Origin of the sequence: Mycobacterium sp. 852002-51613_SCH5001154, assembly GCF_001667425.1 — a bacterium.
Taxonomy (GTDB): Bacteria; Actinomycetota; Actinomycetes; order Mycobacteriales; family Mycobacteriaceae; genus Mycobacterium.
The window spans coordinates 1-114,280 of record NZ_LZII01000083.1 but is presented as its reverse complement, the minus strand read 5'-3'; the positions used below and the strand labels follow the sequence as shown (position 1 = coordinate 114,280).

Sequence of the window (114,280 nt, the reverse complement as noted above, 5' to 3'; positions counted from 1 at the left end):
TCGTGGTGCGCGTCCGCGACTGACGCGATGGGCCGTTGATCGGCGACACATAAACGTCGGCGAAGACACGCCGAATCGGGTCGCAACGGATTATGTCTCGCGGACGGCGCCGGCCCTTGTGCGGCACGGAAACAAAAAGTAATGTCACTTTCAGTTTTATCCGTCGTCCGAGCCGGAGGTCAGCCATGGAATCCTTCGTCCACTTGCGAAAAGGGAAGACACCGCGCCGCCTGCACGCAGACCTCGACGGGCTCAAGGACGACGAGCTGGGCCGGGGCGGATTCACCGGACGCACGGCGAACCTCTACCGCCGCCACGACCCCACCGCCTACCGGTCGGTCGGCCCGCTGCGCCCCGTCGACGTGCTGGCCGGCCAGCTCAAGCCCAGCGACGCCACCGACGCCGGCGGCGGTCCCCTGCTGATGTTCAGCAACGCCGACTGCCGAATCCTGTTGAGCCGCCGCCACGAGCCGATGCCGTTCTACACCCGCCATGTCGACGGCGACCTGCTGTGCTTCGTCCACCAGGGCGCCGGCCTGATCGAAACGGAGTTCGGGCCACTGCGCTACTCCGACGGCGACTGGGTCTACATCCCGAAGGCGTGCACCAGGCGCCAGGTGCCCGACAGCGAAACCACCCTGCTGATGGTCGAGGCCACCGACGAGTTCCGGGTGCCGCCGGCCGGGCCGCTGGGCCGCCACTTCCCGTTCGACCCGTCGCAGATGACCATCCCCGACCCTGCACCCATCGAGGACGACGGCAGGGACGAGTACGAGGTCCGGCTCATCCATGAAGGTGGCCCCACAACGCTGTTCTACCAACACAATCCGCTCGACATCGAAGGCTGGCGCGGCGACAACTTCCCGTTCACGTTCAACATCGCCGACTACAACGTGGTCACCTCCGACAGCGTCCACCTGCCGCCGACGGTCCATCTGTTCATGCAGGCCACCGGCGTCTACGTGATGAATTTCCTGCCGAAACCCGCCGAAGGCGTCGCCGGCACCGAGCGCACCCCGTGGTATCACCGCAATGTCGACTATGACGAGATCGCCTTCTTCCACGGCGGCTCGCTCTACGGCATCCCGATGCCCCCCGGCCTGATTTCCCATGCGCCGCAAGGCGTCCACCACGGCGCACCGGAGAAGGCGCGGGAACGGGCGCGCCGCAAGTTCGATGATTACTCCCGCGTCGATTGGCAAGTGATCGCCGTCGATACCCGCCGACGCCTGACCCCCTCGCCCGAGGTGCTGGCCCACGACCTAGGACAACACTGACCATGACGACCCGCCACGAATACGAGCGAATCCCCTATCTCGTTGCTTTCCAGAACAATTCCGCTGTCCGCGACGTCTACGGCGGCCTGGCCGAGATCACGGTGCTGGAGAGCTACCTGCTCAGGCCGGTGGACAAGCCGTCGGACACCGTGCTGGTGTTCATGCACCCGATCGGCGGCGGGGCCTACCTGCCGATGATCAACGCACTGGCCCGGGCAGGCCATCACGTCATCTACTGCAACAGCCGGTTCCGCGGCACCGATTCCGCGCTGCTGATGGAGAAGGTGGTCGAGGATCTCGGCGAGTGCATCAAGGACGCCAAGAAGCGGCTGGGTTACGAGAAGGTGGTGCTGGCCGGCTGGAGCGGCGGCGGCTCGCTGTCGATGTTCTACCAGCAGCAGGCCCAGCACCCGACCATCACCTCGAGCCCGTCGGGCGACGGCCCCGACCTGACCGCCCTGGACCTGATCCCCGCCGACGGCATCATGCTGCTGGCGGCGCACATCAGCCGGCACGGCACGCTGACCGAATGGCTCGACGCCTCGATCCTCGACGAATCCGACCCCACCAAACGCGATCCCGAGCTCGACCTGTACAACCCGGATAACCCGAACCAGCCGCCATACAGCCAAGAATTCCTGGCCCGCTACCGCAATGCACAGATCGAACGCAACCGCCGCATCACCGCGTGGGTCAAGGGCAAGCTCGCCGAACTGAAGGCCGCCGGACGTCCCGACGAGGAGTTCTGTTTCGTAGTGCACGGCACCATGGCCGACCCGCGCTGGCTGGACCCGACCGTCGATCCCAACGAACGCACCCCGGGAACCTGTTACCTGGGGGATCCTCAGGTGGTGAACATGAGCCCGGTCGGGCTGGCCCGCTTCTCGACGTTGCGCGGCTGGCTCTCGCAATGGAGTTACGACGACGCCCGCGGCGACGGGGTGGCCTGCGGCGCCGACATCGCCGTCCCTGCGTTGGTGATCGGCAACCTGGCCGACGACGCCTGCACGCCCAGCCACACGCGGCGGCTCTTCAACGCGATCGGGCATCATGACAAAGAGATGCACGAAATCCCCGGCGCCACCCACTATTACGCGGGCCTCGATCAGCGCGACAAGCTGCGCGCGGCCGTCGACATCGCGACCGACTGGCTGGTCCGCCACGACTTCGCGGGGGCGCAGTGACACCCACCGGACCGCTGGAGGGGGTCCGGGTGCTCGAGCTGGGCACGCTGATCGCGGGCCCCTTCGCCGGACGGCTGCTGGGCGACATGGGCGCCGACGTCATCAAGGTGGAACCCCCCGGCGCCCCGGACCCGTTGCGCACCTGGGGCCAGGCCGAGCTCGACGGGCAGCACGTCTTCTGGACGGTGCACGCGCGCAACAAGAGAGCGATCACCCTCGACCTGCGCCGGCCACGTGGCCGTGAACTGTTCTGCGACCTCGTCGAGAAGTCCGACATCATCGTGGAGAACTTCCGCCCGGGGACGCTCGAAAAATGGGAGCTGGGTTACGACGTGCTGAGCGCCCGCAACCCGGGAATCATCCTGGTTCGGGTGTCGGGCTACGGCCAGACCGGCCCCGACGCCCACAAGGCCGGGTATGCCTCGGTGGCCGAGGCGGCCAGCGGGCTGCGCCATCTCAACGGCTTCCCCGGCGGGCCGCCGCCCAGGCTGGCGCTATCGCTGGGCGACACCCTGGCCGGCATGTTCGGCGCCCAGGGAGCGATGGCGGCGCTGTACCGTCGCAGCATTACCGGGCGCGGCCAGGTGGTGGACGTCGCACTGACCGAATCCTGTTTGGCCGTACAGGAATCCACCATCCCCGACTACGACGTCGGCGGCGTGGTGCGCGGGCCGTCGGGCACCCGGCTCGAGGGCATCGCGCCGTCCAACATCTACCGCAGCGCCGACGGCTCGTGGGTGGTGATCGCCGCCAACCAGGACACCGTCTTCGCCCGGCTGTGCAAGGCGATGGGGCGCCCGGAGCTGGCCATCGACGACCGGTTCGCTACGCACCGCGCGCGCGGCCGCAATCAGGATGAACTCGACGAGATCATCGGCGCGTGGGCCACGGACCGCCAGCCGGGCGACATCATCGAAACCCTCAGCGCCGCAGGGGTGATAGCCGGGCCGATCAACACGGTCGCGGAGGTGGTCGACGACCCGCAACTGCGGGCCCGCGGCATGCTGGTCGAACACTTCGATGAAAGGCTCGGGCGGGACGTTCTGGGGCCGGGCATCGTGCCGGTGCTGTCGGAATCGCCGGGCCGCGTGCGCAACGCCGGGCCCGCCCGTCCGGGCCAGCACAACGACGACGTCTACATCGGGCTGCTGGGCAAGACTGCGGCGGAACTCGAAGAGTTACGGGCCGAGGAGGTGCTGTGAACGCACACGTGGTCATCCGCGAGGTCGCGCTGCGCGACGGCCTGCAGATCGAAACGCCGATTCCGTTGTCGGCCAAGCTCGAACTGCTGGCCGCGGTCGCCGCGACCGGGGTCCGCGAGGTGGAGGCCACGGCGTTCGTCTCGCCGTCGAAAGTGCCGTCGATGGCCGACGCCGCCGAGCTCGCCGCCCACCTGCACGACTACCCCGACATCGAGTTCTCCGCCCTGGTGGCCAGCCCGAACGGCGCCAAGCGCGCCGTCGCGGCGGGGCTGCGCTCGATCGAGTACGTGGTCGCCGCCGACGACACGTTCAGTCAGGCCAACGTCGGGCGGACCAGCGCCGAGGCCACCAAGACGATCGACGAGATCGTCGCCATCGCGCACGGCGCTGACGTCACCGTCGAGGTTGTCATCGCCACCGCGTGGGACTCGCCATTCGAGGGACCTACCCCGCCCGAGCGCGTGCTCGACATCGCCGCGGCCGCGCGCGACCGGGGCGCCGACCGCCTTTCCATCGCCGACACGATCGGCACCACCACCCCGGGGCGCGTGAGTTCGCTTATCGCGCAACTGCGTCCGGTGATCGGCGACCTGCCGCTGGGCGGGCATTTCCACAACACCCGCGGCTCGGGGCTGGCCAGCGCCTACGCCGCGGTCAGCTCCGGGGTGACCCGGCTCGACTCCTCCGTCGGCGGGCTGGGCGGCTGCCCGTTCGCCCCGGGTGCCACCGGCAACATCGCCACCGAGGATCTGGTGTACCTGCTGCGCGACAGCGGCATCGACGTCGACGTCGACCTGCAGGCCGCCATCGCCGCGGCGGACGTCGCCAAATCCGTTGTCGGCCACGATCTGCCGAGCGCCCTGCTGCGCGCCGGCGACCGGATGCGGACCTGATGCCCGCACCGGAAGCGCGCACCGCCAAGGGCCGCCAGACCAGGCAGGCCATCGAGCTGGCCGCCCGAAAGCTGTTCGCCGAGCGCGGCTTTCACGGGACCACGCTGGCCGACATCACGTCGGCTGCCGGCAAGTCGCCCGCGGTGTTCTACCGGTACTTCGCCGACAAGGAAGACCTGCTCGCCGCCCTCGCGGAGTCCTTCCTGCACGATGTCGTGACGCCGTCGGGTTTGAGTCTCGAGTTACCGGACTCTCCGGAGGACGACGCCTTCTTCACCTCCGTGGTCACCGGGTACTGGAACATGTTCAAACAAAACATCGGCATCATGATCGCCGTGGCCCAGCTGGCCGCCACCCAGCGGCGCTTCGCGGCCGTCCAGAACGAATTCCGCCGCTTCGGCATGGACATCGTCGCCGCCTCCGTTCGCCGCGCCCAGGAGCAGGGCTACGGAACCGAGCTCGACCCGCAACACACCGCGGCGGCCATCGCGCTGCTGTTCGAGAACTTCACCACCGTCTTCGTCGGTCCCTCCAACCTGGGCATCAAAATCAGCGACGAGGACGCCATCGCCACCCTGTCGACGATCTGGAAGAAAACCCTCTACGGCGCTTGAGCCTTTTCGAAGGAGAAAACTGTGGATTTCACACTCCCCGAACACCTTCCGGGTCTGCTCGCGCAGATGGACGAATTCATCGAGGCGGAGATCAAACCGCTGGAGCGTGACCACATCCAGTACTTCGACAAGCGCCGCGAACATGCCCGCACCGACTGGGACAACGACGGCATCCCGACGCGCGAATGGGAGGATCTGCTCGCGGAGATGCGCAGGCGGGCCGACCAGGCGGGCTGGCTGCGGTACGGGCTGCCGGCGTCGCTGGGCGGCCGGGACGGCACCAACGTCGACATGGCGGTCATCCGGGAGCACCTGGCGCACAAGGGCCTCGGCCTGCACAACGACCTGCAGAACGAATCCTCGATCGTCGGCAACTTCCCGCAGGTGATCATGATGGAGCGCTTCGGCACCGACGAGCAGCGACGGCTCTGGTCCGAAGCGCTGATCACCGGGGAACGCTCGATGGCGTTCGGGCTGACCGAGCCCCAGCACGGCTCGGACGCGACGTGGCTGGAGACGCGCGCGCAGCCCGACGGCTCGGAACCTGGAGGGTGGGTGATCAACGGCGCCAAGCGATTCAACACCGGGGTCCACCGCGCGACCCACGACCTGGTGTTCGCGCGCACCTCCGGAGAGCCCGGGCAGGCGCGGGGCATCACGGCGTTCCTGGTGCCGACGGATGCGCCCGGGTTCACCGTCCCCTACTACTGGTGGACGTTCAACATGCCGACCGACCACGGCGAAGTTCAGTTGACCGACGTCCGCGTCCCCGCCGACGCGGTGCTCGGTGAGGTGGACCGCGGCCTGGAGGTCGCGCAGACGTTCCTGCACGAGAACAGGATTCGGCAGGCGGCCAGCAGCCTGGGCGCGGCCCAGTACTGCATCGACCGCGCCGCCGAATACGCCGGCAAACGGACCGTCTTCGGCAAGCCGCTGTCGGTCAACCAGGCGGTGCAATGGCCGCTGGCCGAATTGCAAACCGAAGCGCAGATGGTGCGGCTGCTGGTGGCCTATGCCGCCTGGCATCTGGACCGGGACCACCACATGGAGGTCTCGGACAAGGTGTCGATGGCCAACTACCGCGCCAACCGACTCGTCTGCGACGCCGCCGACCGGGCCATGCAGATCTTCGGTGGCCTCGGCTACAGCCGGCACGAGCCGTTCGAGCACATCTACCGCCACCACCGTCGCTACCGGATCACCGAGGGAGCCGAGGAGATCCAGATTCGCCGGGTGGCGCAGCGGCTGTTTAAGTTTGGCAAGTGACATCGACCGAGGAGTTGGCCCCCCAGATCGCCGCGGCGCTGGCGCCGGTCCTCGGTGCCGATGTCGCGATTGAGAACCTGCGCGTGCTGACCGGGGGCGCCAGCCGCTCCACGTGGGCGTTCAACGCGGTCGCCGGGGAGCGACGCCACGCGCTGATCCTGCGCACCGGCGCGCCCGACGACGTCCACGCCGGCATGGAGCTGGAGGCACGCGCCCAGGCCGCCGCCGCGGCGGCGGGCGCACCGGTCCCCCACGTCCTCATCGCCGACGATTCGGTTGCCGCACTGGGCAATCCGTTTCTGATCTGCGACGAGATCGCGGGCGAGACCATCGTCCGGCGCATTCAGCGTCAGCTCGACGCCGCGGGCGGGCAGGCGGCCCGCGGGCAGCTGCTGCGGCAATGCGCGCAGGCCCTGGCCGCCATCCACCGCGCCGACCCGAACATTCCCGGCCTAACCCGCGAGGACCCGCTCACGCAGTGGCGTGAGCGGCTCGACGCCATGGGTGACACCACGGCCACCTTCGAATGGGCGTTTCGCTGGCTGGGCGCCAACCGGCCCGAGCCGTCGGCGGACGTCCTCGTGCACGGGGATTACCGCATGGGCAACCTCATCGTCGACGGGTCCCGCCTCGCCGCCGTCCTCGACTGGGAGCTGGTACACCGCGGCGACCCGTACGACGACCTGGCCTGGTTCTGCATCCGCGCCTGGCGCTTCGGCGCCCCGGCCAACCTCGGCGCCGGCGGGCTCGGCAGCATCGAAAGCTTCCTGCACGCCTACGAGCAGGCCGGCGGGACTAGCGTCGACCGGGTGGCGTTTCACTGGTGGCTGGTGCTGGCCACGCTGCGCTGGGGCGTCATCTGCCGCTACCAGGCGGAGCGGCATTTGAGCGGGCAGTTCCGCTCGGTGGAGCTGGCCACGATCGGCCGCCGCGTGTGCGAGACCGAGTGGGACCTGCTCGACCTGCTCGAAGGGGCGGCCTGATGATCGGCGCATACGGGCGCCCGCTCGCCGCCGAGCTGGTGGCCGCGGTGGCCGAATTCCTGGAGAACGACGTGCGGGCGGCGACCAGCGGGCAGGTCAACTTCCATGCGAGGGTGGCCGCCAACGCGCTGCGCATCGTGGAGCGCGAGCTGCTCGACGAGAGCGAGGCCGAATCCCGCGAAGCGCTGGCCGACCTCGGGTTCGCCGACGAGGAGGAGCTGGCCGCCGCGATTCGGGCCGGCGAGATGGACGGGCGGGCCCTGGAAGTCACCGCCTGCCTGCGCACGTTGGTGCGGCGCCGGGTGGCCGCCGCCCACCCCGGATATGCCAGCGAATAGGAGCGAGATCATGGCCGGTGCGAGCGCGGAAATCGTTGCCGACGCGGCAGACCGCCTGTTCACGGCGATCGAAAAGGGTGACTTCGCGGCGGTTGACCGGATGTGGAGCGACGACATCGCGGTGTGGCGAGTCGGCGCGCGCCGCGATGACGGCAAGGCCCGCGCGCTGCGGGTCATCAACTGGTTCATCACCGCGACCACCGAGCGCCATTACGAAATCCTGGACCGGCGATTCTTCGAGGGCGGCTTCGTTCAGCAGCACATCCTGCACGCCACCGGCCATGCCGGCCAATCGATCTCGATGCGGGTCTGCATCGTGATCAGGGTGGCCAGCGACGGCCGGCTGGACCGGATCGACGAGTACTTCGACCCCGCCGAGATCGCGCCGTTGATGGATTAGGCGTTAGATTCGCCACGAGAGATGGGGGTGACGATGACGACTTTGGAATCGCTGCTGAACGATCCCGACCTGGCCGGCGTGTGGAACCTCGTCCCGGACCGCTCGGAGATCACCTTCAAGGTCGCAAACCTGTGGGGCCTGCTGAACGTCAAGGGCCGCTTCACCGAGTTCAGCGGCGACGGCCAACTGACGGCGAAGGGGGCGGTTTTCGGCCGCCTCGACATCCGCACCGCCTCCCTGGACACGGGGATAGGCCGGCGCGACAAGCACCTGCGCTCGCCCGACTTCTTCGACGTCGAGCGCTTCGGTGAGATCAGCGTCGTCGTCACCGCGGTGCACCCGACCAAAGGCAAGGCCGCAGACCTCCGCGCGGCCTTCACCATCAAGGGCATCACCGCTCCGCTGCCCCTGTCCGCCACGATCACCGAGCTCGACGACGGCTCGATCCGGATCGCCGGGGAAACCAAGGTGGATCGCACCCAGTTCGACCTGGGCTGGAACCGGCTCGGCATGATCGGCTCGAAGGCGAAGGCGGCGGCCGAAGCCGTCTTCGTGCGGGCTGCCCAGTGAAGCCGGTGCGACACCAGTAGCATCTGCACCGTGTCCGATTCCAGCCCCGAATCCAGCGTTGCCCTGCGGATCCTGGTCTACAGCGATAACGCCAAAACCCGCGAACAAGTCATCCGGGCACTGGGCAAGCATCTGCATCCGGACCTGCCCGAGCTGACCTACCTCGAGGTGGCGACCGCCCCGATGGTGGTGCGCCAGATGGACGAGGGCGGCATCGACTTGGCCATTCTCGACGGGGAAGCCACGCCCACCGGCGGCATGGGAATCGCCAAACAACTCAAAGACGAACTTTCCACGTGCCCACCGATCCTGGTGCTCACCGGCCGCCCGGACGACGCCTGGCTGGCGAACTGGTCGCGGGCCGAAGCCGCAGTGCCGCATCCCCTCGATCCCATCGTGCTGGGCCGCACGGTGCTCGGACTGCTCCGCACACCCACGCGCTAGCCCTTTCACCTGCGTCGATACGCGCCGGCGTGACCCCGGCCGCGACCGGCGGCGGGCCGCCCGGTTGCGGCGACACAAAAACGAGGCGAATACCCCCACCCCGACAAAACACACCCGTCTTCGCGACGCTATGTTGTGAAGGTCACTGTGACGTGCCGCAGCCCGCGTACGTCACAGCAGCCCGGCCCCCGCCCGGCCGCCGCACCGGCGGCCCGTACGAGGAGATCTTGGAGCGAGTTGAACGTCTACATACCCATCTTGGTGCTCGGAGCGATAGCGGCGGCCTTCGCCGTGGGATCGGTGGCGATCGCGAGCCTGGCCGGCCCGACGCGTTACAACAAGTCGAAGATGGCCCCCTACGAGTGCGGGATCGAACCCACCGACAGTCCGGTCAGCGGCCCGCACGCGGCGAGCGGCCAGCGGTTCCCGGTGAAGTATTACCTGACCGCAATGCTTTTTATCGTCTTCGACATCGAAATCGTGTTCTTGTATCCATGGGCGGTCAGTTACGACGCGCTGGGAACGTTCGCGTTGGTCGAGATGGTGGTGTTCATGCTCACGGTCTTAGTGGCGTACGCCTATGTGTGGCGCCGCGGCGGCCTGACGTGGGATTGAGGTAGACGTGGGTCTCGAAGAACAGCTGCCCGGCGGGATTCTGCTGTCAACGGTCGAGAAGGTGGCCGGCTACGTTCGCAAGAATTCCCTGTGGCCGGCGACGTTCGGGTTGGCGTGCTGTGCCATCGAGATGATGGCAACCGCCGGGCCAAGATTCGACATAGCGCGGTTCGGCATGGAGCGATTCTCGGCGACGCCGCGGCAGGCCGACCTGATGATCGTCGCGGGCCGCGTGAGCCAGAAGATGGCGCCGGTGCTCCGCCAGATCTATGACCAGATGGGCGAGCCGAAGTGGGTGCTGGCCATGGGCGTGTGCGCGTCGTCCGGCGGGATGTTCAATAACTACGCGATCGTGCAGGGCGTGGACCACGTGGTTCCGGTGGACATCTACCTGCCCGGCTGCCCGCCGCGGCCGGAGATGCTGTTGCACGCAATCCTGAAGCTGCACGAGAAGATTCAGGAGATGCCTCTGGGCGTCAACCGCGAAGAAGCCATCGCCGAGGCCGAGCAGGCGGCGCTGGCGGCCCGGCCCACGATCGAGATGCGCGGACTGCTGCGATGAGCTCGCCCGACCAAGGTCCCCAAGAGGCGATCAGCCAGGCCGACGAAGAAGTGATCGACGTGCGCCGCGGCATGTTCGGCGCCAAGGGTTCGGGTGACACGTCCGGCTACGGGCGCCTGGTGCGCGAGGTCATGCTTCCCGGCAGCAGCCCCCGACCCTACGGCCGCTACTTCGACGACGTGGTCGACACACTGGCCCAGGCGCTGAAAAGCGCGGACGTCGAATTCTCCGACGCGATAGAGAAAGTCGTGGTGTACCGCGACGAGCTGACCCTGCACGTGCGCCGCGAAGCGCTGCCCCGGGTCGCCCAGCACCTACGCGATGAGCCGGGGCTGCGTTTCGAGATGTGTCTGGGTGTCAGCGGGGTGCACTACCCCCACGAGACCGGTCGCGAACTGCACGCGGTGTACCCGTTGCAGTCGATCACGCACAATCGCCGCGTCCGCCTGGAAGTGGCTGCGCCGGACAGCGATCCGCACATCCCCTCGCTGTTCGGGGTCTATCCGACCAGCGACTGGCACGAGCGCGAAACCTACGACTTCTTCGGCATCATCTTCGACGGACACCCGTCGCTGACCCGCATCGAGATGCCCGACGACTGGCATGGCCACCCGCAGCGCAAGGACTATCCCCTCGGCGGCATTCCGGTGGAATACAAGGGAGCCCAGATTCCCCCGCCCGACGAGCGGAGAGCGTACAACTGATGAGCACAATCACCGACGCGACGCACGATGGCGGTGCCCCGGAGACCGTCTTGGTCGCCGGCGGACAGGACTGGGACCAGATCGTCGAAGCCGCCCGCAAGGCAGACCCCGGCGAACGGATCGTCGTCAACATGGGTCCGCAGCACCCGTCCACCCACGGGGTGTTGCGGCTGATCTTGGAGATCGAGGGCGAAACGGTCACCGACGTTCGCTGCGGAATCGGCTACCTGCACACCGGTATCGAGAAGAACCTCGAATATCGCTACTGGGCGCAGGGGGTCACCTTCGTAACCCGAATGGATTACCTGTCACCGTTTTTCAACGAGGTCGCGTACTGCCTGGGCGTGGAGAAGCTGCTCGGCATCACCGATCAGATACCCGAGCGGGTCAACGTCATCCGGGTGATGATGATGGAGCTCAACCGGATCTCCTCGCATCTGGTCGCACTCGCCACCGGCGGCATGGAATTGGGCGCCATGACCCCGATGTTCGTCGGTTTCCGCGGCCGCGAGATCGTGCTGACCCTGTTCGAGAAGATCTCCGGGTTGCGGATGAACAGCGCCTACATCCGGCCGGGCGGCGTGGCGCAGGATCTACCGCCGGGCGCGGAGTCCGACATCGCCGAAGCCCTCAAGCCGCTGCGCCAGGTACTGCGCGAAATGGGCGGTCTGCTCAACGAGAACGCCATCTGGAAGGCCCGCACCCAGGACGTCGGCTACCTGGATCTGACCGGCTGCATGGCGCTCGGCATCACCGGACCGATCCTGCGCGCCACCGGGTTGCCGCACGACCTGCGCAAGAGCGAACCGTACTGCGGATATGAAAACTACGAATTCGACGTGATGACCGCCGACACGTGTGATGCTTACGGGCGCTACATGATTCGCGTCAACGAGATGTGGGAGTCGATCAAGATCGTCGAGCAGTGTCTGGACAAGTTGAAGCCGGGCCCGACCATGATCTCCGACCGCAAGATCGCCTGGCCGGCCGACCTCAAGGTGGGCCCGGACGGGATGGGTAACTCACAGGAGCACATCGCCAAGATCATGGGCGGCTCGATGGAGGCCTTGATCCACCACTTCAAGCTGGTCACCGAGGGCATCCGTGTTCCGGCGGGCCAGGTCTACACCGCGGTGGAATCACCGCGCGGGGAGCTCGGCGTGCACATGGTGAGCGACGGCGGCACCCGCCCCTATCGGGTGCACTACCGCGACCCGTCGTTCACCAACCTGCAGTCGGTCGCCGCGATGTGCGAGGGCGGCATGGTGGCCGACCTGATCACCGCGGTCGCCAGCATCGACCCGGTCATGGGCGGGGTGGATCGGTGACCGGCCCGCAAGGACAGCCGGTGTTCATCCGGCTCGGACCACCGCCCGAGGAACCCAACGCGTTCGTGGTTGAGGGTGCGCCGCAATCGTATTCGGCGGAGGTGCGGGCGCGGCTGGAGGTCGACGCCAAGGAGATCATGGGCCGCTACCCCGATAAGCGCTCGTCGCTGCTGCCGTTGCTGCACCTGGTACAGGCCGAGGACTCCTACCTGACCCCCGCCGGTTTGGAGTTCTGCGGTGAGCAGCTGGGCCTGACCGGCGCCGAGGTGTCGGCGGTGGCGAGCTTCTACACGATGTATCGCCGCGGACCCACCGGCGACTATCTGGTCGGTGTCTGCACCAACACGCTGTGCGCCATCATGGGCGGCGACGCCGTATTCGAGGCCCTGCAGGAGCATTTGGGCATCGGCAACGACGAGACCACCCCCGACGGCTCCGTCACCCTGCAACACATCGAATGCAACGCCGCCTGCGACTACGCGCCGGTGGTGATGGTCAACTGGGAGTTCTTCGACAACCAGACACCGGAGTCGGCCCGCGAGCTCGTCGACTCGTTGCGCTCGGGTGAGCCCAAACCGCCCACCCGCGGCGCCCCGCTGTGCGCCTTCCGCGAGACGTCACGCATCCTGGCCGGCCTGCCCGACGAACGGCCCGACCAGGGCCAGGGCGGTGCGGGCGAGGCCACGCTGGCGGGTCTGAGGGTGGCGAAGGAAAACGGCATGCAGGCGCCCAACCCGCCCGGAGGCCAGTCATGACCAGCTCTCAGGCCACGCCGCTCACCCCGGTCATCAGCCGGTTCTGGGACGACCCCGAGTCGTGGACCCTGGAGACCTACCGCCGTCACGACGGCTATGAGGGGATGAAGAGGGCGCTGGCCATGGCGCCCGACGACGTGATCGCCATGGTCAAGGACTCCGGGTTGCGCGGGCGCGGTGGCGCCGGCTTCTCGACCGGAACGAAGTGGTCGTTCATCCCGCAGGGCGACACCGGCGCGGCCGCCAAGCCGCACTACCTGGTGGTCAACGCCGACGAATCGGAACCCGGTACGTGCAAAGACATTCCGTTGATGCTGGCGACGCCGCACGTGCTCGTCGAGGGCGTCATCATCGCCGCCTACGCAATCCGGGCCAGCCACGCGTTCATCTACGTGCGCGGCGAAGTGCTGCCGGTGTTGCGCCGCCTGCAGAACGCGGTGGCCGAGGCGTACGCCGCCGGGTACCTGGGCCGCGACATCAACGGCTCGGGTTTCGACCTGGAGCTCGTGGTGCACGCCGGCGCCGGCGCCTACATCTGCGGCGAGGAAACCGCGCTGCTGGATTCGCTGGAAGGCCGCCGCGGCCAGCCGCGGCTCCGGCCGCCGTTCCCCGCGGTGGCGGGGCTCTACGGCTGCCCCACGGTGATCAACAACGTCGAGACGATCGCCAGCGTGCCGCCCATCGTCCTGAACGGCGTCGACTGGTTCCGGTCGATGGGCAGCGAGAAATCGCCTGGCTTCACGCTGTATTCGCTGTCCGGTCATGTCGCCCGGCCCGGCCAGTACGAGGCGCCGCTGGGTATCACGTTGCGCGAGTTGCTCGCCTACGCCGGCGGGGTGCGGGCCGGCCACCGGCTCAAGTTCTGGACGCCCGGCGGGTCGTCCACCCCGCTGCTCACCGACGAGCACCTCGACGTGCCGCTGGACTACGAGGGCGTGGGCGCGGTCGGCTCCATGCTGGGCACCAAGGCGCTGGAGATCTTCGACGAGACCACCTGCGTGGTGCGAGCCGTGCGCCGCTGGACGTACTTCTACAAGCACGAATCGTGCGGGAAGTGCACCCCCTGCCGGGAGGGCACCTTCTGGCTGGACCAGATCTACGAGCGGCTGGAAACCGGCAAGGGCACTCCCGAGGACATCGACAAGCTGTTGGACATCTCCGACACCATCTTGGGAAAGTCCTTCTGCGCGTTGGGCGATGGCGCCGCCAGCCCGGTGATGTCGTCGATCAAGTACTTCCGCGACGAATACGTGGCGCACGTCGAAGACGGTGGCTGCCCGTTCGACCCCCGAGACTCCATGCTGAACGGAAAGGCTTGACGCTTGACTAGTGCCGCCAAAACCGAAACCGGTGACGAGGTGCGCCCGCCGGACATGGTGACGCTGACCATCGACGGCAACGAAATCAGCGTGCCCAAGGGCACATTGGTGATCCGCGCGGCCGAGTTGATGGGCATCCAGATCCCGCGGTTCTGCGACCACCCGCTGCTCGAGCCGGTCGGCGCGTGCCGGCAGTGTCTGGTTGAGGTTGAGGGGCAACGCAAGCCGATGGCCTCGTGCACCACCGTCGCCACCGATGACATGGTCGTGCGCACGCAGCTCACGTCGGAGGCCGCGGACAAAGCCCAGCACGGTGTGATGGAGCTGCTGCTCATCAACCACCCGCTGGACTGCCCGATGTGCGACAAGGGCGGCGAGTGCCCGTTGCAGAACCAGGCGATGTCCAACGGCCGCGCCGATTCTCGCTTCACCGACGTCAAGCGCACCTTCGCCAAACCGATCAACATCTCCGCCCAGGTGCTGCTGGATCGTGAGCGCTGCATCCTGTGCGCCCGCTGCACGCGGTTCTCCGAGCAGATCGCCGGGGACATTTTCATCGACATGCAGGAGCGCGGCGCCCTGCAGCAGGTCGGCATCTACGCCAATGAGCCGTTCGACTCGTACTTCTCGGGCAACACGGTGCAGATCTGCCCGGTCGGCGCGCTGACCGGAACGGCCTACCGTTTCCGGGCCCGCCCCTTCGACCTGGTGTCCAGTCCCAGCGTCTGCGAACACTGCGCGTCCGGGTGCGCCCAGCGCACCGACCATCGCCGCGGCAAGGTATTGCGCCGGCTGGCCGGCGACGACCCGGAAGTCAACGAGGAGTGGAACTGCGACAAGGGGCGGTGGGCGTTCTCCTACGCGACCCAGCCGGACGTGATCGGCACTCCCCTGATTCGCGACGCCGACGGCACGCTGGTGCCCGCGTCGTGGTCGCACGCGATGGCGACAGCGATTCGGGGCCTGGACGCGGCCCGCGGGCGCACGGGCGTGCTGGTTGGCGGCCGGGCCACCCTGGAAGACGCCTACGCGTACTCCAAGTTCGCCCGAATCGTGTTGGACAGCAACGATATTGACTTTCGATCACGCCTGAACTCCACCGAGGAGGCCGACTTCCTGGCGTCGCGCATCGCCGGCCGGCGCGACGTCAGCTATTCCGATCTGGAATCGGCGCCGGTGGTGGTGCTGGTCGGGTTCGAGCCCGAAGACGAGTCGCCCATCGTGTTCCTGCGGCTGCGCAAGGCCGCCCGCAAGCACCGGCTACCGGTGTACGCGGTGGCGCCGTTCGCCACCCGGGCGCTGGTGAAGATGTCCGGGCGGCTCGTCAAAACCGTTCCGGGGGCCGAAGCGGCGGCGCTGGACGGGCTGGCCAGCGGCGAGGTGGGCGAACTGCTGTCCACCGCCGGCGCGGTCATCATGGTCGGCGAACGCCTGGCCACGGTGCCCGGCGGATTGTCCGCCGCCGCCCGGCTCGCCGACGCCACCGGGGCCCGGCTGGCGTGGGTGCCGCGCCGAGCCGGCGAGCGGGGCGCGCTGGAGGCCGGCGCGCTGCCCGCCCTGCTGCCGGGCGGCCGCCCCCTCGACGACGAGACCGCCCGCGCGCAGATCGCCGCGGCGTGGCACGTCTCCGAATTGCCTTCCGCCCCAGGACGTGACGTCGACGGCATCCTGGCCGCCGCCGCCGACGGGACGCTGGGCGCCCTGCTTGTCGGCGGTGTCGAGCCCGACGACTTCGCCGACCCCGAAGCGGTGCTCGCCGCGCTGGACTCCGCCGGATTCGTGGTCAGCCTGGAGCTGCGGCGCAGCGCCGTTACCGACCGCGCCGACGTGGTATTCCCCGTCGCGCCGACCACGCAGAAGGCCGGGGCCTTCGTCAACTGGGAGGGCCGCTACCGCCCGTTCGAACCGGCGCTGCGCTGGAGTAGCGAGCAAGCCAGCCAGTCCGACCACCAAGTGCTCGACGCCCTGGCCGACGAGATGGGCGTCTACCTGGGGCTGTCGACCGCCGCGGCGGCCCGCGCCGAACTCGCCGCGCTGGGCACCTGGGACGGCAATTGGGCCGCCGGCCCGGCGGTCGCGGCCCCGGAGCCGACCGAGCCCGGGCCCGGCGAGGCGTTGCTGACCGGCTGGCGGATGTTGCTAGACAACGGCCGAATGCAAGACGGCGAACCGCATCTGGCCGGGACCGCGCGCAAGCCCGCTGTGCGGCTGTCGGCCGACACGGCCGCCGAGATCGGCGCCGCCGACGGTGACGCGGTCACCGTCAGCACGCCGCGCGGATCGATCAGCCTGCCGCTGATCATCACCGACATGCCCGACCGGGTGGTGTGGCTTCCGCTGAACTCCCCGGGCTGCGCCGTCCACCGGCAGCTGGGCGTAACCCTGGGCAGCACAGTGAAAATCGGAGTGGGCTCATGACGACGACCTCCCTGACCGCGTTCGGACACGACACCTGGTGGCTGGTGCTGGGCAAGGCGCTGGCCATCTTCGTGTTCCTCATGCTCAACGTGCTGGTCGCGATCCTGCTCGAGCGCAAGATTCTCGGCTGGATGCAGCTGCGGCCCGGACCGAACCGCGCGGGACCGTGGGGTGTCCTGCAGAGCCTGGCCGACGGAATCAAGTTGGCGCTCAAGGAAACCATCACGCCGGGCGGCGTCGACAAGTTCGTCTACTTCGCGGCGCCGGTCATCTCCACCATCCCCGCGTTCACCGCCTTCGCGTTCATCCCGTTCGGGCCGGTGGTGTCGGTGTTCGGGCACAGCACACCGCTCCAGCTGACCGACCTCCCGGTGGCGGTGCTGTTCATCCTGGGGCTTTCGGCGATCGGCGTGTACGGGATCGTGCTGGGCGGCTGGGCGTCCGGCTCCACCTACCCGCTGCTGGGCGGGGTGCGCTCGACCGCGCAGGTCATCTCCTACGAGGTGGCGATGGGGCTGTCGTTCGCGGCGGTGTTCCTTTACGCCGGCTCCATGTCGACGTCACAGATCGTGGCGGCGCAGGACCGGGTCTGGTACGTGTTCCTGCTGCTGCCGTCGTTCGTCATCTACCTGATCTCCATGGTGGGCGAAACCAACCGGGCGCCATTCGATTTGCCCGAGGCCGAGGGTGAGCTGGTCGCCGGATTCCACACCGAGTACTCGTCGCTGAAGTTCGCGATGTTCATGCTGGCCGAATACGTCAACATGATGACGGTTTCGTCGCTGGCCACCGTCCTGTTCTTCGGTGGCTGGCACGCACCATGGCCCATCAACATGTGGGCCGGCGCCAACACCGGGTGGTGGCCGCTGCTCTGGTTCACCGCCAAGATGTGGACGTTCCTGTTCGTCTACTTCTGGCTGCGGGCCTCCCTGCCCCGGCTGCGCTACGACCAGTTCATGGGACTGGGCTGGAAGCTGCTGATCCCGGCCTCGCTGGTCTGGGTGCTGATTGCGGCGGTGATTCGCACCCTGCAGAACCAGGGGTACGCGCACTGGACCCCGGTGCTGGTCGCCTGCAGCATCGTTTTCGCGACGGCGCTGGTGCTGTTGCTGCGAAAACCGTTCGCCACGCCCGGTATTCGCGCACTGGAGCGACAGCTCCGCCGCGAGGCCAAGCAACTCCCGGCCGGCCAGACCCCCACGCCGGTATTCCCGACACCGCCGCTGCCGATGAAGTCCCTGGCGGCCGCGAGCAAGGAGAAAGCACGTGGCTAAAGTTTTTCGGCGGCCGTTAGCCGCCATTGCCGGATTCGGCGTGACGTTCGGCTCGATGTTCAAAAGGCACGTCACCGAGGAGTATCCGGAGAAGCCGGGTCCCGTCGCGCCGCGCTATCACGGCCGTCACCAGCTCAACCGTTACCCCGACGGTCTGGAGAAATGCATCGGGTGCGAGCTGTGCGCCTGGGCGTGCCCGGCCGACGCGATCTACGTGGAGGGTGCGGACAACACCGAGGAGCTCCGGTATTCGCCCGGGGAACGCTACGGCCGGGTCTATCAGATCAACTACCTGCGTTGCATCGGCTGCGGGCTGTGCATCGAGGCCTGCCCCACCCGGGCACTGACGATGACCAACGACTACGAGATGGCCGACGACAACCGCGCCGACCTCATCTACGAAAAGGACCGGCTGCTGGCGCCGCTGCTGCAGGACATGCTCGCGCCGCCGCACCCCCGGGCCCCCGGCGCCACCGACAAGGATTACTACCAGGGCAACGTCACCGCGAACGGCCTGCGCGAAACCGAGAACGCCGGGGAATCCCGGTGACTGGGGTAACGGGCCAGCTCCTGGCTTCCAATTTGGCTTCTGAGACGATCGTCCGCACCTCCACCGGTGAGGCGGTGGCGTTCTGGGTGCTGGGAGCGCTGGCGCTGATCGGGGCGATCGGGGTGGTGCTGGCGGTCAACGCCGTGTACTCGGCGATGTTCCTGGCGATGACGATGATCATCCTGGCGGTGTTCTACATGATCCAGGACGCGCTGTTTCTGGGCGTCGTCCAAGTCGTGGTCTACACCGGCGCGGTGATGATGCTGTTCTTGTTCGTGCTGATGCTGATCGGCGTGGACTCCGCGGAATCCCTGAAGGAGACGCTGCACGGCCAGCGCATCGCCGCCGTCCTGGCCGGCGTGGGGTTCGGCGTTCTGCTGATCGCCGCCATCGGCGCCGGCGCGACCGGCGGCTTCGCCGGGCTGACCACCGCCAACGCGAACGGCAATGTGGAAGGGCTTGCCGCGCTGATCTTCTCCCGGTACGTCTGGGCGTTCGAACTCACCAGCGCGCTGCTGATCACCGCGGCCCTAGGGGCGATGGTACTGGCACACCGCGAACGTTTCGAGCGGCGTAAGACGCAGCGGGAGCTCTCGCAGGAGAGATTCCAGGCCGGTCGGCACCCCACCCCGATGCCCAGCCCCGGCGTCTACGCGCGCCACAACGCCGTCGACGTGGCCGCGCTGCTGCCGGACGGTTCGTACTCGGAGCTGTCGGTGTCGCCGATCCTGCGCAGCCGCGGCGCCGACGGTAAGGAAACGCCCTCCCGTCAGGCGAGCCCCTCCCTATCACAAGGCGGCACCTCATGAATCCGGCCAATTACCTCTATCTTTCGGCCCTGCTGTTCACCATCGGCGCGTCGGGTGTGCTGTTGCGACGCAACGCCATCGTGATGTTCATGTGCGTCGAGCTGATGCTGAACGCGGTGAACCTGGCGTTCGTCACGTTCGCGCGGATGCACGGCCACCTGGACGGGCAGATGATCGCGTTCTTCACGATGGTGGTGGCCGCGTGCGAGGTCGTCGTCGGCCTGGCGATCATCATGACGATTTTCCGTGCCCGCAAGTCGGCGTCGGTCGACGACGCGAACCTACTCAAAGGCTAACGACGCCAACATGACTCACTACACCTGGCTGCTGGTGGCGCTTCCGCTGGCGGGTGCCGCGATCCTGTTGTTCGGCGGGCGACGCACCGACGCCTGGGGCCACTGGCTGGGCTGCGCCACCGCCCTCGCGGCGTTCGGCGTCGGCCTGAGCCTACTCAACGAGCTGCTCGGCCGCGGCGCGGACGACCGCGTTATCCACCAGACGGTGTTCACCTGGATCCCGGTCGGCCAACTGCAGGTGGACCTCGGCATGCAGATCGACCAGCTCTCGGTGTGTTTCGTGCTGCTGATCTCGGGGGTCGGGTCGCTGATCCACATCTATTCGGTCGCCTACATGGCCGAAGACCCGGACCGCCGAAGGTTTTTCGGCTACCTCAACCTGTTCCTCGCCTCGATGCTGCTGCTGGTGGTCGCCGACAACTACGTGGTCCTCTACGTCGGGTGGGAAGGCGTGGGCCTGGCCTCCTACCTGCTCATCGGGTTCTGGTACCACAAGCCCACGGCGGCTACCGCCGCCAAGAAGGCGTTCGTGATGAACCGCGTCGGGGACGCCGGGCTCGCTTTGGGAATGTTCTTGATGTTCAGCACCTTCGGCACGCTGTCCTACGCCGGGGTGTTCGGCGGTGCGCCCGCCGCAGGCCGCGGCGCGCTGACGGCAATGGGGTTGCTGCTGCTGCTGGGTGCCTGCGCCAAGTCCGCGCAGGTCCCGCTGCAGGCCTGGTTGGGTGACGCCATGGAGGGCCCCACCCCGGTGTCCGCGCTGATCCACGCCGCCACCATGGTGACCGCCGGCGTCTACCTCATCGTGCGCTCCAACCCGCTCTACAACCTGGCGCCCGATGCTCAGACCGCCGTCGTCGTCGTCGGCGCCGTCACGCTGTTGCTCGGGGCGTTCATCGGCTGCGCCAAGGACGACATCAAGCGCGCGCTGGCGGCATCCACGATGAGCCAGATCGGCTACATGGTGCTGGCCGCCGGATTGGGCCCGGCCGGTTACGCGTTCGCGATCATGCATCTGCTCACCCACGGCTTCTTCAAGGCGGGCTTGTTCCTCGGCTCCGGCGCGGTGATCCACGCGATGCACGAGGAACAGGACATGCGCCGCTACGGTGGCCTGCGCGCGGCGCTGCCGATCACCTTCGCCACCTTCGGCCTCGGGTATCTGGCGATCATCGGCGTGCCGCCATTCGCGGGCTTCTTCTCCAAGGACGCCATCATCGAGGCGGCGCTGGGCGCCGGCGGCGTCCGCGGTTATGTGCTGGGCGGGGCGGCGCTGCTGGGCGCGGGCGTCACCGCGTTCTACATGACCCGCGTCATGCTGATGACGTTCTTCGGCAGAAAGCGTTGGGCGCCAAACACTCATCCGCACGAGGCGCCCGGCCTGATGACGTGGCCGATGATCCTGCTCGCCGTCGGCTCGGTGTTCTCCGGGGGGCTGCTGGCGTGGCGGGGCACCCTGCAACGCTGGCTCGAGCCGGTCGTCGGTAAGCACGAAGAGGTGACCCACGCCTTCCCCGCCTGGGCGAACACCGCGCTGGCGCTGGGCGTGGTTATCGTCGGGATCGCGGTGGCCTACCGGTTGTACGCGAACGCCGAAATCCCCAGGGTGGCGCCGCTTGCGGTGTCACCGCTCACGACGGCCGCACGCAGAGACTTCTATGGCGACGCCTTCAACGAGGAGGTGTTCATGCGCCCCGGCGCGGAACTGACCCAAGCGCTCGTCGACGTCGACAACGCGGGGGTGGACGGTTCCGTCAACGCGCTCGCCGCGCTGGTAAGCCGAACTTCGAATCGCCTGCGGGGGCTGCAAACCGGCTTCGCCCGCAACTACGCATTGTCGATGCTGACGGGCGCGGTCCTGGTGATCGCGCTGATCCTGGCGGTGAAACTGTGGTGAAAAATCTGCCCTGGCTGAGCATCCTGTGGCTGCTGCCGCTGGCCGGTTCGGTGCTCGTCATCCTGCTGCCGCCGGGACTGCGCCGGCTCGCCAAGTGGACCGGCCTGGTCTTCGGCGTCCTCACGCTGGCGGTCGCGATCGTCGTCACCCTCGGCTTCAAGTCGGGTGGCACCACTTACCAGTTCGTCGAAAGCCATTCCTGGATACCGGCGTTCGGCGCCACCTACTCGCTCGGAGTGGACGGCATCGCGGTGGTGCTGGTGCTGCTCACCGCGGTGCTGATCCCGGTGCTGCAGGTGGCCGGCTGGAACGATGGCGGAGAACGCAGCCCTCGCGGCGTGCACGCCTATGTAGCCCTGACGCTGGCCATCGAGTCGATGGTGCTGATCCCGGTGGTCGCGCTGGACGTGTTGCTCTTCTACGTCTTCTTCGAGGCCATGCTCATCCCGATGTACTTCCTGATCGGGGGCTTCGGCGGCGGGGCCGGCAGGTCACGCGCGGCGGTGAAGTTCTTGCTGTACAACCTGTTCGGTGGGCTGATCATGCTGGCCGCCGTGATCGGGCTGTACGTGGTGACCGCGCAGCACGGTTCGGGCACCTTCGACTTCCGCGAGATCGTCGCCGGCGTGGCCTCCGGCCGCTACGGGGCCGACTCCGCGGTGTTCAAGGCGCTGTTCCTGGGCTTCATGTTCGCGTTCGCCATCAAGGCGCCGCTATGGCCGTTCCACCGCTGGCTGCCCGACGCCGCGGTGGAGGCCACCCCGGCCACCGCGGTGCTGATGATGGCGGTGATGGACAAGGTCGGCACCTTCGGCATGCTGCGCTACTGCCTGCAGCTGTTCCCCGGCGCCTCAACCTATTTCCGGCCCCTGATCGTCGTGCTGGCCGTCATCGGTGTCATCTACGGCGCGGTCGTGGCCATCGGGCAGACCGACATCATGCGCCTGATCGCCTACACCTCCATCTCGCACTTCGGGTTCATCATTCTCGGCATCTTCGTGATGACGAGCCAGGGGCAAAGCGGGTCGACGCTGTACATGCTCAACCACGGCCTGTCCACGGCGGCGGTGTTCCTGATCGCGGGGTTCCTGATATCCCGGCACGGCAGCCGGAAGATCGCCGATTACGGCGGGGTGCAGAAGGTGGCGCCCATCCTGGCGGGGACGTTCCTCGTCTCGGCGATGGCCACCCTGTCGCTTCCCGGTCTGGCGCCCTTCATCAGCGAATTCCTGGTCCTGCTGGGCACTTTCAACCGGTACTGGCTGGCCGCCGCCTTCGGTGTCACCGCGCTGGTGTTGTCCGCCATCTACACGCTGTGGCTCTACCAGCGCATGATGACCGGGCCGGTGGCCTCCGGCAACGAGAAGATCGGCGACCTGCGGGCACGCGAATTGCTCGTCGTCGCACCGTTGATCGCGTTGTTGTTCGTCCTCGGAGTTTACCCGAAGCCGGTACTGGACATCATCAACCCCGCCGTCGAGAACACGATGACCACCATCGGTCAGCATGATCCCGCGCCGAGCGTGCCGGCGGTCAACCGCGCACCCCGGACAGCCGAAGGACCGCGATAATGACCCTCCCCACGCCCAGCATCGAGTACTTCCTGCTCTGCCCGACGCTCATCGTGTTCGGTGTCGCCGTGGTGGGCGTCCTCGCGGAAGCCTTCCTGCCGAGGCGGATTCGCTATGGCGCCCAGGTGACGCTGGCCTTGGCCGGTTTGGTCGCAGCCTTCGTCGCGGTGATCGCGGTGAGCCGCTCCGTCCCGGCCTCCGGCCGCGCGACGGTGCTGGGCGCGATGGCCGTCGACCGGCCGACCCTCTACCTACAGGGCACGGTGCTGCTGGTCGCGGTGCTGGCGGTCATCTTCATCGCCGAACGCACGCAAGCCAAGGCGGACAGCAAGGTCGCCGCGGGGGTGGGCGCCGCCGGGCCGGTCGGCCTGGATTCCTTCACCCCGCAGGCGTCCGCGGTCCCGGGCAGCGACGCCGAGCGCGACGCGGAGCGGGCCGGGGCCGCACAGACGGAACTGTTCCCACTGGCGATGCTGTCCGTCGGCGGCATGATGGTCTTCCCCGCTTCCAACGACCTGTTGACGATGTTCGTTGCGCTGGAAGTTCTTTCGCTGCCGCTGTACCTGATGTGCGGCCTGGCCCGTCATCGGCGCCTGCTGTCGCAGGAGGCGGCGATGAAGTACTTCCTGTTGGGCGCCTTCTCGTCGGCGTTCTTCCTGTACGGCGTGGCGCTGCTGTACGGCGCGACCGGCACGCTGTTGCTGACCGGCATCCGGGATGCGCTGGCGGCGCACGGGGACACCTCGATGGCGTTGGTGGGCGTCGCGCTGCTGTCCGTCGGCCTGCTGTTCAAAGTGGGTGCGGTTCCGTTCCATTCGTGGATTCCGGACGTCTACCAGGGCGCGCCCACGCCCATCACCGGGTTCATGGCGGCCGCCACCAAGGTCGCGGCCTTCGGCGCGCTGCTGCGGGTGGTCTACGTCGCGCTGCCGCCTCTGCACGATCAATGGCGCCCGGTGCTGTGGACCATCTCGATCCTCACCATGGCGGTGGGCACCATCACCGCGGTTAACCAAACCGACGTCAAGCGGATGCTCGCCTACTCCTCGGTCGCCCACGTCGGGTTCATCCTGACCGGCGTGATCGCCGACAACCAGGCGGGGCTCTCGTCCACGCTGTTCTACCTGCTCGCCTACAGCTTCAGCACCGTCGGCGCGTTCGCGATCGTGAGCCTGATCCGCGATGCCGACGGCGTCGAGGACGCCACCCTGTCGCACTGGGCGGGACTCGGGCAGCGCTCACCGATTGTGGGCGTGATGTTTTCGATGTTCCTGCTGGCCTTCGCCGGCATCCCGCTGACGAGCGGATTCGTCAGCAAGCTCGCCGTGTTCAAGGCCGCGGCGCAGGGCGGCGCGGCGCCGCTGGTGATCATCGGTGTGGTGGCCAGTGGGATTGCGGCCTACTTCTACGTGCGGGTGATCGTGTCGATGTTCTTCACCGAGGCAACCGACGACACCCCCCACGTGGTGGCGCCGGGGATTTTGAGCAAGGCCGCGATCGCCGTCTGCGCCGTGATCACCGTGGCGCTGGGCGTCTTCCCGCAGCCGGTGCTCGACCTCGCCGACCAGGCCGCCCAGCTGCTGCACTGAGATCAGCCGAGGAACGGGCGCACGGCCAGCACGTAGACGGCCAGGGCGGCCAGCGGCGCGGCCAGCGGCAACCACGGCAGTTGCAGCGGGAACGACGTCGCGACCAATCCGGCGAACGTGAACCCAACTGCGCCAACGGCTGTCGGCCAGCTGCCCAGCACCACACCGGCTGACCCGCCGACCGCGTGGCGGCATACCAGGTAGGCGGCGGCGCTCAGCCCCGACAGCGCGACGAACACGGGCGGCGGGTCGGACAGCACGACGGTGACCACCGATAGCAGCACCGCAAGCGTTGCGGCCGGACGAAAGGCCGTCCCCGCCAACACCGCGCCCAGGGCCGTGGCCCAAGCGGCCACGGCACGTCCGTGCGTGCCGTCAGCGGCCAATCCGACCATCAGCAGGCCGAACGCGATTGAGAACACCGGGGCCCACAGCCGCGGCAGTGCCGCCTTCTCGCCGCTAACCACCGAGCCGCCCCCGAATCCTGCGGCGGCGGTCCGGCAGCACACCCATGGACTGCTCCAGCCCGCTATCCCCTTGCCAAGACACGATGTCGACGCCCACGGTGGCCATGTCGCGATACATGGCGGAGCGCTGCAGCGTCCACATCCGGTCCACCAGGGGATCCTGCTCGCCCTCGAACGGGGAGCTGTCGAGGATGTCCACGGCGATGACGACATGGCCCCGCTTGCGGAGGTCGATCAACGCGAGCGCGAATTCGGTATCGAGCAGCGTGGAGAACGCGATGACGATCGCGCCGGCGGGAACAGCCGCGCGCGGCGCCAACGTGCCCGTTGTCTTCTCGAATCGGTCGCCCGCACCGAGCACCGTGTCGAGGACCCGATAGAACTGGCGCTGCCCGATGTCGGCGCCCAGCCAGCGCGGGCGGTTGCCGCCCAGGGCGACGATTCCGGCGCGGTCCCCGTGGCGCAGCGCGGTCTGTACGACCTGCGCGGCGCCCCGAACCACGCGCTCGGTGGCGCGGGTCGCGGGGCCCAACGGCTGGCGGTAGGTGTCGATCAGCACCACCACGTCGGCGGCGCGGTCGGTGAGCCGCTGAGTCACGTGTAGCTGGCCGCGACGCGCGCTCACCGGCCAATTCACCGCGCGCAGTTGGTCTCCCGGCACGTAGGCGCGGATGTCGGCGTATTCGACGCCGGGGCCGACATGCCGGGTGAGGTGGGCGCCCAGGCGGTCGAGCAGCTCGGTCTGCGGGATGGGCGTCGACTGCGGGGGCGTCAGGGGAAAGACAATGACTTCGGCGGCGTCGACCGTCGCCGTCCCGTACAGCAGCCCGCCGCGCGCGACCGCGTCGACCCGGGCCCGGATGAAGTACCGGCCCCAGCGTTGCGCCGTTGCCGCAACCCGTTTGCTCCGGCGGGAGTCCGAGTCGAGAACTTCGAGCTGCAACCCCTCCACGGGCGGAACCGTGACCTCGACCGCCGAAAACCCCGTTGCCTCGCCCTCTTCCGTCGCCCAGATGCGCAGCTGGGCGCGGTCGTCTTCAAAGCACCGCTGCGCATCGGGATCGCCGTGCACGCGGATCGTCGGCACGGGTCGTTGCCAGCTGATCGAGCACAGCACGCCCAGCAGCGGCGCCGCGAACGCGATCAGCTGCCACCGCGCGCCGATCACCGCGACCGCGAGCGCCAGCCCCGCGCAGCTGGCCATCGCCCGCGTCAAGTGCGATGCGCGCCAGCGGAACTCAACCGGAGACTGGGTCACGTGTCGCCGTGGCCCGTGCGGGGCACCGGTAAGCGGCGCAACAACTCCCCGACCACGTCGGCACCCTGGATCTTGCGCACCCACATCTCCGGGCGCAGGGTGATCCGGTGCGCGACCGCCGGGACGGCGAGCGCCTTGACGTCCTCGGGGATCACATAGTCCCGGCCGAGCAAGAGGGCGCGGGCGCGGGCGAGTTGAACCAGGTCGAGCTCGGCGCGCGGGCTGGCGCCGACCGCCACCTGCGGATGGTGGCGCGTGGCGTTCGCCAGCGACACCACGTAGTGCAACACGTCCTCGTGCACGGTCACCTGCTCGACCGATTCGCGCATCGCGAGCAGGTCGTGCGCATCCACCACCTGATTGACGGTCGGTTCCACCGACCCGCGTTCGAGGCGCCGGCGCAACATCGCGGCCTCGTCACGCTCGGACAGGTAGCGCAGTTCCAGGCGGATCGCGAACCGGTCGAGCTGCGCTTCCGGCAGCGGATAGGTGCCCTCGTACTCGATTGGATTGTCGGTCGCGAGCACGACGAAAGGCTTTGGCAGCTGGTGTGTTTCACCGTCAATGCTGACCTGGCCTTCGGCCATCGCCTCAAGAAGCGCCGCCTGGGTCTTGGGCGGCGTACGGTTGATCTCGTCGGCGAGCAACAGGTTGGTGAAGATCGGCCCCGCCCGGAACGCGAAACGGCCTGACTGCATGTCGTAGATCGTCGAGCCGAGCAGGTCCGCGGGCAGCAGGTCCGGGGTGAATTGCACGCGGGTGAATTGCAGCCCCAGCGCCGCGGCGAACGACCTGGCGATCAGCGTCTTCCCCAGGCCAGGCAGGTCTTCGATCAGAACGTGACCGCGGGCGAGCACCGCGATGAGGATGAGGGTGAGCGCGGAACGCTTGCCCACCACCACCCGCTCGATCTCGTCGAGCACCGCCTCGCAGTGCGCTGTGGTTCTTGCCGCCGGCAGCGTCATACCTGTTCCAACTTTCGCAGAATCTCTTCCAGCGTTGCACGGCCGGGACCGGGTCGCCGGTCGCCGGTCCGCGCGACGTTGTTCGGATTAACCCATTCCCACAGTTCGTCCCCGAACAGCATTTGACCGCCCGTCTGATACGCGACGGGATCTTTGGATCGTCGCTCGCCGGTGGTCATCTCGTATCTGCGCGCGAGCATCGGGCGCAGGTGCCGGTCCCAGTCCACCCGGGTCGACTCCGACCACCGGATCGTCGTCTCGGTGTTGGAAAGCCAACGGCGCAGCGAATCCCCGAGATCGTCGGGATCCGCTTCCGGTTCGGGCCGCATTCCGCGTCCCAGGACGCGACGGACGGTGAGCAGCACCAGAGCCAGGGCGCCACCCGCCGCAACTAGCACCAATTGGCGGTCGTGCTGCATCAGTGCCAGCAGCTCGATTCCGACGATGAGGCAGATGCCCAGGGACAGTGTCTTTTTCATACGGGACTCCGGGAGCTCAGCTCGTCGAGAACCATCTCGAGCACGCGCACCGCCACGTCCCGGTGGCCCTCGTTCATCACGTGCGGGCTGAATCGCGCCTCGGCGAACAGATTCACCAATTGCACGGCGTTATCGGCCTGCAGCGCATGGTGTTCGACCGCCCGGGCCAACACCTCGGTCGGGGTGTCGAAGTCCTGCGGGGCGGCACCGGGCACATTGGCGAGTTCGCGTTCCATCGCCGCATAACAGGCGATGATCGCCTCGCGGGGTTCCCGGCTGAGGTCGGTCATCTCGGCCAGCCCCCGCTCGGCCGCCCGCACCAGAGATTCCGAACGTGTCGGCGGCGCCGGGGATTCGGTGTGATCGTCGATGACGGCGCCCGGCGTCACCGCGCGCCACCGCCGGCGCGACAGGACGACGCTTCCCGTGATGATGATCAGCATCATCGGGACGGTGGCGGCGAGCAGGATGCCGAACATGTCCCCGTTCGCAGAATGCGGCCGCTGCGGCGCCGGGGCGTTGCCATGTTCGGCCGGCGCAGCGTCGGTCGTCTGTGGCGGCTGCGCCTGACCGATACCGTGCGGCGCGAACAGGCGGGACGCCAGCAGCACGATCAGCAGCCAGGCCACGATGACCGCCAGCGCGATCAGCACCACGCGCCAGCTCGGCCGGCCCCTGCCGGTGCCGAGCATCTCGGACAGCTGGCCCGCCTGCGGCGCCGCCGCGCGCGGGTCACGCAACCGCGCGATCACCGCGATCGCCACCAGCGCGAGCGTCACGCCGAGGGCGGCCACCACGAATATCAGCGCCGCACGGCTACCGGCGGCATCGCCGCGCTCCTCGTGGTGGGCGGCGGGCAGGTAACCCCGCAGCGCGGCGGAGACGACGAGCAGCAGCACGATCAGGGCGACGACCCGCCCCGTGGGCTTGTCCATACCGGGCATTGGCACACCACTCGACCGTTGTTGCGGCACTGGCCTTGCCTCATCCTGGCACGTCAGGCAGGGGTTATCCACAGTCGGAGATCCATCCACAAAACCGCGCTCGGGTCCTGGTTTCCAAACACATGTCCGATCGCGTTGGGTTGTGGGGTTCCGGATGAGCGCCGAACAGGCACGAGGGCGGATAGGCGCCGCTCTCGACGTGATCGACGCCGCCCACGAAGTGCTGCGGACGGCCTCATCGGATGGGGTCGGCATCGACTTGCGGGTCGAGGTCGCCGAGCGGCCGGAAACTCAGGAACGCAACAACCGGCGGCTGATGTACCGGTTTTTCGCGGAGATCGCCCACCCGCCTCACCCGCCGCTTCCGGCTCGCGGCCCGGATCCGGCCTCGGCGGTCGCCGACCGGCGATCCGGATCCGCCCGATGCGGACGAGGGCTGACGCGCCGCGCGCGTCTCGCCAAGCGGCCCAGCCCGGTGGGACACTACGATTCGTGCCGCCATACCGCGATGTCGCAGCGTTCGACGATCGTGCCGCCGGCTACGACCGCGGGTGGCGCGGGCGGCTGCATCACGAGATCGCCGACCGCACCGCGCAGCTGGCCGTGGCGACGGTAACCGCTCCCGAGTACGTGCTCGACGTGGGGTGCGGCACGGGTTACCTGTTGCAACGGCTGGCTCGCCGCTACCCGAACGCCAAGCACCTGGCCGGGATCGATCCCGCCCCGCAAATGGTCGCGGCCGCAAGGGCCCTCGCGCGCGACCCGCGACTGAGCTTCACTCGCGGAGTGGCTGAGGAGCTCAACTATGCCGACCGCGCCTTCGACCTGGTGGTCAGCACCACGTCATTCGATCACTGGTCCAACCAACTGGCGGGCCTGTTGGAGTGCGCCCGGGTGCTGCGGCCCGGCGGAAGCCTGGTGCTCGTCGACCAGTTTTCGCTGTGGCTGGTGCCGACCCTGGCCGTCGGCCGTCGCGGCAAGGCCCGCACCCGCCACCGCGCCGAGAAGCTGCTGCTGCAGGCCGGATTCCAGTCCCCCAAATGGCAGCGGCTGCAAGCCGTGATCATCAACGCGGTCACGGCGAAGACGCGGGCCTAGTCCGGCTCGAAGGGCCGGAGGCTGCCGTCGAGCACCTGCAGATGGCCGATCGTGCGTCCCGTGACCTTGGCGGGATCGACCAGCGTCAATTCGACTGCCGCTCGGGCGAATTCGTCGGCCGCGGCGGTTTCGTCGAACTCGCGGGCATAGTAGGCCAGCCCCGGCGTGAGGATCGGTTTCGACGGTGACAGGGCATTGACCGCGATGTGGTGATCGGCGAGATCGTATGCCGCGCACTGGGTCAGATGCTCCAGCGCCGCCTTGGATCCGCCATAGCCGGGCAGCACGCCGCCGCTGCGGTCGGGGTACGGCCCGTCGCCGGGGATCCTCGATGCGACCGAGGTGACGTTGATGATCGACCCACCGCCCGCTTCGATCATGTCCGGGCTCACCAGCTGCATCAGCTCGTACGCGGCGAAGACCGCGATCTCGAAATGCCTGCGATACGCGGCGAGCGGAATGCTGACGAATCCCGGCCAGCCGGGTTTGGCGGCGCCGCCCGCCGGCTGGGCGGCCTTGGCGCGTGGTTCGGAGCCGGGCGCCGGGGGGCGTCCGGGCGCGGTAAAGGCCGCGTTGTTCACCAGGATCGTGATGGGCCCCAGGGCTTCTCGCGCCTCAGCCACCAGCCGGGCGATGTCCTCACGGTCGGTCAGGTCGGCCCGGATCGCGACCGCCCGTCCGCCGGCCGCGTCGATGTCGGCGACCGTTTCTCCGATGGTGCCGGGCAACCGCTCGTCCCATACCTGTTCGGTGCGGCCCGCCACCGCGACGGCGGCGCCCTCCGCCGCGAGGGCCAGCGCGATCGCCCGGCCCAGTCCGCGGCTGCCGCCGGTGACGATGGCGGCCCGCCCCGCCAGCCGCCCCGTCATCGCTTCACCCCGTGCACGACGATGGCGGTGGTCTGCTCCACCCACGCATCGTCGAGTTCGTCCTCCGGACGCAGCAGCATGCGCAGCATCGTGGCACCCCCGATCAACTCGATCAACCGGTCCGGGTCCACGTCCGGATGCGCTTCGCCCCGGTCGACGGCGTCACTCAGCCGCACCCGCACCGTCGCGAACAGGTCCGCGAACCGCGACATCACCCGGGCGTTCAAGGCAGGGTCGGCCGTCATGTCGGCCACCAGGCCCGGCAGGGCGGCGCGAACGACCGGGGTGGTGAAGACGTCGCGCGTGGCCTCGATCATCATGCGGATGTCGGCGGCGATGTTCCCGGCCGGCGACTCCAGCGCGGTGGGCGCCACCGGGAAGGCCGCCTCGTGCACCAATTCGGCCTTGCTCGACCACCGGCGGTACAACGCCGACTTCGTCGTTCCCGCGCGCTCGGCGACCGCCGCCAGGCTCAGATTTGAATAGCCCATTTGGACAAGCAGTTCCGCGGTGGCCGATAGGATGGCCGAGTCGATGCGCGGGTCCCGCGGGCGGCCGGCACCGGGGGCCTTGTCAAGGGCGGACGGGTCTGCTTTCATATCGCTACCTACCGTATCGTAATTGCCGCGCCGAAGTCTCAAAGAGAATCAAGTCTCAAAGAATGGGAGGCACCCGTGGCCAACGAACCCGTGCTGGACAAGGTCGACCGGCTGCAGCGCTCCAGCCGAGACGTCACGACGCTGCCCGCCGTGATGTCCAAATGGCTGTCGACCGTCCTGCCCGCCGGAGCGATGCCGGAGGTGACGGTCGAGAGCGGCGTCGACTCGACGGGCATGTCGTCGGAAACCATCATCCTCTCTACTCGTTGGCAAGAGGGCGGGAAGCCCGTCGAGCAGAAACTCGTGACCAGGGTTGCGCCCGCCGCCGAAGACGTGCAGGTTTTCCCAACCTACCGGCTTGACCACCAATTCGAGGTCATCCGAAAGGTCGGTGAACTCACCGACGTACCCGTCCCGCCGGTGCGCTGGCTCGAGCCGACCGGCGAAGTGCTGGGCACCCCCTTCTTCGTGATGGATTACGTCGAGGGCGTGGTCCCGCCCGACGTCATGCCCTACACGTTCGGCAACAACTGGTTCGCCGACGCCCCCGCCGAACGTCAGCGCGAGCTACAGGACGCGACCGTCGGGGTGCTGGCCAAGTTGCATTCAATCCCCAACGCGGAGAACACCTTCGGCTTTCTCTCCGATAGCCGAGACGGTGACACCGCGCTGCGCCGGCACTTCAACTGGGTGCGGTCCTGGTACGACTTCTCAGTCCCCGACATCGGCCGCTCGCCGCTGCTGGAACGAACCTTCACCTGGCTGGAGGACAACTGGCCGGCCGAATCGGCCGCGCGCGAACCCGTGCTGCTCTGGGGCGACGCCCGGGTGGGCAACGTGCTGTACCGCGACTTCGAGCCGGTCGCGGTGCTGGACTGGGAAATGGTCACGCTCGGGCCGCGCGAGCTCGACGTGGCGTGGATGATCTACGCGCACATGGTGTTTCAAGAACTGACCGGCCTGGCCGGCCTGCCTGGCCTGCCGGAGGTGATGCGTGAGGACGACGTCCGCGCCACCTATCAGCGACTGACCGGCGTGGAAGTGGGTGACCTGCGCTGGTTCTACGTGTATTCGGGCGTCATGTGGGCCTGCGTGTTCATGCGCACCGGGGCGCGCCGGGTGCATTTCGGCGAAACCGAGAAACCCGACGATGTCGAGTCGCTGTTCTACCACGCCGGGTTGATGCGGCGTTTAATCGGAGAGGATCAGTAATGCTCGGACCGCTGGACGAGTTCCCGGTACATCAGATCCCGCAGCCGATCGCGTGGCCGGGTTCCTCGGACCGCAACTTCTACGATCGCTCCTACTTCAACGCCCACGACCGCACCGGAAACATCTTTGTCATCAGCGGCATCGGCTACTACCCCAACCTGGGTGTCAAGGACGCGTTCTTCCTCGTCCGGCGCGGGGACACGCAGACGGCGGTGCACCTGTCTGACGCCATCGACCAGGATCGCCTCAATCAGAGGGTCAACGGCTACCGGATCGAGGTCATCGAGCCGCTGCACAAGCTGCGTCTGGTCCTCGACGAAACCGAGGGCATCGCAGCCGATCTCACCTGGGAGGGACTGTTCGACGTCGTGCAGGAACAGCCGCACCTGATGCGGTCCGGCAACCGGGTGACGCTGGACGCTCAGCGGTTCGCCCAGCTCGGCAGCTGGAGCGGCCGCATCGCCGTCGACGGTGAGGAGATTGCCGTCGACCCCGCGACCTGGCTCGGCAGCCGCGACCGGTCGTGGGGCATCCGGCCGATCGGCGAGCCCGAGCCGGCGGGCCGGCCGGCCGACCCGCCGTTCGAGGGCATGTGGTGGCTGTACGTGCCGATGGCGTTCGACGACTTCGCCATCGTGCTGATCATCCAGGAGGAGCCCAACGGCTTCCGCTCGCTCAACGACTGCACCCGGATCTGGCGCGACGGCCGCGTGGAGCAGCTGGGCTGGCCGCGGGTCAAGATCCACTACCGCTCCGGCACCCGCATTCCCACCGGAGCGACCATCGACGCCACCGCCCCCGACGGCACCGAAGTCCACTTCGACGTCGAGTCCAAGCTGCCGGTGCCCATCCACGTCGGCGGCGGCTACGGTGGCGACTCGGACTGGCTGCACGGCATGTGGAAGGGCGAGAAGTTCGTCGAGCGCCTGACGTATGACATGACCGACCCGGCGATCGTCGCGCGGTCCGGTTTCGGCGTGATCGACCACGTCGGCCGGGCGGTATGCCGCGACGGCGATCGCGAGCCGATGGAGGGCTGGGGCCTTTACGAACACGGCGCGCTGGGCCGCCACGACCCCTCCGGGTTCTCCGACTGGCTCACCGTCGCCCCCTAGTCAGCCCGCGAACGTCGAGGAGTTCCGGGATTCTCGGGCCATCTCGCGCAACAAATCGACGTTCGCGGGTGTCGGGCAATTGCCCGACGAAATCGCGGAAATTGGGGTTGACTGGTGCGCGTGCCAAATCCGCCGTGGATTGTCGACGTTGTCGTGGTCGGCGCAGGCTTTGCTGGAATCGCCGCGGCGCGCGAGCTAGCCCGCCAGGGCCATGACGTAGTCGTCTTCGAGGGCCGCGACCGCGTCGGCGGCCGGTCGTTCACCGGCAGCGTGGCGGGATTGCCCGCCGACCTGGGGGGCACGTTCGTCGGCCCGACCCAGGACGCGGTCCTGGCCCTGGCGGCCGAACTCGACGTCCCCACCATCCCGACCCACCACGACGGCAAGAACGTGATCCACTGGCGCGGCTGGACGCATTCCTATCGCGGCACCATCCCCAAGCTTTCGTTGACCGGGCTGCTCGACATCGGCCGGTTGCGTTGGCAATTCGACCGGATCGCCCGCAGCATCCCGCTGTCGGCCCCGTGGGACGCGCGCCGGGCGCACGAGCTCGACGGCGTGTCGCTCGGCGGCTGGCTGCGCTCGGTACACGCCACCGCGTCGTCGCACGACCTGCTGGCGATCGTGTCCCGGGTGACCTGGGGATGCGAACCAGACGACGTGTCGATGCTGCACGCGGCGCGCTACACGCACGCCGCCGGCGGGCTGGATCGGCTGCTCGACGTCGAAAACGGTGCCCAACAGGACCGTTTTCCGGGCGGCACCCAGCAGATCGCCGAGGCCGCGGCCGCCGAGTTGGGCGCCCGGGTCGTGCTCAACGCGCCGGTCCGCCGCATCGACCGGCACGGCGCAGGTGTAACGGTCACCACCGACATCGGCCAGGCGGAAGCCGGATTCGTCGTCGTCGCGGTCCCGCCCGCCCATCGCGCATCGATCGAATTCGCCCCTCCGCTGCCCGCCGAGTACCAACAACTCGCCCGGCACTGGCCACAGGGCCAGCTCAGCAAGGCCTACGCGGCTTATTCCACACCGTTTTGGCGGACCAACGGCTTCTCCGGCCAGGCGTTGTCCGACACGGGGCCGGTTTTCATCACCTTCGACGTCAGTCCGCACGCCGACGGGCCGGGCGTCCTGATGGGCTTCGTCGACGCGCGCACCTTCGACTCCCTTTCCCCCGAGCAGCGTCGCCATGACACGTTGCGCTGCTTTGCGACGCTGTTCGGTGACGACGCCCTGAAGCCGCTCGACTATGTCGATCACCGTTGGGGCGCAGAACAATTCGCGCCCGGCGGTCCCACCGCCGCGGTCCCTCCGGGCTCGTGGACACGGTTCGGGCCGTGGCTGCGCGAGCCGGTCGGCCCCATTCACTGGGCCGGGACCGAGACCGCGGACGAATGGACCGGGTTCCTCGATGGCGCCGTCAGGTCCGGCCAGCGGGCGGCCGCCGAGATCACCGCCTTGCTATGAACTGATCCGCACGTCCTGGCTCACCGACTCGGCGAGTAACCGCAGGTGGCGGTTCACCTCGCGCGGGTGCTCCAGCATCGAGCAGTGACCGCCGGGCAGCTCGACCAGGCCGACGACGTTGGGCGCGGTCCCCGCGATCCTGCGGGCCTGGCTGATCGGGGTCAGCCGGTCGCGTTCGCTGCCGATGACCAGCGTCGGCACCGTCAAACCGTCCAGCTCCAGGTATCGCGACCCCAACGCGGCGACCAGCATCCTGGCGCAACCGGCGCGCCCCGCCGGCGATGTCTGTTCGAAGAACTGGTGGACGATCCTGGCGACGCTGGGGTCGGCTTCCCTGCCCACCGCCAGCATCCCGACCAGGTAGCGGCTCGGGATGCGGGCAGCGGTAGGGATCGGGAACCCGCCGAACGCGTTGATCAGCGCGCGGCCGGCGACCACTCGGGCCGGTGACAGCCCGCGCGGCACCGACAGCAGCTGCACCTTGCGGACCAGATCCCCTGTTGTGGTGTTGATCAGCGCGACGGCGTCGGCGCGACGGCGGACCATGTGGCGGTAGCGCGCCGACCATGCGGCGATGGTGATGCCGCCCATGGAGTGGCCGGCCAGCACGGCGCGCTCGTGCGGCGCCAGCGTCGCATCCAGCACCGAATTCAGGTCGGATGCAAGGTGTTTCAGGCTGTACCCATTACGCCGGGGCATACCGCTGCGCCCATGGCCGCGGTGGTCGTAGGCGATCACCCGGTAGTCGTTGGCCAGGTCCGCGATCTGGTAGGCCCAGGCGCGGATGGTGCAGGTGATGCCGTGCGTCAGGACAATCGGATAGCCGTCGGGCGGCCCGAACACCTCGGCGTGCAACCGTGTGCCATCGGTCGCGTGGACGGCCACCGTCTGGCTCGGGGGCAGCACGTGGGGGTAGGGATCGACTGCGCGACCCGATCGTCGAGCACTCATCGTCGCCTCCCCCTCCAACGCGGCCTCGTCGCCGCAGTTAAGGACTGGCGCAAGTTTATCCCTAAGGTCCGTTCGGATTCGGTAAATCCGGCAAACCGTTGCGATGTGAGACGCTAACACCCGTGTACCCGATGTCCCGTCGGGAATTCATCGCGGCTACCGCGGGCGTGGTCGGCGGTGGGCTGATGGCCGCCTGCGCGCCGCACCATCCGCCATCCGCGCGGCCGCCCCGGCCGGATACCCGGTCGGTGCTCGTCATCGGCGCCGGGATGGCCGGCCTGTCGGCCGCCCGCGGCCTCGCCGATGCGGGGTGGCCGGTTCGCGTGATCGAAGCCCGCGACCGCATCGGCGGCCGGGTGCACACCGACCGCGACTGGGGCGTACCGCTCGAGATGGGCGCGTCGTGGATCCACGGCACCGCGGACAACCCGCTGGTGCAACTGGCGCGCCGCGCGGGGGCTCAGTTGGTCACGACCGACTATTACAGCTGGGCCAAGCTCGTGATCGATCCCAAACTTCCACCGCTCGACTACGACCCGACACTATGGCGCGTGTTCGTGGAGCGGGCGCGTTACCAAGTCGACGCCGGCAGCCTGGCGGCCGCCGTCAATGCCGCGGCAGGCGGCGAAGCGCTGTCCACCGCGGACCGCGCCCAGTTGGCCTTCTATCTCACCACCGAGATCGAGGACGAGTTCGCTGCCGACGCGGATCAGCTGTCCGCCATCACCTTTGACGAGGGCGACTACAGCGGCGGCGATCAGGTTGTCATCACGAACGGCTACGACGCCCTGCCGAAGCTGCTCGCCGACGGGTTGCGGGTCGAGTTGAACGCGCCGGTGACGGCGATCGCGCAACGCGACGACTCCGTCGTGGTCCGGACCAAAGATCGGACTTACCAGGGACCCGCCGCAATCGTCACCGTTCCGCTCGGCGTGCTGAAAGCCGGTGCTATCGCTTTCGATCCGCCCCTGCCCGACCCGTACCGCCGCGCGGCCGACGCCCTGGGCTTCGGCGTGCTGTCGAAGAGTTTCTTCCGGTTCAACCGGCGCGGCTGGACGGTGGACAACGCCTTCTATCAATACCTCGCCGCCGACGGCGGCCCGTGGGCCCAGTGGTTCAGCCTCCCGGCGACCGCGGGCCCAATCATATTGGCATTCAACGCCGGTGGCCGCGGCCGCGCCGTGGAGGCCTCCTCGCCCAGGGATCTGATGGCAACCGCGCTGCCGATCGCTCATCGGCTGTTCGGCGATGACATCTCCCCGGTCGAGGTCAAGACATCGGACTGGAGCGCCGACCCGTATGCGCGCGGCGCCTACTCTTTTCACGCCCCCGGCTCCGGCCTGGATGACCGGCGCCGGCTGCAGGAACCGATCAGCGACCGGCTTTACCTGGCGGGCGAGGCGGTCGGCGTCAACAATCCGGCCACGGTGCACGGCGCCATGGCCAGTGGCCGGTATGCCGCCGAGCAGTTGATGCGCCGGCTGGGCCGTTAGGAAGCCAGCCCGCGGAGCCCAGTCGACGCGTCCCGCTGCGGTTCCTGCTGCCGGGACGGGCCCGACACCAACCGACGGCGAGCCGTTGCGACGCCTTCGATATGCGCGAGGGCCGCAGGGACCGAGTCGGCGATGGGCAGGCCCAGTTCCGGCAGGACCCGGGTCAGCCGGCGCAGCGCCACGCCGCTGACGATGCTGCACCGCAGCCCGGCCCGCCGATGCTCCTCGCTGAGCACCAGCAGCGCTCGCAGGCCCGAGGCGGCAAGGAAGTCCAGACCGGCGAGGTCTAGGACCAACGGGGCCCTGAGCCGCGTAAAGCGGCGAATGGCCTCGGCGATGAGGGCGGTGTTGGATGCGTCGACCTCGCCTTCGAGGCGCAAGATGGTGGCCACACTACGGGCGTGAACCTGGATTTGCGCTCCGGCGCAGTCGATTTGGTAGCGGCTGCGAGGTTCTCCGAGCAGCCCGGGTGTATGTCGGTCGGGTGTACGAAGTTCGGTTGAAGCAGTCATGTTGAGTGCGCCCTTCAAGGGGATTGGAGTAGCAGGGCGAGCGACGACGGTGTCCGAATGGCGCCCGTTGGTAACGGCAGCTGGGGACTCAACCTGGCTACAGCCTACCGGGTGTAGCGGCCGCCCGTACGCACAAGCGACGCCGCGCGCCCACCAGGCGATCCGGAATCGGCGCTCAACCAGGCGGTTTCGCTTCGACTCTGGGTGCGGAAAACACCTTTCGGCGTGTTGGTCACAGTGACATGACGCGAAGGCAAAGTCGGGTGAACGCAGCGGGCCTGACCTGGGGTTTAGCGGCCTATCGGCGTCACGGCCCTGCGGTCAGGTGCCGGAGCGTGGTGTGCGGGCTATGGCCGTACGTCTGCCGGTACAGCACCGCGAACCGGCCGGTGTGCGCGAACCCCCAGCGCTGGGCGATTTCCGTGACGGTGGTGTCGGAGTGCGCCGCGGCCAACAGCTCTTGATGGGCGCCATTGAGGCGCACGCGGCGAATGTATTCCGTTGGGGTGCTGGCGAGTTGGCGGCGGAACAGGTACTGCACAGCCCTGGGGGTCAAATGCACGGCGGCGGCGACGTCGTTGATGCTGACGTCCTCAGCGGCGTGACGATGGATGAAAGACACTGCGTCCTTCAGCGTTTCGGGGATTGCGGGCTCGTCGGCCAGGTCCTGCTCGGTGAGGTTGGACGGGTAGCACTCGAGCAGCGCACCGGCCAACAGCGGACCAAGCCCCGCCACGATGAGTGGCTGGTGGGCGGTGTCCGGGCCGGCGAGCGTCGACGCGACGTGGTCCAGCGTCCGATGCCACGCCCGCACGGCCGCGCGCGAGCGCGGGCGCCAGTCCAGGAAGTGGAGCCGTTGCGGTAAGGGCGCGCGGCCACCCGCGGCGACCTTGTGCAGCAGGTCCGCAGCGACGCTCACCACGTCGAACCGCGCACCATTGCACTGCAACACGCACGACATGTCATGGGCGACCAGTATCGGGAAGTCCGCTGTGGCGGGGGGACCGCCCGCAACGTTCATCGACCCCGCGCGAGGCTGGATAACGGCGACCGCGTCGGAGGCCGGAATCTCCACCGCGACGCGACCCTGAATCGTCACGTCGTCGACCGTCAACGAACCCGCTTCGCAGCGCCGATGGGAAACGGCCGAGCGTCCCGTGAGCCCGGTGATGCGCCAGCCGGGATGGTAGGCCCTGGCAAAGAATTGGCGCGCGGTATGCGCATCGATGGTGCGGAACTGGTCGTGCCGAATCGCTGCCGCCGACCCGCCCGCATCGCCCGCGAGTTCAGCGCCGACTCCGGCTTGGCCCGCTCCGGACGGTGGTCCGACTGCACCGGCGAGCACGCCGGTGCCGGCGTTGTCGGTGGCGCTCGTCATGGTCGTCATAGTTGGCGTCCCCAAAGGGCTACGGTGTCATCATTGCATCACCGGACACCGGATGACTGCAAGCGTTGCGGTGCCGAACACGGGGCCCCCACCTGTTGGTAGATGTTCTGCGAGTCAAGGGCAATCCTGTCCCAGGCGTAACGGGACAACGCGCGGCTGCGGCCCGCCGCGCCCATGCTCTCGCACTGGAAGCTCTGTGCCAGAAGGCTCCTCAAGGCAGCTGACAAGCTGCCGGGAGTTTCCGACGGGAGCACCAGCCCGGTGACATCGTCGACCACGGCGTCCTTGAGCACCCCGACTCCGAAGGCCACCACCACCACGCCACTGGCCATCGCTTGCAGCACCGATGTCGCGCGCGGTGGCTGGCACGGCGTGCACGCGACCACGTCCGCGGACCGCAGCAGCATCGGGAGTTCGTCACCGGCGACGGTGTGCGCGAACCGGACTCGCTCGGCCACCCCCAACTTGGCGGCCTGCTGTTGCAGCCTGGCCCGCGCCCCGTCGTGGTCGGGGTTGGTGGGCTCGGTCTCAGCAATCACCAACTCGGTGGCCGGGATCCTGGGCAGCGCCTCGACGGCGATGTCGAAGCCGTTGCACGGCATGGGGTTTGGCGCGAGGCAGAGGACGCGATGCAGGTCGGTCCGGGCCAGTGCCGGGCCGCGGGAGTTGTATCGCTCCACGTCGACCCCGCTCGTCAGAGCGGAAACCCGGGCCCGGCTGCGACGCATCCGGCTCAGGGCATCGACGTCGTCGGCGCTCTCCCCCGTCACCCACGTCGCGCTGTGCGCCAGTAGCCGTTCGAATCGAATCCGTTCGCTGTTCGGCCCCGGTCCGGCGGCGCCGCCGCGCCCAGACGTGGCGGCCAGACCCAGAAAGCTCTGGACGGTCGGCACCTTTAGCCGCCGCGCGGCCAGCTGGGCGGCCAGGCCGCCGAGCCACCCGTACGCGTGCACCACGTCGGGGGCCTCGGCCGACCACTGGCGGGTGAGCGCGGACGCCCAGTCGCCGATGTAGGGCAGCACCTCCGAGGAGGAAGTTGGTTCGCGGGGGCCGACGGTCACCACTACGGTGCGGTTTCCCGTCGCTCGGCGGGCTTTGCGCCGGGCGAAGCCGGTGACGTCGTGGCCGCGGGCCGAAAGGGCGGCGGACAGTTGCTGTGGGTCGTCGCCGACGATGTCGTCGCCGCTGACCATCGCAATTCTCACGTCAAGCCCCCTTTCGCCGCCTTTGGCGTGGTGGCGTACCCGGCCCAAATATCGGCAAAACGGCGTCGCTTCACCTAGCGCGTTCCCATTTCGCATGGCGGATAACCACGGCGCGGCCTGGATAAAAGGGGAGCGCTGGCCGGCTGTGCCGCGGCGGTGGTCTGTTTTCGACGGTGCTGAGTGATCTGCCGACCGATTCGTCGTCCATCCGAGGCCCGTCGCATCGAGCGTGGCCGAAGGACTTGGACGTTACTCGCGGTCGTCAGAAGCGATTCTCGCGACCGACCAGCGCCCAGACCGTCTTGCCCGTCGACGTTGGGGCGCTGCCCCACGTCCGGCACAGGGCGGAGACGATCGCCAGGCCGGACACGACCTCGGCTCCGCGCTCGGCGTCTTCGTGCCGGCCGGGCAGGCGGTCGCTGCAATCCTCCACCGCGACGGTCACGGCGTCGGAGAAACTTTCGACGATCAGCACCGGCGCACTGTCGGTGTGGTCGAGGACGTTTTCGACGAAGACGGTGGCCACGGTGGACGCGACCGGAGTCGCCCCGCGGCATCCCCATTCGGTGAGCCAATCAGTGATGACGGCGCGGGCAAGGCCGAGGCTGCCGGGCGAGCGCGGGAGTTCGGTGCGCGCCCGGCGCCGACGCTGCAACGAGCGACTGCTCACGGCACCCAGCGCCGACTCCCGGGTGGGATGCACCGGCACATAGCGGCACACGCCGGCCGCGATGACCGCCCGCCGCGCCTTCGGTTGTGCGCAGACGAGCGAAATCGGGACGTCGGGCCAGATGCTGACGTGCCATCGGGCGCTGGTGAAAACCGTCCAGGCCGAGGCCGTCGGCACGGACAGCCGGTCGACATCGACGATCACCGCGCGCGGCTGGTCCAGGGCGGCCTTGATGACGGCGTCGCGGACGGTTCGATACGTGGAGCTGTCCAGCACGCCCTCTACTGCCAGGATCGGCACCTCCTGCCGCGCCTCGGCGTCAATGCGGATGCGCGGCTCAATCACCGTCGTCACCGCCGTGTTGCGCGTTCGCCGACAACCTCTCGCTGAGCACTTTCAGCGCCCGTTCGGTTTCTTCGGCGCGACAATCGCGCCTTTTCCTGCAGGCTGCGCAGCGCCACCCACAGGCGCCGATAGCTACCACACCGCGCAGGTCGCCCCTGTCGCTCGTCGCTGTAATCATTGCCCCTCGACTACCCGTATCAATGCCAGGTAACCCACCTCAGCGAGGGACGGCGCGCAGACGACCCGGGTTTTCACTGCCGCCCGGGCGGGCATCCTGACCAGGACGCCAAGGATGTCTCATCGTGAACAGGAGGATGGACAATGCCGAACTCGTCGATCAAGAACGAGAAGTTGTACAAGGACCTGCGCAAGCAGGGCGATTCCAAGGAAAAGGCGGCCCGGATCTCCAATGCGGCTGCCGCGCGGGGCAAGTCCTCGGTCGGGCGCAAGGGCGGCAAGTCTGGGTCGTATCAGGACTGGACCGTCCCGCAGCTGAAGAAGCGAGCGAAAGAGCTTGGTATGTCCGGCTATTCAAGCCTGACGAAGGACAAGCTGGTAGCAAAGCTGCGGAATCACTGATCCGTGAGGCCGAGCCGGTCGACCAACACGAGGAAGGCGACCGCGTAATCGTTGTCGGCGGTGCGCGCCCTGATTCGTTCCCAGTCCAGCCGTTCGCGGACCGCGCGCACGGCCGGCAATAGCCTGGCGAAGTCGCAATGATGCTCACCCAGGGAACGTAGTTGCTGGGTCAGCACCATCGTGGGCGGCAGCACAGGCATCCTGATGGCCAGCACATCGTGCTGCTCAGCGCAGTCCAGGACTGAGGCTTCCACCCGCACGCCGTTGACCCGGTGCAGCACGTCGACGACCGTATCGCCGGTGCGCGCCTTGAAGAGCCAATCCTCCGGGGGCCGCTCTACGGCGAACCCGGCATCGCTGAGGGTGGCCACGGCGTCGTCGACGTCGGCCTCGGCCACCACCAGATCCACATCGTGTGTGGGTTCGGGCGCGCCGTAGGCCCACAACGCGTAGCTGCCGGCCAACGCGAATCGAGGGCCGTTCTCCTTGAGCGCCGATGCTGCACAACGCAGCGCATCCCGCAGCTGTGTGCTGGACGCGGGGACGTCCAAGTGGGTCTCGGTAGGTGCCATGGTGCATAGGTCATACCCCGCCGGGGGCCGGTGCAACCTGCGCGGACACGGCGCCAGAGTTGGTAAGCCCGTTTAACTTGCGGTCATTTGGGAAAACCTGTCTGTTGTGTCAACCGCCTGGCCCCGCGCCTATGATGCCGCCGCCGTGGTCCCCGCTCACACTGAGCGGGGCGACACCGAACTCCGCCTCCGCACACCGGCGCGAACCCAGGAACAGGCGCCACACGGGTTCGATCACCGCCCCAGGCAACTGGGGAGATCGGCGGCGGGTGATTGCGTGTGACTGCGGGTCTTGTCAGGCACTGGCTCGAGTCGGGACGGCTCGAGCTGCCACAACCCGCCTCCGGGCGCACCGGCGAACGCTGGCAGCGCCTGGCGTCGCTGGCCGAGGAGAACATCGTCGCGGCCCGGGTCGCCGAAGCCCACGTCGACGCCGTCGCGATTCTTCACGAACTGGGCGGTAAACCCCCGGAATCCGGTCAGCTGTGGGGTGTTTGGGCTGCCGAAGCGCCAGACGCGGTGCTGACGGCCACCGACGTCAAGGGGGCGTTCACCCTGACGGGCACGAAGGTGTGGTGCTCGGGTGCGGGGTTTTGCACGCACGCGCTGGTGACCGCCCGCCTCGAAGACGGAACACCGGGCCTGTTCGCCGTGCAGGTGACCGACGCAAGCGTCAAGCCGCTGCCCAGCACCTGGTGGAACGCCGGAATGGCGGGTAGCGACACCAGACCGGTGCAGTTCACCAACACCCACGCCGTCGCCGTCGGCGATCCCGGCGACTATCTGAACAGGCCCGGCTTCTGGCACGGCGCCATCGGTGTGGCGGCCTGTTGGCTGGGCGGCGCACGCAGGGTCGCCGATCCCCTATACCGTTGCGCCCGAAGCAAATCCGCCGACGCATACTCGTTGGCACACCTCGGTGCCGTCGACGCCGCACTGGCAGCCAGCGACGCGATGCTGGCCGTGGCGGCCACACATGTCGACACCGACCCGTTCGACCGGACGGGCACCGCGCAACTGCTGGCCCGCCGGGTCCGCACGGTCGTGGAACACGCCGTCGACGAAGCCATCACCCGCACCGGCCGCGCGCTGGGACCGGGTCCGCTCTGCCAGGACGGACGGCACGCCCAGCGGGTCGCTGACTTGAGCATCTACATCCGGCAAAGCCACGCGGAGCGCGATCTCGCCGAGCTCGGGCAGCTCGCCGGCCGCCAACGCTGAGGGCGCCATGAGAACCGCGCCGATCAGCAATAGTGCCCGGTTCGTGGCCAAGCCGCTGACCCATGGCGGCACCCCGGCGCCGTTGTGGCTGGCCGCTTTTGAGCGCGGCCCCCTGCCGGCACTGGACCTGGCCGAGTGCCGGCGCCTGATCGTCGTGGCACCCCACCCGCACGACGAGACCCTGGGCCTGGGCGCGATGATCGCCCAACTCATCGCATCGGGCGTCGACGTCCGGGTGGTCTCGGTCAGCGATGGGGGTGCCGCCCAGCCCGGGACGACGCGGTCCGGCCGGATTCGCCTGTCGACGACCCGCCGATACGAAATACGCAGGGCTACGGGCGTTTTGGGCGCACCTCCCCCGGTGCGCCTGGGATTGCCCGACGGCGAACTGGCGAACCACGAGGATCGGGTCGCCCGCGCCCTCGCGGACATCTTGCGGTCGGCCGGGCCCGGCGCCTGGTGTGCCGCGACCTGGCGTGGGGACGGGCATCCCGACTACGAAGCCGTGGGACGCGCCGCCGCCGCGGCATGCGCGCGCACCGGCGTCGCGCTTCTGGAATACCCGGTCTGGATGTGGCACTGGGCCAGCCCGGCCGACCCCGCGGTGCCGTGGGGCCGCGCCCGCTCGGTCCCGGCACCCGGCTGGGCCATCAACCGCAAACGGCAAGCGGCGCAATGCTATCGGAGCCAGCTGCGGCCGGGCCGCGGTGAAACTCCGCCCGTACTGCCGCCCTTCGTCCTGCAGCGACTGCTCACCGTGGGTGAGGTGGTCTTCCGGTGAGCGCGCGGGGGCGCGTGACTGCGCGGGCCGGAAAGTGGGTAGGAGGGACCCTATGCGCGTCGCGACCTTCAACATCCTGCACGGCCGCACTGTCGGTGACGGGGTGGAAGTTCAGCGGCTGCGTGACTGTGTGCGGCGCCTCGACCCGGACGTGCTGAGCCTGCAAGAGGTCGACTGTGACCAGCCGCGCTCCGATCGCGCCGACCTCACCGCGGTGGCGGCCGAGGCGATGGGGGCCGTGGAGCACCGCTTCGTGGCGGCCATCTCCGGCACCCCCGGGGCGACGTGGATGGCTGCCACGGGTCAAGAGCAGCCCGGCACCGCGGCCTATGGAATCGCCTTGCTGTCGCGCTACCCGGTTGCCAGCTGGCAGGTGGTGCGGCTACCCCGCATTCCGATGCGCTTTCCGATGTATTTGCCCGGCCCCAACCGGGTGATGGTGGTCGACGAAGAGCCCAGGGCGGCGGTGATCGCGCAGCTACACACCCCGATGGGCGGGCTGACGGTGGCCAACACGCACCTGTCCTTCGTGCCGGGCTGGAATCGGCGTCAGCTGCGCCGGCTGGTAAACGACCTGCGCGGCTTCCCGGGCCCGCGGCTGCTGACCGGGGACCTCAACATGACACCCAAGGCCGTGCGCCGCTGGTCGGGCATGCGGGCGCTGGCCGCAGCCGCGACATTTCCCGCGGACGCCCCCGACCGTCAGCTGGATCACATCCTGACCGACGATCGCCGCCTGCGCGGCAGCGTTGTCGAGGCCGAGCCGATGGGGATTTCCGACCATCGGCCGCTGCTGGTCGACCTCGAACACGCGTGAGTGGCGCAGCGCTCAGGCGTGGTGGTGGCCGGCCCGGCCCGTGGCGCTCAGCCGGCGCCGGACACGCTCGATCTCACTCATCGAGGGCAGCTCGTCGGTGACCCTGGTGATTTCCACTCCGACATCGACATTGGTGATCGAACGACGGTCGGCGACAAGCAGCTTCCTCGCGATGGTCGTGACCTCGTCGTCGGACACCCGCCGCGGCAGCAGCGCCAGCAGCGGTGCGTAACCGAGCGCGGGCGCGCCGCGCGGGTAGCCCGCGCGCAGAAACGCGACAACGCTGCAGACCCGGTCGCTCAAACCCATCTCGCACCTCGCTCACCCACCGGCCGGCGGCCCTAGCCAGGAATAACCCGGCGCGGCGGTTTGAAACACCGCCGGTCCCGGGCGCAAAAAGGGGTCCGGCCCCGAACCGGGACCGGACCCCTGAACCAACGACTTACTGGTTCTTCTTCTGGCGCTCCTCGGCGGCCTCCGCACCGGCCCGGGCGGACTCGGCTTCGGCCTCCTTCTTGCCCGCGTCGCGCTGAGCGTCGGCCTTGTCCTGCTGGGCCTGACCCTCCTTGACCACGTCGTCACGGCCGAGGACGGCCCCGCCGACCTCTTTGACCTTGCCCTTCACGCCCTCGACGGCACCGGTGACGGCTTCCTGCGGTCCGCTCTTGTCATCCCCCATGGGTCGACCTCCCTTTGGTTACTGTGCAACTCGCTCCTACGGCGTTCCCGTCGGCCGACTCGTCAAACGCCCTGGACCATGTGCGCGCGATCACGGGAAGCGGGGCGCCGCGGAATTGGATGGTTTAAACCGCGATCGGCTGGGTAGTAATGAGCGCGACGGACGAAAGGGGTGAGGCGTCTGACCACCATCGCCGTGATCGGAGCGACGGGCACGGCCGGATCCCGCGTCGTCGCCAGGCTCAAGGCCCGCGACGTCGCGGTCGTCGAGGTTTCCCGCGCACACGGCGTCGACCTGCTCGACGGCGAGAGCCTGTATCGCGCGCTCGATGGCGTCGACGTCGCGATCGACGTGTCCAACCCCGCGGCCGACGACGGGCAGCCCAACTTCGCCCAGACGTTGGCCACCGCCGCCCGCAACGTCATGGGGGTGTGCGCAGCCCGGGGCGTCCAGCGTCTGGTGGTGTCGACGATGGCCGGCATCGACGATGCGGTGTTCGACGGGCTCGGATACTTCGAGGCAAAACGGGCGGCCAAAGGGATCCTGCTCGACGGTCCCGTCCCGACCACGGTCGTGAAGTCCACCCCGTGGTACGAATCCGCCACCGGCCCCGCGGGGCCGGTGAATTGTGATGGGGACGAGGTGATCGTCGAGGACTGGTTGGTCCAGCCCATCGCCGCCGACAGCGTCGCCGACGTACTCGTCGAGGCCGCCCTCGGCCAGACGCACACGCCGCGCACCATCACCGGTCCGGACACCATCCGGCTGCCCGAACTGACCACGAAAGTTCTTGCCCGGCAAGGCGACAGCCGTACGGTCCGGGCGGTGCAGCCTCGTGTGCCCGCGCTCGCCACGGGAGCGCTGCTGGCGGGCGAACGTGCGGTGGTCATCGGCCCCGGCGTGGAGTCCTGGCTGAGCTCGCTACCACCGGCGAGCACCAACGGTCACGCGAAGGACGGTGGCGGCGACGCGCACGCGTCGGTACACAGGCCGGACTTCTCCCGGGTCTGAGCGTCGGCGAATTCAGGGTCACGATTGCGTCACGATCTTTCTTGCGGTTGCTTAAGAACCGCCCAGTCTTCCGTAAGAATTCTCAGCCTTCCCGAGCGGATTTGATCGTTCGCTTAGTGAACGGGGGCGTTCCGTGGCGGTATCGGTCAGTTTATGTTCCTTCCGTTCGTCGCGAGCGAAAACGGCCACTTTCCACTTCCGCTACTTTGGATTTCGAGGATCGGGAGCCTCGGTCGAAGAAGTCAATTCGCAATTCTGAAGGACACAAAATCATGAAAATCAGCAGTATTGTCGCGCGCCGGCGTCTGGCCGGCATCAGTGCCGGCTGCCTGCTCGGGGGAATCACTCTGGGTCTCGTCGGCGCCCCGTCGGCGGCCGCGGCGCCCGACTGCAGCCCCGGCGGTGTCAACGCCACGGTTTCGTCCGTGCAGGGCTCGGCTGAGCAATACCTGGCCGCGCACCCAGGCGCCAACCAGGTGGTCACCGCCGCCTACGGCCAGCCGCGTCCCGAGGCCGAGTCGAACCTGCGGGGCTACTTCACGGCCCATCCGCAGGAGTACTACGACCTGCGTGGCATCCTGTCGCCGATCGGCGACACCGAACGGCAGTGCAACGTCAAGGCGCTGCCACCGACCCTGGAATCGGCCTACCAGGAGTTCATGGCCGGCTGATTCCGCTGCGATACAGAACCGACCCCCCACGACGCTGTGGCGGGTCGCTTCTTTGCAACGCGTGTGAACGGCAGCCGCGGCGGGTAATTGTCCAGTCAGCGAACGTAACTGGAGGGACATGATGCGGCTGCGTCGCAGCGTTCTGAGCAAGCCGGGCATCGCGCGCAAGCGTCGGGGCAAGGGCTTCGCGTATTACGGGCCCGACGGCGAACTCCTGTCGGACCCCGAAACCCTGCAGCGAATCAAAGAGTTGGTCATTCCGCCGGCCTGGAAAAACGTGTGGATCTCGCCGCATCCCAACGGGCACATTCAGGCCGTCGGCGTCGACCCCGCCGGCCGCCGGCAGTACCTGTACCACACCGCATGGCAGCAGGAGCGCGCCGAGGAGAAGTTCGACCGCGTCCTGGAACTGTCCACCCGGTTACCGCAGTGGCGCGCCGCCATCGCGAAAGACCTGACGCGCAGCGGTTTGACCCGCAAACGGGTGCTGGCGCTGGCATTGCGCCTGCTGGATCGCGGGTACTTCCGCGCCGGCGGGGAGCAGTATGCCGAGGAGAACGAGTCGTACGGCCTGGCGACCCTGCAGTGCGATCACGTGGCGGTCCGGCGCGACGCGGTCGAATTCGACTTTCCCGCCAAGAGCGGCGTGCGGCGCACCGTGGAGATCGAGGACCCCGAAGTGGTCAGGGCGGTGCGCGCGTTGATGCGCCGGCCCAACCGTACAGAGCGGCTGCTGGTGTGCCGCAACGCATCCGGCTGGATAGACGTGCGATCCGACGACCTCAACGCCCGGTTCAAGGAGCTCGTCGGTAACGAATACACCGTGAAGGACCTGCGGACCTGGCACGGGACGGTGTTGGCCGCCACAGCGTTCGCCGACGCCGACCCGGCCGTTTCCCGCCGGGTGGCCAAACGCGTGGAATCCGCCGTCATGAAGGAGGTCGCCGAGGAGCTGGGCAATACCCCGGCGGTGGCCCGCGGTTCCTACGTCGACCCACGCGTCGTGACCGGCTACGAGCAGGGGCTCACGATCGCCGCCGCGACGCGGCGCGCCGAACGCGCCCGGGATCCCGACTCCGCCCAGGAGATCCTCGACAAGGCCACCCGGATGTTGATCCGGCGGGTGGCCAAGGGCCACAGCGCGTCCGAGTTGTCCGTCCTGCCCAAGAGCGCGTGAGCTCTCGGCACCTCGTGGCGGGCCGTATCCTTCGGGCCGAAACCGAAATTCATCGCCGCGGACACGGTTGCCTGGCAATCCGCTGAGAATCTCCGCGCGACGGCCGCGGACCGAATAACCACGGTGATTGCGGGTAACACCAATGGCTGTGGGAAGTGCCCTGGCGGCTCATTCACGCCAGGTTGCGGTCGAAACAGACGGCCGCGGGCCATCGCAGCAAACACGCGCCACCGTGACTCCTGCGGCTGCCCGGCGTACCTAGCGAATCTCATTCGAACCGTCTGTCTAGGAGGGACATCAATGGCCAAGCAAGAGGTCTCGGACTACCTATTGGAGCGATTGCGGGCATGGGGCGTCGAGCACGTGTTCGGCTATCCCGGTGACGGCATCAACGGGCTGCTCGCCGCGTGGGGTCGCGCAGACAACAAGCCGAAGTTCATCCAGTCGCGCCACGAGGAGATGAGCGCCTTCGAGGCGGTCGGCTACGCGAAATTCACCGGCCGGCTCGGTGTGTGCGTGGCCACTTCGGGGCCGGGAGCGATCCATCTGCTCAACGGCCTCTACGACGCCAAACTGGACCACGTTCCGGTGGTGGCCATCGTCGGGCAGACCAATCGCAGCGCCATGGGCGGCAACTACCAGCAGGAGGTCGACCTGCTGAATCTGTTCAAGGACGTCGCCAGCGACTACGTCCAAATGGTCACCGTCCCAGAGCAATTGCCCAATGTACTGGACCGCGCGATCCGCATCGCGATGACTCAGCGCGCGCCCACGGCGTTGATCATCCCCAGCGACGTGCAGGAATTGCCGTATTCGCCTCCCGAGCACGCGTTCAAGATGGTGCCCTCCAGCCTGGGCATCGAATACCCCGAGATCGCCCCGGATGACGGGGCCATCGCGCGCGCGGCCGAGATCCTCAATGCGGGCAAGAAGGTGGCCATCCTGGCGGGCACCGGTGCGCGCGGGGCGCACGAAGAGCTGGCCCAGGTCGCCGACCTCCTCGGGGCCGGCGCCGCCAAAGCGCTGCTGGGCAAGGACGTGCTGTCGGACGAATTGCCTTGGGTCACCGGCTCTATCGGCCTGCTGGGGACGCGGCCGAGCTACGAGCTGATGCGCGACTGCGACACGCTGCTCACGGTGGGATCCAGCTTCCCCTACACGCAGTTCCTGCCCGATTTCGGGCAGGCCCGCGCGGTGCAGATCGACGTCGACGGCCGGCTCATCGGGATGCGCTACCCGTACGAGGTCAACCTGGTCGCCGACGCCAAGACCGCGCTGCGGGCCCTGATTCCGCACCTGCGCCGCGAAGAAGACCGATCCTGGCGGAAAGAGATCGAGAAGAATGTGGCGCGCTGGTGGGAGACGATGGACAAGGAAGCGCACGTCAGCGCCGACCCCATCAACCCAATGCGCCTGTACTCCGAGCTCTCCCCCAAGCTGCCCGACGACGCCATCGTGACGGCCGACTCCGGATCGGCGGCCAACTGGTATGCGCGCAATCTGCGCTTCCGCGGCAACATGCGGGGTTCGCTGTCCGGCACCCTTGCCACCATGGGACCGGGTGTGCCGTACGCGATCGGTGCCAAATTCGGCCACCCGCGCCGGCCCGTCATCGCGTTCGTCGGCGACGGCGCCATGCAGATGAACGGCATGGCCGAGCTGATCACCATCAAGCGGTACTGGCAGGAGTGGGAGGATCCCCGGCTGATCGTCGCGATCCTGCACAACAACGACCTGAACCAGGTCACGTGGGAGATGCGCGCCATGGCGGGCTCACCGAAATTCCATGAATCCCAAGCGCTTCCGGATGTCGACTTCGCCGCGTTCGCGGCCGGCCTGGGCCTGAACGCAATGGCCGTCAAGGACCCGGACCAGCTCGAGGGCGCGTGGGGCAACGCGTTGTCGGCCGACCGTCCCACCGTGCTGGACGTCTTCACCGACCCCGACATGCCGCCCATCCCGCCGCACGCCACCTGGGATCAGTTCAAGGCGGCCACCACGGCGGTGCTTTCCGGCGACGAGGACCGCGTTGGCTTCGTCAAGGTCGGCCTGAAAACCAAGGCGCAGGAGTTCATGCCGCACAAGAAGGGATGAGCCGACGCCCGGTCAGCGTACGACTCCGGCTCGCGCGTTGCGCAGGTCGTCGACGAAGAGCCCGTAGGCCTCGTCGTGTCGATCGCTGCGGTCGCGCAACACCGCCGACGGATGCACCGTCGCCACCACGGTCGGCTCCGGCTCCACATCGACGATGGACGCGGGCAGCCGCACTTGCCGGCCCCGCTGGGCGGACACGCGAAAGTCGGCCCCCAGCAGGGATTGCGCGGCGGTCGCGCCGAGGCACACGATGACCTGCGGTCGCACGGCCTCGATCTCGGCGATGAGCCAGGGGCGGCAGGCGACCACCTCGGTGCGGCCGGGCTTTTGGTGGATCCGTCGTTTGCCGCCCTTGCGGGTGAACTTGAAATGTTTGACCGCGTTCGTCACATAAGCCACCCCCGGATCGATGCCGGCATCTTCGAGGGCCCGGTCGAGCAGTCGCCCGGCCGGGCCGACGAACGGCTCGCCCGCGAGGTCCTCCTGGTCGCCCGGCTGCTCACCCACCAACATGATGGGCGCTCCCGCGTTGCCGTTGCCGAACACCGTTTGGGTGGCATCGGCGAAAAGCGGGCAGCCGCGACAACATTCGGCCGCCGCTCGCAGCGAATCCAGTTCCCGCTCCTCGGGTAGATAGCGGTCGGCGCCCGGCGCCTTGGTCGCGGTCATGGTGTCCCCTTCGGCCGGGGCCGGGGTGCCCCACTCCCCCTCGAGTGGGGCACCCCGTGAGCCGGTGCTAGCCCTTGCCGACTATGGCGTCGCGGGCTCGGTCCAACATCGCCGCGAACGGTCCGGCGGCCAGGTTGGCCGTCTGCGACTCGACGCCGGCGTGCGGTCGGGTCGGCGCGATCGCCTCCGCGAGCTTGGCCGCGCGGCCCATCCGTTCGAGCTCATCGCCGCTCAATTCCTGGCCCAGCTTGGAGAACTCGTCGTGCTCCTCGTGCTCGGCGTGCTCGATGACCGCGTCGCGCAGTTGCGTCAGCAGCTGGGTGAACTCCGCGCTGTCCACGTCGAGCTTCTCCAGCTTCTGCAGGACCGTCTTGGCCTCATGCTCTTCGTGCAGTCGCTCGTCGACCACCGCGGCACCGTCGGAGAGCTTCCGCTTGGCCCGGGGGTGCACGATCTCCTCTTCGGCCGTTTCGTGGACGGCCAACAATCGCCGGAGTTCGACGAACGCCTTTTCGCGTTCTTTCCCGGACGCCGCCAGTGTTTCTGCGAACAACGACTTGATCTGCTGGTGTTGACTGACGAGAAAGTCGACCACATCGGTGGGCGACTTGATGGCGTTCTGAGCCATGGTGTCCTTCCCATCTCGGCTTGGTGCGCGGGCTGTTGCGCGCCTCTTTTCGGCTACCCGACGAAATCCGGCACCAAACGGGTACACCCGCGCACCAGTGGGTAGTTCCTCACCAGTCGCGAAATAAGGGAGAACGCTTGTGGCCACCGGTATCCGCGGTCGGGCGGCGATCCTCGGCGCACTGGTCGTGACGGCCGGCTGCGCGGCGCCGGGGGCGGCGCTGGAAGGCGAGCCCGACGTCGCGCTCTGGTCGGTCGCCGCGCCGTTGCGCGATCCGGTGTGGTCGTATCGGGCGCACGCCCTCGTCGGGCTCACCGGCGATCATCGGCTCGCCGAAGTCACCGCCGGCGATCGCCCGGGTGAGGCCAGGACGCGGTTGTCGGAGCCCATGGCGGTCGGGCGCAATCTGCAAATCAGCCAGAAGGACGACCGGATCGTGTTCGTGCCGCAGCCGGAGCGCGGCAGGGTCGCCGAGGTTGACCTCGAAAGTCTGCGCCAGGTCGGCGATTTCGACGCGGGACCCGCCCCGGCGTATCTGTCCGAGGATGCCGGGATGCGGACGCTGCTGGCGCTGTCGTCGGACGGCACGTCGGTGACACCGGTCGACCAGTACGGCTTCCGGAAGCTGCCCACCGCCCCGATCGCCGGTGATCGCGCGGACACCATCGACGGCGCGAACCGCGGCCGCGAGATCGATTACCACGTGTACGCGCCGTCGGGAATCCGGCATTACCAGGGGTCTTCGTCGCCCGCCGAGGAGCGCGGCTCGCTGCGGATGAACGTCGCCGTGTCGGCGGGTGACGGCGCCGCGGTGACGCGCAGCTACGTGGCCGGCCGCGACGACAGCACGCTGTACGCCGTGGATTCGCGCCGCGGCGGCGAGGGCTTGACGGTGCTGGCCAGCACCCGGCTGCCGTCCCCGATCCGCGAACTGGGCACCGACGACACCAGGGTCTACGCCGCCACGGACCACGAGGTGGTAGTGCTCGAGACGGCCAGCTTCACGGGCTTCCCGTCGCGCACGATCCCGGTCATCCGCGTCATCGGCTACCGGTCGGGACTGCCGCAGGCGGCCCAGACGGCGCCGCTGTCGGGCATCGCGATCGGCCCGCATCGGGTGTACCTGACCTTGGCCGACGCGCCCTATGTGGTCAGCGTCGCCAAGCCGCGGCTATGACGCTCCGCCGGATCGTCGGCTACATTGCGGGCAGGTGCGGCCGGTAAGGAGGCGCTGGCGTGACCGACCCGCAGGATTCGTATTGGCAGAACCCCTATACGTACGACCCGCTTGGCCGGGTCCCGCCCGCCCCAGTCGAGCCGCCGGTCTTCAAGCCGCCACCCCCACCGCCGTACCGCCCGCCCGTCAACGTGCTGGCGACGTTGTCGCTGGTGTTCGCGTTCGTGTTCGCGCCCGTCGGAGCGATCCTGGGACACGCCGGGCTGGCGCAGATCCGCCGCACCGGCGAGCTCGGCCGCGACCGCGCCCGCGCGGGGCTGGCGCTGTCGTATGCGTTCATCGCCGTCACGGTGGTCGCGCTGATCGCGTGGGCCACGCTGGGCGGCGCCCCGTCCACCCAGACCGCGGCGCCGGCTACCACCCCCACCAGCGCGGCGGCCCCGGCGCCGCCGGGACCGGTCGCGCCCGACGCCCTGGCCGCGCTCCTGCCGGGCGCCGACGCCCTGAAGAGCCTCACCACCGACGAGAACATCGAGGCGGGCCAGACGTGGGACAACATGGGTCGCTCCAGCGCAGAAGGGGCGATCGACCGGCCGGAATGTTGGGGCAGCGTCGCCCCCGGCACGCCGGACGCCTATAGCGGCGCCGGCGTCACGGGCTACCGCGCGGCGGAGTTCCGGGACTCGCGCAGCTTTCTCAAGTCGACTCAGGTCATCGAGGCCGTGGTGGCCTTCCACGACCCGGCGGCGGCCCAAGCGCAGCTCGAGGCGTTGCTGTCGGGATGGCGCCGATGCGGCGGCTTGACCGTGACGCTGACACCGGCCAACGGGGAGGCTCTCCCATTTGCGGTGGGCGAGCCCGCCGACGCCCCCAACGGCATCACCACGGTGGACCTCGCGCCCAGGGGCCTGCAGATCCGCTCGGCCCGGGCGATCGCGGCCAAGGCCAACGTCATCGTCGACCTGATGGTGTCCTGCAGCGGCACGACGGACAGCGGCCAACCGCGGCTGGCCGGGGTGGGCATCGCCAACTACGTGCTGGGCAAGGTCCCTGGCTAGGGTGGGCACATGAAGTATCTCGACGTCGACGGAGTGGGCCGGGTCAGCCGAATCGGTTTGGGCACCTGGCAGTTCGGGTCACGCGAGTGGGGCTACGGCGAGGGTTATGCCTCGGGCGCCGCGCGTGACATCGTGCGCCGCGCCCGCGCCCTGGGGGTGACGCTGTTCGACACCGCCGAGGTGTACGGGCTGGGCAAGAGCGAGCGGATCCTCGGCGAGGCGCTCGGCGACGAGCGCGCCGACGTCGCGGTGGCCAGCAAGATCATGCCGGTCGCGCCCTTCCCCGCCGTGATCAAGCAGCGCGAGCGCGCCAGCGCGCGGCGGCTGGGGCTGGATCGCATCCCGCTGTATCAGATCCACCAGTCCAACCCGTTGGTGCCCGACACGGTGATCATGCCGGGAATGCGAGACCTGCTCGACAGCGGCAAGATCGGCGCGGTCGGCGTCTCCAACTACTCGCTCGAGCGGTGGCGGAAGGCCGACGCGGCGCTCGGCCGGCCGGTCGTGAGCAATCAGGTGCACTTCTCGCTGGCACACGCCGGGGCGCTGGAGGACCTGGTGCCCTTCGCGGAGCGGGAGAACCGCATCGTGATTGCCTACAGCCCGCTCGAACAGGGCCTGCTGGGGGGGAAATACGGCCTGGACAACCGTCCCGGCGGCATTCGGGCGCTGAACTCGCTGTTCGGCACCGAGAACCTGCGCCGCGTCGAGCCGCTGCTGCAGACGCTGCGCGACGTCGCGACCACGGTCGGCGCCAAGCCGGCTCAGGTGGCGCTGGCCTGGCTGATCAGTTATCCGGGCGTGGTCGCCATCCCCGGCGCGTCCAGCGTCGAGCAGCTTGAGTTCAACGTCGCCGCCGCTGACATCGAGCTGCCCCCGGATGCGCGCGAGGCGCTCACCGGGGCGGCCCGCGCCTTCCGGCCGACCTCGGCCGGCCGCTTCCTGACCGACCTGGTCCGCGAGAAGCTGGGCCGCTAGAGCGACGGCGCCGACCCGCCGCGCCCGGCTCCGCCGCGCTGCTAGGACTGCGCGGAATCCGCGAACGCGGCGGGGCTGGCGGGCGCACCCCTGGCCACCACCACTGGCATCGAGGTCGCGGCGTTCGTCCGCAGGATCGTGTGCACCACGTCGACGAGGTCCTCGACCGGCATCAGCTTGCCGGGCATGCATCCGCGGGACGCCCACAGCGGCACGGCCTTCATGGCGAGGTCCATGTCCCAGCCGATGTTCATACCCGTGGCCGCATCGCCCTCGCCACCCGGGCATTCCCCCACGATGAAGGTGGTGAAGCCGATGTCGGGGTGTTCGGCCCGCCATGCGTCGACCATGCGCTCGAGGGCCGCCTTGCTGACCCCGTACGCACCCAGGCCCGGCCACGGCGGCCCGAACGTGCCCGCGTCGGAGGACAGGTAGACCGCTTTGCCCGCGGAGACCGTCAAGTGCGGCACCGCCGCAGCCGTCACCAGCGCCGCGCCGATGACGTTGGTGTCGAAGATGCGCCGCCAGGTCGCGGCGTCCGTGTCCACCATCCGGACCAATGGACCGACGGCGGGGGTGTAGACGATGTTGTCGATGCCACCCAGGGCGTCGGCGGCGGCGGCGATCGCGGACCGGCACGACGCCTCGTCCGTGACGTCGCATTCGATGGCGATCGCGCCCGGGCCGGCGTCCTTGGCCGCCGCCTCGATGCGCTCGCGGCGCCGGGCCAGCAGCGCGACCTGGTCGCCGCGCTGGGCGAGGCCGACGCCGATGCAGCGACCGAGTCCGCTCGAGGCGCCCACCACCACTGTCCTTGACATATTTGCCCTCTCTTGTAACGAGCTGCCGTCGGCAAAAACCTACCGGATATCACCCGTCGGAGGGCGAGGGCTCGGCTACTTAGTTGCGAACGACGGTGTTCCGGTCCCCGAGCTTGGCCCGATACATGGCCGCGTCCGCCCGGGCGGTGATCAGGTCGACGGACTCGCCGGGCATGGCGAGCGTGGCGCCGATGCTCAGCGTCGCAGATAACCACTTCCCGGATACATCAATGGGTTCGGCGGCACGACGGCGAATCTTCTCGGCGATCTGGGCGAGCTCGTCGACGCTGTGGATGTCGGGCAGCAGGACGAGTATCTCGTCGCCCCCCATCCGGCCCACCGTGTCACCCCCGCGCACGCTTCCACGGATCCTTGCGGCAAGGGTTGCCAGCACACAGTCGCCCACGCCGTGGCCCCAGGTGTCGTTGATTTGCTTGAAGCGGTCGACGTCGCAGAACAACACCCCGACATACGATCCGAGCGGCCGCGGCTTCTGCATCGCGGCCTCGAATCGGCTGATGGCCTCGGCCCGGTTCACCAGCCCGGTAAGGGTGTCGAACCGTGCCATCCGTTCCAGCCGCCGCTCCGCCTCCACCTGCTCGTCGATGATGCGCACCGCGGCGATCAGGCCATCGGTGTTGCCCTCGGCGTCGACGTACGGCTTCCCGTGCCCCTCGACCCAGTGGTAATTGCCGTCGGCGGAGCGCACGCGAAACCGGTGCAGGACCGATTCGCCTGCGGTGACCTTTCCCAGCGCACTGATGACCGCCTCGAGGTCGCGCGGGTGGATGTGGCGGTCGAAATCCGAGCCGGTCCAACCCTGCGGCGACCGGCCCAACGCCGCCTCCACGGACGGCGAGATCCACACAACCTCAGCGCCGCGCAGGTGCACGATGATGTCGACCGCGTTGTCGGCGAGGATACGATAGCGCATCTCGGCGTCGGCGCGTTCCTTACTGACCAGCTCCTGCTCGATCAACAGCTTCTGCTCGCGCTGGATGAAGAAGAACGTGATCGCCCCGACGATGGCGGTGCCGAGCAGTACCGAGAAGGTCCATTCCGCCTGCTGGCCCAGACCGAGCCGCAGAAAGAACGGCCTCGACAGCGCGACGACGACCGGAAAGCCGGCGAGGATGCCCACCAACCGAAGAAGTGACTTCCGGTCCGGTCGGGCGAGCAGCCAGGCGACCGGAGACCGGTCGGGGCGCGCCAGCGACGTCGCGGCGGCAAGCAGCAGCAGAGCCACGGCCGTCATGAACGCCTGGCCGGTCGAAGGCGAGAAGCCCACCAGCGCCAAAGCGCCGAACATGTAGGCCCCGACCGTGACGAACGGGGTGGCCCCGCCGGCCGCCATGCATGCGAGCCAGGCCAAACGCGTCCCCCGATCGACGCGGATCAGGGCGACGGCGGCCGCCAGGGGCAGGACCGACGCCGCCGTCTGCGCGCTGGGACGCCCGGGCCAGGTCTGTTGCGACGTGCGAACCGCGTCCCCGAACCACGTCAGGTCCAGGGCGGTCGATGGACCGCCGGTGGCGTACTCCAAGAGGGTCACGCCGGCAAGCGCGCCCACCAGCATGGCGAGGCCACGGCCGGCCCACACTCGTCCCCTCGACGGGCGGCCCGACTGGGCCAGGATCGCCGTGCCCAGCGCCGCCAGCCACAACGCGGTCCACGGCATCATCTGCGGCCAGGTCGCATTGATCCGGGTCAGCCGGTCGACGCCGGTCGCCCAACCCAGCCAGGACAGCGTCGCGATGACAAACACCACCGCCAAGGCGATCCGTCTGCACCAGGCCACGTCGTTCAGGCACGCGTCGGGGCTGGGCCTCTCCATCGGCTGCCCCTTCCTTCCCCCGCGGCGGCGCAACCGACAGTGTGCGGGAGTAGGAAACCGATGTCTGGGGGCAAAAGGTCACCACTCTCGCGGCGAAGGTCACCGATGCGCGTCAGCCTCCGTCGGGGGCTTGCAACACCACGGCGGTATGCGCGTCCACGGTGAGCGTCCCTCCCCCGGGCACCTCCTCCGCGGGCGTCTCCTCCTCCGGGCCGGTGAACACCACGAGTTGCCAGGCGGCGCCGAATTCCTTTGGCGGCAGGGTGAACTCGATCGGCTCGTAATGGGCGTTGAAGCAGAGCAGGAACGAGTCGTCGAACACCCGCTGCCCCCGCGCGTCGCGGTCCGGGATGCCGTGCCCGTTGAGGAACACCGCGACGGACTTCGCGAATCCGGCGCCCCAGTCCTCCTCGGTCATCTCGGCGCCCTCGGGGGTGAACCAGGCGATGTCGGGCAACCCGTCCTGGCCGCGGCGGCCCAGCGGCTTGCCGGAGAAGAACCGGCGCCGCCGGAAGACCGGATGGTTGGCGCGTAGGGCCGACACCACGCGGGTGAATTCCAGCAGGCCGTTATCGGCCTTGGACCAGTCGATCCAGGTGAGCTCGTTGTCCTGGCAGTAGCCGTTGTTGTTGCCGTTCTGCGTGCGGCCCAGCTCGTCGCCGTGACAGATCATCGGCACCCCCTGCGACAGCAGCAGCGTGGTGAGGAAGTTGCGCTGTTGGCGGGCGCGCAGCGCGTTGACGCCCGGGTCGTCGGTGGGCCCCTCCGCGCCGCAGTTCCAGGACCGGTTGTGGCTTTCGCCGTCGTTGTTGTCCTCGCCGTTTGCCTCGTTGTGTTTCTCGTTGTAGGACACCAGGTCTCGCAGCGTGAACCCGTCGTGGGCGATGACGAAGTTGATCGAGGCCACCGGCCGGCGCGCGGTGTGCTCGTACAGGTCGGCCGACCCGGACAGCCGGTAGGCGAACTCGTCGAGGGTCGACGGCTCGCCGCGCCAGAAGTCCCGGACCGCGTCGCGGTATTTGCCGTTCCATTCGGTCCACTGCGGCGGGAAATTGCCGACCTGGTAACCGCCCGGGCCGACGTCCCACGGCTCGGCGATCAGCTTGACCTGGCTAACCGTCGGATCCTGTTGCACCAGTTCGAAGAACGTGGCCAGCCGGTCCACGTCGTAGAACTCGCGGGCCAGCGTCGAGGCGAGGTCGAAGCGGAAGCCGTCGACGTGCATCTCGGTCACCCAGTAGCGCAACGAGTCCATGATCAGCTGCAGGGCGTGCGGGTGCCCGACGTTGAGGCTGTTGCCCGTCCCGGTGTAGTCCATGTAGTAGCGCTTGTCGTCGTCGACCAGCCGGTAGTACGCGGCGTTGTCGATGCCGCGCATGGACAGCGTCGGGCCCATGTGGTTGCCCTCGGCCGTGTGGTTGTAGACGACGTCGAGGATGACCTCGATGCCGGCCTCGTGCAGGGCGCGGACCATGGCCTTGAACTCCTGCACCTGACCGCCCGGCGACGTCGAACTGGAGTACTTGAAATCGGGCGCGAAGAACCCGATCGTGTTGTACCCCCAGTAGTTCGACAGGCCCTTGTCCACCAGGGTGGAGTCGTTGGCGAAGTGGTGCACCGGCATCAGCTCGATGGCCGTGACGCCGAGGTCCTTGAGGTGGTCGATGATCACCGGGTGCGCGACGCCCGCGTAGGTGCCGCGCAGCTGCTCGGGGATGTCGGGGTGGGTCTGCGTCAGGCCCTTGACGTGCGCCTCGTAGATGACCGTGTCGGCGTATTGGTGGTCTGGCGGCCGGTCGTTGCCCCAGTCGAAGTAGGGGCTGATCACCACCGACTTGGGCATGAACGTGGCCGAGTCGTCGTCGTTGCGGCTCTCGGGGTCGCCGAAGTTATAGCTGAACAGGGCCTGGTTCCACTCGAACGACCCGTCGATGGCCTTCGAATACGGGTCCACCAGCAGCTTGTTCGGGTTGCACCGCAGGCCGTTCTGCGGGTCGTACGGGCCGTGCACGCGGTAGCCGTAGCGTTGGCCGGGTTCGATGTTGGGGATGTAGGCGTGCCAGATGTAGCCGTCGACCTCGGGCAGCGGGACCCGGCTCTCGGTGCCGTCGGCGTCGAACAGGCACAGCTCCACCCGCTCGGCCACTTCGCTGAAGACGGCGAAATTGGTGCCTGCCCCGTCGTAGGTGGCGCCAAGGGGGTAGGCGCGGCCCGGCCACACCTCTCCGGTGGGCGTGGGGGCGGAGGCTTCTGCGGATGTCATGGCGCAATCAATACCCTACCGGGGACTCCCCCAAACGGTGGGCCGGAAGGCCTTGCGGCTAAACGATTTTCAAGGCCGTAACACGACCTTCACCGCCCCGTCCTGCTTCTTCTGGAAAATGTCGTAGGCGTGCGGGGCCTGGTCGAGGGGCAGCACGTGCGACGCGAAGGTGTCGACGCCGAGCGGGTCGTCGTCGGTGAGCAGCGGCATGATGTCGTCCACCCACCGCTTCACGTTCGCCTGGCCCATCCGCAGGGTCACCTGCTTGTCGAACAAAGTGAGCATCGGCAGCGGGTCGGCCATCCCGCCGTACACGCCGATCAGCGATATCGTGCCGCCGCGGCGCACGATGTCGATAGCGGAGTACAGGGCACTGAGCCGGTCCACACCGGCGGTCTGCATCAGCCGCTTGCCAATGAAGTCGGGCAACATGCCGGTGGCTTGCTGGGCCAGTTTGGCCGCCGGTGAACCGTGCGCTTCCATGCCCACCGCATCGATGACCGAGTCGGAGCCTCGCCCGTCGGTCAGGTCCCGGATCGCCTCCCCGAGTGGCGAGTCGAGCCGGCCCAAGTCGATGGTGTGGATGCCGCGCTGCGCGGCACGTCCGAGGCGTTCGGCCACCAGGTCCACGGCGATCACCCGATAGCCGAGGTGATCGGCGATGCGCGCGGCCATGTCGCCGATCGGGCCCAAGCCGAGCACGGTGACCGTGCCGCCGTCCGGGATGTCGGCGTAGGCCACCGCCTGCCAGGCCGTCGGCAGCACGTCGGACAGGTAGACGAACCGCGAATCCGGCGGCCCGACAGGGACTTTGATGTGGGTGAACTGCGCCTGCGGGACGCGCAACAGCTCGGCCTGGCCACCGGGGACCTCGCCGTAGAGCTCCGAGTAGCCGAACAGCGCGGCCCCCATGCCCTGATCACGCACCTGCGTGGTTTCGCATTGGGTGTAGAGCTGCTTGTCGCACATGTAGCAAGTGCCGCAAGAGATTTGGAAGGGGATGACGACCCGGTCCCCGACCCGCAGGTCACCCGTTTCACCCCCGACCTCGCGCACGATTCCCATGGGTTCGTGTCCAAGGATGTCCCCGGGCTTCATGAAGGCCCCGAGGATCTCATAGAGGTGCAGGTCGGACCCGCAGATATTGGTCGACGTGACTTCGATGATGGCGTCGGTGGGTTGCTCGATCTTCGGGTCGGGCACCGACTCCACCCGCACGTCGCGCTTGCCGTGCCACGTGACAGCCTTCATGTGGGAAGCGCATACCCGTCTCGCGGCCCCCGAAACGCCGCTTTAGCGGCACCGGCGTTTGAGCGGATGCTCGCTGTCGATCAACGAGTTCGCGATGTTGGTGAGGAAGGCTTGCTGCGCACCGGCCCCGCATGCACGTATTGCGTTGCTATTAAACATTTTTGGGGGCCCTCGCTGTGGTTGTTCCAGTGAAACCACGACGGGTGCCCCGATCCGCTCGGGGCACCCGTCGTAGACTCGGATTGGTGACCTCGATAGTGATCGTTGGCAGCGGCTTCACCGGATTCACCTGCGCGGGCCGTCTGGCCCGAATCCTGCGGAGACGGCGCGTGCAGGCCGACATCACGATCGTCTCCCCGGTGGATTACATGCTGTACACGCCGTTGTTGCCCGACGTCGCCGGCGGGGTGGTCGATGCCCGGTTCGTGGCGATCCCCCTGGCCAACAGCCTCAAAGGCGTGCACGCGGTGCGCGGCCGCGTGGATGGTGTGGACTTCGCCCGGCACACGCTGAGATGGTGTGATCCCGAAGAGCGCAGCCACACCATGGCCTGGGATCGGTTGGTGCTCACGCCGGGTTCGGTGACAAGGCTTCTCGATGTTCCGGGCCTCGCGACGTGCGCGCGCGGGTTGAAGACCACCGCCGAGGCCCTATACCTACGAGACCATTTCGTGGAGCAGCTCGAGCTGGCCAACATCGAGGACGACCCGCAGGTGGCACAGGCCCGGCGCACCGTCGTCGTGGTCGGGGCCTCCTATTCGGGCACCGAACTGGTGGCACAGCTTCGGGCGCTGGCCGACGCGGCCGCCAAGCAGATGCGCTTCGACCCCGCCGCCGTCCGGTTCGTGCTCCTCGATCTGGCCGAGCAGGTGATGCCCGAGGTCGGCAAGAAGCTGGGCGATGCCGCGCAGAAGGTCCTCCGCCGGCGCGGGATCGACGTCCGGCTCGGCCTCACGCTCAAGGAAGCACACGGCGATCACGTTGTGCTCAGCGATGATTCGCGCATCGCCACGCGCACGGTCGCCTGGGTGACCGGTGTCACCGGAGCGCCGCTGATCCAGGATCTGGGGTTGCCGACCGAGCAAGGCCGACTCAAAGTCCAGCCGGATCTGCAAGTGCCGGATCACCCCGACGTCTTCGCGGCCGGCGACGCGGCCGCGGTCCCCGACCTGACCCAGCCGGGAAAGATCACGCCGCCCACCGCCCAGCACGCCACCCGCCAGGGCAAGGTGCTGGCCCGCAACGTGGCGGCCAGCCTCGGTTATGGCACGCCCAAGCAATACAAGCACCGCAACCTGGGCCTGGTGGTCGACCTGGGACCGTGGCAGGCGGTGGCCAACCCGCTGAACATCCACCTCTCGGGCCTGCCGGCGAAGGTCGTCACCCGGTCGTATCACCTGTACGCGATTCCGCGGGGCGTCAACCGGTGGGCGGTGTCGCTGGCCTACCTGACCGACGCGCTGTTCGCCCGGTCGGTGGTGTCCATCGGGCTGTCCTCCGAGGAGGACGCACAGTTTGCGGCTAGCGAGGGCATCCCGATGCCGAAGACCGGCTGAGCGCTGCTCAGCCCCCGGCCGACTGCTGCGCCATCGAGTAGGCCAGCTGCAGGAAGTCGGCGCCGGTCAACACGGTGAAGACGCCGGCGATCAGGCGGGTGAAGCGCGGGGCAAAGACCAAGCCGATGGCGAAGCCGGTCGCCACCCACATATCCAGGCAGAACGGGCACGTCAGCAGTTCTCCCACGCTGTGCCGCAATGGGCTTTCGTCCCGGACCTCCTCCATGACCTCGGCCGGGCCGCCGCTGCCCGCGAAGCGGGTGAACGGCGCGCGCAACGGGCTGGTCACCGCGTCTTTGGTCAGCGTCCGCGAGAGCTTGTGGGTGCCCAGGGTGACCGTGATCAGGTCCTGGATCCGCCACCGGGTGGGCAACGTCCGCCCGGTGAGCAGCGCGGCCGTGGTCGCGACGGCCACCACGGCGGTGTAGACGAGCAGCACCGCCACGTATCCGCCCAACGGACGAGGCTCGTCGCCGCGGTATTCGTCCGCTTCGCGCCGTGCGCCGTCGACCACGTGGGTCTTGGCTTCCGCCACCTCTCCCATTGCATCTCCTTCAGCTCAAGGGCACAGCAGGCTGTGTACCCGAACTCGGTGAGCGCAATCGGAGGGCCGCGGCGCCCTCAGCCGGCCCCGTCGCCGGGTTCGCCGCCCACCTGCGTGACCTTCGCGGTTTTGGCGGCCTTCCGCAGGGTCTGGTTCGTGGACCGCAGGTCGGTGTTGGCCGCCGAGAGCGTCGCGTTGTGATCCTCGAGGTCCAGGATCCGGGCGACGCCGGCCAGGTTGATGCCGGCGCCGACCAGCTCGCTGATGCGCTTGAGCCGGGCCAGGTCGTCGGCGCTGTAGCGGCGGGTTCCGCCGTTGCTTCGCGCCGGCGCGAGCAACCCATACCGCTCGTACAGGCGCAGCGACTGCACCGGGACGCCGGAGAGCTCGGCGGCCACCGAGATGCCATACACGCCGTGATCGGGCGCCGGGACGCCGGAATCGCCGCGTTGGTCGGTCATCACCCGTCTCTCCTCGAAGCTGCCTGGCCTAGAAAATCTATTTATCACACTTGCATGACTATGTCGACAGTGATATACCAAATCTATGTCATTGGACATAGGTAATAGCCAGACCACAGCCTAGATTGGAGTGAGAGGTGACCACCATGCTGATGCGTTCCGACCCCTTCCGTGACCTCGATCGCTTTGCCCACCAGGTGTTCGGTACGGCCGCCCGGCCGGCAGTGATGCCGATGGACGCATGGCGCCAGGGCGAGGAGTTCGTCGTCGAGTTCGACCTGCCCGGCATCGACGCCGAGTCGCTCGACATCGACATCGAGCGCAACGTCGTGACCGTGCGCGCCGAGCGGCCCGCCGTCGACCCGAACCGCGAGATGCTGGCCACCGAGCGCCCACGCGGGGTGTTCAGCCGGCAGCTGGTGCTCGGCGACAACCTCGACACCGACAAGATCGAGGCGTCCTACCGCGAAGGTGTTCTGCGGCTGCGCATTCCGGTGGCCGAACGGGCCAAGCCGCGCAAGATCACCGTCGGGCGCGGCGACGGGCAAACGGCCATCAATGAGAACGCCTCGCAACGCGAGGTCATCAACGCCTGATGTCCGGCGGACGGGCGGCGGCGCGGGTCCCTGCAGAAACACACGGGCCGCCGCCTTCCTCCGGTTCAAAAACCCAGGGAGAGCAGGTGCGAGATGAAGTGGGAACTGGACGGCCAACGGGCTAACGTCGAACAGGCGTTGGCCGGCGGCGCCGCGCAGCCGGCCGGCTGGTTTCGCTTCTACTTCACCGACCAGCGCTGGGAGTGGTCGGAACAAGTGCAGCGGATGCACGGGTATGAGCCCGGCAGCGTGACGCCCACCACCGATCTGGTGCTCTCGCACAAGCATCCGGACGACCGCGGGCAGGTCGCGGCCACCATCGAACAGATCGTCAACACCCGGCAGGCGTTCAGCACTCGCCATCGAATCGTCGACACCGGCGGGAATGTGCGACACGTCGTCGTGGTGGGTGACCGGTTCTTCGACGACGACGGCGACGTCGTTGGAACGCAAGGGTTTTACATCGACGTCTCCCCGGTCACGGGACAGGTGGCGGAGGAGATCGTCAGCGCCAGACTGGCCGAGATCAACGGGAACCGGGCCGGGATCGAACAGGCCAAGGGCATGCTGATGCTGATCTATGGCATCAGTGAGAGCGCGGCCTTCGAGTTGCTCAAATGGCTTTCACAGGAAGCGAACGTCAAGTTGCGGCCGCTCGCCGAGCAGATCGCCGAAGACCTCCGCGGCGCCCGGTTGCGCTTCGATGCCCAATCGGAGATCGACCATCTGCTGCTGACCGCGCATGAACGCGTCACGGAGCCCGCCGCGTCATGACGCCTTGCGGCGCCGGGTACGGGCGGCCGCAACCAATTGCGCCATCCCCTTCTCGATGCCGGCGGCGAGCGCGTCGATGTCGGGTGCCGTGTCGTAGTCGGCGGTGATGCCGAAGACGAAACTATCGGCGTAGCTGAGCATTCCGATGCCGGTGCGCACCTGCAGGGCGATCGGGGCAACCGGCAGGAGTTCCAGCACCCGGCGGCCCATCAGCCGCTGGCGGCTTCGTGGGCCGGGAACGTTGCTCGCCAAGGCGACTACCGCGCGTTGAGGGAACCGCGAGAGCAATCGAATCGCCCACGCCGACAGCGCAAACGGGGTGCGCTTGGCGGCCACCACCACCGCGCTGCCACCCTCGCTCTGACCGCTCGCCTTGGCGTGGGTGAGCCGGTCGTGCACCAGTTGCAGCTGCCGCACCGGGTCCGCCTCGTCGACGGGCAGCAGCGGCAGCATCGCCGAGACCCGGTTGCCGGCGACATTGAAGTGATCCACCGCGCGGACGGAGACGGGGACGAGCGTGCGCAGCGAGTCTCGGCCCGGTTGTTCCCCCCGCGCCAGCAAGACGGCGCGATAACTGTTGGTAATCGCTGCCAGCGCAACGTCGTTGAGCGTGACTTCGAATGCCCGGGCGACCTTGTTCATGTCCCTCAGCCGGGCGCGGGCCACACTGTACCTCCGCATCGCGGTAACCGGCCCGTTCAGCGAAGATTGGGGGGCGGGGCGCATCAGTGCTGTGGTCAGCTCGGCCGCACCGATCGCCGCGTGTTCGGCCGCGGTCAGGGCGCCGAACGCGCTCCGCCCGATTCCACTCGCCCAGTTCAAGGGATTGAGGCTGATCTTGGACAGCTCCGGCCCGCGCCGAACCGCCTTCCGGGCGGCGCCGACGTCGACCGCAAAGGTGCCGCCGTCGCCGTCGTCGCCGAACTTGGCGAACAGCTGCGTCATCGCGATGCCGTCGGCGATGCAGTGGTGAATCTTGGTGAGCACCGCCCACCGGTTTCCGCTGAGCCCCTCGATGATCCAGGTCTCCCATAGGGGGCGCTCACGATCGAGGCGCCGTTCCATCAAGGACGCGATCATCTCGAACAGCTCCGGGTCGCGGCCCGGTTGCGGCAGCGCGACGCGGTGCAGGTGACGCGCGAGGTCGAAGTGGGGGTCTTCCGTCCATTCGGGCGGCCGCAGGTCGAGTGGATGGGTGTGCAGGATCTGCCTGCAGCGCGGTACCGCCGCCACCCGCTCGGCGAATTCGGCGACGAACTCGTCGTAGGTCGGGATCGGTCCCTCCACGATCGACACGCCGCCCACCGCCAGGCTGACGTGCGGGTCGGAGTCCTCCACCTCCAGGAAGCCGGCATCGAGCGCGGTCAATTGCTCCATGGTGCTACTTTCCGCGCCGCAATGCCCTGCTGGCAGGGCCGTAAGTCCCCAACTACTGAGGTCAAACGGCGGCTGTGGCGGCGCGCCCCCGGCCATATCGTGAGGGGGGTGACGGGAGAGCAATTGAGCAGCGAGGCAGATGCTTTCGCCGCCGCGCCCCGCACCGACCTGATCGCACCGCGCAGCCGAAGGGCAAGCGGGTGCTGGTGGTTGTGCGACGGTCTCGAGTACGCCGCCGCGCTGCGTGAGAGCGAGGGCTGCTGGCGGCGCCCCGAGCCGGCGTCGTCAACCGCCGGGGAACGGGCGGACTACGCCTGGATCATGCGAAAAGCGAACAGCGGTATCTACGAAGCGTATTGATGCAACCCGCCGAAGGAAGAACACCATGAGCGATTTCACCTACATCCGCTTCTTCGAAGAAATCGGCATCGAGGACGTCCCGCTGGTCGGCGGGAAGAACGCCTCGCTGGGCGAGATGTTCCAAAAACTGACCGGGCAGGGCGTGCGCGTCCCGCACGGTTTCGCGATCACCGCCGAGGCCTACCGGCACGTGCTGGACAGCGCCGGCGCCTGGGGCGCGCTGCACGCCGCGCTCGACGATCTCGACCCCGACGACGTCACCGCGCTGGCACGTAAGGGCAAGCAGGCCCGCGAAATCGTCTACGGCGCAGGGCTTCCCCCGGAGCTCGCCGCCGAGATCACGGCCGCCTACCGGCAGCTTCAGGAGGAATACGGCGAAGACGTCAGCCTGGCCGTGCGCAGCTCGGCGACCGCCGAAGACCTGCCGACCGCCAGCTTCGCCGGCCAGCAGGAGACCTTCCTCAACATCAAGGGCACCGAGAGCCTGCTGGACGCCTGTCGCCGGTGTTTCGCCAGCCTGTTCACCGACCGGGCCATCCACTACCGGGTCGACCAGGACTTCGACCACTTCAAGGTGTCGCTGTCGATCGGCGTCATGAAGATGGTGCGCTCCGACCTCGCCTCGTCCGGGGTGATGTTCACCCTGGACACCGAATCGGGCTTCCACGACGTCGTATTCATCACTGGCGCCTACGGGCTCGGCGAGAACGTGGTCCAGGGCGCCGTCGACCCCGACGAGTTCTACGTCCACAAGCCGACGTATCAGGCCGGCCACCGCGCGGTACTGCGCCGGCTGATCGGGGACAAGGCGGTCAAGATGATCTACGTCGAGGGGGAGACGAAGAACACCGTCCGCAACATCCCCACCCCGAAGGCCGACCGGGCCCGGTTCTGCGTCACCGACGACGACGTCCTCGAGCTGGCCGGCTACGCCTGCGCCATCGAGGGCCACTACGGGCGACCGATGGACATCGAATGGGCCAAGGATGGTCTCGACGGGCGGCTCTACATCGTCCAGGCGCGGCCAGAAACCGCGGCCTCCCAGCGCAGCCTGACGGTCATCGAAAGCTATGTGCTCGAGAGCAAGGGCACCGAGGGCAAGGAGGTGCTCGCCGAGGGCCGCTCGGTCGGCGAGAAGGTCGCCACCGGCATCGCCCGGCGGATGGACAACCTCGGGAAGCTGTCGGAGTTCCAGCCCGGCGACGTGCTGGTGGCCGACGTCACCACGCCCGACTGGGAACCCATCATGAAGATCGCCGCGGCCATCGTCACCAACCGCGGCGGGCGCACCTGCCACGCGGCGATCATCGCCCGCGAGCTCGGCATCCCCGCCGTCGTCGGCGCGGGTGACGCCACCACGAGCGTGCCCGACGGCGAGGTCGTCACGGTGTCGTGCGTGGAGGGCGACACGGGGCGGGTTTACCGCGGCGAGTTGGGCTTTCGCGTCGATCGCACCGAGGTGTCCGACCAGGAACGCCCGCACACCGAGATCATGCTCAACCTCGGCAACCCGGATCTGGCGTTCAAGACTTCGTTCTTGCCGAACGACGGCGTGGGGCTGGCCCGGATGGAGTTCATCATCAACGAGTACATCCGGGTGCACCCGCTGGCCCTGCTCCACCCCGACCGGGTGGACGATCCCGAGGCACGGCGGACCATCGAGACGCTGACGTACGCCTATTCCGACGGCGCCGAATTCTTCGTGGAGCGCCTGTCGGAAGGGATCGGCACCATCGCCGCCGCCTTCTGGCCCAAGCCTGTCGTCGTGCGGATGTCGGACTTCAAGACCAACGAGTACGCCAGCCTGGTCGGCGGCAGCGGCTTCGAGGCGGCCGAGAGCAACCCGATGATCGGCTTCCGCGGCGCCTCGCGCTACGCGCACCCGGCCTACGCCGAGGGATTCGCGCTGGAGTGCCGGGCGATGAAGCGGGTACGCGAACAGATGGGGCTGACCAACGTCGTGCTGATGTTGCCGTTCGTGCGCCGGGTGGCCGAGGCGGACCTGGTCCTGGCGGAGATGGCCAAACACGGTCTGCGCCGCGGGGAGAACGGGCTCAAGGTGTACGCGATGTGCGAGATCCCCAACAACGTCATCCTGATCGACGAGTTCGCCAAGCGCTTCGACGGCTTCTCCATCGGATCCAACGACCTCACCCAGCTCACCCTCGGTGTCGACCGGGACAGCGAGATCGTGGCCTTCGACTACGACGAACGCGACGAGGGCGTCAAGGAGATGATCCGCCTGGCCGTGGAGGGATGCCGCCGCAACGGGATTCACTCCGGGTTGTGCGGTCAGGCGCCGTCGGACTACCCCGACATGGCCGAGTTCCTGGTTCGCTGCGGCATCGACTCGATCAGCCTGAACCCCGACGTGGTGGTCAAGACCACCCGGCAGATCCTGGACCTCGAGGGCGCGGTGCAGCTGCAGTGAGCCGCCGCGCCGTCGCGCGCCGAGATTGCCGTGACGGCTGTGGTTGAGGGCGCATGCACGACCCTGAGTGCAATCTCGCCGAAGGTCGCGGGGATCCTCAGGGTCGCGGTGGCTGGCGATACAGGGCGGCGCCGGCGACGACGTCGGCCCCGGCCGCGACGAACACGACCCGCGCGCCCGCCGGCAACCGCTCGGCCCGCTGCCCGAACGCGGCGGCCAGGGCGGCGGTGTGCATGCGTGCGTCGTCGGCGACGCTGATCGCCTCGACCGGCAAGCCCAGCCGGGCAGCCAGCGCGGTGCGGTATCCGGGCCGGGCGGGGGCGGCGACGATCGCGTCGACCTCGGACAGCCGAACTGACTGCTCGGCAAGGCACGCCGACACCGCCCGCCCGGCCGCCGCCGCGAACCGCTCGTCCATCGCCGCCGACTCGGAGAAGCGCAGGACGTTGCGGGAGTCGGCGAAACCCACCGTGGCGCTGAAGTTTTCGTCGCCGGCTTCACTCGGGTCGTTCACCCAGGATACCCGGCTGAGGCCGTAGTCGTCGTCGGACCAGCCGCACAGCATCGCCGCGCCGGCGGCCGAGAATCCGAAGTGCTCACTCATCCCGTGCCCGGGGTCGGCGTCGCTGGCGACCACCAGCGCGCGCCGGATGGCGCGGCTGCGCATGAACCCATCGACGATCTGCAGCGCCGTCAGCAGCCCGCATGTGCCGTTGGCGATGTCGAACGAGAAGGTGCCGTGGGCACCGGCGTGCGGGTCCTCCGGGTTGGCGCCGATGTCGTCCTGGATCAGCGCGGCGAGCGCCGGCTCACCGAGGTTGCGGTCGCGGTAGATGCCGGCGTTGACGACGAGGTCGAGGTCTTTCGCCTCGCATCCGGCCCGCTTCAGGCAGTCCTTGGCGGCGACGACGGCCAGGTGCAAGGCGCTGTGGCGCCCCCGCAGCCGCGGATGCGAGACGTCGATCCGATCAATCACCGTTCCCATAGCGGCTCACCACATCCTCGTCCAGGGTCAACAAGACCACACCGATCTCCAGTCCGGAGGCCAACGCCAGCAACGCGATTCGCTCCCCGGGCCTGATCCGCCCGGCCTCGAGTTCCTCGACGAGCGCCACCGTGTGGGTGGTGGAGGCGGTGTTTCCGTAGCGGTCGACGGTGATCACCGCGTCGTGGCGCGGGCTGTCACCGAACACCTCCGACATCCGGGCCATGCCCTTGCGGATGGCGCGCGCGGACGTCTGGTGGGTGATGACGTGGTCGATGTCGTGGATCGAAAGACCAACGGTGTCAAGCACTTCGCTCAACAGCAGCGGCGTGTCGGCGATCGCGGCCTTCTGGATGGCGCGGGAGTTGGTGAACATCCGCGCCCCCGGGTCGTCCCCCTGCGGATACGCCAGGCAGAGCCGGCTGTAGTCGGCGACGGTGGTGAAGCCCGCCAGGGCGATGCCGGCCGAACCGGCCGGTGCCCGCTCGAGCAGCAGCGCCGCGCCGGCATCGCCCAGCGTCAGGCAGGCCAGCTCCTTGCTCATGATGTTGCGGATGTGCCGGGCGGCGTTGTTGGAAAGCTGCGAGATGTACTCGCCGCTGACGACGAGCCCGCGCTCGACGACGCCCTCGCGGATCCAGTTATTCAAAATCGTTACGCCCGTGAGCATTCCGGCGCACGCGTTGGACACGTCGAACGTCATCGCGTTCACCGCCCCGATCCCGCGCGCCACGGCGCTGCTCATGGTCGGCTCGAGCCACTGGGTCAGCCCGTCGCGGAACTTGGTGATGCTGCAGCTGATCACCACGTCCAGCGCCGCTGGATCCTGCTGCGCGGTGGCCAGGCAGTTCAGTGCCGCCGAGCTGGCCAGGGTGTAGGAGTCCTCATCGCCCACCGACACCCGGCGTTCGCGGATCCCGGTCAGCCGTTCCAGGTCGATGTGGGTGCGGTGGCGGGTGGACGCCATAAGCTCGTCGGTCGTCAGGTGGGTTCCGGGCAGATGCCGGCCCGCGGCCGCGACCCGCGCGACGAAGGGGGCCGCACCGTCCCTCCCGGTTGTTTCCCCGGTTGTTTCCATCACCAGCCAGTGCCGAGTCATCGATGCCACCTCCTTCGCATTTCGGTCACCCACGCATCTCGAGGACTTCGGTCACCGGACGCCGGGCGGTGGGTTTCGCGTGTGGGTCCGTGGCCGGTGACCGGCCGACCCGGATCAGCAGCTGCGGCTGGCCGGAGCCGCCGGTGACCCGTCTGATGATGTCGCGGCTCAGCGACATCTCCGTCATGTGGGTCAGGGTGCAAGTGGCCATGCCGGCCAAAGTGCATTCGAGCAGCACCGCCGACAGCGCCTCACCGCAGCGCAGCACCTCGGCCGGCGCATCATCGTCACGGGTGGACAGGACCACGATCTTGGAGTGGTCCTGATCGATCGCGGCGCGGCGGCGGCCCCCGCCCGCCGGCGGGAACGCGCGGGCGATGTCGACGCGCTCGGCCTCGGAACTGGACACCAGGGCGCTTTCGGGCACGTGGTCACCGTTCGCTTCGAAGGGCGAGGTCCACCAACGCAATTCGGTTAGGTAGGAGGTATCGCTTCGGCGCAACTGCTCGGTGAGCCGCGACGCCTCGGCCAGACTCGGTCGCTCGTCGTCGTCGACCACGTCCAGCGACACGTCGTACGGGGTCACCGCGCGGCTCAGGGCCGAATGCAGCGTGGGCCACGCGGTCGGTGCGCCCAGGGGCAGCCGATCGGTGCGGCGCCGAAGGATCGCGTCGGCTCGCAGCCGGCACTGCGCCGTCACGTTCTCCACGGGCCAAAAGCCCACCCTCGCGAGATGATCCGGTCTGCCATCGGTGGGAAAACGTTCGGTGACGCTGTCCCAGCCCGCGGCGGCCATGGCGACCCGCAGGTGGTCGAGGACGGCGCCGCAGCTCAGGATCAGCTCCCGGCCGGTGTGGTCGGTGGCGTGCATCGCGTGGCGCGGGTCGGCCCACAGGTGCAGCCTCGTGCCGTCCGCCACCCACCGCCAGGGCTGGCTGTTGTGCAGCGAAGGCGCGCGGCAGGCGAGCGTCACCGCGTCCCGGATGACCTTCGCTGTCGGCACTTTCGCGTCCATCTCCACCATTTCGTCGATTTCGCTGAGGCAAACTGTATGCCCCACGCGGCGGGTGCGGGCAGGGCCGTTGGTCCCCGACGGCCGGGACGTTGGAACCTCCTGGGGTGTTACGTCGCGCGCCCCCAGAGGTCGTGGACCTCGCGAGCGACGAGGTCCGGGCGCCGCGAGGTATCGATCCGGTGCGCGCCGTCCCAGTCGGCGTACCCGGCGGCCAGGGCGGCGGCGATCTCCGGCGTCACCTCCGAATTGCCCGCGGGCCTGGTTTTGATCCGGTCGGCGGCCACGTCGGCCGTCGCCGAGCACACGAATTCGACGAGCGCCGAGTGCGTCTCGGAGGCCAGTTGGTGAGCCTCCTCGCGCGTCCGCGGATCGCGCCAGGTGCCGTCGAGGATCACCGAGTGGCCCTCGCCCAGCAACTGCCGCGCGCGGCGCAGAGTGGTCTCGTAGACCACCGCGACCTGGTCGGGGCTGTAGAGCCCGGCGTTCAGCACGCCGGGCTCACCAGCGATGGCGCCCGACTCCCGAAGCTCCCGGCGCACGTCGTCGGTGGAAATAAGCTGCGCCGCATACGATTCAGCCAGCCCCCGGGCCACCGTGGACTTTCCGGTGCCCGGGTTGCCGCCGACCAGAGCAAGCCGAACGGTGCCGCTCTGTAGGTGCCGGGTGGCGATGGCCAGGTGGCGGGCGGCGTCGTCGGACGCGCCGGGGCTGCCCTGCGAAACCCGCACGCAGTCCACCTTCGCTCGCACCACGGCCCGGTAGGCGATGTAGAAGTCGGACAGCGCCCGCGGCGCCGCCCAACCCGCATGCTCGGCGTAACGCTGCAGGAAGTAGTCGCCGAAGTCCTTGCGGCCCAAGAATTCCAGGTCCATCGCGAGGAAGGCGGCGTCGTCGATGCAGTCGACGTGGCGCAGCCGATCGTCGAACTCCAGGCAGTCCAGCAGCGCGGGGGTGCCGCCGACCCAGAAGATGTCGTCGGCGAGCAGGTCGCCGTGCCCATCGACGATGCGCCCATCGCGGATGCGCCGCGAGAACAGCCCCGCGCGCCCGGCAATGAACTGGGACGCGAGGCGCTGCACATGAGCTACCTCACTTTCGGCTATGCCCGGAATCGATTTGTTCGCATACCGTTCCAATTCGGACAGGTTCTCCCGCCAGCGCCACTCGATCGCGGCGGCATCGCCCTGGGCGTCAATCCGCTCGCCGCGCTCGGCGCGTTCGTGGAAGCGGGCCAACACCGCCGCCACCGCGTCCAAAACTCGGTGCACGGACTCTGAAGTGTCGTGGGCCACCAGGTGGGCGAGGCGGTCCTCGTCGCGGTAGCGCCGCATGACAACGACCGGCTCGGCCGGCCCGCCGAGCGGGTCGGTGAGGTGGGCGACGCCGAGATAGCTCTCGGGCGAGAGCCGGCTGTTGAGCTCGAGCTCCCGGCGGCAGGCGTGCTCGCGCTGCTGCGGTAAGCGGAAGTCGAGAAAGTCGGTCAGCACCGGCTTCTTGGCTTTGTATGCGCGGTCACCGGCGAGAATGACGACACCCGTGTGGGTTTCGTGCACATCGAGATACGGCACGGCGGCGGCGCGACCCTAGGACGGCCGCGCGACGACCACCGGCATCCGGACCGAGTGGACCACGGCGTTGCTGACCGAGCCCAGCAACATGCCGGACAGGCCGCCGCGGCCATGGCTGCCCACGACGACGAGTTGGGCGGATTCCGACTGTTCGATGAGCTGGCGGGCCGGCCGGTCGGAAACGACGACCCGGTTCACGGTCACGTCGGGATAGCGTTCCTGCCAGCCGGCCAGTTGTTCGGCCAGGCTCCGCTCGGCTTCCGCCCGCACGGCCGACCAATCCACTCCTGGTAGTTCGAAGACGTCGACGTCACTCCAGGCGTGCAGCGCCGTCAGCTCGACGCCACGTCGCGACGCCTCGTCGAAAGCGACGGCCACCGCAACGTCCGATGCGGGTGAGCCGTCGATGCCCACGAGCACCGGGGCTTGCTGGGGGTGTGGCATGAGCGGGTCTTCGTCGCGGATGACCGCGACCGGGCAGCGCGCGCTGCGGACCACGCTGCTGCTCACCGAACCCAACAACAGCCTGCCCATCGCCCCGCGTCCGTTGCTGCCGACGACGATGATCTCGGCCTCTTTGGACATCTCGACCAACGTGGGCACCGGGGGCGCGCACCTCAGCTCGCTTCGGACGTCGACCTTGCGGTCCGTGGTGACGGACTCTTCGGCGATCTTGACCGCCTGCTCGAGGACCTCCCGGCCTTGCTCCTCCTGCCACACCGCCACGCCGGTCGACAGTGGCAGGGCCGGATACATCGGCACCATCGCGTTCACCATGTGGACCACGGTCAGCCGGACGTGTCGCATCGCGGCGTCACGGGCCGCCCAACATACGGCGGCGTTCGAGGCCGGCGATCCGTCGATTCCGACGACGATGCCATGGTGGTTTGCGAGTACGGACATGATGTTCTCCCTCTCCTCGCCCAAAACGCTATGGCGGGAACGGCCGTCGATCATGAGGCTTTAGTCACCAACCGCATGGCCATGAGGCCCCCTTGCGCCCAAGGGCCTTGACCAGCGCCGGCGCTGTGGCATCGTCACAGAGGTGACCGAATGGCCTGTCACGGTCGATAGGCGCTACCACGACGCGGTGATTCTCGGGCTCGACTGTGTTGTCGTGGAGCCGGCACCGGGGGTGGTTGAAGCCCGCGGTTCGACCGCCGGATTTCTGCAGCGAGTGCGCGACGTCGACGTCGCCACCGCCGCCTATTCGTCCACCCGGGACTGCGAATCCGTGCTGCGCGCCGCGGGGGTCGACGAACTCGTCTGCGCCGCCGGCGACGGCGAGCGCGCCGATGCGGCGCTGACCATGACCGTGGCGCACCTGGGCGTGCGGCCGGGCCGTTGCGTCCTGATCGACTGCAGCGACGCGGGTATCGCGGCGGGCCGCGATGCCGGCTTCGGCCTCGTCATCGGTCTGGAGCGCAACGGAGGAGCCGGCGAATTGCTGTCCCGCGGGGCGGACATCGTCGTCGGCGATCTTGCCGAGGTCTCGGTGCAGTCCGGCGGCAAACCGTTGTCGACCATCGCCGACGCGATGGCGGTCTACAGCCAGTTGAAGGAACTGGTGGCCAGCCGGCGCCCGGCGGTGTTCCTCGACTTCGACGGCACGCTGTCCGAGATCGTCGCCGAGCCGGAGGCCGCCACCCTGGTCGAGGGCGCCGCCGAAGCGCTGCGCGCGCTGGCGACCCAGTGCCCCGTCGCGGTGATTAGCGGCCGCGATCTGGGCGATCTTCGTGAACGCGTGAACGTCGAGGGAATCTGGTATGCGGGCAGTCACGGCTTCGAGCTCGTGGCACCGGACGGCACCCACCACGAGAACGCGGCAGCCATCGGTGCCACCGCCGCCCTGGCACGCGCGGCCCACCGACTAGCGGAGCTGCTCGGCGACATCCCCGGAATCCGCTTGGAGCACAAGCGCTTTGCCGTCGCGGTTCACTACCGAAACGTCGACCCCGAACAGGTCGACCACGTGATCGCGGCGACACGCAAGCTCGGCCGATCCCAGGGCCTGCGGATCACAGCGGGGCGCAGACTCATCGAACTTCGGCCCAGGGTCGATGGGGACAAGGGCAGGACGCTCAACTGGATCCTCGAACACATCGAGGGAACGGGCAGCGGCACCGTGCTACCGATCTATGTCGGCGAAGACCTTGCCGACGAGGACGCCTTCGACGCCGTCCAATTCGACGGCATCGGAATTGCGTTGCGGCACAACGAGGACGGGGATCGCCCCTGCGCCGCGCTGTTCAGCCTGGTGAGTCCGTCCGCAGTGTGTGATTTCATCCGGCGCCTGGCCAACGATCTCCACGCGGCGGCCGAGCCAAGCGATCCGTGGGAGCTGGTCTACGAGGGATATGACCCCGCGTACGAGCGACTGCGCGAAACACTGTGCACCGTTGGTAACGGCTACGTCGCCACCCGTGGCTGCGCCCCGGAGGCTACGGCAGCCGAGGCGCATTACCCGGGGACGTATGTGGCCGGCGTCTACAACACGCTGGTCGATCGCATTGCCGGCCGGACCATCGAGAACGAAAGCCTGGTCAACCTCCCCAACTGGCTCTCGCTGACCTTCCGGATCAACGGCGGTCCTTGGTTTCACATTGACGACACAGAATTGTTGTCCTACCGGCAGACGTTCAACCTGAGGCATGCGACGTTGACCCGCACCCTGCGATTCCGGGACGGCGCGGGCCAGATCACAGCCATGACCCAAGAACGGTTCGCGTCCATGGACCAGCCGCACTTGCTCGCCATGCAAACCACGATAGTTGCTGAGAACTGGTCGGGCACAGTCGAATTCCGGTCAGTGCTGGACGGCAACGTGTGCAATAGCATGGTCGAGCGCTACCGTTCGTTGTCGAGCACGCACCTCGCGTCAACCGTGGTCGACGAGTCCGCGGCCGACTCGGCGATATTGCGCACCGAAACGTCGCAATCACGCATCAGCATCGCGGTGGCCGCGCGCAGCACCGCGTGGTGCGACGACGCTCGGGCCGTTGCGCAATACAAAATCGTGCGGGAAGCCGGCCGCGGCGGGCACGACATCCAGGTCGCGCTCGCGGTGGGGCAATCGGTCACGCTGGAAAAGGTCGCGACCATCTTCACGAGCCGGGACAGCGCCATCTCGGAACCGGCGAGCACCGCCCAGCTGCACCTCGACTCCGCCGGCCGATACGCCGAGCTGCATCGTCAGCATGCCCGGGCGTGGGCTCTGCTGTGGGAACAATGCGCCATCGGCCTGGCCGACGGCACCGACAGCGCCGACGCGCTGCGCATCCTGCGGCTGCACTCGGTGCACCTGCTGCAGACGATCTCGCCGCACACCGCCGACCTCGACGCCGGCGTCCCCGCGCGGGGCCTACACGGCGAGGCGTACCGCGGGCACGTTTTCTGGGACGCGTTATTCGTGGCCCCGGTTCTCGGCGTGCGAATGCCGAACGTCACCCGGTCACTGGTGCTTTACCGGTATCGGCGGCTGCCCGAGGCCCGCCGCGCAGCGCGGGTGGCGGGTCACCTCGGCGCGATGTATCCCTGGCAGTCGGGTAGCGACGGCCGAGAGGTCAGCCAGGAGATGCACCTCAATCCGCAGTCCGGGCGGTGGAACCCGGATCCGAGCGGCCGCGCGCATCATGTCGGTCTCTCCATCGCCTATGACCTCTGGCAGCACTATCAGGTGTCGGGTGACCGCCAGTTGCTTGTCGACTACGGGGCCGAGATGCTGGTGGAGATCGCGCGGTTCTGGGCCGGTCTGGCGAAACTGGACGAGACCCGCGGACGCTACACGATCCGTGGCGTCATCGGACCCGATGAATTCCATTCGGGTTACCCCGGCAAGGAATACGACGGCATCGACAACAACGCATACACCAATGTGATGGCCGTCTGGGTGATCATGCGGGCGATGGACGCGCTCGATCTGTTACCGCTGCGGGACCGACTCGATCTGGTGGCGAAGGTGGATCTCACCGCCGACGAACTCGATAGGTGGGACCGCGTGACGCGCCGGATGTTCGTGCCCTTCCATGACGGTGTGATCAGCCAGTTCGAAGGTTATGCCGAACTGGCGGAACTGGATTGGGAGGAGTACCGGCGGCGGTACGGGAACATCCAGCGGCTCGACCGCATCCTGGAGGCCGAGAACGACAGCGTCAACAACTATAAGGCGTCCAAGCAGGCCGATGCGCTGATGCTGTTCTACTTGCTGTCGTCGGACGAGTTGCTGGCTCTGTTGGGCCGGCTCGGTTACCGCTTCGCGCCCGAGCAGATCCCGGAAACCGTGGATTACTACCTCAAACGCACTTCCCACGGTTCCAGCCTGAGCGCCGTCGTACATGCGTGGGTCCTCACCCGTGGCAACCGGCATCACGCCATGAAGTACTTCGTGCAGGTATTGGCTTCCGACGTCGCCGACATCCAGGGCGGCACCACGTCGGAAGGGATACACCTGGCCGCGATGGCCGGCAGCATCGATCTGCTGCAACGGTGTTTCACCGGACTCGAAACCCGCGACGACCGGCTGATCCTCAGCCCGCAATGGCCGGATACGTTGGGCTCCATCGAGTTTCCCTTCCTATATCGCGGCCAGCGGCTACACCTTCGGGTCAGCGGGCGAGCAGCCGAGCTGACCTCCGAGGCGGGCAACAGTGCATCGGTCGCGGTGGAATGCCGTGGCCGATTGCAGCAGCTGGCGCCCGGGCACACGGTCGAGGTCGCCTGAAGCCGGGGTGACCAATTCCTCCGAACGTGGGTCGAACGACCCTGCTGAACCAAGCCGTCTGCCCATAACGTGGCCAGTGACGGGCCATCGATGTCCCGGTGGTCAGTCATAGAGGAGGACTCGATGAACAATCCGCAGTCGTCGCAGCGGATCGTGGTAGGTATCGACGGCTCGGCCGCCGCGATCAACGCGGCCAAATGGGCAGCCGCGGAGGCCGTCAGCCGCAACATCCCGCTCCGGCTGATCCATGCCATACCGAGACGGGGTGCGGGCGATGACGGCTTGGACATCGAATACGCCCAATCGTCGTTGCGCGCCGCCGACGCGGCGCTGCAGGAGATGGGCGCGCCGGTCAAGGTCGAATGCGACGTCGTCCGCGGTTCCTCGGAGGACGCGTTGATCGACGAATCACGCGACGCCGCAATGGTGTGTGTGGGTTCGGTGGGGACGGGCTGGGTGGCCCGCAAGGTCCTCGGCTCGACCGCGCATACCCTGGTGAAGAAGGCGCACTGCCCGGTGGCCGTCATCCGCAGCAGCCGCGACGGCGCCGATCAGGATGGCGGATACGTCGCCGTGGCCGTCGAGGAGTCGGACGCCAACGATGCGGTGCTCGAGCACGGGTTCCGCGAGGCGCGCCTTCGTGACGCACCGATCCTGGCGATGGGCGTCTGGCGGTGGGGCCTCGGCGAGATTCCCTACCACCAGCTCGATCAGCGGCTCGGACCCTGGGTATCGCAGCATCGCCAGGTGCACGTCCAACCCGCCGCGGCAAGGCGTGGGGCGGCCGAATTCCTCACGTGCACAAAAGAACCCGTCCAGCTCGCGGTCGTGGGCAGCGAGGATGCCGACAAGGTCGCCCGCATGGTCGGGCCGATCACCCCGCATCCAGGCGGCAACACCGGATGTTCGGTGCTCGTCATCCGCGACTGACGGCGGCTATCCGGCCGCCCAATCCTTGGCGCGGTCCAGCTCGTCAAGCCCGAACACGGCGATCTCGCCGGGAACCATCCACGCCACCGCGTGCAGCACGGGAGCGACCCAGTCCTTGTCGGAGACCACCGCGATCCGCTTGAACGCCGAATGGTGCGGCAGGACGGTGCCGAAGCCCAGCTTGAGATCCTCGAGGAACCCACCCGGCCCGAATCCCTCGTAGTCGGACGCTATGACCTCGACGATCCTGACCTCGCCCGTCTGGAGCACCTGGTCTATCTCGAGCGTGAAGTCGCGCAGCTCGTCACCGCGCAGGCGGCCCGACACGCGGATGCCGATCACATTCTCCGGCATGTCCGGGAGCAGCTCGATCATCGGAAGCCTCCTTCGCGGGCATCGATCCTGATTGTCAGCGGACGACCAGCACGGGCACCCGCGCCGACTGGGCCACCGCCGAACTCACCGAGCCGAGCAGCATGCCGGGAAACCCACCCCGGCCGCGGCTGCCGACCACCACCAGTTGGGCGTGTTCGGATTCCTTAAGCAGCCATTCGGACGGCTTGTCGCAGAACAGTTTCCGCTCGACGTGCACGTCGGGATAGCGTTCTTGCCAGCCGGCCAGGCGTTCGGCGAGGATCTCGTGCGCCTCTTGCTCCCGGTCATGCCAGTCCATGCCGAGGATGGGGAATACGCCCACGTCGCTCCACACGTGCAGGGCCACCAGCCCCACCCCGCGGCGCGAGGCTTCGTCGAAGGCCAGGGCGGTCGCCTCTTCGGAGGAAGGGGATCCGTCGATGCCCAGCACCACGGGCGCGGCGGGGTCCGGGTCCGCCTTGTCGCCGGTGTGGATTACCGCGACCGGGCAATGGGCGTAGTGCACGAGTCCCGTGGTTACCGAGCCGAGCAGCAAGCGGCCCACCGCTCCCAGTCCCTGGTTTCCGGCGACCAGCACCCAGGCCTTCTTGGAGGCCTCGATCAGCGCCGGGACGATGGCGGAATAGACGGTCTCGGTGTGTATTTCGGGCGATTCGGACGCGCCCAGGCTGGCGCTGAGTGTCTTGCGGGCCTGGTCGATCACGTGCTGAGCGCTGTCCTGTTGCCAGTCGGGCATCTCGGCATAGAGTTGCCCCACCGGCCAGCCGACCACGATGGGCGGAACGACGTACATCAGCGTGATGGCCAGGTCACGCATGATGGCCTCGCGTGTCCCCCAGGCGACGGCGGCGTCGGATGCGGCCGACCCGTCAACACACACCAGTACTCCGTATTCTTTCGCGTCTGCCGTCATTTTCCGCTCCTCTACGCCGGCGTTTCGTCAAATTGGGGCAGCTCGATCTCGAGGTGCCGAATAGACCCGTAATCGATTGGCCTGCAAGGCCAGCCGAGATCGAAGAAGACCGTAAGCATGAGGTGGTTCTCGCCGAGGACGTCCGCCACGAACCGCCCGATTCCGCGGGCGCGGGCGATCGGGGCCAGGTGCTTGAGCAGGGCCGTGCCCACGCCCACCGAATGGTCTTGGTGGGCGACCACGACCGCGACCTCGGCCGCGTTCGGGTTGTCGACGACGACGTAGTGGGCCACGCCGATCAACCGATCGGCGTCGAAGGCACCGAGGGCGTACAGCCCGTCCGCCGGCTCGGTCAGCTTGGCTACGAGTTCGTGCAGCGGCGACAGCTGCAGCGTGAAGAAACGAAAGTACCGGTCGTGATCGGACAGCTGTTGATGCAGCGCCGAAACGGCCTCGGAGTCGGCGACGGTCAAGGGACGCAACGACACCAGCCGTCCATCGAGCAACCGAGCAGTAGCCGCGGCGTCCACCGATCGATTACTCACAATCCCCGACGATATTCGGCGGCGGCGCGGCCGGGCAGGGCCGTTAGACCCCATGGCCCCTCCCATTGGTCCCGTTCGGGGCGACCGCTATTGGTCGATCAGCGGGGCCACCCAGTGCACCCGGGTACCACCCTCCGGGGGGCCGGTGATCTCGCAGGCCCCGCCCAGTCGTTCGGCGCGGCGCTTCATGTTGGCCAGGCCGCTGCGCCGCGTGTTGCCGTGGGGTATGCCGGAGCCGTTGTCGACGATGTCGAGGACGAACATGTCGGCGACGCTGATCTCGACGGTCAGCCGCGATGCCCCCGAATGACGCAGGGCATTGCTGACCGCTTCTGTGCTCACGGCCTCGGCGTGGTCGGCAAGCTCGCCGCCGACGGCGGTCATGGGCCCGTGCATGCGCACGGTGGTCACGATGTCCCGGTTCTCGGTCAGGTCGGCGACCACCTGTTGGATGCGCTGCCGGAAGTCGTTCTTACCCGAGGGGGATTTCAGCTGGAAGATCGTCGTGCGGATCTCCTCGATGATGGTTTGCAGATCGTCCAGCGTGCGGTTGAGCCGGTCGGCCACCTCCGGGGAGCGCGCCCGGGCCAGGGTTCCCTGCAGGTCCATGCCGGCGGCGAAAAGCCGCTGGATGACGTGGTCGTGCAGGTCGTGGGCGATGCGTTCGCGCTCGGCCAGGATGGTCAGCTGGCGCGCGTCGTCGCGGGCCGACGCGAGCACGAGCGCCATCGCGGCATGTGTGGCGAAATCGCTGACCAGATCGAGGTAGCTGTCGTCGAAGGGTGCCTCGTGGCTGCCGCGGGCGATGGCGATCACGCCGACGACTTCGTCGCGGGCGCGCAGCGGCATCAGGATGGCCGGCCGCTGCCCGACATCGGTGAATGCCTGAATCGGGTACCGCAACGTCTCGGTGATCAGCGGTTCGCCGGACCGGAAAACGGCCCCGCTGGTGGAACCCTCCACCGGGACCTGTTGGCCTACGACCTCGGCGGCGTGCACGCCCACCGCCGCCGAGACCACCAGCGTGTCGACCTCGTCGTCGGGCAGGTCGGGATCGGCCGGCACCAGGACGATCGCCTGCTCGGCGTCGGTCAGGGCCCGGGCACGTTCGGCGATCAGCTGCAGCGGGCGCCGGTGCGGCTCGGCGCTGGACAGCAGCGCGGTGGTGATCTCGCGGCTGGCCTCCATCCACTTCGCGGCCGTCCGCTCGCGTTCGAACACCTGCGCGTTGTCGATCGCGATCGCGGCGGCGAACGCCAGGGCGCGAGCGGCCACCTCGTCGGACTCGGAGAATGTCCGCTGCGGCTCGACGTGGGTGAGGTAGAGGTTGCCGAACACGGTGCCTCGAATGGTGATCGGCACCGCGAGGAAGCCGCGCATCGGGGGGTGGTGCTCGGGAAACCCGACGGCGGCCGGATGGGAGGTCAGGTCGTCCATCCGCAACGCCGGCGTGTCCATCACCGACAGGCTGAGCAGGCCCTTGCCCACCGGCAGGTGCCCGATTTTGGCCACCGTGTCGGCATCCATCCCCTCGTGGACGAACGAGAGCAGGTTGCCCTCGGGGTCGCGGATGGCCAGCGCGCCGTAGGGGGCGGAGGCCAACCTCCTCGCCGCGCCAATGATCCGGTGCAGCGTGGCGTCGAGGTCGAGGCCCGCGCCGATCTCGACGATGACCCGCAGCAGCTGTTCCATCTGGTCGCGGGCCGCCAGCATCTCGTCGAGTTGCTGGTGCATCCTGCTGACCAGGCCCCGCTGGCCGAGTCCGGCGAATGCCGAGCCGCCGTCGTCGCTCGTCACCCCGATAGACCTCCGCCACACACCAAACGCTTGAATGTCAAGATCAGCCTAATCGCAAAATGTCAAGCACCCAAGCGAATGGCTGTTGTCGGTGGCGTGACGTCTCGCCTATTCCGGCGGCGCGGTGGGATGGCCGGGCCGTTGGTCCAACTTGGACGCGAACACCGCCGCCTGCGTCCGGCGCTCCATGCCGAGTTTGGCCAGCAACCGCGACACGTAATTCTTCACCGTCTTCTCGGCGAGGAACATCCGCGCGGCGATCTGCCGGTTGGTCAGGCCCTCGCTGAGCAGGCCAAGCAGCGTCCGCTCCTGTTCGGTAAGCCCGGACAGCGGGTCTTCGCGCTCCGCCGCGCCGCGGAGCTTGGCCATCAGGGCGGCCGCCGCGCGGTTATCCAGCAGGGATTTGCCGGCGCCGACCTCCTTGATGGCGTGGGCCAGCTCCATGCCCTTGATGTCCTTGACCACGTAACCGCTGGCGCCGGCCAGAATCGCCTCCAGCATCGCTTCGTCGGAGGTGAACGACGTCAGCATCAGGCAGCGCAGGTCGGGGTGATCGGACACCAGGTCGCGGCACAGTTCGATGCCGTTGCCATCGGGAAGCCGCACGTCAAGGACGGCGACGTCGGGTTGCAGCGCCGGTATCCGCGCCTTCGCCTCGGAGACGGAGCCCGCCTCGCCGACGATCTCGAGCTCGGGGTCCGCCGCCAGGAGATCGGCGAGGCCGCGCCGGACGACCTCATGGTCATCGACCAGGAAAACCTTGACCATCAAGAATCCTTCCGCCGGTCGTGGGACCTCCCTATCACACATTAACTATCGTACAAATTTCACAAATGTTGCCGATTCACGATCAACAGCGAACAGTTCGCGTCCGCCATCACCGAACTGCCGACGGGTCCGACAAGCTCGGCGACGTGCTGACGATTGTCGGCGCCGACGATCACCAAGCCGACCGGTCCACGGTGTCCGGCCAGATAGTCCAGCAGGCCGACGTGTATCGCCATCGATTCGACCCGTAGCTGCGGATGGCGTCGCTTCCACCCGGACAGGCGGCGATCCAGGTCGGCGAGTGCGCGGCGATCGGCCTCGGTATCACCGTGCTCGGCCCGCCCCGTTCGCCGCGAGACGACCGCCTCGAGCGCGGCGCCGCGCAGCACCGCCTCTTCGATGGCGGCTCCGAGCAGCACCGAATCCGGGGACCCGGCTATCTCGACGACGGCGCTTTCTGCGGGCCGCCCGCGATGACCGTCGCGACCCCGGACGATCGCCACCGGACAGCGGGCCGATACGGCCAGTGCCGCCGCGGTGGAGCCGACGCGGCCCGGCTGAAAGTGGCGCAGTCCGACGGCGCCCACGCAGACCATCGCGGCCGACGCCGACGAGCGGATCAGCGATCCGACCGCGGGTCCGTGGACGATCTCCGTCTCGATCTGCACCGGCGTGCCCGCGGCTCGGATCGCCGTCACCGCCTGGCGGACCGCCAGCTGCGCGGATTGTTCGCCGTCCCCGGGGTCGGTCGCGCACAGCAGGCGTAGCGGAACGTCACGACTCGCCGCCTCGTCGACCGCCCACAGCGCCGCGCGTATCGCCGCTTTGGAACCGTCGACACCGGCGACGATCGACTTGGTTCTGGCTGGCTGCGTCATCGGGCCTCAGTGGCGGACGACAAGCACCGAGCAGTCGGGGTAGCCGACGATCGGATGGCAGTTCGGGGTGGCCAGCGCGGACATCTCTTCCGCGTCGGCACTACCCACCACCGCCAGTTCGATTGCGCTACCGGGCTTTCCGCCGTATTTCGCGCCGGTCCCCGCGGCCACCGTCTGGACGCGGACGTCCGGATAGCGGCGGACCCAGCTGTTCACTCGCCGGTCGATTTGGCGCACGATGGCGTGGCGGCGCCGCCCTTCCTCCATGGCTTGGTGCACCACCTCGTCGTTGTCGGGCTCATCGGTGAGCACGACGGCGATCACACCGAGCTCCGTCGGCAATCCGTCGGAAGTACGAATGATCGCGACCGGGCAGTGCGCCCGCGCCACCAGACCCGTGGCTGTCGGGCCCAACAGCCCGTCGGATGCCCATCCGCGCCTGGCGGTGCCGACACACACCAGGGCCGCGTCCCGGGATTGGTTGATCAACGCCTCCGCGGGATCGCCGGAGACGATCGCCGTCTCGATCTCGACCGGCTTCCGTTCGCTCTGTATGGCGCACTCCGCTTCGGCCAGCGCCATTTCGCCGCGTTCGACCTCCCATTCGGAACGCGGCGCCGATCCGGGGCGCGCCGGTCTGCGCGGCATCACATATACCAGGCGAAGTGGCAGCTGCCGACCTATCGCCTCGTCGATCACCCACTTCGCGGCGTTGACCGCGGCCTGAGAGCCGTTGACGCCCACGATCACCGCCTTGGCGTCCAGCTGGCTCATGTCGGCTCCTGATTGTTCCGATCGCGCAATTTCAGGCTATTGCGGCCGCGCCCGCTCAGCAGGGGTCGTTAGGCCTCAGCCGCGAAGTCGTTCGTCCCCACCTCTGCCGGTTCGGCGACCAGCTCGAACAATCGCTCTATGTCGGCCCGTTCAAACACCGCCGTACCGGGTGTCATCAGCATCGCCGCTCCCGCCGCGATCCCGTAACGAACCGACTTGGCCAGCGGCCACCCCTGCGTGAGGCCCACCGTGATCGCGGCAACCATCGCATCGCCCGCCCCGACACCACTCCCCCCCGGCATCGGAACCGCCGGAAACCGCTGGCTGGCATGGCGTGTCGCCAGCAGCGCGCCATAGGAACCCAGGGAAACCACGACGACTTGTGTGCGGCCACTGTCGATGAGTTGGTGGGCGGCCTCTAGCTGCTCAGACTCGGTGGCGAGTCGGCGACCGACGCATTCCCTGAGTTCTCGCACGCTCGCCTTGAGCAGGAATACCCCTGAGGAGATGTGCTGCAAGCCGCCGCCGGAGGTGTCCAGGACGAGCTTGACGCCCATCTGCCGGCAGAGGTCGGCAACCCGCTGATAGTAGTCGGCGGGTACCCCCGGTGGCAGACTTCCGCTTGCCACAACGACTTCGGCCGATTGGGCTGCCGACCGCAATTGGTCGAGGCATTGCTCCTGCTCGAGGACTGTCAGCTCCGGTCCGGGCAGCACAAACCGGTATTGCTGGCCGGTGCTGGTCTCGTTGACGGTGAAACTCTCGCGCGTTTGGGCAGCGATCGGAACCTGCCGGAACGGGACTTCCGCCTCGCCGAGCAGGGTCGTGACGAGACCCCCGTGCGAGCCGCCCGCGGGAAACACCGCCAGCACCGAGCTACCAAGGACCTTCGCGATCCGGGCGACGTTGATGCCGCCTCCGCCCGGGTCGTAACGCGTCGCAGAGCAGCGCAACTTATCGGTCGGCCGCACGACGCCGACACTCGTCGTGATGTCGAGCGCGGGATTCATGGTCAACGTCACGATTCGAGTTCGGCGAACCGGGTCGGAAGGCATCTCCATTTTGGTTGGCTCCGCGGGGGTTAGAGGCCGCTCGGGTACGTTTCCGGCGTTTCGCCGGCGATCCAGAGGCTGGTGACCTCAAGGGGTTCCAGCGCCCGGGTCCTATCGATGTGGATCATCGCGTCGAACTGGTCGGCGGGGCGGACGTGGAAGTAATGGCTCTGCCGTTCGGTCTCGGGGCGGTAGATCACGCCGATGGCGCGCCCTAACCGGACCGCGCTCAGCGGTTCCGCGGCCCCCGGGCTGATGTGTGCCGACACCAGGAATTCGCTCCTGTGTGTCTCGTGCAGGAGTTCTTCGATGCTTCCGTTGAGCGCCGGGCGCACGACCTTACGCTCGGCGATGCCACCCCAGTCGCTGGCGGCGGTGACCGTGCCCGTGTAGGTGCTGAAGCCGATCAGGCGTGCCTCGTCGCCGTGCCGCTGCCGGACCAGTTGGCCCAGTGTGAGTTGTCCATCGGCCCAGACTTCGGTGGCGCGGGCGTCCCCGACGTGAGAGTTGTGGGCCCACACGACGATTCGTGCCGAGGGAATGTCTTGGTGGCGGTCAAGATGCTTCAGCAGCGCCTCGAGCGTCTGGGCCATGTGTTTGTCGCGCAGGTTCCACGAGGTGACTCGCCCGCTGAACATCGCCCGGTAGTAAACCTCCGCGTTGTGCACCGTCTGGGCGTTCTGGTGGGCGTAGAACAATTCGTCCTCGGCGAGCAGACCGTCCCTGCGCACGTACGCCAGTTCGTTGCGCTGCATGTCGACCAGTTGATCGATGGCATCCTGTTCACACGATGGGCCGGCGCCGAAGGCGGCCGAGAAGCCGTACGCCTGGCCGTCGTCCGCCGAGGCGTGGTCGAAGCAGGCATAACGTTCGCGCGCCCGCGCCGCCGCCGTGGGGTCGACGTTGTCGAGGTAGCCGATCACTTCCTGCATCGACCGGTGCAGGCTGTAGAGATCCAGCCCGTAGAAGCCGGCCTGGCGCTGCCCGTTGTTCTCGTGCAGGCGGTTTCGGGTGCGCAGCCACTCGACGAAGTCACGCACGACTGTGTTGCGCCACATCCACGCGGGGAACCGCTCGAATCCGCTCAGCGCCTCGTCGGCGCTGGTGTCGTCCCCGATGCCGCGAACGTAGCGATTCACCCGGTAGGCGTCGGGCCAGTCCGCCTCCGCCGCGACGGCACAGAAGCCTTTCTCCTCGATCAACCACTTCGTGATTTCCGCGCGGGCCTCGTAGAACTCGTGTGTGCCATGCGAGCTTTCGCCGATCAGCACGATGCGCGCATCGCCGATCAACTCATCCAGGGCGTCACGCGGCGGGACGCCCGCCGGCGCATCGATGGCCAGCCGGGCGATCACCTCGGCCGGGGTCCGCGCCGCGGCCCTCGCCGGGATGCCGGTGGTGGGCGTCGCGAGGAGCCGGCGGACCTCTTCGTCGGTCACCTGCCGGAAATCCCAGAACGACTCCCCGACCGCGAAAAACGGAGTGGGCATGCTCGCGCAGACGACGTCGTCGACCTGACCGGCGAATTCCCGGCACGTGGACTCGGGGGCCGCCGGCACGGCGATGACGATGTGTGCGGGCTCGGCCTCGCGGAGCGCCTGGACCGCCGCGAACATGCTTGCGCCGGTAGCCAATCCGTCGTCGACCAGGATCACCGTCTTGCCGGCCACGTCCACGGGCGGACGCCCGTCGCGATAGGCGGCCTCGCGCCGGATCAGCTCCCGGCCTTCACGCTCGGCGACGGCACGCAATTCCTGCGGGGTGATACGCAGGCCGCGCACGACGTCGTCGTTGACCACGACGCGGCCCCCGCTCGCCAACGCCCCCACGGCGAACTCCTCATGGCCGGGGGCACCGAGCTTGCGCACGATGAAGGCATCCAGCGGGGCATGCAGCGCCGCCGCCACCTCCCATGCGACGGGTATGCCGCCGCGCGCCAAGCCCAGCACGATCACATCGTGCCGATCGCGGTAAGCACCGAGAAGGTCCGCCAGCACGCGGCCCGCCTCCGCACGGTCACGGAACACCCGCCGCGGCGAGCGTCGGGTGGCGTCAGCTGCTCTGGTCATCACACACCGCGCCTGTAGTCATGGCAGTCTCCTCGATCTTGACCATCGACGAATTCATCCGACCAGCCCGCCGTAATCGGCGGTAGGGCACGAAGTCCCAGGCTTGCGGGTCGTTCGTCGGCTCAGCTTCTGCGGCGCAGCTCGCCGATATAGGCCATGACCCGGTTGAGGATCAGGCCGTAGGCGTCACCGTCGTCCACCAGCCGGGGCAATCCGCGGTGGCGGAGAAAGCCGTCCAGGCGCTGGTCCAGGCTCCAATCGAGATAGCTGTCGCCGGCATAGGGCGAGTGCAGGAACTCGAACGCGATCTCATCGACGTCGGCATCGGTCATCGACGGGGATCCCTCTGTGGTAGGCGGCATTCGGCTTCCTACCCGCTCCGAGCGTGATCCCTGATGGCGGCCTGCACCGCGGCAATGCGTGAGCGTGCCCGTTCGTCGGCGGCCTTCTGTTCGGCGGCCGTCACGACTATCGCGTCCGGACCGGGGAATACGGTCGCCTCCTCCCCGGTGGCCAGCCACCGGACCCGGTACGGCGGTTCCCCCTTCGGTGAACGCACCGAGGTGATCAACCCGCGCAGATCCGGTCTCCCGATCGTGCCGCTTTTGATGACGAGCCAGTCACCTGCATCGGCAAACACTAACAGCTCCTTCCGAAGGTATTGCGGTGCAACCTAACTCGCGTTATCAACGCGTCTCCAAGACCTCGCGCATCGGCCGGCGCGGCGTCGGTTCGGGAGCTCCCTTGCCCGAGAATGCGGTCCCGACCCGGATCAGGACTTGGGGTACCGCTTCGGTCTCGGGTATGAGCTCCGCGATCATGTCGCGACTGGCTTGCAGCTCCGTCACCTGGGTCACGGTGCAGGTCGCCAGTCCGGCGATGGTGCACTCGAGCAGAACCGCCGAAAGGGCCTGGCCGCACCGGAACGCGTCCGCACGGGTGTCCCCCGGCGTTGACAGGACAACGATCTTTGCTTGATCGTGGATGCTCGCCGAGCTCCCACGGGCGTGCCCGTCGGCGGGGAACCGGCGGTTGACGCCGTCGGTACGGGGCTGCGCCTCGTTGACCAGGGCGGACTGAGGTATGCCGTCGTCGTGCCTGCCGGGCGCTGTCCACCAACGCAATTCGTGATGGTAGAGGTCGTCGTAGCGCCGCAGCGCCTCATTGAGGTGCGCGGCCTCGACCAGCCGCGGCAGTGCGTCGTCGGCCAGTACGTCGAGGGTGGCCAGGTCGGGGTTGAAGGCGCTCCGCAGCACCGGCTCGAAGGACACCCACCCCTTCGGGGCGCCGAACGGACGCCGGTCGGTCCTGCGACGCAGGATCGCCGCCGCGCGGTCTCGTCGCGCCACGGCGACGTAGTCGGCCGAAACGAAGTCGATGGAGGCCAGGTGGTCGGGGTTGTTGGGATTGGGAAACTCGTCGACGCCGGCGACCCACCCCTCGGCGGCCATTGCGACCCGGAAGTGATCGAGCACCGCGCCGCAGCTGATGATGGACTCGCGTCCCGAGCTGTCGGCCGAGGAAACCATGCGGTGCGGGTCGGCGAAGAGGTCGACGGTCGGGCCGCCGGCAACCCATCGCCATGGCTGGCTGTTGTGCAGCGAGGGGGCGCGGCAGGCGAGCTCCACCGCCCGGGTCAGCACTTTGCTGTCGACCATCGTCTGGGTCATTGTTCTTCGCCTCTCCAACTGTTACTTGGACCTTCGGGCATGCGTGGATCGCGCGCCAGGGTCCTTGGTCCCCAGCGTCAGGTCATTGGACCCGGGGTCGACTGATGACCTTTGTCTCTATTGCGGCGACGCCGCGCGGCAAACGATGTAGACGACCACCCCGACCGAGGACCCCTGATGGATGTCATCCGCAAAACAGCCCATGACCATCGTGTTCGGCCCAACCTGACGGACTACGAGCACGAGCGCGCCCACTTCCACTGGTCTGACGTACCGGATCTGTGCGAGGGCATGGGACCCGGCCTGTGCAACATCGCCTACGCCGCCCTTGACCGTCACACCGCCGGGTCGGCCGCGACACGGACGGCGTTGCGGTTTGTCGTCGATCGCCCCTCCGACGGCGTGATCACCACCCGCGACCTCAGCTACGCCGAGCTCGGCCGACTCTCGAGGAAATTCTCCAGCGCGTTGCGCGCGTTGGGCGTCAACCGGGGCGACCGGGTTTTCGTCGTCATGGCCCGTGGCCCCGAGCTCTACATCTCGATGCTCGGCGCGCTGCGCAACGGCAGCATCGTCTCGCCGTTGTTCTCGGCCTTCGGGCCGGAGCCGATCGCGACCCGAGTCAACCTCGGGCGCGCCGACGTCCTGGTCACCACGAGGGCGATCTACCAGCGCAAGATCGCCAAAATTCGTGATCGGCTGCCGTCGGTCCGGCACATCTTCGTCGTCGACGACGGGCAGGGCGGCGGTGCGCCGCCGGGGACCCTCGACTTCTGGCAATGGGTGAACGCGGCCGATGAGAACCCGCCGGTCGAGCCCACCACCGCCGACGACCCGGCCTTGCTGCACTTCACCAGCGGGACCACGGGTACACCGAAGGGCGCGATCCACGTGCACGGCGCCGTCGCGATGCACTACGTCACCGGCCTGTATGCACTCGATCTGCACCCGGACGACACCTATTGGTGCACGGCCGATCCCGGCTGGGTGACGGGGACGTCCTACGGCATCATCAGCCCGCTGCTGCACGGGGTGACCTCCATCGTCGACGAAGCGGAATTCGACGCCGAACGGTGGTACCGCATCCTGCAGGACCAGGGCGTGTCGGTGTGGTACACCGCGCCGACCGCCATTCGGATGCTCATCAAGGCGGGACCGGAACTGCCGGCGCAGTACCACTTTCCGCGTTTGCGATTCATCGCCAGTGTGGGCGAACCGCTCAATCCGGAGGCCGTCTGGTGGGGAAAGCGGGTGCTGGGCTTGCCCATTCACGACAATTGGTGGCAGACCGAGACGGGCGGCATCATGATCGCCAACACGCCCGCGTTCGACATCAAGCCCGGCTCGATGGGCCGCCCGCTGCCCGGGGTGGACGCTTTCATCGTTCGCAGCAACGACGACGGCACCGTCGAGGTGATCGACGAACCCGGCGTCGAGGGTGAGCTCGCACTCAAACCCGGCTGGCCGTCGATGTTCCGCGGATACCTCAACGCCGAGGAGCGCTACCGCAGCTGCTTCGCGGACGGCGTGTACCTGACCGGGGATCTCGCGACGGAAGACGCCGACGGCTACTTCTGGTTCGTCGGACGCAAGGACGACGTGATCAAGTCCGCGGGGCACCTGATCGGGCCGTTCGAAGTGGAGAGCGCACTGACCGATCACCCGGCGGTGGCCGAGGCGGCCGTCATCGGCATACCCGATCCGACGGTCGGTGAGATGGTCAAAGCCTTCGTCACCCTGAAGGACGGTGTCGTGGCCGACGAGGACCTGCGGCTCGAACTGCTGGGCCACGCGCGCAAGCGGCTCGGAGCCACGGTGGCGCCCAAGGAGATCGAGTTCGTCGACTCCTTGCCGCACACCAGCAGCGGCAAGATCATGCGGCGCCTGCTCAAGGCCCGCGAACTGGGGCTGCCGGAGGGTGACACCTCCACCATCGAGCAGCACCCGGCCCACCAATCCGAGGGAGTACCGTCGTGACCGATACGAAACTGGCCCATGAGCTGTTGTCGGACATGATCCGCGTGCGGCGCATGGAGGAAAAATGCGCCGAGCTCTACAGCGCGGCCAAGATTCGCGGATTCCTCCACCTCTACGTCGGTGAGGAAGCCGTGGCCGCCGGATCGCTGCGCGCGCTGGCCGACGACGACGCGGTGGTCGCGACCTACCGTGAGCATGCGCACGCCCTGTTGCGGGGCATCCCGATGACCTCGATCATGGCCGAGATGTTCGGCAAGCAGGAGGGCTGCTCGCGTGGCCGCGGCGGTTCGATGCACTTGTTCGACGGGAACAAGCGGTTCTACGGAGGCAACGCGATCGTGGCCGGTGGCCTGCCATTGGCGGTCGGCATCGCCATGGCCGACGCCATGCTGCAGCAGAAGCGCGTGACCGCCTGCTACTTCGGTGACGGCGCGGTGGCCGAAGGCGCCTTCCACGAGTCGTTGAACATGGCGGCCCTGTGGAACCTTCCGGTGCTGTTCTGTTGCGAGAACAACCTTTACGCGATGGGCACCGCGCTGGACCGGGCGCAGTCGCAGACCGATCTCACCGCCAAGGCGGCCGCCTACCGCGTGCCGACGCTGGCCGTCGACGGCATGGACGTCGAAGCGTGCCACACGGCCGCGCAGGAGGGGGTCGATCACGTCCGCGACACCGGCGGCCCGTTCTTCATCGAATTCCGCACCTACCGCTTCCGGGCGCATTCGATGTTCGACCCCGAACTTTACCGGGACAAGGTCGAAGTCGAGCGGTGGCGCGAGCGCGACCCGATCCAGGCGTTCACCGAGAAGTGTTTGGGCGACGGCACACTGTCCGAGGCGGACGTGCGTGAGCTCGAAGACGCGGCGGCCACCGAGATCGAGGCCGCGGTGGCGTACGCCGAGGCCGGAACCTGGGAGGACGTGGCGGATCTCGAACGCGACGTGCTGACTCCGGAGCCGGCGCGATGAAGACCAGCTACCGAACCGCCGTGCACGACGCCATGCGCGACGCCCTGCGCGATGACCCGCGGGTATTGCTGATGGGCGAGGACGTCGCGCGTTACGGGGGAACCTACGCGGCCTCCAAGGGCCTGCTGGACGAATTCGGCCCCGACCGCGTGCGGGACACGCCACTGTCGGAACTGGGCTTCGTCGGGATCGGAATCGGCGCGGCGCTGGGTGGGTTGCGCCCGATCGTGGAGGTCATGACGGTCAACTTCAGCCTGTTGGCTCTCGATCAGATCGTCAATACCGCTGCGGCTCTTCGCCATATGTCCGGCGGGCAGTTCTCGGTACCGCTCGTAGTCCGGATGGCGACGGGCGCTGGGCGCCAGCTCGCCGCCCAGCATTCGCACAGCCTCGAACCGTGGTACGCCCACATCCCGGGCATCAAGGTGGTGGCTCCGGCCACCGTCGAGGACGCGTACGGCATGCTCGCCCCCGCCCTGGCGGACCCGGACCCGGTGGTGATCTTCGAGCACGTCCAGCTCTACAACACCTCGACGGATGTCGACGTCCTCACTCCGACGGACATCTCCCGGGCGGCGGTCCGCCGCAGCGGCAGCGACGTTACCCTGATCACCTACGGCGGCAGCCTGCCGAAGACGCTCGACGCCGCCAATGAGCTTTCGCTAGCCGGAATCGATTGCGAAGTAATCGATCTGCGGGTCCTGCGTCCGCTCGACGACGCCACCATCCTGGAGTCCGTCCGCAAGACGCATCGGGCGGTGGTGGTCGACGAGGCGTGGCGCACCGGCAGCCTGGCCGCGGAAGTGATCGCGCGCGTGATGGAGGGCGCCTTCTACGACCTCGATGCACCGGTGGGCCGGGTGTGCAGCGCCGAAGTTCCCATGCCCTACGCCAAGCACATGGAAGAGGCGGCCCTCCCCCAGACCGCCAAGATCGTCGCCGCCGTGCAGGGCCTGTTCGGGGACCCGTCGTGATCGAGTTCAAGATGCCCTCGCTCGGCTCCGACATGGATGAAGGCACCCTGAACGAGTGGCTGGTCAAGCCCGGGGACAAGGTGACACGCGGACAGGTCGTGGCGATCGTCGAGACCACCAAGGCCGCCGTCGAAGTCGAATGCTGGCAGGAGGGCATCGTCAGCGAGCTCGTCGTGCCCATCGGTGAAACCGTCCAGGTAGGAACGACATTGGCCACCCTGACGGCGCCCGGTGAGGAGGCGGAGACGCCAGCGCGTCCGTCGCCGGAAGCGGCGACCACTTCGGCGCCCGCACCGGCGGCCACGCCGGCCACCGCACCTGCGACCGCGCCGCCGACGCCGACACCAGTCCCCAGCGCTGCCCCGACCGCCCCCGGACACCGGCGGTGGGTGTCCCCGGCCGCGCGGCGGTTGGCCCATTCGCTGAGCGTCGATATCGACGCGGTGAGCGGCACCGGACCCCAGGGCGCCGTCACCATCAACGACGTCGAGCATGCGGCCGCAGCCAGGCCGGTCGAGGTCAAGCCGGTCGGTCAACCGGCGGCCAAGGCGACGGCGGCCGACCGCGCGACCCAGATGCGCAAGTCGATCGCGGCGGCGATGAGCCGGTCGAAGCGGGAGATCCCGCACTACTACCTCGCCGAAGAGATCATGCTGGAAAAGGCGCTGTCCTGGCTGACGACGAGAAATGCGCAGCGATCCATCGACGAACGGGTGCTGCCGGCCGTCTTGCTCTTGAAGGCCGTCGGCGTCGCCGCACAGCGCTTCGGCGAGTTCAACGGATTCTGGCGGGAAGACGGGTTCGAGCCCGCGGCGGGGGTGCACGTCGGTGTCGGGATCTCGCTGCGCGGCGGCGGCCTCGTCGCGCCGGCCATCCACGACGTTCCGGAGAAGAAGCTGGACGAATTGATGGACGATCTCACCGATCTGGTGGCGCGGGCACGGTCCTTCTCGCTACGGAGTTCGGAGATGTCGGACCCGACCATCACGCTGACCAACCTCGGCGACCAGGGCGTCGACGCGGTCTTCGGAGTCATCTACCCGCCGCAGGTCGCGATCGTGGGCTTCGGCCAACCGGCCGAGCGGGTCTGTGTGATCGACGGCGGGATCCGGGTCGTCACAACGGTTCAGGCCACGCTCGCCGCCGACCACCGCGCCAGCGACGGACACCGGGGCGCGCTATTCCTGGCCGCGATCAACGAGCTGCTCCAGCAGCCCGACCTACTAGAGAAGTGATGCGCAATGACGAATGAAGACACCCGCGCCGGCGTGCTGTCGGTGCTGACCACCATCGCCCCCGAAGTCGACCCCGAAGACATTCGCGACGACGTCCTGCTGCGCGATCAGGTCGACCTGGATTCCATGGACTGGCTGAGCTTTCTGCGCGGGATCCACAAGAGATTCCATGTCGATATCCCTGAGTCGGACTACGCGACGTTGCGGACACTGGCCGACGTCGTCGGCTACGTGGAGACCAACGCCTCCAAAGTCTGAGCCGCGCGGCATTTTTCGGGGAGCACTCAACAGGGGGCTGGCATGAAAGTTACGAGGCCGGACATCGGCGTGCTCGAACGGGCGGTGCTGCTCGCCTGCCGCGCCCCCTCCGTGCACAACAGCCAGCCCTGGCGCTGGGTGGCCGAGGACGGCGTCCTGCGCCTCTTCGTCGACCGGCAGCGGGCGATAGCCGCCACCGACCATTCCGGCCGCGAAGTGATCCTGTCCTGTGGCGCCGTCCTGAACCACCTCTGCGTCGCCATGACCGCTGCGGGCTGGGAACCGAGAGTCGATCGGTTTCCCGACCCCGATGACACCGACCAGCTGGCCTCGGTCACCTTCGGTCCGCTAGAGCACGTCACCGAAGCCGAGCACCGCCGCGCCGAAGCGATCCTGCAGCGCCGCACCGACCGACTTCCGTTGGGCCGACCCACGTATTGGGACCTGTTCGAACCCGCACTGCGTGACACGTTCGACGACACCGAGGTCGCCCTCGACGTTCTGCCCGACGATGTGCGACCGCTCCTGGCGGAGGCGTCGCAACTCACCGAGGAGCTTCGCCGCGACGACTCCTACTACCACGCCGAACTCGACTGGTGGACTTCGTCGTTCGCATTGGCCGAGGGGATGCCGCCAACGGCGCTGGCCTCCGACAAGGAGAGCTGGCGGGTCGACGTGGCCCGCAGCTTTCCGATCAGGAGCCACGCGGACCGGCGCGGCGAGGTCAAGGTCGACTGGGCGAAGATCCTGGTGCTGTCGACCCCCGAGGACACCAGGTCGGACGTGCTGCGGTGCGGTGAGGTGCTGTCGACGGTCTTGCTCGAGTGCACGGTCGCCGGGATGGCGACCTGCCCGCTCACCCATCTGATCGAACTGGACGAGAGCCGTGACATCGTGCGCGAACTCGTCGGCCTGCCGGGCGAGCCGCAAGTGTTGGTTCGCGTGGGCATCGCGCCGCCGCTGGGGCACCTCCCGGCGGCGACCCCTCGACGCCCGCTGGGCGATGTCCTGCGGGTCCGCTAGCCGGCGCGCTGGGCGACGTATGGGCAACTGGTTTAAGAACTTTGGTCCCGCACCTGCGGGACTTTCGGCCGGCGCCGCCGGCCGGCATCGCCAATACCATCGAGCGTGTAGTGCCGTCGACGAAGAGGACAACTGATGTCGCTGATCGATAATGGGGTTTCGATCCTGCCGGTGAACGAATGCTGGGAGCTGCTGGCTGGTGTGACGTTGGGACGCCTGGTCACCAGCGTTGGTAACCAGCCCGAGATCTTCCCGGTCAATTACGTCGTGCAGCGCAATACGGTGCTGTTTCGTACGGCGGAGGGTACCAAGTTGGTCAGCACGGCGATCAACAACCGGGTGCTGTTCGAGGTCGACGATCACAACGTCGCCGAGGGCTGGAGCGTGATCATCAAGGGCACCGCGCGCTCCTGTCGCAGCAACGAGGAAATCGAGGAAGCCGAGCGCGCTCAGGTACTGCCCTGGACGGCCACGGAGAAGTCGCACTTCGTGCGGATCATTCCCGAGGCGGTCACGGGCCGCCGGTTCCGTTTCGGCGTGCCGCTGGAATGATCCCCGCGGCTAGCCCGGCCTGATCCGGCGCGGGCGCGGGACGAATTCCAGCGACAGCAAGACCAGCAGCGCAGCCGGAATATGGTGGGCGCACAACACCACGTAGCGCCGATCGGACAGCGCGTGGAACTTGCGGAGGTAGCGGTACAGGGACTCCAGCCGGATCAGCGGGTCCAGCAAGTGGATCAGCCACAGCGCTATCCGCTGCAGGGACCCGGGTTCAGCGGCCTCGAAGATTTCCGGGAACGCGGCGAACGCCAGCGAAAGACGCTGTCCGCCAGTGGCGCCCGCGTGGGCGATCATGTCGACGCTGAGCCGCTCGTCGACGCCGTTGGGGGCCCCCGGGCGGCGGAACGGCACGTCGAGGCTGACTTCCGATCCCCCGCCGGCGGTCAGGTATCGGTGAAACGCGACGGCCCGCCCGCGCCCGTCCCGCGCGATGGCCAACCACACACCGGGGAAGCGGCCCTGCAACGCGCCGTCGAGGTTCATGCAGAAGCCGCGATCGGTGCGCACCGCGCGGTGAGCGGCGTATAACACCTCGGTCAGCTCGGCCAGCGTTGCGCCGCTGAGCTTTTGTTCCTCGACGATCTCGGTGGTGACACCGCAGTTGTGCGTGCGCTGCACCGCCTGGCGCAGGTTGCGAAATCGGCGGCCCCGCAGGGTGAAGTGGCGGACGTCGACGACGACGTCGCGGCCGATCGGCACCGACAGCATCGGCTGCCCCACGGTGTCCCTGCGCCACAATCGAAGGTGGCGTGCGCCGGCGGCCAAGACGATGATCTGCCATCCCCGGCCGCGGCACATGCGGACGAAATCGGCTACCAGAGCGTCGAATTGCGCCGCATCGCCAATCGGGTCGCCGCTGACTACGGCGAACCCAAGCCGCGCGCGGTAGGCGATCGCCGCGGTGCCGTCGGGGTTGAAGTGATAGCTCTTGCTGGAATGCATGGCGAACGGCGCCAGTGGATCCCCCCGCGTGGCGTCGACCAGCGCCCACACCTGGCCCAGCAGCTCCGGCTGCGGTCGGGCCGTGGTGGGTGACATCAGCGCGAGCCCACTGCCGGCGATCAGAAGGTTGCCCAGCACGGCCCAGGACAGGAAATGCGCGCCCAGCCCGGCGCCTACCGCCACGGCCGCATACATCGCGTGTGCCGAGGTCACCGGACGACCGAGAAAGATGCCGCGAGCGATCAGAGCGGCCGCGCCCAGTAGCGCCACCGACCAGCCGAACCGGCCCGGGGCAACCCGTTCGTAGCCGAGGTACGCTCGCGCGACCAGGACCACCAGCCAGACCAGGACGCACAGCAGCATCAGCACGCTGACGCGGCGTGCCGCGGGGACGTCGGCGCCGACCAAGACCCGTTCCCCGCCGCGCACGACGTTGGTCGCGCGGCTTCCGGGGGTGATCTTCATGGGGCCACTAGCGCACGACGAGCACGGAGCATTCGGGGTGGCGGAAGAGGGGATGCCCTTGGGGCCCGACCAATTGGGCGAGCTGACCGGCCTCGTCGGCCCCGATCACGGCGAGCTGAACCCTCTCGTCGTTGGCGCTCAGGTAGCTGGCGATGCCGTGCTTGGTAGTGATCGGGTAGACCCGCACCTCGGGATAGTGCTGCCGCCATGCCGCTACCCGGCGTTCGAATTCGCCGTCGGCGTGCTCGGTGAGTTCCTCGGGCCGGCCGCCGAGGACCAGCATCGGAGCCCTGCGCAACTTCGCCTCCGCCGCAGCGAAATTCACAACGGCGTCGTTGCCGGGTGCGTCCGTCATCCGGACCACGATCCAGTTGATGTCGGGCGCCGGCCGGTCGGATTCGGTCCGCAAGACCGCGACCGGGCAACGCGCCTTCTCGGCGAGCTCCGTGGCCGTCGAACCCACGATGGAGCGCGCGTAGCGTCCGATGCCAACACAACCGACGCAGATCATTGCCGCATCCCAGGATGCCTCCAACAGCACCGAGCCGGCCGGGCCCCGCGGCACGTCGGTTTCGATCGCGGCCGCCTTACCCGTGGCCTCCACGGCCAACCGTGCTGCATGCAGCGACTTCTCGGCGTGTGCGAAGTCGCGCTCGTACTCTTCCGCGGACTCGTGCGCCGGCTTGATAACGGAGATGAGGCGCAGTGGCGCGCCGCGGGTGATCGCCTCGTCGACACCCCATAGCGCGGCCGTGATCGCCGCCGCCGAACCGTCGATTCCTACCAGGATTGGTTTCATGATCCGACCTTTCTGCTGTCGAAGTTAGGCAGTCCGCTCGGTCGGCACTAGGGTCGTTCGGCCTTCCCGCGGTGGACCAATGGGCAACGCGGGCAAAGGCGGGAGCTGTCAGATTGTTTCGACCGACGAACGGATCGGCGCTGGCTCGGCGGGCCGCTCCGCCCGCCGCTTGATCGCAAGCATCAGCCCACGGGTCCCGAGCGCTATCAACGGCCTGGCCAGTTCCATCACGAACACTTCCCCCGGGTAGCGCAGGGCGATTCGAGCGCGCGCCAGCAGCCGGACGCGGTCCTCCCAGTGCGGCTGGAGATGAAGGGACAAGACCACGTTCCACTGCGGCTCGGATCGCATGGCATTGAGGACCACGTATTTTTCGGGCACGATCTCCGTGACGCGTAACGTCAACCCGCCGGGTAACCCCATCCAGCCCTCGGGAGCCAGGCGCACCGAATCCCCCACCCGCAGTCCCTCGCTAGCATCTTGCCCTGCACCGCTTTCCGCCTCGGAGCCGTAGCCTTCTCTCCTGTCCCGGCCGATCTGCAGGAGCCGGGACCAGACCACGGACGCGGTTGCATCGATGTCGACCGCCTCGGTCGTCTGAACCGCCGGATCGCTGACCAAGGCGTCACCCGGCACGCGCATCTGCGACTCCGCCTTGGTTGCACCCCAGTTGCGGTAATACCTGCGCGCGCAGTAGAGCGCGGTGAACAACACGGTGGTCTGGGCGATCCGCCTCGACATCTTGGACATGGCGCCAGTCTGCGCGGAGCGCCCCGATGCCTGCGAGGGTCCTTGGTCCTTGGTGGTGCGCCGATATGCTCTGCGCGCCGCTGAAGGGTCCTAGCCGGCCGGGGTGATCAGACCGTAATGGCCGTCGTAGCGGTGGTAAAGCACGCTGGCGCAGCCATAGGCGGCGTGAATGAAGAACAGGAACGGCAGGCCGAGCATGGCCAGCCGGTCGGCGGCTCCCTCTTCGGTGAGGCACGGCAGCGGTTGTTGGCTGATCGTCACCGGCAACGCATGCCGGCTCACCCGGTCGGTCAGAGCCGGCGCGGCCAGCGCGAGGCGGTAGCCCGTCGGCCCGGCGCGATACAGCACACTTGCGGTGCCCGTGCCCTTCTCCGTGAACAGGTGAAAGTCGTAGTCGAGCAGGTCCATTTCGCGGGCGGCATCGTCGACGGTGCAGGGCGCCATCGTGAACGACTTGCGCCGGATGACGCGGCGCTGATCGGCCGGACGGGGGAAATAGTTCGGCCGGTGCGCCGGCTCGGACTCATGCCGCCATTCGTGGGGGCCCGCCGGCGGCAGCTCGCCGCGGCGCGCGTCCCAGCGCCCGGCGGCGCGTTCGAGGCGGCGGCGCAATCGCGCCACGAGAAGATCGACCGCTTCCCGCGCCGTGTCGGCCTGGACCTGGGCGCGGACCGCTCGGCCATCGACGTCGAGATTGGCTTGCGCGACGACGGGCCGCTGCACCGCCGGGTCGCGATGTCTGCTCAGTCTCACACGGGCGTGCCGCACCGGCCGGCTCGCGTACCGCGTGAGCTCACCGACCTTGGTGCGGGCGTACTCGGCCGCAGCGGGAAGCTCGTCCCGGATGGCTACCTGCACGTCGATGTCCTGTGGCGGTTGTGTCCTGTGGCGCATGGTTAAAGTGCTACGTCACGAAACCGGCTGCGGGACAGGGTCAAAGGTCACCCGATCCTTCATTGCAGTGCCGCCGCCCGCGCCAGCTTCTCCTCGGATTCCCCGGGGCTCTTGGACGCGTCGGTCTCACGCGCCAAGAAGGCGGTGAGTTCCCCGATCGCGGTCATCAGCGGGGCCGGGAAGACGATGGTGGTGTTCTTCTCCACCCCCAGTTCGAGCAAGGTCTGCAGGTTGCGCAGCTGCAGGGCCAGCGGGTGACGCATCATGGTGTCTGAGGCGTCGCCGAGGGCAGCCGCGGCACGGGCTTCCCCCTCGGCCGCAATGATTTTGGCCCGCTTCTCCCGCTCCGCCTCGGCCTCGCGCGCCATCGCGCGTTTCATGCTGTCGGGGAGCTGAATGTCCTTGAGCTCTACCAAGGTGACCTCCACGCCCCAGTCCACCGTGGTGGCGTCGAGGATCTGGCGAATGCTGCCGTTGATCTTCTCGGTTTGGGCGAGCACCTCGTCGAGGGAATGTTGCCCGACGACATTGCGAAGGGTGGTCTGTGCGATCTGATCGATGGCGGCGTGGACGTTTTCGATCACCACGACGGCCTTGCGGGCATCGACGATCCGGAAATAGGCAACCGCGGCGATGTCGACACTCACGTTGTCGCGGGTGATGATGCCCTGGGACTGGATGGGCATGGTCACGATCCGCATCGAAATCCGCCACAGGCGGTCGATGATCGGAATGATGATCCGCAACCCGGGTTCGCGAACGCCGATCACGCGGCCGAGGCGGAAATGCACACCCCGTTGGTACTGCTGCACCACCCTGATCGACGCCGCCAGCAACACCGCGACGACAATGCCCAAGACCACCAGAATTGCGGCAATCTGGCCCATCACGATCACCTCGATCCGCTTCGCACCGTCACGAAGCCGCCGGAGAGCCGGCGGCCCGCTTGTGAATCCGGGCGGCGAACGCCGCCGCGCGATCGAGGTCGTGTTCGTTGGGCCGCCCCCGGTTGATCCCGCCGATGAATCCGAACGGCCCAACCGTGTCGAACCCCCGGCACGAGAACGATCCGACGACCTCGAACCCCTTCTGCTCGAGCTTCTCCCGAACGGGTTTGTGGTAACCCAACAGCGGAACCTCGCGTGCGCCGCTGGTGAAAAACGTGAAGGCCGCGGTTGGGTGGTCGGCGGCCGGGAGCTGACGGATCAATTTGCGCAGCCTCGCGTCCATCATCATGTAGTAGATGCCGGAACCGAACCCGACGAGGTCGTAGTCGTGAACGGTGCCCGGGTCGACCGACTCCGGTGTGACGACCTCGGCACCCAGCACCGCGGCCATCCGATCGGCCACCAGGCGGGTGTTGCCATGCGACCTCGAAGCGCACACGATAAGCGACCTCATGGCCAACTCCTTTGCGAATGTGGCTCAGACGGTTCCATGCTCCGCGGGAATGGCGGCCTCGGTAAGGGCGCAAAGGCACAGCGCCGTGAGGGCCTTGGTCACTTCTGTGAATCGTCCCTGCTGAAAGCCGAAATCGGCAGACGAACCGAGGTCCTTCACGGTCGGGACTTCGGTCCCTATCCACGTGCCCGGCGAACCGGTCGAATAGGGGTTGTGACTGTGACAGTTCCCGCAACGGATGCCGGTGCGAAGATCATCGTCCTCGAGTCGCATCCGGCCTGGATTTCAGCGCAACGACAGGCGGCCGAGCGCGTCGAGGCGATGCGCCGTCATCCGTCATCGATGACCCGCCCGTCCCATTGGGCCGAAGCCCAGCTGCGGCGGCCCCGGCCGTGACTCGAATAGCGGCGAGAGCGCTGGCGTTGCCGGCCGCCGCCCTCATGCTGTTGGCGGGGCCGGCGGGCATGGCGGCTGCCGACAGCGGGCGTCCACAAGCCAAGCCCGAGGAGCGGGCAGCGGCTCTGATCCGGCCGTCCATCATGTATCTCGCCGGTGAAGGCTACGGGCTGGTCCGGCTCCCCAACGGTGAGGTGATGTCCCAATTCGGGCGAGGCACCAGCATGCCGTTCCTGGCCACCTGGCACTGCACGGCCTTCGTCGTCAACCCCGACGGTTGGGTGGCGACGGCGGGCCACTGCGTCGACCCGGCGAGCGCCACACTTCTGATCCTCAAACGGGCCGCCCTCCAATACCAGAACGAGTATCCGGATGCGCCCGAGTCGAGCGATCCGGCGGTCACGTTGGACTGGCTGCAAAAGAACGCGAGGGTGGAAGGCGACACACCCGGCCAAGGCCCCCACGTGGGCATCACGCTGATGTCGGGCACGGGAACGAAACTCGTGGATAAGTTGGCCGCCAACGTCGCCGATTTCCGGCCGATGGGGAAGGGCGACGCCGCTCTCCTCAAGATCCCCAAGCGCAACCTACCGTCGTCGGAACTCGCTACCGATGCCGACGTCACTATCGGCACGCCCGTCCTCGCGGTGGGCTTCCCCGAGAGCACCCAAAACATCACCGGCCCTTCGCTCGACCCCACCTACAAGAGCGGCAAGGTCAGCAAGAAGTCCCTCGCGGGATCCAATCCCGAGTACGAGATCGACGCCGCGATGACCGACGGCATGAGCGGTGGACCGACGGTCGGGCTGAACGGAAAAGTGCTCGGCGTCAACAGCTTCGCCCCGGTCAACGAAACACAGCCGTTCAACTTCATCACGCCGGCCGACGGCATCGCTGCGATATTGGCCGGCAAGGGTGTGAAGCCGGCGCTTGGACCCGCGGACCGGTTCTACCGCAAGGGATTGACCGACTTCTATGCGGGTCGCTACACCGATGCGATCGACGAGTTCGACCAGACCCTGGCGATGTCGCCCGGCTACCCCGGTCTGGACGATCTCAAGACAACGGCGGTCAACCTGCGCCAGCAGTACGGGGATTCCTCCCCGCTGAGCGGACGGAATCTGTTGTGGTACCTCGTCATCAGCGTCGCTTCGGTGCTCGGGCTCGGCGCCGGCCTGACCTACCTGGGGCTCAGGCTCCATCGTCGCGTCCCCACGGCACCCGACGTACAACCGCTTCGTCTGATGCCCAAGCATGAGTTGGATGCCGGTGAACCGCACTTCTGCGCACATTGCGGGGCCGAGCACCACCCGAGCGAGCAGTTCTGCCCGAACTGCGGCAAGCACATAGACCTTCCTGCGGCGGTACGGGGAACCGGACTGATTTCCTGACGGATGGCCTATCGGTGAGCGCGGGATTATCAACCAGGGTGGCGGCCCGGTTCGACGATGCGGCGGCCCGCACTCGGGGAGCCCTTGCACAGCACGGATTCGGCGTGCTGACCGAAATAGATGTCAGGGCGAAGGTGCAGGTTCAGCTTGGTGTGGAGATGGAGGACTACCTGATCCTGGGCGCCTGCGATCCCGCCGTGGCGTATCGCGCCATCGGTGTGGATCGAGAGATCGGCCTGCTGCTGCCGTGCAACGTGTTGGTGCGCGCCGACCCGGGTGACCCGGGCACGGTGATCGTCGAGGCGATGGATCTCGGGCTCCTGGTCGAGGTGACCGGTGAGCCTGCGCTCATCGCGATCGCCGCCGAGATCACCGAGAATCTGCGTGCCGCGATCGCTTCGCTGACCGAAAGCGATTGATCTCGGCGGCGACCATGCCGACCACCACCGGGACGGCTCGTTCGACCATCGGGCTCAGCCCATCCCCATGGCCGGTGTCTGCCGCCTCGACGGCGAAGACCACCACCGCGCCGGGTACCCGCCCGAGCTCTCGAGCCAGCGCATGGGTGCGGCCGATATCGATGCTGTGCGAGCTCAACCCCTCGGCTTGGGTGGGCACCTCGTCCAGCTGGTAGCGATGGACGCGGCCCGGGGCCGCCGGGGTGACGACCGCCGCGTCGATGACCACGGCCAGCTCCGCCCCGCTCCACGCGTCGAGAACCCCCAACGGTTCCGCAATGCCCGTATGCACAACGACGTTCGGCCAGGCGAGGCGTTCCATTGCCATCGCAGCGGCCACGCCGACGCCGTCGTCGCGCCGGTAGCAATTGCCGAGCCCGATCACGGCAACCCTGCCGGCACCCTCGGTCATCGTCGCTGCACCGTCAGCGTCAAGAAGTGCGCCGAGCAGGAAATGCATGGGTCGTAATTACGAATCACCCGCTCGCACAGGGCCGTCAGGGCGGCATCGTCCAAGGTGAGGTTGTCGGACACCACCCGGGCGAGATCCGCTTCAATGGCGGCCTGGTTCTGCGATGTGGGCGGGATGATCGTCGCCGCACAGACCAGCCCGCCATGATCAATGTCGTAGCTGTGATACAGCAGGCCACGGGGCGCCTCGCTGACGCCGTGCCCGGTTCCCGGCCGGGCCCGTACGTCGACGAAAGGCCGTGGCGGCCGCTCGTATCCGTCGATGATGCGCAGCGCCTCTTCGATCGCGTAGACGACCTCTACGGAGCGAACGATGATGCTGCGAAACGGATTTCGGCATTCCTGCGAGAGCCCGGCCGCCGCGGCCGCCTGGGCCGCGATCGGTGAAAGAGCCGACGAGTTCAGGCTATAGCGCGCCAGGGGGCCGGTGATGTAGCGGCCGCCGTCGAGCGTCGCGTGCAGGGCGGTGGAATGGGGCACCTGCAACTCGCGCACGTGCTCGGTGAAGTCGTTGACCGCGAACGCCTCCCCGGCGCTGCGCGCGATGACGCCGTTCTCGATCGGATACTGGCCGACCTGGCTCAGCGCCAGCATCTCATGGTCGAGTTCGAGGTCGGGGAAGTCGAAACCGGCTACCCACTCGACCGTCGCGACCGCGTCGTCGAGCGCCCGGCGTAACTGCTCGGCGACGGGAGCGAACTGCGACCGGCTGGGCACCGAGTAGAACCCACCCAGGCGCACGTTGATCGGGTGGATCGACCGCCCGCCGACGAAGTCCATCAGCGCATTGCCCGCCTTCTTCAATCGCAGGCCGCGTTCGACGATCTCGCGCTCGTCGCGAGCCAGCGCGATCGCATCGGGGTAGCCGAGGAAGTCGGGTGCGTGCAAGAGATAGATGTGCAGCATGTGGCTGTGAATCCACTCGCCGCAGTACAGCAGCCGGCGCAGCGCGACGAGCTCTGGATCCACCTCGACGCCACAGGCGCTTTCGATCGCGTTGCAGGCGCTCACCTGGTAGGCGACCGGGCAGATTCCGCACACCCGCGCGGTGAGATCCGGCGGCTCGGTGTAGGCGCGTCCTCGCAGGAATGCTTCAAAAAATCGGGGCGGCTCATAGATGTTCAATTCGACGGTTTGCAGCGCACCGTCCTTGAGCGTGACGTGCAGCGCCCCTTCGCCTTCCACCCGGGTCAGGGTGCCGACGGACAGCGTCCGGGTCGCCGGGTTCACGGCTTGCCCCGCTCGGCAGCGAAGTTCACGACGTTGAAGGTCGAGAACACCCGGTCGACGTCACCGTCGGACATCCCGTCGCGGCGCAGCAACGGGATCAGTGTCCCGATTTGCGGCGCCGCGGACGGGCCGAAACAGCCGTAGCAACCGCGATGATGGCTGGGGCACAACGCACCACACCCGGCGTGGGTGACCGGCCCCAGGCACGGAATGCCGTCGGCGACAACGACACACGTGGTCCCACGCAGCTTGCACTCGGTGCACACGGTCTTGGCCGGGAGCCGGGGTTTGCGCCCGATCAGCAGGGCCGCCAAGGTGTCGAGCAGCTGGCCCCGATCGATCGGGCAGCCCGGCACCTGGTAATCCACCTTGACGTGCGCCGAGGCGGGCGTCGAGGTTGCCAGCGTGTCAATGTATTCCGGCTTGGCATATACGACGGATGCGAACTCGGCGACGTCGGCGAAGTTGCGCAGCGCCTGCACTCCCCCGGCCGTCGCGCACGCGCCGATGGTTACCAGCACCTTGGACTGGTCGCGGATTTCGCGGATCCGTTGCTCGTCGTGATGGGTGGTGATGGAGCCCTCGACAAGAGACACGTCGTAGGGTCCGCCGACCATCGAGCTCGACGCTTCGGCGAAGGTGGCGATCTGCACCTGGTCGGCGAGGGTCAGCAACTCGTCCTCGCAGTCGAGCAGCGTCAGCTGGCAACCGTCGCAGGAAGCGAACTTCCACACGGCCAGAGTGGGACCCATTACAGCTCCTTGACTGCCAGTAGCGGGGCGGCGACGTCGTAACCGACGACAGGCCCGTCGCGACACACCAGCAACTGGCTCAGCTGGCAGTGGCCGCACGTTCCGATTCCGCATTGCATGTTGCGCTCCAGCGATACCCGAATATCGTTGGCAGCCATACCTTTGGCCAACAACGCCTCCGCGGCGAACCGCAGCATCGGCTCCGGGCCGCATAGAAACGCGGTGGTGCGGTCGGGATTCAACGCGAGCCGCTTCAGCGGCTCGGTGACCAGGCCGACCTCGCCGCGCCAGCCATGGACCGGGACGTCGACGGTCAAGTGCAGTTCGATCTGCGGGTCGGCGGACCACGTCTCGAGCTGGGCGGCGAACACGAAGTCCTCGCGCGAGCGGGCGCCCGCGATCAGGATCAGCTTGCCGTAGCGCGCCCGCGCGGCCAGTGCGCCCAGTATCGCCGGGCGCAGCGGGCACAGCCCCACACCCCCGGCGACCATGACCAGATCTCGCCCGGCGGCTTCCTCGAGCCCCCAGGTCGTGCCGAACGGGCCCCGCACCCCGATGACTGCGCCCGGCTGCGCGTCGTGCAGGGCGCGGCTCACCGCCCCGACCGCGCGGATGGTGTGCGTGATCGAGCCGTCGGTGACCGTGGGGTCGCCGCTGATGGAGATCGCGGCCTCGCCGACGCCGAAGGCGTAGAGCATCATGAACTCCCCGGGCTGTGGGGTGCGCAGGGCTTCGCCGAGCGGTTCGAGGCACAGGGTCGCCGAGTCGGGGCTTTCCACGACGCGGCTGCGTACCCGGTAGGGGTTGGGCGCCATCGAGGACGGTGGTGTGCCGTCAGTCATCGCGGGCCATTTTGTTCATCTCTTCGGTGATGTCGATCCCGGTGGGGCACCAGGCGATGCAGCGCCCGCAGCCGACACAGCCGGAGGAGCCGAACTGGTCGTGCCAGGTGCCCAGTTTGTGGGTGATCCAGTGCCGGTACCGCGATTCCGGGGACTGGCGCACGCTGCCGCCGCCGTGCACGTAGGTGAAATCGAACTCGAAACACGAAGCCCAGTGCTGCCAGCGCTCGGCGTGCTCACCGGTCAGGTTGCTGACGTCCTCGGTGCTTGTGCAGTAGCAGGTCGGGCACACCATCGTGCAGTTGCCGCAGGTCAGGCAGCGGCTGGCGACCTCCTCCCACTGCGGCGATTCGCGCGACTCGATCAGCAGGTTGCGCAGGTTGGTGTCCGGCATCGCGCGGCCCATCCGGTGCGAAGCGGCCTGCACCGCGGCGTGCGCCGAATCGATCTCCGCATCGTCGGCAACCCGATGGGGAACTGCGGCAAGGACTTCGGCACCCTCGTCGGTGCCCACCTCGACCACGTAGGTCACGCCATCGTCGTCGGGCCGCTCCGTGAGGGCCAAGTCGTAGCCCGGTCCGGCCGCGGGGCCGGTGCCCATCGAGGCGCAGAAGCACAGGCCGCCCGGCTCCGTGCAATTCACCGCGACCACGAAGATCTGGCGATGCCGGCGGACGAAGGAGTTGTCGGGGAACTGGCCCCGGCCAAGGACCCGGTCGAGCGTCGCGATCGCGGCCAAGTCACACCCACGCACGCCCAGGAACGCGTACCGCGGAACCTCCTCGTCGGAATCGGCGGTGCTGAACCCGTCCCGGGTGCCGGACCACAGCCGGCGCCGCGGCGGGTGCAGGAACTGCTTCCAGGACTGGGGCCCCGATGAGTGCCCGAACGCCGCGTCATCGTCACGCCTGCGCACCCGATACTGCCCGGGCGCCACGTCGACGCCCCATCCCCGCGGCAGGTCGGCGGCGGACTCCAGCTGATCCAGCACGATCGCGTTGTCCCGCAACGTCGGACCGATGACACGGTATCCGCGCTCGATCAGGATCTCGACCAGACGGTGCAGTCCGGCGGTGTCAAACGATGCGGCACCGTGGTTCTCGCCGTATCCGCTCATCGGCCCATCATCCGCCGGTTCGGTTGTGCTGTATAGGGGTTTGGCAACGGGGTCATCGGCTACGAGGCCTCCGCGAGCAACTTGATGTCGCGTTCCCACAGGGCGTCGCGGGCGCGATCCAACCGGGACCGGACGACCGCCACGAGTGCCGCCATCGTCATCGTCGCCGCCAGCGCTGTCACCAGCGCCACGCCGGCCGCCTCGCCCACGGCGAGCCAGGCGGGGGTGGGCGGATCCACCGGATTGCCGTCCCCGTCCACCCACATCTCGATGGTTCCGCCCACCTTGGCCTGCTCGGTGACCACCAGTGGTCCGTTGCGCTCCCCGCTCGGCCCTGGCCACTTCGCCTGCACGACAACGACACCCAAATCCTCGACCAGAGCGTCGACGATCGTCGCCATTACCCGGTGCCGCTCGTGCGCCTCCCGGGTGTACACCCCATCCCGCGCGCCGTAGGTCACCGCGCCGAGCACACCGGCGAAGGGGACGGCGATCATGGATACGACAAGCGCGACCAACATGACCAACGATTCGATGCGGTCCGCGCGGCGGAGCAACGGGTTACGGCCGAAGACGCGAGCGATCCGCCAGCGGCTGGGTTCCCAGGTGAACGTCTCCATAGTGTCCTCTGCGCCGCAACCGTTTCGGTGGATTCGCCGGTTCAGAGGGCGACCTGGTGCTGGTGATCGGTCACCCACTCGACGAAGTCGGAGAGCTCGCGCCGCGGTGTCGCCGGCAACGGGTCCGCGTTGATGGGCGCCCAGCCGACCCGGAGCAGCATCTGAGGATGACTGCTGTCGCCGAAGATGTCGGACTGGACCGCCGCGCGCGTTTCGGGCGTCTCCAACGGTTCGGTGACCGGGCAACTGGCCAGCCCGAGCGACGTCGCGGTGAGCAGCACGACGCTGGTCGCCTCGCCGGCGCGTAGCTGGGCCAGGCGGTCGTCGTTGCGGGTGCCAAGTGCGAGAACGACGGCGTTGTCGTCGGCCGACGACGAGTCCGGCGGCATGGGCAGCACCGGGCCGGCGAAGACCCGGCCCGGAATCTTCGCCGTGAGATCCGGCACCGGCGTGTTGCGGGCAGGGACACCGGCCACCGACGCGTAGCGACCACTCCACTCGGTGAGCTCGGCGAGATAGTCCTGATTCATGTGGTCGCGGATGGATTGAGCGACGATCTTCCGCAGATTGTCGAGGTCTTCGACCTGGCACAGCGTTACCCCGTTTCGAGCCGCCCGCGCCGCCATCAGCGCAACATCGCCCACCGGCACGGGCCAGGAGCTGTAGTAGCGCCGGTCGGTTCGCCGCCGCGGTATGGCCGCGGCCAGCGCGATGTCGACGGAGTCGGCGCGGTGTGGCGAAAGCTCGATGGCCGCAAGGTGGCTGGGGTCGGCGGGGTTCGGGAGCCGGGTCACCTTGGAAAGCCACCCGACCGCCGCAAGCGCGACAACACAGTGATGCAGGGCCGCACCGCAACTCAGCATCAGGTCACGGCCATCCGGGTCGGTGTTGGGCAGTTGCCGGCTCGTGTCGGAGTAGAGGTGCAGGCTCGTTGCGTCCACCCGCCACCGCCAGGGTTGGGTGTTATGCACCGAAGGCGCCCGAGATGCCAAACTCAAGACCGTCCGGACCGTGCCGGCATCCGGAAATCGAGTGTTCATGGCGGTCGTTTCCCTTCGGTATTTCTTCGTCTTACCTACGATTGCCGATCGGTGCCGGCCCGACGAGAGCCTGACGGCTCTAGCCCGAGGGACTTTGGGCCAATCGCATAGCTACGCGGCCGCCGCGACGCTCACGTCGACGGATAGCCGATCGCCGATGGCGTAGGCCACCGACCAGTCGCCGAGGCACGCCGCCCGTGCCAGCTCGTCAACCAGGGGGCTGTGGGCGCCAAGCTCCGCCAGCCATGCCGTGACGATGGGTGCGATCTCATGACCGGGCACCCGGACGGTGCGTCCGCCGTGCAAACGATCGGTGACGCGGTACATCATCGGGGTCGGCACGGCTCGCAGGTGGTGGCGTCTTGTTGTGAGCCTCATCACGGCCTCCTCGATCGAGCCTGGAATACATCCGACCACTCCACCGCTCCGGCCCACAGGGCCGAACGCAACCGGGCGGCAGGTGCTTCAGTCGTCCTTTCGAGGATGCGGAGGTCCCGCGGCGGAAGGGCCCTTGGTCACCTGGCTCCGTGACGCGAACGCGCCCGCGACCGAGGCGGCCGCGATGGTCAACAAGGCGCCGAACATCAACGCCGACGCTTCGCCCGCGACGAGCAGGTGTTCCTGGGTGCCGATGGCGGCCGCGGCCACCGGCACCCCGAGCTGCCCGGCCGAAAGCACCGCCAGGGTGAGCGGCTGGCCGAGCAGCCTGCCGGCGCAGTGTGCCAGCACGGCCCCGAGCCCCAGTCCCGCGCCGAGCAGGATGAGCTTCGGGTGCGCACCGAGCTCGCGCACCTGTAGGGAAGCGCCCAGCCAGACGAAGAACAGCGGGCTGAAAAACCCCTCGGTGATTCCGAACAGCTGGCGCGCCAACCGTCGCGGTTCGCCGACCATGGCGACCACCAGGCCCACCGCGAAGCCCGCCAGCATGACGGACACGTGCGTGCTCATGGCGAGGGCCGCGAGGGCGAACAGCACGATGAGGTTGGTGCGCAATTCCAGGGCGAACCGCCGATTCTCGGAGTAAACGTGCATCCGGCGGCGCCAGCCCTTGGCGTCGGAGGCGCGCAGCAGCACGTAGAACACCCCCGCACACGCGGCCACGGCCAGCGCGCCGAGCGCGGCGGTGGGCGCATGCCGGAGGTCAATCACCAACGGCAGCAAGACAATACAGGCGGCATCCGCAATAGCGATCTGCGCCGTAACGGCAATCACCTGCGGCCCCTGTAATCGCAGGGAATCGATCACCGGCAGCGCCAGCGCCGCCGACGACGAGGCCATCAGCACGGCGTACATCGCCGCGTGGCCGGTGCCGAAGGCAGCCGCCAATCCGGCCCCGAGCGCCACCGCGACGGCGCCACCCAGCGCCGCCCGCGCCAGCGCCTGCGGTAGCGACGCGCGCAGTGCGGTGGCGCCGACCGGGACATGGGTGCCCACGACGAACATGACCAACGCGAAACCGATGTTGGCGAGCAGCTGAAACGTCGGGTTGGTGACATCGACGACGCCCAAACCGGTCCGGCCGACGACGAGGCCCGCGACCAGCTCGCCGATGATCACCGGTATCCGAAGGCGCGGCAGCGCCGCCAGCAGCGGACCGGCCAATCCGATCGCGGTCAGCAGCGCCAGGGTGTGGAAGCCGAACCCCGGCACGTCAACGGTCCCTGCGCACAAGCACGAGGACATTCTGCATTCTTCGCGGCGCAGTTCTAGGGATTGATCGTGTTATCCCCGACCTGGCGGCCCCAGACGTATTCGATCGCGTACGGCGACCCGGTGTCGAGGTGGTTGTAGGGGGCGATGCTGTTCCCGGTGTCCATCACCAATTCGGGTGCGGGCCAAAGGTGTCGGGTGATGGGCTGCCAGCAACCCGGGGCGCCCCCCGGGCCGCCGCGCGCGTTCACCCGCGGCAGGTTTTCCGGGTAGCTGTACGGGTTCGGCGCGCCGCCGACGACGCCGGCCAGCCCGCCGACCAGGCTGGCAAGGGTGGCCACCGCCGAGACCGGGTTGGCCAGCAGCCCCAACCCGGACAGCGCCTCGGTGTTCATATTCAACGAGTAGCCGTTGAAACCGCCCTCGGCCGCGCCCGTGGCGGCCAGCGCATCGTTTTCGTTGCGCAGCAAGCAATAGATCTCGGGGCTGTAGGTGTCCAGCAGCTGGGCCGTGGGCACCAGGTCGGCGGCGCCGCGCGCCAGGTACGGGCCGCCCCGGTTGAAGATGTCGGCGCCGGTGTTGCCGAACCCGGCCGCCGACAACAGCGCCTGGTCCAGATCCTTCTGCTGCGCGT

Annotated in this window: 116 protein-coding genes (1 of these 116 cut by a window edge); 59 read left to right on the top strand and 57 right to left on the bottom strand. The window is 68.1% G+C overall.

Annotation, left to right across the window (positions count from 1 at the left end; translation table 11 throughout):
- From A5750_RS22380 to nuoN, 26 genes are all read left to right on the top strand, one after another.
- A protein-coding gene (locus A5750_RS22380; RefSeq protein ID WP_066946571.1) for an NADPH:quinone oxidoreductase family protein crosses the window boundary here: on the top strand, positions 1–23 show its 3' portion. 949 nt of this gene lie to the left of the window's left edge; only the last 23 of its 972 coding nucleotides appear in the window; its start codon lies off the left edge, out of view; its stop codon occupies positions 21–23.
- Positions 24–185: 162 nt separating this feature from the next.
- On the top strand, positions 186–1,277 hold the full coding sequence (locus A5750_RS22375) for a homogentisate 1,2-dioxygenase (protein WP_066946574.1): 1,092 nt from the start codon (positions 186–188) through the stop codon (positions 1,275–1,277).
- Positions 1,278–1,279: 2 nt separating this feature from the next.
- Positions 1,280–2,461, top strand: a complete 1,182-nt coding sequence (locus A5750_RS22370; RefSeq protein ID WP_066946577.1) for an alpha/beta fold hydrolase — start codon at positions 1,280–1,282, stop codon at positions 2,459–2,461.
- Positions 2,458–3,663, top strand: coding sequence for a CaiB/BaiF CoA-transferase family protein (locus A5750_RS22365; protein ID WP_066946581.1), 1,206 nt, complete (start codon positions 2,458–2,460; stop codon positions 3,661–3,663). Before A5750_RS22370 ends, A5750_RS22365 begins: the two co-directional genes overlap by 4 nt.
- On the top strand, positions 3,660–4,556 hold the full coding sequence (locus tag A5750_RS22360) for a hydroxymethylglutaryl-CoA lyase (protein WP_066946584.1): 897 nt from the start codon (positions 3,660–3,662) through the stop codon (positions 4,554–4,556). The genes A5750_RS22365 and A5750_RS22360 overlap by 4 nt, the downstream gene beginning before the upstream one ends.
- Complete coding sequence (locus tag A5750_RS22355) at positions 4,556–5,170, top strand: TetR/AcrR family transcriptional regulator (protein ID WP_082948265.1); 615 nt, start codon at positions 4,556–4,558, stop codon at positions 5,168–5,170. Before A5750_RS22360 ends, A5750_RS22355 begins: the two co-directional genes overlap by 1 nt.
- Before the next feature lie 21 nt (positions 5,171–5,191).
- A complete protein-coding gene (locus A5750_RS22350) occupies positions 5,192–6,436 on the top strand; it encodes an acyl-CoA dehydrogenase family protein (RefSeq protein WP_066946587.1) in 1,245 nt (414 codons plus the stop codon).
- A complete protein-coding gene (locus A5750_RS22345; RefSeq protein ID WP_066946591.1) occupies positions 6,433–7,419 on the top strand; it encodes a phosphotransferase family protein in 987 nt (328 codons plus the stop codon). The genes A5750_RS22350 and A5750_RS22345 overlap by 4 nt, the downstream gene beginning before the upstream one ends.
- Positions 7,419–7,757 (top strand): DUF6285 domain-containing protein, encoded by a 339-nt coding sequence (locus tag A5750_RS25990; RefSeq protein WP_066946595.1) that lies wholly within the window; start codon positions 7,419–7,421, stop codon positions 7,755–7,757. Before A5750_RS22345 ends, A5750_RS25990 begins: the two co-directional genes overlap by 1 nt.
- Positions 7,758–7,767: 10 nt before the next feature.
- Entirely contained in the window at positions 7,768–8,157 is a 390-nt protein-coding gene (locus A5750_RS22335) for a nuclear transport factor 2 family protein (RefSeq protein ID WP_066946598.1), read from the top strand.
- A gap of 33 nt (positions 8,158–8,190) precedes the next feature.
- On the top strand, positions 8,191–8,727 hold the full coding sequence (locus A5750_RS22330; protein ID WP_066946788.1) for a YceI family protein: 537 nt from the start codon (positions 8,191–8,193) through the stop codon (positions 8,725–8,727).
- Positions 8,728–8,757: 30 nt separating this feature from the next.
- Positions 8,758–9,171, top strand: a complete 414-nt coding sequence (locus tag A5750_RS22325) for a response regulator transcription factor (protein ID WP_066946600.1) — start codon at positions 8,758–8,760, stop codon at positions 9,169–9,171.
- A gap of 237 nt (positions 9,172–9,408) precedes the next feature.
- Positions 9,409–9,786 (top strand): NADH-quinone oxidoreductase subunit A, encoded by a 378-nt coding sequence (locus tag A5750_RS22320; protein ID WP_066946603.1) that lies wholly within the window; start codon positions 9,409–9,411, stop codon positions 9,784–9,786.
- Between the two features lie 7 nt (positions 9,787–9,793).
- The gene (locus A5750_RS22315) at positions 9,794–10,348 is read left to right on the top strand and encodes an NADH-quinone oxidoreductase subunit B family protein (protein WP_066946610.1); all 555 of its coding nucleotides are present in this window, start codon (positions 9,794–9,796) and stop codon (positions 10,346–10,348) included.
- Entirely contained in the window at positions 10,345–11,052 is a 708-nt protein-coding gene (locus tag A5750_RS22310) for an NADH-quinone oxidoreductase subunit C (protein WP_066946614.1), read from the top strand. Before A5750_RS22315 ends, A5750_RS22310 begins: the two co-directional genes overlap by 4 nt.
- Positions 11,052–12,380, top strand: a complete 1,329-nt coding sequence (gene nuoD, locus A5750_RS22305; protein WP_066946618.1) for an NADH dehydrogenase (quinone) subunit D — start codon at positions 11,052–11,054, stop codon at positions 12,378–12,380. Before A5750_RS22310 ends, nuoD begins: the two co-directional genes overlap by 1 nt.
- Positions 12,377–13,135 carry an NADH-quinone oxidoreductase subunit NuoE gene (gene nuoE, locus A5750_RS22300; protein ID WP_066946622.1) on the top strand — a complete coding sequence of 253 codons (759 nt, stop codon included), beginning with the start codon at positions 12,377–12,379 and terminating at the stop codon, positions 13,133–13,135. The genes nuoD and nuoE overlap by 4 nt, the downstream gene beginning before the upstream one ends.
- The gene (nuoF, locus tag A5750_RS22295) at positions 13,132–14,454 is read left to right on the top strand and encodes an NADH-quinone oxidoreductase subunit NuoF (protein ID WP_066946626.1); all 1,323 of its coding nucleotides are present in this window, start codon (positions 13,132–13,134) and stop codon (positions 14,452–14,454) included. Before nuoE ends, nuoF begins: the two co-directional genes overlap by 4 nt.
- Positions 14,455–14,457: 3 nt before the next feature.
- A complete protein-coding gene (locus tag A5750_RS22290; RefSeq protein ID WP_066946629.1) occupies positions 14,458–16,872 on the top strand; it encodes an NADH-quinone oxidoreductase subunit G in 2,415 nt (804 codons plus the stop codon).
- Between the two features lie 11 nt (positions 16,873–16,883).
- A complete protein-coding gene (gene nuoH / locus A5750_RS22285) occupies positions 16,884–18,146 on the top strand; it encodes an NADH-quinone oxidoreductase subunit NuoH (RefSeq protein WP_066946791.1) in 1,263 nt (420 codons plus the stop codon).
- Positions 18,139–18,696 (top strand): NADH-quinone oxidoreductase subunit NuoI, encoded by a 558-nt coding sequence (nuoI, locus tag A5750_RS22280; protein ID WP_255360737.1) that lies wholly within the window; start codon positions 18,139–18,141, stop codon positions 18,694–18,696. Before nuoH ends, nuoI begins: the two co-directional genes overlap by 8 nt.
- A 20-nt stretch (positions 18,697–18,716) precedes the next feature.
- On the top strand, positions 18,717–19,505 hold the full coding sequence (locus A5750_RS22275) for an NADH-quinone oxidoreductase subunit J (RefSeq protein WP_066946799.1): 789 nt from the start codon (positions 18,717–18,719) through the stop codon (positions 19,503–19,505).
- Entirely contained in the window at positions 19,502–19,801 is a 300-nt protein-coding gene (gene nuoK / locus A5750_RS22270; RefSeq protein WP_007168303.1) for an NADH-quinone oxidoreductase subunit NuoK, read from the top strand. The genes A5750_RS22275 and nuoK overlap by 4 nt, the downstream gene beginning before the upstream one ends.
- A 10-nt stretch (positions 19,802–19,811) precedes the next feature.
- Positions 19,812–21,698: an NADH-quinone oxidoreductase subunit L gene (nuoL, locus tag A5750_RS22265; RefSeq protein ID WP_066946632.1), complete on the top strand. Its 1,887-nt coding sequence runs from the start codon at positions 19,812–19,814 to the stop codon at positions 21,696–21,698.
- The gene (locus A5750_RS22260) at positions 21,695–23,269 is read left to right on the top strand and encodes an NADH-quinone oxidoreductase subunit M (protein WP_197505503.1); all 1,575 of its coding nucleotides are present in this window, start codon (positions 21,695–21,697) and stop codon (positions 23,267–23,269) included. The genes nuoL and A5750_RS22260 overlap by 4 nt, the downstream gene beginning before the upstream one ends.
- On the top strand, positions 23,269–24,858 hold the full coding sequence (nuoN, locus tag A5750_RS22255; protein WP_067265728.1) for an NADH-quinone oxidoreductase subunit NuoN: 1,590 nt from the start codon (positions 23,269–23,271) through the stop codon (positions 24,856–24,858). Before A5750_RS22260 ends, nuoN begins: the two co-directional genes overlap by 1 nt.
- A gap of 2 nt (positions 24,859–24,860) precedes the next feature.
- On the opposite strand, the gene A5750_RS22250 is transcribed toward nuoN, so the two are convergent.
- The 5 genes from A5750_RS22250 to A5750_RS22230 form a co-directional block, all read right to left on the bottom strand.
- Positions 24,861–25,253 carry a hypothetical protein gene (locus A5750_RS22250; protein WP_231989290.1) on the bottom strand — a complete coding sequence of 131 codons (393 nt, stop codon included), beginning with the start codon at positions 25,251–25,253 and terminating at the stop codon, positions 24,861–24,863.
- 64 nt (positions 25,254–25,317) lie between these two features.
- Complete coding sequence (locus A5750_RS22245; protein WP_156664399.1) at positions 25,318–26,529, bottom strand: DUF58 domain-containing protein; 1,212 nt, start codon at positions 26,527–26,529, stop codon at positions 25,318–25,320.
- Between the two features lie 50 nt (positions 26,530–26,579).
- Positions 26,580–27,548 (bottom strand): MoxR family ATPase, encoded by a 969-nt coding sequence (locus tag A5750_RS22240; RefSeq protein WP_066946650.1) that lies wholly within the window; start codon positions 27,546–27,548, stop codon positions 26,580–26,582.
- The gene (locus tag A5750_RS22235; RefSeq protein WP_066946654.1) at positions 27,545–28,027 is read right to left on the bottom strand and encodes a hypothetical protein; all 483 of its coding nucleotides are present in this window, start codon (positions 28,025–28,027) and stop codon (positions 27,545–27,547) included. Before A5750_RS22235 ends, A5750_RS22240 begins: the two co-directional genes overlap by 4 nt.
- A complete protein-coding gene (locus tag A5750_RS22230) occupies positions 28,024–28,971 on the bottom strand; it encodes a DUF4129 domain-containing protein (protein WP_066946659.1) in 948 nt (315 codons plus the stop codon). Before A5750_RS22230 ends, A5750_RS22235 begins: the two co-directional genes overlap by 4 nt.
- 492 nt (positions 28,972–29,463) lie before the next feature.
- On the opposite strand from A5750_RS22230, the gene A5750_RS22225 reads away from it, so the two are divergent.
- The gene (locus tag A5750_RS22225; protein WP_067265721.1) at positions 29,464–30,069 is read left to right on the top strand and encodes a class I SAM-dependent methyltransferase; all 606 of its coding nucleotides are present in this window, start codon (positions 29,464–29,466) and stop codon (positions 30,067–30,069) included.
- Here A5750_RS22225 and A5750_RS22220 read toward each other — a convergent pair.
- Both A5750_RS22220 and A5750_RS22215 read right to left on the bottom strand, forming a co-directional pair.
- Entirely contained in the window at positions 30,066–30,938 is an 873-nt protein-coding gene (locus tag A5750_RS22220) for an SDR family NAD(P)-dependent oxidoreductase (RefSeq protein WP_067265719.1), read from the bottom strand. The genes A5750_RS22225 and A5750_RS22220 overlap by 4 nt on opposite strands.
- Positions 30,935–31,537, bottom strand: a complete 603-nt coding sequence (locus A5750_RS22215; protein WP_066946671.1) for a TetR/AcrR family transcriptional regulator — start codon at positions 31,535–31,537, stop codon at positions 30,935–30,937. Before A5750_RS22215 ends, A5750_RS22220 begins: the two co-directional genes overlap by 4 nt.
- A gap of 75 nt (positions 31,538–31,612) precedes the next feature.
- On the opposite strand from A5750_RS22215, the gene A5750_RS22210 reads away from it, so the two are divergent.
- The 3 genes from A5750_RS22210 to A5750_RS22200 all read left to right on the top strand — a co-directional run bounded on the left by A5750_RS22210 (position 31,613) and on the right by A5750_RS22200 (position 35,331).
- Positions 31,613–32,749, top strand: coding sequence for a phosphotransferase family protein (locus A5750_RS22210; RefSeq protein WP_067265715.1), 1,137 nt, complete (start codon positions 31,613–31,615; stop codon positions 32,747–32,749).
- Positions 32,749–33,864 (top strand): hypothetical protein, encoded by a 1,116-nt coding sequence (locus A5750_RS22205; RefSeq protein WP_067265712.1) that lies wholly within the window; start codon positions 32,749–32,751, stop codon positions 33,862–33,864. The genes A5750_RS22210 and A5750_RS22205 overlap by 1 nt, the downstream gene beginning before the upstream one ends.
- Positions 33,865–33,984: 120 nt before the next feature.
- Complete coding sequence (locus A5750_RS22200; protein WP_067266192.1) at positions 33,985–35,331, top strand: flavin monoamine oxidase family protein; 1,347 nt, start codon at positions 33,985–33,987, stop codon at positions 35,329–35,331.
- Here A5750_RS22200 and A5750_RS22195 read toward each other — a convergent pair.
- A complete protein-coding gene (locus tag A5750_RS22195) occupies positions 35,326–36,282 on the bottom strand; it encodes an alpha/beta fold hydrolase (protein WP_067265711.1) in 957 nt (318 codons plus the stop codon). The genes A5750_RS22200 and A5750_RS22195 overlap by 6 nt on opposite strands.
- Positions 36,283–36,413: 131 nt before the next feature.
- Here A5750_RS22195 and A5750_RS22190 point away from each other — a divergent pair, with 131 nt between their 5' ends.
- Positions 36,414–37,775, top strand: a complete 1,362-nt coding sequence (locus tag A5750_RS22190; protein WP_066946689.1) for an NAD(P)/FAD-dependent oxidoreductase — start codon at positions 36,414–36,416, stop codon at positions 37,773–37,775.
- Here the strand turns inward: A5750_RS22190 and A5750_RS22185 are convergent.
- The 4 genes from A5750_RS22185 to A5750_RS22170 form a co-directional block, all read right to left on the bottom strand.
- Positions 37,772–38,287 carry an STAS domain-containing protein gene (locus A5750_RS22185; protein WP_082948288.1) on the bottom strand — a complete coding sequence of 172 codons (516 nt, stop codon included), beginning with the start codon at positions 38,285–38,287 and terminating at the stop codon, positions 37,772–37,774. The two genes, A5750_RS22190 and A5750_RS22185, sit on opposite strands and share 4 nt — an antisense overlap.
- 307 nt (positions 38,288–38,594) lie before the next feature.
- A complete protein-coding gene (locus tag A5750_RS22180) occupies positions 38,595–39,674 on the bottom strand; it encodes a helix-turn-helix transcriptional regulator (RefSeq protein ID WP_067265709.1) in 1,080 nt (359 codons plus the stop codon).
- 38 nt (positions 39,675–39,712) lie between these two features.
- Positions 39,713–40,879, bottom strand: a complete 1,167-nt coding sequence (locus A5750_RS22175) for a glycosyltransferase (RefSeq protein ID WP_066946698.1) — start codon at positions 40,877–40,879, stop codon at positions 39,713–39,715.
- A gap of 262 nt (positions 40,880–41,141) precedes the next feature.
- A complete protein-coding gene (locus A5750_RS22170) occupies positions 41,142–41,894 on the bottom strand; it encodes an STAS domain-containing protein (protein ID WP_066946813.1) in 753 nt (250 codons plus the stop codon).
- A 321-nt stretch (positions 41,895–42,215) separates the two neighbouring features.
- On the opposite strand from A5750_RS22170, the gene A5750_RS22165 reads away from it, so the two are divergent.
- Positions 42,216–42,473, top strand: a complete 258-nt coding sequence (locus A5750_RS22165) for a hypothetical protein (RefSeq protein WP_007168278.1) — start codon at positions 42,216–42,218, stop codon at positions 42,471–42,473.
- On the opposite strand, the gene A5750_RS22160 is transcribed toward A5750_RS22165, so the two are convergent.
- Complete coding sequence (locus A5750_RS22160; protein ID WP_066946703.1) at positions 42,467–43,045, bottom strand: hypothetical protein; 579 nt, start codon at positions 43,043–43,045, stop codon at positions 42,467–42,469. The genes A5750_RS22165 and A5750_RS22160 overlap by 7 nt on opposite strands.
- A gap of 279 nt (positions 43,046–43,324) precedes the next feature.
- Here A5750_RS22160 and A5750_RS22155 point away from each other — a divergent pair, with 279 nt between their 5' ends.
- The 3 genes from A5750_RS22155 to A5750_RS22145 are packed head-to-tail and all read left to right on the top strand — an operon-like array spanning position 43,325 to position 45,864.
- A complete protein-coding gene (locus tag A5750_RS22155; protein ID WP_066946707.1) occupies positions 43,325–44,266 on the top strand; it encodes an acyl-CoA dehydrogenase in 942 nt (313 codons plus the stop codon).
- 7 nt (positions 44,267–44,273) lie between these two features.
- Positions 44,274–45,047, top strand: coding sequence for a PIG-L deacetylase family protein (locus A5750_RS22150; protein WP_066946711.1), 774 nt, complete (start codon positions 44,274–44,276; stop codon positions 45,045–45,047).
- A gap of 52 nt (positions 45,048–45,099) precedes the next feature.
- On the top strand, positions 45,100–45,864 hold the full coding sequence (locus A5750_RS22145) for an endonuclease/exonuclease/phosphatase family protein (RefSeq protein ID WP_066946715.1): 765 nt from the start codon (positions 45,100–45,102) through the stop codon (positions 45,862–45,864).
- Between the two features lie 12 nt (positions 45,865–45,876).
- On the opposite strand, the gene A5750_RS22140 is transcribed toward A5750_RS22145, so the two are convergent.
- Entirely contained in the window at positions 45,877–46,173 is a 297-nt protein-coding gene (locus A5750_RS22140) for a DUF3349 domain-containing protein (RefSeq protein WP_066946720.1), read from the bottom strand.
- A gap of 133 nt (positions 46,174–46,306) precedes the next feature.
- A complete protein-coding gene (locus tag A5750_RS22135; protein WP_066946725.1) occupies positions 46,307–46,543 on the bottom strand; it encodes a general stress protein CsbD in 237 nt (78 codons plus the stop codon).
- A 171-nt stretch (positions 46,544–46,714) separates the two neighbouring features.
- On the opposite strand from A5750_RS22135, the gene A5750_RS22130 reads away from it, so the two are divergent.
- From A5750_RS22130 to A5750_RS22115, 4 genes are all read left to right on the top strand, one after another.
- Positions 46,715–47,554, top strand: a complete 840-nt coding sequence (locus tag A5750_RS22130; RefSeq protein WP_066946728.1) for an SDR family oxidoreductase — start codon at positions 46,715–46,717, stop codon at positions 47,552–47,554.
- 272 nt (positions 47,555–47,826) lie between these two features.
- Positions 47,827–48,225 carry a heme-binding protein gene (locus A5750_RS22125; RefSeq protein ID WP_066946731.1) on the top strand — a complete coding sequence of 133 codons (399 nt, stop codon included), beginning with the start codon at positions 47,827–47,829 and terminating at the stop codon, positions 48,223–48,225.
- 121 nt (positions 48,226–48,346) lie between these two features.
- Positions 48,347–49,402 (top strand): DNA topoisomerase IB, encoded by a 1,056-nt coding sequence (locus A5750_RS22120; RefSeq protein ID WP_067266187.1) that lies wholly within the window; start codon positions 48,347–48,349, stop codon positions 49,400–49,402.
- Between the two features lie 300 nt (positions 49,403–49,702).
- Positions 49,703–51,496: a thiamine pyrophosphate-requiring protein gene (locus tag A5750_RS22115; protein WP_066946735.1), complete on the top strand. Its 1,794-nt coding sequence runs from the start codon at positions 49,703–49,705 to the stop codon at positions 51,494–51,496.
- 12 nt (positions 51,497–51,508) lie between these two features.
- Here A5750_RS22115 and A5750_RS22110 read toward each other — a convergent pair whose 3' ends face one another.
- Together A5750_RS22110 and A5750_RS22105 are read right to left on the bottom strand one after the other, a co-directional pair.
- On the bottom strand, positions 51,509–52,165 hold the full coding sequence (locus A5750_RS22110; protein WP_066946739.1) for a UdgX family uracil-DNA binding protein: 657 nt from the start codon (positions 52,163–52,165) through the stop codon (positions 51,509–51,511).
- Between the two features lie 67 nt (positions 52,166–52,232).
- Positions 52,233–52,793 carry a hemerythrin domain-containing protein gene (locus A5750_RS22105; RefSeq protein WP_066946742.1) on the bottom strand — a complete coding sequence of 187 codons (561 nt, stop codon included), beginning with the start codon at positions 52,791–52,793 and terminating at the stop codon, positions 52,233–52,235.
- A 139-nt stretch (positions 52,794–52,932) separates the two neighbouring features.
- Between A5750_RS22105 and A5750_RS22100 the strand changes: the two genes are divergently transcribed.
- Genes A5750_RS22100 through A5750_RS22090 form a run of 3 tightly spaced genes read left to right on the top strand, consistent with a single transcriptional unit; the run spans position 52,933 to position 56,006 of the window.
- The gene (locus A5750_RS22100; protein WP_066946746.1) at positions 52,933–53,970 is read left to right on the top strand and encodes a hypothetical protein; all 1,038 of its coding nucleotides are present in this window, start codon (positions 52,933–52,935) and stop codon (positions 53,968–53,970) included.
- Positions 53,971–54,029: 59 nt separating this feature from the next.
- Positions 54,030–55,028, top strand: coding sequence for a sensor domain-containing protein (locus A5750_RS22095; RefSeq protein WP_066946749.1), 999 nt, complete (start codon positions 54,030–54,032; stop codon positions 55,026–55,028).
- Positions 55,029–55,037: 9 nt separating this feature from the next.
- Positions 55,038–56,006, top strand: a complete 969-nt coding sequence (locus A5750_RS22090; RefSeq protein ID WP_066946752.1) for an aldo/keto reductase — start codon at positions 55,038–55,040, stop codon at positions 56,004–56,006.
- A gap of 41 nt (positions 56,007–56,047) precedes the next feature.
- Here A5750_RS22090 and A5750_RS22085 read toward each other — a convergent pair whose 3' ends face one another.
- The 4 genes from A5750_RS22085 to A5750_RS22070 form a co-directional block, all read right to left on the bottom strand.
- Positions 56,048–56,815: an SDR family oxidoreductase gene (locus tag A5750_RS22085; protein ID WP_082959172.1), complete on the bottom strand. Its 768-nt coding sequence runs from the start codon at positions 56,813–56,815 to the stop codon at positions 56,048–56,050.
- Positions 56,816–56,906: 91 nt separating this feature from the next.
- Entirely contained in the window at positions 56,907–58,661 is a 1,755-nt protein-coding gene (locus A5750_RS22080; protein ID WP_066946764.1) for a sensor domain-containing diguanylate cyclase, read from the bottom strand.
- A gap of 112 nt (positions 58,662–58,773) precedes the next feature.
- Positions 58,774–60,924: a glycogen debranching protein GlgX gene (gene glgX, locus A5750_RS22075; RefSeq protein ID WP_066946768.1), complete on the bottom strand. Its 2,151-nt coding sequence runs from the start codon at positions 60,922–60,924 to the stop codon at positions 58,774–58,776.
- A 69-nt stretch (positions 60,925–60,993) separates the two neighbouring features.
- Positions 60,994–62,175 carry a zinc-dependent alcohol dehydrogenase gene (locus A5750_RS22070; RefSeq protein ID WP_066946774.1) on the bottom strand — a complete coding sequence of 394 codons (1,182 nt, stop codon included), beginning with the start codon at positions 62,173–62,175 and terminating at the stop codon, positions 60,994–60,996.
- A 245-nt stretch (positions 62,176–62,420) separates the two neighbouring features.
- Between A5750_RS22070 and A5750_RS22065 the strand changes: the two genes are divergently transcribed.
- Positions 62,421–63,731 carry an NAD(P)/FAD-dependent oxidoreductase gene (locus A5750_RS22065; protein WP_067265707.1) on the top strand — a complete coding sequence of 437 codons (1,311 nt, stop codon included), beginning with the start codon at positions 62,421–62,423 and terminating at the stop codon, positions 63,729–63,731.
- A 7-nt stretch (positions 63,732–63,738) separates the two neighbouring features.
- Here A5750_RS22065 and A5750_RS22060 read toward each other — a convergent pair whose 3' ends face one another.
- Together A5750_RS22060 and A5750_RS22055 are read right to left on the bottom strand one after the other, a co-directional pair.
- Positions 63,739–64,275, bottom strand: a complete 537-nt coding sequence (locus A5750_RS22060; RefSeq protein WP_066947884.1) for a DUF1360 domain-containing protein — start codon at positions 64,273–64,275, stop codon at positions 63,739–63,741.
- A 77-nt stretch (positions 64,276–64,352) separates the two neighbouring features.
- Positions 64,353–64,736: a helix-turn-helix transcriptional regulator gene (locus A5750_RS22055; RefSeq protein ID WP_066947881.1), complete on the bottom strand. Its 384-nt coding sequence runs from the start codon at positions 64,734–64,736 to the stop codon at positions 64,353–64,355.
- A gap of 146 nt (positions 64,737–64,882) precedes the next feature.
- Between A5750_RS22055 and A5750_RS22050 the strand changes: the two genes are divergently transcribed.
- Both A5750_RS22050 and A5750_RS22045 read left to right on the top strand, forming a co-directional pair.
- Complete coding sequence (locus A5750_RS22050) at positions 64,883–65,332, top strand: Hsp20/alpha crystallin family protein (protein ID WP_066947923.1); 450 nt, start codon at positions 64,883–64,885, stop codon at positions 65,330–65,332.
- Positions 65,333–65,425: 93 nt separating this feature from the next.
- Entirely contained in the window at positions 65,426–66,106 is a 681-nt protein-coding gene (locus A5750_RS22045) for a PAS and ANTAR domain-containing protein (RefSeq protein ID WP_066947878.1), read from the top strand.
- Here A5750_RS22045 and A5750_RS22040 read toward each other — a convergent pair.
- On the bottom strand, positions 66,101–67,483 hold the full coding sequence (locus tag A5750_RS22040; protein WP_066947874.1) for a wax ester/triacylglycerol synthase family O-acyltransferase: 1,383 nt from the start codon (positions 67,481–67,483) through the stop codon (positions 66,101–66,103). The two genes, A5750_RS22045 and A5750_RS22040, sit on opposite strands and share 6 nt — an antisense overlap.
- Positions 67,484–67,591: 108 nt before the next feature.
- Here A5750_RS22040 and A5750_RS22035 point away from each other — a divergent pair, with 108 nt between their 5' ends.
- Together A5750_RS22035 and ppsA are read left to right on the top strand one after the other, a co-directional pair.
- Entirely contained in the window at positions 67,592–67,843 is a 252-nt protein-coding gene (locus A5750_RS22035) for a hypothetical protein (RefSeq protein WP_066947870.1), read from the top strand.
- A gap of 25 nt (positions 67,844–67,868) precedes the next feature.
- The gene (gene ppsA, locus A5750_RS22030; protein WP_066947866.1) at positions 67,869–70,274 is read left to right on the top strand and encodes a phosphoenolpyruvate synthase; all 2,406 of its coding nucleotides are present in this window, start codon (positions 67,869–67,871) and stop codon (positions 70,272–70,274) included.
- A gap of 97 nt (positions 70,275–70,371) precedes the next feature.
- Here the strand turns inward: ppsA and A5750_RS22025 are convergent, their stop codons facing one another.
- From A5750_RS22025 to A5750_RS22005, 5 genes are all read right to left on the bottom strand, one after another.
- Positions 70,372–71,259, bottom strand: coding sequence for a 3-oxoacyl-ACP synthase (locus tag A5750_RS22025; protein WP_066947861.1), 888 nt, complete (start codon positions 71,257–71,259; stop codon positions 70,372–70,374).
- A complete protein-coding gene (locus A5750_RS22020; protein ID WP_066947916.1) occupies positions 71,243–72,358 on the bottom strand; it encodes a 3-oxoacyl-ACP synthase III family protein in 1,116 nt (371 codons plus the stop codon). The genes A5750_RS22025 and A5750_RS22020 overlap by 17 nt, the downstream gene beginning before the upstream one ends.
- Positions 72,359–72,383: 25 nt before the next feature.
- Positions 72,384–73,382: an NAD(P)H nitroreductase gene (locus tag A5750_RS22015; RefSeq protein WP_082959171.1), complete on the bottom strand. Its 999-nt coding sequence runs from the start codon at positions 73,380–73,382 to the stop codon at positions 72,384–72,386.
- Positions 73,383–73,480: 98 nt separating this feature from the next.
- A complete protein-coding gene (locus tag A5750_RS22010) occupies positions 73,481–74,941 on the bottom strand; it encodes a bifunctional aminoglycoside phosphotransferase/ATP-binding protein (RefSeq protein WP_156664384.1) in 1,461 nt (486 codons plus the stop codon).
- Between the two features lie 15 nt (positions 74,942–74,956).
- The gene (locus A5750_RS22005) at positions 74,957–75,844 is read right to left on the bottom strand and encodes a universal stress protein (protein WP_067266178.1); all 888 of its coding nucleotides are present in this window, start codon (positions 75,842–75,844) and stop codon (positions 74,957–74,959) included.
- Positions 75,845–75,986: 142 nt separating this feature from the next.
- Here A5750_RS22005 and otsB point away from each other — a divergent pair, with 142 nt between their 5' ends.
- Both otsB and A5750_RS21995 read left to right on the top strand, forming a co-directional pair.
- Positions 75,987–79,661, top strand: coding sequence for a trehalose-phosphatase (gene otsB, locus A5750_RS22000; protein ID WP_231989276.1), 3,675 nt, complete (start codon positions 75,987–75,989; stop codon positions 79,659–79,661).
- A gap of 123 nt (positions 79,662–79,784) precedes the next feature.
- A complete protein-coding gene (locus A5750_RS21995) occupies positions 79,785–80,591 on the top strand; it encodes a universal stress protein (protein WP_067265693.1) in 807 nt (268 codons plus the stop codon).
- A 6-nt stretch (positions 80,592–80,597) separates the two neighbouring features.
- On the opposite strand, the gene A5750_RS21990 is transcribed toward A5750_RS21995, so the two are convergent.
- From A5750_RS21990 to A5750_RS21935, 12 genes are all read right to left on the bottom strand, one after another.
- The gene (locus tag A5750_RS21990; RefSeq protein ID WP_067265691.1) at positions 80,598–80,966 is read right to left on the bottom strand and encodes an STAS/SEC14 domain-containing protein; all 369 of its coding nucleotides are present in this window, start codon (positions 80,964–80,966) and stop codon (positions 80,598–80,600) included.
- 34 nt (positions 80,967–81,000) lie between these two features.
- Entirely contained in the window at positions 81,001–81,879 is an 879-nt protein-coding gene (locus tag A5750_RS21985; protein ID WP_067265688.1) for a universal stress protein, read from the bottom strand.
- A gap of 11 nt (positions 81,880–81,890) precedes the next feature.
- Positions 81,891–82,424 carry a GNAT family N-acetyltransferase gene (locus A5750_RS21980; protein WP_197505500.1) on the bottom strand — a complete coding sequence of 178 codons (534 nt, stop codon included), beginning with the start codon at positions 82,422–82,424 and terminating at the stop codon, positions 81,891–81,893.
- Between the two features lie 87 nt (positions 82,425–82,511).
- Positions 82,512–84,158, bottom strand: a complete 1,647-nt coding sequence (locus A5750_RS21975; protein WP_197505514.1) for a GAF domain-containing protein — start codon at positions 84,156–84,158, stop codon at positions 82,512–82,514.
- Between the two features lie 171 nt (positions 84,159–84,329).
- Positions 84,330–84,989 (bottom strand): response regulator transcription factor, encoded by a 660-nt coding sequence (locus A5750_RS21970; protein WP_066947836.1) that lies wholly within the window; start codon positions 84,987–84,989, stop codon positions 84,330–84,332.
- A gap of 59 nt (positions 84,990–85,048) precedes the next feature.
- Positions 85,049–85,867, bottom strand: a complete 819-nt coding sequence (locus tag A5750_RS21965) for a universal stress protein (RefSeq protein WP_066947833.1) — start codon at positions 85,865–85,867, stop codon at positions 85,049–85,051.
- Between the two features lie 6 nt (positions 85,868–85,873).
- Complete coding sequence (locus A5750_RS21960; protein WP_067265685.1) at positions 85,874–86,641, bottom strand: universal stress protein; 768 nt, start codon at positions 86,639–86,641, stop codon at positions 85,874–85,876.
- A gap of 68 nt (positions 86,642–86,709) precedes the next feature.
- A complete protein-coding gene (locus A5750_RS21955) occupies positions 86,710–87,702 on the bottom strand; it encodes a 1-phosphofructokinase family hexose kinase (protein WP_067265682.1) in 993 nt (330 codons plus the stop codon).
- Positions 87,703–87,722: 20 nt separating this feature from the next.
- Positions 87,723–89,762, bottom strand: coding sequence for an erythromycin esterase family protein (locus tag A5750_RS21950; RefSeq protein WP_067265677.1), 2,040 nt, complete (start codon positions 89,760–89,762; stop codon positions 87,723–87,725).
- A 122-nt stretch (positions 89,763–89,884) separates the two neighbouring features.
- Positions 89,885–90,124, bottom strand: a complete 240-nt coding sequence (locus tag A5750_RS21945) for a hypothetical protein (RefSeq protein ID WP_067265674.1) — start codon at positions 90,122–90,124, stop codon at positions 89,885–89,887.
- 8 nt (positions 90,125–90,132) lie between these two features.
- Positions 90,133–90,402 (bottom strand): DUF1918 domain-containing protein, encoded by a 270-nt coding sequence (locus A5750_RS21940; RefSeq protein WP_067265673.1) that lies wholly within the window; start codon positions 90,400–90,402, stop codon positions 90,133–90,135.
- Positions 90,403–90,448: 46 nt separating this feature from the next.
- Entirely contained in the window at positions 90,449–91,432 is a 984-nt protein-coding gene (locus A5750_RS21935; RefSeq protein WP_067265671.1) for an NAD(P)H nitroreductase, read from the bottom strand.
- A 177-nt stretch (positions 91,433–91,609) separates the two neighbouring features.
- Between A5750_RS21935 and acsA the strand changes: the two genes are divergently transcribed.
- From acsA to A5750_RS21900, 7 genes are all read left to right on the top strand, one after another.
- Positions 91,610–93,409, top strand: a complete 1,800-nt coding sequence (gene acsA / locus A5750_RS21930) for an acetate--CoA ligase (protein WP_067265669.1) — start codon at positions 91,610–91,612, stop codon at positions 93,407–93,409.
- Entirely contained in the window at positions 93,406–94,377 is a 972-nt protein-coding gene (pdhA, locus tag A5750_RS21925; RefSeq protein WP_067265662.1) for a pyruvate dehydrogenase (acetyl-transferring) E1 component subunit alpha, read from the top strand. The genes acsA and pdhA overlap by 4 nt, the downstream gene beginning before the upstream one ends.
- Entirely contained in the window at positions 94,374–95,351 is a 978-nt protein-coding gene (locus tag A5750_RS21920; protein ID WP_067265659.1) for an alpha-ketoacid dehydrogenase subunit beta, read from the top strand. Before pdhA ends, A5750_RS21920 begins: the two co-directional genes overlap by 4 nt.
- Complete coding sequence (locus A5750_RS21915) at positions 95,348–96,586, top strand: dihydrolipoamide acetyltransferase family protein (protein WP_067265656.1); 1,239 nt, start codon at positions 95,348–95,350, stop codon at positions 96,584–96,586. The genes A5750_RS21920 and A5750_RS21915 overlap by 4 nt, the downstream gene beginning before the upstream one ends.
- A gap of 6 nt (positions 96,587–96,592) precedes the next feature.
- Positions 96,593–96,844, top strand: coding sequence for an acyl carrier protein (locus tag A5750_RS21910; RefSeq protein WP_066947791.1), 252 nt, complete (start codon positions 96,593–96,595; stop codon positions 96,842–96,844).
- Between the two features lie 42 nt (positions 96,845–96,886).
- Positions 96,887–97,867, top strand: coding sequence for a nitroreductase family protein (locus tag A5750_RS21905; protein ID WP_082959169.1), 981 nt, complete (start codon positions 96,887–96,889; stop codon positions 97,865–97,867).
- Positions 97,868–98,002: 135 nt separating this feature from the next.
- Complete coding sequence (locus A5750_RS21900; RefSeq protein ID WP_067265653.1) at positions 98,003–98,419, top strand: pyridoxamine 5'-phosphate oxidase family protein; 417 nt, start codon at positions 98,003–98,005, stop codon at positions 98,417–98,419.
- Between the two features lie 9 nt (positions 98,420–98,428).
- Here A5750_RS21900 and A5750_RS21895 read toward each other — a convergent pair whose 3' ends face one another.
- The 6 genes from A5750_RS21895 to A5750_RS21870 all read right to left on the bottom strand — a co-directional run bounded on the left by A5750_RS21895 (position 98,429) and on the right by A5750_RS21870 (position 103,679).
- Positions 98,429–99,835 carry a bifunctional lysylphosphatidylglycerol flippase/synthetase MprF gene (locus tag A5750_RS21895; protein WP_067265650.1) on the bottom strand — a complete coding sequence of 469 codons (1,407 nt, stop codon included), beginning with the start codon at positions 99,833–99,835 and terminating at the stop codon, positions 98,429–98,431.
- A gap of 7 nt (positions 99,836–99,842) precedes the next feature.
- Positions 99,843–100,634, bottom strand: a complete 792-nt coding sequence (locus A5750_RS21890) for a universal stress protein (protein WP_067265647.1) — start codon at positions 100,632–100,634, stop codon at positions 99,843–99,845.
- A gap of 108 nt (positions 100,635–100,742) precedes the next feature.
- Positions 100,743–101,384 carry a hypothetical protein gene (locus A5750_RS21885; RefSeq protein WP_067265644.1) on the bottom strand — a complete coding sequence of 214 codons (642 nt, stop codon included), beginning with the start codon at positions 101,382–101,384 and terminating at the stop codon, positions 100,743–100,745.
- Between the two features lie 90 nt (positions 101,385–101,474).
- Entirely contained in the window at positions 101,475–102,278 is an 804-nt protein-coding gene (locus A5750_RS21880) for an HPF/RaiA family ribosome-associated protein (RefSeq protein WP_066947773.1), read from the bottom strand.
- A gap of 59 nt (positions 102,279–102,337) precedes the next feature.
- Positions 102,338–103,165, bottom strand: a complete 828-nt coding sequence (locus A5750_RS21875; protein ID WP_066947896.1) for a slipin family protein — start codon at positions 103,163–103,165, stop codon at positions 102,338–102,340.
- Positions 103,166–103,193: 28 nt separating this feature from the next.
- A complete protein-coding gene (locus A5750_RS21870; protein WP_066947770.1) occupies positions 103,194–103,679 on the bottom strand; it encodes a flavodoxin family protein in 486 nt (161 codons plus the stop codon).
- A 213-nt stretch (positions 103,680–103,892) separates the two neighbouring features.
- Here A5750_RS21870 and A5750_RS25985 point away from each other — a divergent pair, with 213 nt between their 5' ends.
- Genes A5750_RS25985 through A5750_RS21855 form a run of 3 tightly spaced genes read left to right on the top strand, consistent with a single transcriptional unit; the run spans position 103,893 to position 105,885 of the window.
- Entirely contained in the window at positions 103,893–104,075 is a 183-nt protein-coding gene (locus A5750_RS25985; protein ID WP_156664383.1) for a hypothetical protein, read from the top strand.
- The gene (locus A5750_RS21860) at positions 104,072–105,466 is read left to right on the top strand and encodes a trypsin-like peptidase domain-containing protein (protein ID WP_231989275.1); all 1,395 of its coding nucleotides are present in this window, start codon (positions 104,072–104,074) and stop codon (positions 105,464–105,466) included. Before A5750_RS25985 ends, A5750_RS21860 begins: the two co-directional genes overlap by 4 nt.
- A gap of 14 nt (positions 105,467–105,480) precedes the next feature.
- On the top strand, positions 105,481–105,885 hold the full coding sequence (locus tag A5750_RS21855) for a DUF302 domain-containing protein (RefSeq protein ID WP_066947760.1): 405 nt from the start codon (positions 105,481–105,483) through the stop codon (positions 105,883–105,885).
- Here the strand turns inward: A5750_RS21855 and A5750_RS21850 are convergent.
- The 10 genes from A5750_RS21850 to A5750_RS21805 all read right to left on the bottom strand — a co-directional run.
- Positions 105,836–106,336 (bottom strand): hydrogenase maturation protease, encoded by a 501-nt coding sequence (locus tag A5750_RS21850; protein WP_066947756.1) that lies wholly within the window; start codon positions 106,334–106,336, stop codon positions 105,836–105,838. The two genes, A5750_RS21855 and A5750_RS21850, sit on opposite strands and share 50 nt — an antisense overlap.
- Positions 106,333–107,625 carry a Ni/Fe hydrogenase subunit alpha gene (locus tag A5750_RS21845; RefSeq protein ID WP_066947752.1) on the bottom strand — a complete coding sequence of 431 codons (1,293 nt, stop codon included), beginning with the start codon at positions 107,623–107,625 and terminating at the stop codon, positions 106,333–106,335. The genes A5750_RS21850 and A5750_RS21845 overlap by 4 nt, the downstream gene beginning before the upstream one ends.
- Positions 107,622–108,377: an oxidoreductase gene (locus A5750_RS21840; RefSeq protein WP_066947749.1), complete on the bottom strand. Its 756-nt coding sequence runs from the start codon at positions 108,375–108,377 to the stop codon at positions 107,622–107,624. The genes A5750_RS21845 and A5750_RS21840 overlap by 4 nt, the downstream gene beginning before the upstream one ends.
- The gene (locus A5750_RS21835; RefSeq protein ID WP_156659230.1) at positions 108,377–109,192 is read right to left on the bottom strand and encodes an FAD/NAD(P)-binding protein; all 816 of its coding nucleotides are present in this window, start codon (positions 109,190–109,192) and stop codon (positions 108,377–108,379) included. Before A5750_RS21835 ends, A5750_RS21840 begins: the two co-directional genes overlap by 1 nt.
- 19 nt (positions 109,193–109,211) lie before the next feature.
- Entirely contained in the window at positions 109,212–110,336 is a 1,125-nt protein-coding gene (locus A5750_RS21830; protein ID WP_066947741.1) for a 4Fe-4S dicluster domain-containing protein, read from the bottom strand.
- Positions 110,337–110,395: 59 nt separating this feature from the next.
- Complete coding sequence (locus A5750_RS21825) at positions 110,396–110,956, bottom strand: hypothetical protein (RefSeq protein WP_066947737.1); 561 nt, start codon at positions 110,954–110,956, stop codon at positions 110,396–110,398.
- A 41-nt stretch (positions 110,957–110,997) separates the two neighbouring features.
- On the bottom strand, positions 110,998–111,996 hold the full coding sequence (locus A5750_RS21820; protein WP_066947734.1) for a nitroreductase family protein: 999 nt from the start codon (positions 111,994–111,996) through the stop codon (positions 110,998–111,000).
- A 111-nt stretch (positions 111,997–112,107) separates the two neighbouring features.
- Positions 112,108–112,374 carry a hypothetical protein gene (locus tag A5750_RS21815; RefSeq protein ID WP_066947891.1) on the bottom strand — a complete coding sequence of 89 codons (267 nt, stop codon included), beginning with the start codon at positions 112,372–112,374 and terminating at the stop codon, positions 112,108–112,110.
- Positions 112,375–112,461: 87 nt separating this feature from the next.
- Positions 112,462–113,679 (bottom strand): cation:proton antiporter, encoded by a 1,218-nt coding sequence (locus A5750_RS21810; protein ID WP_066947729.1) that lies wholly within the window; start codon positions 113,677–113,679, stop codon positions 112,462–112,464.
- 23 nt (positions 113,680–113,702) lie between these two features.
- Positions 113,703–114,280 (bottom strand): MCE family protein (locus tag A5750_RS21805; RefSeq protein WP_197505499.1); only part of this gene is annotated, 578 nt, incomplete at its 5' end.

Coding starts and splice junctions, on each gene's coding strand:
- A5750_RS22375 (WP_066946574.1), top strand. CDS start 186: ATGGAATCCTTCGTCCACTTGCGAAAAGGGAAGACACCGCGCCGCCTG.
- A5750_RS22370 (WP_066946577.1), top strand. CDS start 1,280: ATGACGACCCGCCACGAATACGAGCGAATCCCCTATCTCGTTGCTTTC.
- A5750_RS22355 (WP_082948265.1), top strand. CDS start 4,556: ATGCCCGCACCGGAAGCGCGCACCGCCAAGGGCCGCCAGACCAGGCAG.
- A5750_RS25990 (WP_066946595.1), top strand. CDS start 7,419: ATGATCGGCGCATACGGGCGCCCGCTCGCCGCCGAGCTGGTGGCCGCG.
- A5750_RS22335 (WP_066946598.1), top strand. CDS start 7,768: ATGGCCGGTGCGAGCGCGGAAATCGTTGCCGACGCGGCAGACCGCCTG.
- A5750_RS22330 (WP_066946788.1), top strand. CDS start 8,191: ATGACGACTTTGGAATCGCTGCTGAACGATCCCGACCTGGCCGGCGTG.
- A5750_RS22310 (WP_066946614.1), top strand. CDS start 10,345: ATGAGCTCGCCCGACCAAGGTCCCCAAGAGGCGATCAGCCAGGCCGAC.
- nuoD (WP_066946618.1), top strand. CDS start 11,052: ATGAGCACAATCACCGACGCGACGCACGATGGCGGTGCCCCGGAGACC.
- nuoF (WP_066946626.1), top strand. CDS start 13,132: ATGACCAGCTCTCAGGCCACGCCGCTCACCCCGGTCATCAGCCGGTTC.
- nuoK (WP_007168303.1), top strand. CDS start 19,502: ATGAATCCGGCCAATTACCTCTATCTTTCGGCCCTGCTGTTCACCATC.
- nuoL (WP_066946632.1), top strand. CDS start 19,812: ATGACTCACTACACCTGGCTGCTGGTGGCGCTTCCGCTGGCGGGTGCC.
- nuoN (WP_067265728.1), top strand. CDS start 23,269: ATGACCCTCCCCACGCCCAGCATCGAGTACTTCCTGCTCTGCCCGACG.
- A5750_RS22250 (WP_231989290.1), bottom strand. CDS start 25,253: ATGGTCGGATTGGCCGCTGACGGCACGCACGGACGTGCCGTGGCCGCT.
- A5750_RS22245 (WP_156664399.1), bottom strand. CDS start 26,529: ATGGCCAGCTGCGCGGGGCTGGCGCTCGCGGTCGCGGTGATCGGCGCG.
- A5750_RS22240 (WP_066946650.1), bottom strand. CDS start 27,548: ATGACGCTGCCGGCGGCAAGAACCACAGCGCACTGCGAGGCGGTGCTC.
- A5750_RS22235 (WP_066946654.1), bottom strand. CDS start 28,027: ATGAAAAAGACACTGTCCCTGGGCATCTGCCTCATCGTCGGAATCGAG.
- A5750_RS22230 (WP_066946659.1), bottom strand. CDS start 28,971: ATGCCCGGTATGGACAAGCCCACGGGGCGGGTCGTCGCCCTGATCGTG.
- A5750_RS22220 (WP_067265719.1), bottom strand. CDS start 30,938: ATGACGGGGCGGCTGGCGGGGCGGGCCGCCATCGTCACCGGCGGCAGC.
- A5750_RS22215 (WP_066946671.1), bottom strand. CDS start 31,537: ATGAAAGCAGACCCGTCCGCCCTTGACAAGGCCCCCGGTGCCGGCCGC.
- A5750_RS22205 (WP_067265712.1), top strand. CDS start 32,749: ATGCTCGGACCGCTGGACGAGTTCCCGGTACATCAGATCCCGCAGCCG.
- A5750_RS22195 (WP_067265711.1), bottom strand. CDS start 36,282: ATGAGTGCTCGACGATCGGGTCGCGCAGTCGATCCCTACCCCCACGTG.
- A5750_RS22190 (WP_066946689.1), top strand. CDS start 36,414: ATGTCCCGTCGGGAATTCATCGCGGCTACCGCGGGCGTGGTCGGCGGT.
- A5750_RS22185 (WP_082948288.1), bottom strand. CDS start 38,287: ATGACTGCTTCAACCGAACTTCGTACACCCGACCGACATACACCCGGG.
- A5750_RS22180 (WP_067265709.1), bottom strand. CDS start 39,674: ATGACGACCATGACGAGCGCCACCGACAACGCCGGCACCGGCGTGCTC.
- A5750_RS22165 (WP_007168278.1), top strand. CDS start 42,216: ATGCCGAACTCGTCGATCAAGAACGAGAAGTTGTACAAGGACCTGCGC.
- A5750_RS22160 (WP_066946703.1), bottom strand. CDS start 43,045: ATGGCACCTACCGAGACCCACTTGGACGTCCCCGCGTCCAGCACACAG.
- A5750_RS22150 (WP_066946711.1), top strand. CDS start 44,274: ATGAGAACCGCGCCGATCAGCAATAGTGCCCGGTTCGTGGCCAAGCCG.
- A5750_RS22145 (WP_066946715.1), top strand. CDS start 45,100: ATGCGCGTCGCGACCTTCAACATCCTGCACGGCCGCACTGTCGGTGAC.
- A5750_RS22140 (WP_066946720.1), bottom strand. CDS start 46,173: ATGGGTTTGAGCGACCGGGTCTGCAGCGTTGTCGCGTTTCTGCGCGCG.
- A5750_RS22135 (WP_066946725.1), bottom strand. CDS start 46,543: ATGGGGGATGACAAGAGCGGACCGCAGGAAGCCGTCACCGGTGCCGTC.
- A5750_RS22125 (WP_066946731.1), top strand. CDS start 47,827: ATGAAAATCAGCAGTATTGTCGCGCGCCGGCGTCTGGCCGGCATCAGT.
- A5750_RS22120 (WP_067266187.1), top strand. CDS start 48,347: ATGCGGCTGCGTCGCAGCGTTCTGAGCAAGCCGGGCATCGCGCGCAAG.
- A5750_RS22115 (WP_066946735.1), top strand. CDS start 49,703: ATGGCCAAGCAAGAGGTCTCGGACTACCTATTGGAGCGATTGCGGGCA.
- A5750_RS22110 (WP_066946739.1), bottom strand. CDS start 52,165: ATGACCGCGACCAAGGCGCCGGGCGCCGACCGCTATCTACCCGAGGAG.
- A5750_RS22105 (WP_066946742.1), bottom strand. CDS start 52,793: ATGGCTCAGAACGCCATCAAGTCGCCCACCGATGTGGTCGACTTTCTC.
- A5750_RS22090 (WP_066946752.1), top strand. CDS start 55,038: ATGAAGTATCTCGACGTCGACGGAGTGGGCCGGGTCAGCCGAATCGGT.
- A5750_RS22080 (WP_066946764.1), bottom strand. CDS start 58,661: ATGGAGAGGCCCAGCCCCGACGCGTGCCTGAACGACGTGGCCTGGTGC.
- glgX (WP_066946768.1), bottom strand. CDS start 60,924: ATGACATCCGCAGAAGCCTCCGCCCCCACGCCCACCGGAGAGGTGTGG.
- A5750_RS22070 (WP_066946774.1), bottom strand. CDS start 62,175: ATGAAGGCTGTCACGTGGCACGGCAAGCGCGACGTGCGGGTGGAGTCG.
- A5750_RS22060 (WP_066947884.1), bottom strand. CDS start 64,275: ATGGGAGAGGTGGCGGAAGCCAAGACCCACGTGGTCGACGGCGCACGG.
- A5750_RS22055 (WP_066947881.1), bottom strand. CDS start 64,736: ATGACCGACCAACGCGGCGATTCCGGCGTCCCGGCGCCCGATCACGGC.
- A5750_RS22050 (WP_066947923.1), top strand. CDS start 64,883: ATGCTGATGCGTTCCGACCCCTTCCGTGACCTCGATCGCTTTGCCCAC.
- A5750_RS22045 (WP_066947878.1), top strand. CDS start 65,426: ATGAAGTGGGAACTGGACGGCCAACGGGCTAACGTCGAACAGGCGTTG.
- A5750_RS22040 (WP_066947874.1), bottom strand. CDS start 67,483: ATGGAGCAATTGACCGCGCTCGATGCCGGCTTCCTGGAGGTGGAGGAC.
- ppsA (WP_066947866.1), top strand. CDS start 67,869: ATGAGCGATTTCACCTACATCCGCTTCTTCGAAGAAATCGGCATCGAG.
- A5750_RS22025 (WP_066947861.1), bottom strand. CDS start 71,259: ATGGGAACGGTGATTGATCGGATCGACGTCTCGCATCCGCGGCTGCGG.
- A5750_RS22020 (WP_066947916.1), bottom strand. CDS start 72,358: ATGACTCGGCACTGGCTGGTGATGGAAACAACCGGGGAAACAACCGGG.
- A5750_RS22015 (WP_082959171.1), bottom strand. CDS start 73,382: ATGGTGGAGATGGACGCGAAAGTGCCGACAGCGAAGGTCATCCGGGAC.
- A5750_RS22005 (WP_067266178.1), bottom strand. CDS start 75,844: ATGTCCGTACTCGCAAACCACCATGGCATCGTCGTCGGAATCGACGGA.
- A5750_RS21995 (WP_067265693.1), top strand. CDS start 79,785: ATGAACAATCCGCAGTCGTCGCAGCGGATCGTGGTAGGTATCGACGGC.
- A5750_RS21990 (WP_067265691.1), bottom strand. CDS start 80,966: ATGATCGAGCTGCTCCCGGACATGCCGGAGAATGTGATCGGCATCCGC.
- A5750_RS21985 (WP_067265688.1), bottom strand. CDS start 81,879: ATGACGGCAGACGCGAAAGAATACGGAGTACTGGTGTGTGTTGACGGG.
- A5750_RS21975 (WP_197505514.1), bottom strand. CDS start 84,158: ATGCACCAGCAACTCGACGAGATGCTGGCGGCCCGCGACCAGATGGAA.
- A5750_RS21970 (WP_066947836.1), bottom strand. CDS start 84,989: ATGGTCAAGGTTTTCCTGGTCGATGACCATGAGGTCGTCCGGCGCGGC.
- A5750_RS21965 (WP_066947833.1), bottom strand. CDS start 85,867: ATGACGCAGCCAGCCAGAACCAAGTCGATCGTCGCCGGTGTCGACGGT.
- A5750_RS21960 (WP_067265685.1), bottom strand. CDS start 86,641: ATGAGCCAGCTGGACGCCAAGGCGGTGATCGTGGGCGTCAACGGCTCT.
- A5750_RS21955 (WP_067265682.1), bottom strand. CDS start 87,702: ATGGAGATGCCTTCCGACCCGGTTCGCCGAACTCGAATCGTGACGTTG.
- A5750_RS21950 (WP_067265677.1), bottom strand. CDS start 89,762: ATGACCAGAGCAGCTGACGCCACCCGACGCTCGCCGCGGCGGGTGTTC.
- A5750_RS21945 (WP_067265674.1), bottom strand. CDS start 90,124: ATGCCGCCTACCACAGAGGGATCCCCGTCGATGACCGATGCCGACGTC.
- A5750_RS21935 (WP_067265671.1), bottom strand. CDS start 91,432: ATGACCCAGACGATGGTCGACAGCAAAGTGCTGACCCGGGCGGTGGAG.
- acsA (WP_067265669.1), top strand. CDS start 91,610: ATGGATGTCATCCGCAAAACAGCCCATGACCATCGTGTTCGGCCCAAC.
- A5750_RS21920 (WP_067265659.1), top strand. CDS start 94,374: ATGAAGACCAGCTACCGAACCGCCGTGCACGACGCCATGCGCGACGCC.
- A5750_RS21910 (WP_066947791.1), top strand. CDS start 96,593: ATGACGAATGAAGACACCCGCGCCGGCGTGCTGTCGGTGCTGACCACC.
- A5750_RS21905 (WP_082959169.1), top strand. CDS start 96,887: ATGAAAGTTACGAGGCCGGACATCGGCGTGCTCGAACGGGCGGTGCTG.
- A5750_RS21900 (WP_067265653.1), top strand. CDS start 98,003: ATGTCGCTGATCGATAATGGGGTTTCGATCCTGCCGGTGAACGAATGC.
- A5750_RS21895 (WP_067265650.1), bottom strand. CDS start 99,835: ATGAAGATCACCCCCGGAAGCCGCGCGACCAACGTCGTGCGCGGCGGG.
- A5750_RS21890 (WP_067265647.1), bottom strand. CDS start 100,634: ATGAAACCAATCCTGGTAGGAATCGACGGTTCGGCGGCGGCGATCACG.
- A5750_RS21885 (WP_067265644.1), bottom strand. CDS start 101,384: ATGTCCAAGATGTCGAGGCGGATCGCCCAGACCACCGTGTTGTTCACC.
- A5750_RS21880 (WP_066947773.1), bottom strand. CDS start 102,278: ATGCGCCACAGGACACAACCGCCACAGGACATCGACGTGCAGGTAGCC.
- A5750_RS21875 (WP_066947896.1), bottom strand. CDS start 103,165: ATGGGCCAGATTGCCGCAATTCTGGTGGTCTTGGGCATTGTCGTCGCG.
- A5750_RS21870 (WP_066947770.1), bottom strand. CDS start 103,679: ATGAGGTCGCTTATCGTGTGCGCTTCGAGGTCGCATGGCAACACCCGC.
- A5750_RS21850 (WP_066947756.1), bottom strand. CDS start 106,336: ATGACCGAGGGTGCCGGCAGGGTTGCCGTGATCGGGCTCGGCAATTGC.
- A5750_RS21840 (WP_066947749.1), bottom strand. CDS start 108,377: ATGGGTCCCACTCTGGCCGTGTGGAAGTTCGCTTCCTGCGACGGTTGC.
- A5750_RS21835 (WP_156659230.1), bottom strand. CDS start 109,192: ATGGCGCCCAACCCCTACCGGGTACGCAGCCGCGTCGTGGAAAGCCCC.
- A5750_RS21830 (WP_066947741.1), bottom strand. CDS start 110,336: ATGAGCGGATACGGCGAGAACCACGGTGCCGCATCGTTTGACACCGCC.
- A5750_RS21825 (WP_066947737.1), bottom strand. CDS start 110,956: ATGGAGACGTTCACCTGGGAACCCAGCCGCTGGCGGATCGCTCGCGTC.
- A5750_RS21820 (WP_066947734.1), bottom strand. CDS start 111,996: ATGAACACTCGATTTCCGGATGCCGGCACGGTCCGGACGGTCTTGAGT.
- A5750_RS21815 (WP_066947891.1), bottom strand. CDS start 112,374: ATGAGGCTCACAACAAGACGCCACCACCTGCGAGCCGTGCCGACCCCG.
- A5750_RS21810 (WP_066947729.1), bottom strand. CDS start 113,679: ATGTCCTCGTGCTTGTGCGCAGGGACCGTTGACGTGCCGGGGTTCGGC.